The following is a 115343-nucleotide window of genomic DNA, read 5'->3' on the forward strand; positions in this document are numbered from 1 at the left end:
GGCGAAGGCCAGGCCCTCCTGGGTGATACGGGCAGGTCCCCACTCTGCCAGGACGGTCCTGCCCTCCGGGAAGAACAGTCCGTGCAGCCACAGCAGCGACAGGCCAAGCGGGACCAGGACTGCCGCAGCCGCCGGGAGCACCCGCCGGGCCGTGCCGCCCGCCACGGACAGGCCAAGGCAGGCGGCAACCACGGCGAGGGACAGCGGCCAGGTGCCGGCCGCCGTCGTAATGGCCGCCGTGGCCGCGGCAGCCGTCAGCGACGTCAGCGGGTTAAGGCGTTCCCGCCTGGCCGGCGCTGCCGTCCTGCCTGCCGATGGTGCCGTCACAGCGTTGCGGTCAGCCCTTCCGTGCAGAATCCGGGGAGGTGCCCTGCGCGGGACCGTGCCCGGGCCCCTGTGCGGGAGCGTCAGCCGCGGCCTCCACGGGGGTGTTGCCGGCCAGGACCCGGTGGCGCCGCACGAAAGGGAACTGCAGGCGTGCCCTGCGGGGCAGCGCATAGACCAGGATGGCCACGACTGTGAACACGATGGCCTTGTCCATAGGGTCGGAGATCAGTGCCTGCTTGGTGATCGCGGCCAGGAGGGTGTCCCCCATGGCCCGGAAGGCGCTGACGATGGCCCCCGTGGCCACGCCGGAGGTGCCGCCGAAGACGAAGGCGGCCACCGGGGCGGACACCACGCCGGCGAGGATTCCGGTGGCGAAACCGGCCACGGGAGCCAGGTAGAAGCGGCGGAAGAGGCCGTAGCGTGCTGCCAGCCCGGCGAGGCAGCCAATGAGCGCGGCGCCGGCTGCGAACGGAAGCACCGTGGGGTTGAAGAAGGACCAGACGATGCTGCTGAGCGCTCCGGTGGCGGCACCGGCGGCCGGGCCGGCCAGGACCGCGATCAACACCGTGCCGATGGCGTCGAGGTAGAAGGGAACCAGGGTGCTGCCAACGAACTGGCCGAGCACGATGTTCAGGACCAGGGCCACCGGAATGAGCACCAGGGTGGACGCGGGCAGCGTGGGCAGGACGGCGACGATCAGCAGGACTGCGCCTGCCAGGAAGCCGGTGAGGGCGATCAGGGCCGATGCGCTGCCCGGACCTCCGGTGATGTCTGCCGGCTGGTTGAGCACCAGGTAGACATAGGTGGCCGCGATGGCCAGGGCGCCGAGGATCTCCAGCAGCCGGCGGCGGGCCGCCGGGCGTTCCTGGGACGGAAGCGTCAAAGAGGGCGATGACATGGGGAATGTTCCTTTGGGTGCAGGCAGTGGCCCGGCAGTGCCGGGCCGGAGTGTGGCTGCCTATGTCACCTCGGCAGCAGCCGGCGGCAACTGCGCCGGGCCGGTCCGTGGCCCATTCTACCGGCCATCGTCCGGCAGCGTCCCGTGCCGGGTGGCCCGGTCATGACGGGTCCGCCCCTGCCCTGTCAGCCAACCCGGCGGGCCAGGCTTCCGATGGCGGACACGAGTTCGCGGAACGCCTGCTCCGGGTTGTTGGTGGCGACAATCCTGGCGTTTGGGGGTGTGCCCCAGAGCCCGCGGAAGTCGGCCACAGTGGTTCCCGCCAGGAGCGGCGAATCCGTTTCGACGTCCACGGTGGCGGTCCGCGCCGTGTACTCGAGCGTGCCTGCCGCGACTCCTGCGGCAAAGAAGTCGTGGACGTGGGCCAGGTATCCCTGGTCGTAGAGCCGGTGGAATTCAAAGTAGAACCGCAGGGCATCTGAAAGGTGCCTGATGAGGGTGTTGTCGGAGGTGCTGCGCCGCCCTTCCGGCTGTTCCGGGAGCAGCAGTTCGGGAACGCCGGCACCCGCGGCCCGGGCCAGCGCCGTGACGTGGGCCGGGTGCAGTTCAATGCGTTCGGTGGTGTCAAGGGAGCAGACGATGGGGAGTTTCTCCAGCGGCCATCCCCGGTACGCGGCGTAGACCTCCTTGGCGGCGTGCGGATCCACGTGCGTGTTCCACTCGGCGGTGGGGGTGGTGTTGCCCTGGTGGTAGAAGGCGCCGCCCATGATTACTGCCTTGGCCAGGAGGTTGGGCAGTTCCGGTTCCTTGCGCAGGGCCAGGGCGAAGTTGGTCAGCGGTGCGGTGATGAGCGCGGTGAGCTCGCCTGGCCTGGCCCTGGCATGTTCGATCCAGAGGTCCACGGCGTCCCGGTCGCAGAGCCGCCCGGCGGGTTCGGGCAGCACGGCGTACCCGATCCCTTGCGGTCCGTGGGTCTCAGGGGTGGTGAGCAGCGGGATGGACAGGGGCTGGCGGGCACCAACCGCCACCTGGACCCCGGACCTGCCGCACAGTTCCAGCAGGGCCAGGGTGTTGCGGGCAACCTGGTCCGCGTCCACGTTGCCGGGAGAGGCCGTGACCGCCACGATCTCCGTGTCCGGGAGGGCGGCCAGGTAGGCAAGGGCCAGGGCGTCGTCGATCCCGGTGTCAACATCCAGGAGGTAGGCGGGCACGGCGGCCTAGAAGAGCGCGACCTTGGGCACTGCCGGGAAGATCCCCTCCAGGTCAGCCAGGTCTCCGGGCGTGGGGACCCAGTTCGCCGCTTCCGCGTTCTGCCTGACCTGCTCCGGCCTGGTGGCCCCGGCGATGACGCTGGCCACCGAGGGCTGGGCGGCAAGCCAGGAGAAGGCCACCTCGATTTCGGTCAGCCCGCGTTCCTTCGCGAAGGCGCTGAACCGGCCCAACTGGTCCCAGTCGGCGTCGTCCACCATGTTGGTGCGGGTGTGGCTGAGCCGGGACCCCTCCGGGGCATGGCCCGGTGAGTACTTGCCGGTGAGGAGTCCGTTGGCCAGCGGGAAATACGGCAGGACACCGAGCCCGAACTCCTCCGCGGCGGGCGTCACCTCAAGCTCGGCACGGCGGTCCAGGAGGTTGTAGTGGTTCTGGGTGGAGATGAAGCGGGCCGTGCCCAGTTCGCGGGCCACGTACTCCGCCTGGGCGATCTGCCAGCCGGAACGGTTGGAGTGGCCGATGTAGCGGACCTTGCCGCTGCGGACCAGGGTGTCCAGCGCCGCGAGGGTCTCATCGATGGGGGTCAGCGGATCCGGGGTGTGGAACTGATAGAGGTCGATCCAGTCCGTGCCGAGGCGCCGCAGCGAGGCCTCCACCGCCTGGATGATGTAGCGCCGCGACCCGCGGGCGCCGAAGTCCGGCCCGCTGCCGCCCTTCATGTCCATGCCGAACTTGGTGGCCAGGACGACGCCGGAGCGCTTGTTTCCGAGGGCCTTGCCGAGCATGGTTTCGCTCAATCCGGGCTCCCGCCCATAGGTGTCGGCAACGTCGAAGAGGGTGATGCCGGCATCCACCGCTGCGTGGACGACGGCGTCCGTGGCGTCCTGCGTCTCGGTGGCGGTATTGGCGCGGCCAAGGTTGTTGCAGCCAAGGCCCACGGTGGAGACGGTCAGGCCGGATTTTCCAACGCGGCGGTAACTGGTCAAGGACGCCTCCTAGAGGGTGAAGTTGCTGGCAGGCTTGGCTGAGTGCTTGAGCTTGAAGTGGTCAGGGTCGCCGTAGGGGGCGGCGCCGATGCTGAGCTTGGTGAAGTCAAGGTCCTCGCCGCGGGCGCAGACTTTGATGGCGTTGACGGCCTTGTTCACGTCCGGGCAGAGGCAGAAGATGTTGAGCTTGTAGTCAGTGAATTCGGACCGCTCCACCGTGCCCAGGCCGCGCCAGGCGAGGTGGCTGATCAGGGCGTCCGTGGCCTTCTGCTCCAGGTAGCGGTCCCGGTCGGTGCCCTCCCTGGTCTTGAGCGCGAACTGCGCCACCACCCAGAACTGTTCCTCGGTGGGGATCTCGGCGTAGCCGTCCTCCGCGCACTGGGCTGCGAAGGCGTCGAGGAGGCCCTCCGCGGCAGCAGCATCCGGGACGTCGGTTTCCTCGGTTTTGCTCTGGTGCCCCACGGCGCCGAAGTTCATGACGAACTGGGAGTACTCATCGTCGAACCAGGCCTCCCGGAAGTGGAGGGTGCCCTCGTCGTCGCGCTTGTAGACCCTGACAATGCCGCTCATTTACGTCCTTCTGTAAACCATTCGACGTCGGTGCCGTCGAATGGCGCCTGCTGTGCCTTCACGGCGTGGTAAAGCCCGTCCGCTGCGGCCTGGATGTCTTCAATCAGTTGCTGCGGGTAGCGCATGGAGACGCTGTGTTCGGCGAACTCGTCCTGGTCGTCGATGAAGACGCCGCGGTCAGCCGTCCGGATGACGTCCAGGTCCATGTCGATCACGTGGAACTCGGTCACCGCCGGCCGGATGTGTGTCCATTCGTGGCCCACCGCCAGGTCGATGTAGACCCGTACTCCCGCCGGATGCGCGGAGTCGTAGAACGTGGCCACCCAGTCACCCTCGCGCGGCACCAGCAGGACGGCGTCGGAGCGCGTGTAGAACGCGGCGCCGGGGCGGGAACAGAACTCGTTGGTGCCCTGGAAAATCCACCACCCGTGCCGGTCTTCGCCCAGGTACCGGCCCGGCACCACCCAGTGGGCCTTGCCGTTCCACTTCCGGTTCCGGGAGACCACCAGCTGTCCCGGCTTTAGGCCGTTGGGAACGCGCGTGGTGGTGGTGTGCAGGACCGGTCCGGACTCCCCGGCGGGGCCGGGATACTTCAGCTCGTCCTCGTCCCTCACAGGATCGGGAGGCTGCCGGTGGTGGGGTGCTGCTGCCCGGGCAGGGGCCGCGCAAACGGAACCTTGGTTCCCAGGACCTGCGCAACGACGTCGTGAGTGATCTGCTGGGCGGTCAGCCCAACGCGCTCCAGCACCTGGTTGCGGGTGCCATGCTCCAGGAATTCGACGGGCAGGCCAACCTCGTTCAGGGCGGTGTCCACGCCTGCCGCCCGCATCTCCTGCCGGATGCGCGATCCCACGCCACCGGCGCGGACGCCGTCTTCGATGCAGATCACCAGCCGGTGGTGCGAGGCCAGCGCGATGATGGAACGGCGGACCGGGAGGACCCAGCGCGGATCCACTACGGTGGTGCTGATGCCCTGCGCCCCGAGCCGGTTGGAAACGTCGAGGGCCAGCTCGGACATCGCGCCGACGCTGACGATCAGGACGTCGTTCTCGGTGGAGCCGGAGGGGCGGCGGGCAAGGATGTCCACGCCGTCGCTCAACCGCTCCAGCGCCTCGACCGCCGGACCAACGGAGCCCTTGGAGAAGCGGACCACGCTGGGGGCGTCGCTGATGGCCACCGCTTCGCGCAGTTCCTCCCGGAGCCGGGTGGCGTCGCGGGGCGCTGCCAGGTGGAGGCCGGGGACGATCTGGACCATGGCCATGTCCCACATGCCGTGGTGGCTGGCGCCGTCCGGGCCGGTGACCCCTGCACGGTCCAGGACAATGGTGACGCCTGCCTTGTGCAGGGCCACGTCCATCAGCAGTTGGTCGAAGGCACGGTTCAGGAAAGTGGCATAGACGGCAACCACCGGATGCAGCCCGCCAAAGGCCATGCCGGCGGCCGCGGTGAGCGCATGCTGTTCGGCGATCCCGACGTCGATGACGCGCTCGGGGTGCTTGGCCGCAAATTTGTGCAGGCCCACCGGGATCAGCATGGCGCCGGTGATGCCGACAATGTCCTCGCGCTCGTCGGCGATGGCGGCGATCTCATCGGCGAAGACGGAGGTCCAGGACTGGGCGCCCCCACTGCCGGTTGGTTCGCCGGTCTCGGGGTCGATGATGCCGACGGCGTGGAACTGGTCTGCTTCATGGGCCCGGGCAGGAGCGTAGCCGTGGCCCTTCTCCGTCATGGCGTGGACGATGACGGGGCCGCCGTAGTTCCTGGCGGTGGAGAGCGCGTGTTCCATGGCCTGGAGGTTGTGCCCGTCCACCGGACCGATGTATTTCATGCCCAGGTCCTCGAACATGCCCTGCGGGGCCCACCAGTCCTTGATGCCCTTCTTCATGGCATGCAGGCTCTTGTAGGTGAACTGGCCCACCGGGCCACCGTTCTGGAGCTTCTTCTTCCACCAGTCCAGTGCGCCCTCATACGCCGGCGCGGCGCGGAAGGAGTCGATGGTGGGGCGCAGGGAGGCAAGGTAGTCGGCGAATCCGCCGACGGTGGGTGCGTAGGAGCGGCCGTTGTCGTTGACCACGATGACGACGCGGCGCTTCTTGTCCGCGGCGATGTTGTTGATGGCTTCCCAGGCCATCCCTCCGGTGAGGGCGCCGTCGCCCACGATGGCGACGACGTGCCTGTCGCCTTCTCCCGTGAGCTGGCGGGCGCGGGAGATGCCGTCGGCCCAGGACAGGGAGGAGGATGCGTGGGAGCTTTCGACGATGTCGTGCTCCGATTCGGCCCGCGCGGGGTAGCCGGAGAGTCCGCCTTCCTGGCGAAGGGTGCTGAAGTCCTGGCGTCCGGTCAGCAGCTTATGGACGTAGGACTGGTGGCCCGTGTCGAAGACGATGCTGTCGCGGGGCGATTCGAAAATGCGGTGCACGGCCAGCGTCAGCTCCACGACGCCGAGGTTGGGTCCGAGGTGGCCGCCCGTCTGGGAAACGTTAGTGATCAGGAATTCCCTGATCTCCGAGGCCAGCTGTTCCAGCTGTTTCTCGGTCAACTCGTTCAGGTCCTGCGGATTCCGGATGGTGTCCAAGATTCCCAATGACCCCTCCTTCGGGTGGTAGACGTGCCGTTTAACTCTAACGCCTTGGCTTGGCTGCAAAGCCGAAGCCCCGGCTGGTCGGTGACCGGCCGGGGCTTCGGGAGGATGGTGCCTGCTGGCAGTTACCGCTAGTTGGCGGAGATCTGGCGCAGCACGTACTGCAGGATGCCGCCGTTGCGGTAGTAGTCCGCTTCACCCGGCGTATCGATGCGCAGGACGGCGTCGAACGACTTCGAGGAGCCGTCCTCGGCGGTGGCGGTGACCTTCAGGGTCTTGGGCGTGGTGCCCTCGTTCAGGGCAGTGACGCCCTCCACCGAGAAGGTTTCCGTGCCGGTCAGGCCCAGGCTGGCAGCGTTCTCCCCGGCCGGGAACTGCAGCGGCAGGACGCCCATGCCGATCAGGTTGGAGCGGTGGATGCGCTCGTAGCTTTCGGCGATGACAGCCTTGACACCCAGCAGGGCGGTACCCTTGGCGGCCCAGTCACGGGACGAACCGGAGCCGTACTCCTTGCCGGCCAGGACCACCAGCGGGGTGCCGGCTGCCTGGTAGTTCTGCGCGGCGTCGTAGACGTAGGCCTGCGGGCCGTCAGCCTGGGTGAAGTCGCGGGTGAAGCCACCCTCAACACCGTCCAGGAGCTGGTTCTTGATGCGGATGTTCGCGAACGTACCGCGGATCATCACCTCGTGGTTGCCACGGCGCGAGCCGTAGGAGTTGAAGTCCTTGCGCTCCACGCCGTTGGCCAGCAGGTACTGGCCGGCGGGGGTGTCGGACTTGAACGAACCGGCCGGTGAGATGTGGTCGGTGGTGACGGAGTCGCCGAGCTTCAGCAGCACGCGGGCGCCGGTGATGTCCTTGACCGGTTCCGGCGTCGCCTGCATGCCCTCGAAGTACGGGGGCTTCCGGACGTAGGTGGAGTTCGGATCCCAGGCGAAGGTGTCGCCAGCCGGGGTGTCCAGTGCCTTCCAGCGGTCGTCGCCGTCGAAGACGCCCTCGTAGCCCTTGGCGAACATTTCCTTGTCGATCGAGGAATCGATGACCTGCTGGACCTCAACGGGGTTGGGCCAGATGTCCTTCAGGAAGACGTCGTTGCCGGCCTCGTCCTTGCCGAGCGCGTCGGTCTCGAAGTCGAAGTCCATGGAACCGGCCAGGGCGTAGGCGATGACCAGCGGCGGGGACGCCAGGTAGTTCATCTTGACGTCCGGGTTGATCCGGCCTTCGAAGTTGCGGTTGCCCGACAGGACGGCGCTGACGGCGAGGTCGTTGGCCTGGATGGCCTCGGAGATCTCGGGTTCCAGCGGGCCGGAGTTGCCGATGCAGGTGGCGCAGCCGTAGCCCACGATGTAGAAGCCGAGCTTCTCCAGGTAGGGGGTCAGGCCGGACTTTTCGTAGTAGTCGGTGACAACCTTCGAACCCGGGGCGACTGAGGTCTTGACCCACGGCTTGGCGGTGAGGCCCTTTTCGACGGCGTTGCGCGCCAGGACGGCGGCGGCCAGCATGACCGAGGGGTTGGACGTGTTGGTGCATGACGTGATGGACGCGATGGTGACCGCGCCGTGGTCCAGCTCGAACTCGCGTCCGTCAGCCATCTTCACGGGAACCGGGCTGGTGATCCGCCCGGCGCCGCCGTGGGCCGCCGAATACTTCGGCGGTTCGCGGTCGGTGTCGGAGACGTGGGTTCCGCCGGAGGTGAAGGACGGGGCGTCGGAGGCCGGGAAGCTCTCTTCGAGGGACTCGTCCAGGGTGCCCGCGTTGGCGTCATGGGACACGTAGTTCTTGAGGTCGTGGCGGAACTCGTCCTTGGCCTCGGTCAACTCGATGCGGTCCTGCGGGCGCTTGGGGCCTGCAATGGACGGGACAACGGTGGACAGGTCCAGCTCCAGGTACTCGGAGAACTTGATGTCGCGCGACGCGTCGTGCCACAGGCCCTGTTCCTTCGCGTACGCCTCCACGAGGGCGACGTTCTGCTCGGAGCGGCCGGTGAGGCGCAGGTAGTCCAGGGTGACGTCGTCGATCGGGAACATGGCAGCCGTGGAGCCGAACTCCGGGCTCATGTTGCCGATGGTGGCGCGGTTGGCCAGCGGCACCGCTGCGACACCCTCGCCGTAGAACTCCACGAACTTGCCCACCACGCCGTGCTTGCGGAGCATCTCGGTGATGGTCAACACTACGTCGGTTGCGGTGGCGCCGGCGGGGATGCTGCCGCTGAGCTTGAAACCCACAACGCGCGGGATCAGCATGGAGACGGGCTGGCCGAGCATGGCGGCCTCGGCTTCGATGCCGCCCACGCCCCAGCCCAGCACGCCCAGGCCGTTGACCATGGTGGTGTGGGAGTCGGTGCCAACGCAGGTGTCAGGGTAGGCACGCAGGACGCCGCCCACTTCGCGGGTCATGACGGTGCGGGCCAGGTACTCGATGTTGACCTGGTGCACAATGCCGGTTCCCGGGGGAACCACCTTGAAGTCGTCGAATGCGGTCTGGCCCCAGCGCAGGAACTGGTAGCGCTCACCGTTGCGCTGGTATTCGATCTCCATGTTGCGCTCCAGCGCGCCGGAGTTGCCGAAGGCATCGATCTGGACCGAGTGGTCGATAACCATCTCGGCCGGCGCCAGCGGGTTGACCCGCTTGGGGTCGCCGCCCAGTTCCTTGACGGCTTCACGCATCGTCGCCAGGTCAACCACGCAGGGAACGCCGGTGAAGTCCTGCATGATCACGCGTGCCGGCGTGAACTGGATTTCTGTATCGGGCTCCGCATTCGGATCCCAGCCTGCCAAAGCGCGAACGTGATCGGCAGTGATGTTCGCGCCGTCCTCGGTCCTCAGCAGGTTTTCAAGCAATACCTTGAGGCTGAACGGAAGGGCTTCTGCACCTTCAACGGAGTTCAACCGGAAAATTTCGTATTCGGTTCCGGCTACATTAAGTTTGCCTTTTGAACCGAAGCTGTCCACAGTGCTCATCGCAGGACTCCTCTCGCAACAGTTTCATCTTTGTCGCGCGGTTGACCGCCTGCTAGTTAGGACGCCCTAAGTAGTTACAGGGCCCGAAAATTGCACACGGCCGGCCGAGAATTCGGGCGCGACGTGGGACTACTACGGTCATCGTAGTCCAAAACCGCGGCCGCATCACGGAGCCGGAGCCAGCAGTGCCACGGTCTCAAGGTGGTGGGTGTGGGGGTACAGGTCGAAGGCCCGGAGGCCGGCGAGGTCCCACCCTGAGCGGCGGAAGTAACCCAGGTCACGGGCGAACGACGCCGGGTCGCAGGACACGTAGGCAATGGCCCGGGGCTGCGAGGCAACGAGTTGGCCGACGACGGCTTTCCCGGCTCCGGCCCTGGGCGGGTCAAGGACCAGGGCGTCGAAATTCCGCGGCTTCTGGCGCAGGACCCGTTCCACGCGGCCCTGGACCACCTCCACCTGCGGCGCGGAGTGCAGGTTTTTCCGGGCGTCGCGGCTGGCGCCGGGCGCTCCTTCGACCGAGAGCACGGACCCGGTCTCCCCCACTGCGTCGGCCAGGACAGCGGTGAAGAGCCCGGCTCCTGCGTAGAGGTCGGCCACCACGGCTCCGGGGTGGAGGAAGTCTCCATGCCGGAGGAATTCTGTGACAGCCCCCACAAGTGTCCCGGGCGCGTCGCGGTGGATCTGCCAGAAGCCCTCTCCGGTAACGCGGAAATCGTGTCCCTCGGCGGACTCCTGCACCCAGGTCCGGCCGCGGAGCTGTGTCACGTCACCGGTCAGCGCATCAAAGGCCGCCACGGAAACGTCCCCCGGCACTTCCGCAGCAATTGCCCTCAGCCGTTTGTCCTTTGTCCCGGGCGCGGGCGCAAGGAGCACCAGGGGCCGGGAAGCGTTGGCCGGAGCGGCCACCTCAACCCGCTCGATGCCCTGGAGGTCCAGGTCCCACAAGCGCAGCGCGTTGATGGCGCCGCTGGCCAGGGGCATCTCCCGCACCGGGATGATCTGGTTGGAACGGTGAGCGTGCATTCCCAGCCTGCCGCCGGGGGTGACCGAAAAGCTGGCCCGTGTGCGCCACCCAAGGCCGGTGCCGCCGTCGTACTTTTCCCCTACCGCCTCCACGCTGCCCGCCCAGGCGGCGGGCAGTTGCTCAAAGCCGGCCAGCCGGGTGAGCTGTTCGGCCAGGACATCCGCCTTGAGGCTGCGCTGCCGGGCCAGTGTCATGTGCCCGAACTCCGCACCCCCCACAGGCGGGTGGCCGTGGCCCCATGCCCGGCGGGAATCCGCAGGATGCCAAAAGTGCTCCACCCGGTCGGGGGAAGCCTCGAGCACCTCGATGACGTCCGCCCGCCAAAACTTGGCGTCGTCCGCTGCATCGGTCAGCCGGACCCGGACTTTCTCTCCCGGGATGGCGTGCCGGACAAAGATGACCCTGCCCTCATGCCGCGCAACACAGTGCCCGCCATGGGCCACGGGCCCGACGTCGAGGACCGCCTCTTCGCCTGCATGCCCGGCAGCGTCCGGTGCCTGCGGCGCGGCTGTTGAAGTTCTTGCGGTCACTGGACGTCCTGGAGGTTCTTTGCTTCTTCGGATGATTTGAGCTGCCACGGAACACTGGCCACCATGACTCCGGGTTCGAAGTGCAGGCGGGTCTTGATGCGCAGGGCGGTCTGGTTATGCACCAGCTGCTCCCACCACTTGCCCACCACGTATTCCGGGATGTAGACCACGATCAGGTCCCGCGGGGAGTCCAGGCGCATTTGCTTGATGTACTCCATGATGGGCGTGACCGTCTCGCGGTAGGGGCTGGCCAGGACGGTCAGCGGGACCGGGATTTCGAGCTTTTCCCAGTCGGCGATGGTGTGGGCCGTTTCCTCCGCGTCGATGTCCACCGTTATGGCGTCCAGCCGGGAGGGCCGGGACGCACGGGCGTAGGCCAGCGCACGCAGGACGGGTTTGCGGACGTGGGACACCAGCAGGACGGCGTGCACCCTGGTGGGCAGGGCCCGGGGTGAGGAGTCCTCATCCACCGCGAGTTCCTTGGCCACGTTGTCGTAATGCGCCCGGATGCTCCACATGATCAGGAAGAGGACGAACATGGCCAGGAGGGCGATCCAGGCGCCCTGTTCGAACTTGGTGATGAGGACGATGACCAGCACCAGCCCGGTCATGCCGAAGCCGATGCTGTTGATGGTGCGGGACTTCATCATCCGGCGCCGGACGGCTTTGTCCTTGGCAAGCTTCAGCTCGCGCCCCCAGTGCCGGATCATGCCGAGCTGGCTGAGGGTGAAGGAGATGAAGACGCCCACGATGTAGAGCTGGATGAGCTTGGTGACGTCCGCGTCGAACGAAATGATGAGCACCAGGGCGCCTGCCGCGAGGGCAAGGACACCGTTGCTGAACGCAAGCCTGTCGCCCCTGGTCCGGAGCTGGCGGGGAAGGTAGCCGTCCTGGGCCAGGATGGAGCCGAGGACCGGGAAGCCGTTGAAGGCCGTGTTGGACGCGAACACCAGGATGACGCCGGTGGCCGCCACCACGATGTAGAACGGGATGCTGCCCGGGCCGAAGATGGTCTGGGCAATCTGGCTGATGGCCGGGTTCTGGACGTATCCCTCCGGCAGCGGGTTCCCGTCGAGCAGGAATTCCGTGGCCGGATCCAGCACGATGTGGACCTTGGTGGCGTTGGCCAGGTAGATGATGCCGGCCAGCATCGCGGCGCCGATCACCCCCAGGAGCAGGAGGGTGGTGGCCGCATTCTTGCTCTTTGGGTGCCTGAAGTTCGGCACGCCGTTGCTGATCGCTTCCACGCCCGTAAGCGCTGCGGCGCCGGAGGAGAAGGCCCGGAGCAGCAGGAACGCGCCGGCCAGGCCCACCAGGCCCTGGTCGAAGCCTTCCGTGGGGACGATGGTGAAGGCCGCCGACGGCGCCTCCCCCAGCTGCCCCGTTGCGGCCTGGAACACGCCCACCGCGGTCATGCCCAGGATCGATGCCATGAAGATGTAGGTGGGGACGGCGAATACGCTGCCCGCTTCCTTGATGCCGCGCAGGTTGACCAGGGCAAGGATGACGACGCCGATGGTGGCGATGACGGCCTGCTCACCGTGCAGTGACGGTACAGCAGTGGTGAGGTACGCCGCTGCCGAGGACATGGACACGGCAACGGTCAGGACATAGTCCACCAGGAGGGCCGAGGCTACCGTCAGCCCGGCGTACTTGCCGAGGTTTACGTTGGCGATCTCGTAGTCGCCGCCGCCCGACGGGTACGCGTGGACGTTTTGCCGGTAGGAAGCGACAACGGTCAGCAGGACCACCATCACCGCCAGTCCCACCAGGGGCGAGATCGCCACGGCGCTCACACCTGCCAGGGCAAGGGTCAGGAGGATCTCGTCCGGCGCGTAGGCTACGGAGGAAAGGGCGTCGGAGGCGAAGATCGGCAGTGCGATCTTCTTGGGAAGCAGGGTATGGGCCAGCCGGTCGTTCCGGAACGGCCTGCCCACCAGCACGCGTTTGACGGCGTTCAGTATTGTCAACACCCCACAAAGCTAGTCTGAATCGCGGACGATGTCATGACGGGCCCCGGCCGGGCCTAACCAGGGCCGTGCCGGTAGAGTTCTAGCTGCACGATCCTGACTTACATATGGAGGAGATACGGTGGCGCATTTCGTGATCATGGGATGTGGCCGGGTGGGGGCAACGCTGGCGCACACGCTGGAGGATGCCGGACATTCCGTGGCCATCATCGACCAGGACGACCGCGCCTTCCGCCGGCTCCGCCAGGGCTTTACCGGACGGAAAGTCACGGGCATTGGCTTTGACCGGGACACCCTCAAGCAGGCCGGGGTGGGCGAGGCCTATGCCTTCGCCGCGGTCTCCAGCGGGGACAACTCCAACATCCTGGCCACCCGTGTGGCCCGTGAGACCTTCCACGTCCCGCACGTCGTCGCAAGGATCTATGACCCGGGTCGCGCCGAGATTTACCAGCGCCTTGGCATTCCCACCGTGGCGGCCGTCCGCTGGAGCGCCGACCAGGTGCTGCGCCGCATCCTTCCCGAACAGCACCTCGCGGGCGACTTCCGGGAGCCCTCAGGACGCCTGGTCCTGGCCGAACTGGACCTCGACGCCGGCTGGATCGGGCACCGCATCAGCAGCATTGAGAAGGCTGCCGATGTGCGCGTGGCGTACCTGACCCGCTTCGGCGAGGGCCTGCTGCCCGACGCCGGAACCGCCTACCAGGACGGCGACACCGTGCACGCCATGCTGCAGGTGGACCGCAGCGCCCAGATCGCCCAGATCCTCGCCAAAGCCCCCGCCAAGGAGTATCAGTGAAAGTCGTTATTGTCGGCGCCGGCAGCGTCGGATCGTCCATTGCCCGCGAACTGCTGGCGCACAAGCACGAAATCCTCCTTATCGACCTCAAACCGGAAGTGATCGGGCGCAGCGGCCTGCGGGGCGCCCACTGGCTGGTGGGTGACGCCTGCGAGCTCTCCACCCTGCAGGGCGCGAAGGTGGAAGACGCCGACGTGGTGGTTTCCGCCACGGGCGATGACAAGGTGAACCTGGTGGTGTCCCTGCTGGCCAAGACCGAGTTCGGGGTTGGCCGGACGGTGGGCCGGGTGAACAACCCCAAGAACGACTGGATGTTCAACGATTCATGGGGTGTCGACGTCGCCGTGAACACCCCGCAGCTGATGACGGCCCTGGTGGAAGAGGCAGTGGAGATCGGCGACCTGGTCCGGCTGCTGACGCTTCAGACGGGCGTGGCGTCGCTGGTGGAATTCACCGTCCCGCATGATTCGCACGTGATCGGCATGACCGTGGGCGACATCCACTGGCCGGAGGACGCCACCCTGGTGGCGATCCTGCGGGACCAGGCACCCATTACCCCCAGCCGCGACGACGTGATCGACGGCGGCGATGAACTCTTCTTCGTCACCACCATCGCCGCCGAGGACCGGCTGCGGGAGCTGCTTTCCTCCGCACCCGGCAGCATCGACACCGCCGGGATCAACGGTGGAGAGCAGGCGGGCAGCAGCGCCCAGCCGGCCACCGCCAGCGGATACGGCCCGGTCCCGGAGGACGACGGCTTCGACGGCTAGGTCCGCCGCTGCCCGGGGAGAGGCGGGGCGGCCTGGCCGTCAGGCGGGCTGGTCTGTGCCGGCTTCAGGCTCCGCCGGGGCAGGCCGGGTCACCAGCCAGGCCACCCAGACGCCCAGGATGTACAGGGGGGCGCCCATAATGAGCCGTGTGGTGGCGAGGGCGGCCAGGCCGTCGGTGCCCATCAGGTAGAGGGGCACCTGCACAATGAGCCGGAGCGCCAGGACGCCCACGATGATCCAGGTGCCCAGGCGGTACGCCTTGACCCGGTCAGGTTCCTTACGCCATTCCACGCCCTCGTTGCGGATGAAGCCAAAGAGGAGCCCGGCCACGGGCCACTTCACGGCAATAGAGATGACCATCGCCAGGATGTAGGCGGCGTTGGTGAAGAAGCCGGGGAGGTAGAAGTCTTCGGCCTTGCCGGTGGTGTTGGCCAGCCAGGCGGAGATGCCGACGCCGACAATCCCCGCCAGGGCCTGGGTCAGAGGCCGCCGCTGTATCAGGCGGACAACGGTGAACACGGCTGCCGATGCCAGGGCGGCCACCAGTGACAGCGTGAGCTCGCGGGTGATGGTGAACGCCACCAGGAACACCAGGCCGGGAACGATGCTCTCGGCAATTCCCTGCACTCCCCCGGCGCTGCGCAGCACGTCCACCTGCCCGTCGTGGGTGCGGTGGAGTCCCGCTTTGGCGGCGTACCCGGCGGCGAGGCCGGCAACGGGCGATGGACCGGGAGCCTGCGGCCTGCCCTGCTGTTCTCTGCCCGGATGTGCAGGGCCGGACGGCTGTTCGGGCTCTTGCGCGGTCATTCGTTCTCCTGGCGGGACAGTATCTCGTAGCGGGGATTGAATATGGTGGGCATGTCTTCGCCCCGGGCCAGCATCCCCTCAACCCGGATCCGCGCGCCCGCTTCGATGCCCGGCACGCGGCGGCGGCCCACCCAGACGACACGGAGCCGGGGCGGCCTGCCCCGCTTCGGACCAGGGGCCGGACGTTCGGCGTCATCCTGGGACAGGATGGCACTGAATTCCGGGGTCCGGTCGGCAGGAACAAAGGTCACCGATTCAATGTGCCCCTGGCACATGACGCGTCCCTTGTCAGGAAGTTGCTCCAGTGGGGTGATCCGGCCGGACGCATGGACCGGGTTGTTGTGGGGAGACTCAGCCGATCTGGGTAATTTCGGGACCACGTTCGGGCTCCTCCAGGGTGGGCGCGGCGGGCGGAGGAGTGGCGGAGGCGTCCTTCGGCAGCCTCAGCTGCAGGAGGTCCCGCGGGGGCATGGGGCTGTCGCCACGGACCACTACGACCTGCCGGAACAGTGCTTCGAGCGGTTCCGCGGCGGGGCGTTCCAGCGCCGCAGGTCCGCCCAGGACGCCGCGCAGGAACCAGCGGGGACCATCGACGCCGATGAACCGGGCCACGCGGTAGCCCTGGCTCCCGTCCGGGAGCCCGGCAGGCAGCTTGGCCACCAGCTCGGTACCGAAAGCCCCTTCCACCTCTTCAACCTGGCCGCCCTGCGCACCGACCGACTGGCCGATCTGTTCGCGGATCTCATCCCACAAGGTCTCGGTTTTGGGCGCTGCAAAGGCCTGCAGCTGGAGGCTGGAGCCGTCCAGGTCCAGGGTCACCGCCACCACGCGCTGTGTTGCCTCCTCGACTTCGAGGCGGAGCTGAAGGCCCTCGCTGGGCGTGATCAGCAAGGCACCAAGATCCACATAGCCGTCGCGGCTGCTGATCTCGGCCTCATCGAAGGGGCCGTCCTGGCGGCGGGCGGCGGTGGCGGATCCGCTTTCTTCGCCGTCCGCAACCGTGAGCTCGTCGGCCGGCTCTGCCGGCTCTTCACTCTTTGCTTTCCTGCCGAACCCAAAGACCATGGGTGACTCCTTAATTCTGGAAAAGTGCCAGTCCTGAAACCTGCCGGCGAAACTTTGGAGGTTCCGCCGTCGTGCATGCCGGCGTGGCTGCGGGTGCAGCCTAAAGGTCAGGCTCCGGGGACGCTGAACCCGCCGGTGGAACCGAAGCCTCCGGTGCCCCGCACGGATCCGCTCAGTTCGCTGACAGGAATGAATTGGGCGTGCTCCACCCGCTGGATAACCATTTGGGCAATTCTATCGCCGCGCCGGAGCTCAATGGGCTGGGACGAATCGGTGTTCAGCAGTGTTACCGAGATCTCGCCCCGGTAGCCCGCGTCAACGGTGCCGGGGGCGTTCACGATCGTCAGGCCATGCTTGGTGGCCAGGCCGGAGCGGGGGTGGATCAGCGCCACGAACCCATAAGGAAGGGCAATGGCCACGCCGGTGGGGACCAATTTGCGCTCACCGGGCATCAGGACCACGTCCTCGCGGGCGCGGAGGTCTGCGCCGGCGTCGCCCGGATGTGCGTAGGACGGTGCTTCCAGCTCAGGATCCAGCATCTTCAACTGGACCTGCAGGGTGGGAGCGGCGGTGGCGGGCAAGGCTGCGTCCGGGACAAGGTCTACCGTGGCGGGATGATCAGTCACAGTCACTCACTCTAACCCGCGCCCCCAAATCACTCCTAGGGAGACTCCCGGGGAGGCCGGGCTACAGAGCCTGTCCCAAGGTGAAATAGCCGGCCAAAGGTGGAAAGCTTGGGCTATGCCCGATTCAAGCTCGCCTGCGTCCGTTCCCAGCACACCCTCTGCCGGGACACCTGTTGTCTACAGGGAGAAGCTGTGGCCCAACGCCTGGATCTGGATCATCGCGGCCGGCGTCTCCGCAGCGGGCATCCTGGTTTTCGCCCCCATCAGCATGGCGGCAGGCTACACCGCGGCATTGGTGCTTTTCGCCATCATCGCGGTCCTCCTGGTTGTTTCCACCCCCGTCATTTCGGTCACGGCTGACACCCTCACCGTTGGAAGGGCCACCATCGAACGCCGTTTCGTCGGCGCTGTGCAGCAGTTCAAGGCCGGGGAGGCGACCGCGGAACGGGGCACCCGGCTCAACGGACTCGCCTACCTGTGCATCCGCGGCTGGATCGATCCCGTCGTAAAAATCGAGATCACGGACCCCGCCGACCGGACTCCCTACTGGCTCGCCTCGACCCGCCATCCGGACCAGCTGACGGCAGCCCTGACGCGGCACTGACGCCGCCGGGGCCGCCGGTCCTTGCGCCCGCACGCACCTTTCGGGCCTGCTTCCAGCGGAAAATGACGGCGCGCCCTGCTCCTTGAGCCAATTCCCCGCCGCCGGGTGGCAGAGTTTCGATTGATAGTAATGCCAGGGTGGAGGATTTGTATGCAGGATCTACGGCTTGTAGGCGTGCACGACGACGGGACGCATCTCCTGTTAAGCGGGCCCGGCGGCGAGATGTTCCAGCTGCCGATCGATGAGGCCCTCAGGACGGCCAGCCGGTCCACGGCCAGGCCGCGGACGGAGAGGCCGGCCGTTCCCATGTCCCCCCGGGACATCCAGGCACGGATCCGTGCCGGTGCCACGGCTGCGGACGTCGCCGAGCTGTCCGGGATGCCGCTGGCCAAGGTGGAGCGTTACGAGGGCCCTGTCTTGGCGGAGCGCGAATATGTTGCCCAGCAGGCGCGGAAAGTTGAAGTCGCGGCGCCTTCCCCCGGCCACGACGTCTACCGGTCCGCCTTCGGCGACAACCCGGCAACGCTGGACGACATGGTGGCCCACCGCCTGTCCGCGCACGGCATCGACCCCTCAACCGTGGAGTGGGACTCGTGGCGGCGCCAGGACGGTACCTGGACTGTCTCAGCAAGTTTCGAAGCCAAGCCCGGGGGTACCTCGGGAATTGGCGAAGAACCTCCTGCACTGTGGACCTTCAGCCCGGCACGGAAGTCCCTGCAGAACACCAACCGCTGGGCGCAGCAGCTGAGCGAACTTGAACCGCTGGACGGGCCCGTTCCTGCCCGCCGCCTCACCGCGGTTTCCGACCGCCCCTTTGATTTCGAGACGGACGCGGATGCGTCCAGGACGTCGCCGGCCGGCCAGGGAGTGCCCGTGCAGGATTCCGGCAAGGAATCCGACGGCCTCCTTGACATGCTCCGCTCCCGCCGCGGCCAGCGCCTGGGCGTAGATGAGGATTCCGACGACGCACTGGCGCTGCTGCTGACCCATGGCGTGCCCGCTGCCCACCCGCGCCCTTCCGAAGTGGCAGCTGAACCGGAGGCCGGGGAGACGGAACCGCAGGATGACCAGCGGGATGCGCCGGCAGCCCAGGGCGACTCCTTCATCAGGCGCAGGGACACCAGGCCTTCCATGCTGTCGAGGCTCAGCATCCTTCCGCCGCACCGTGACAGCCACGATGATGCGCTGCGGCTTCACGACGGCGTCAGCACCGACACGAGGGAAATCACCATTGCGGCGTCCCCGCAGAAGCCCGCCGGTCCGACTCCCGGGGCTGGTTCCGGAACTTCCGGCGGCGCCGGGCTGGACGAGCTGCTGGGCAGCAATCCCCGCCGCCCGGCGGCGAAGCAGGAAGACGCTTCCCCCTCCACCGGACAGCTGCCGGAGACTGAGGCGCCGGAACGGCCCGCACGGCCCAAGCGGTCCAGCGTACCGTCCTGGGACGAAATCGTTTTTGGCACGCGGAGCGACTAGAAGCTCCCTCCCCGCACCGATGATGGCATTGGCCGCGTTACGCACGGGCGCGTGCTAGGCTCCCCACCACACGGCCGCTTCACATAGCGCAATCACCAGGAGGTCTGCGGTGCCGGACACAACCTGCCACATGTCCATCTCCCTGGACGGTTTCGTCGCCGGGCCGGACCAAAGCCGCGACAACCCCTTGGGTAGACGGGGCATGGAACTGCATGCGTGGCACCTGGGCGACCCCCGGGCTAACGACGCCGACAAGGTGGCCAGCGAATGGCTTATGCGCCCGCGCGGCGCTTATGTGATGGGGCGGAACATGTTCGGCCCTATCCGCGGAGACTGGGACGGGGAATGGAGCGGTTGGTGGGGAACCGAACCGCCCTACCACGCGCCAGTGTTCGTCCTCACGCATCATGCCCGCGACTCCCTCCAGATGGAGGGCGGGACGACCTTCCATTTCATCACCGACGGCTTCGATGCCGCCTACGCTGCCGCCCGTGACACCGCCGGGGACAAAGGCGTGGACATCGCCGGCGGGGCGTCTACCGTCCGGCAGGCGCTGATCGCGGGAGTAATCGACGAACTCACCCTCGACATCGCGCCGGTGCTGCTCGGGTCAGGGGAACGGATTTTCGACGGCGTTGAATCCTTCGGCTTTGAACCCGCCGAAGTGCTCCACTCGCCGCTGGCAACGCACATCCGCTATCGCCGCGTGCACTGACGGCCTCAACGTCTCCGTACGGCGACATGCTCCAAAGGCTCAAGCGCTGAGGTACTCCTGAAGTGCCTCTTCGAGGAGGCTTCGTTCGCCGGGCAGGAACCCGGGTGGCCACTTTGGTGGTTCCCAGTCCTGGTGTTCGCTTGTGTAGTGGCGGCCTGTGGGTGAGGTCCAGCCGGGTGGTTCGTTCGTGCTGGCCGGCGTGGGTCTCCAGCCGGTGGTGTGCCGGAGCCGGTGGTGCTTCGGGCAGGGCTGTCCCAGGTTGCTGATGCCGGTGGTGCCGCCGTGGTGCCAGGCGAGAAGATGGTCGGCCTCCGTGTCCAGGGAGGTGTTGCTGCAGCCCGGGAACGGGCATTTCCCGTCCCGCAACCGCAGCCAGGCCCGCATCGCCCGGGGAACCCGGTAACTCTTCCGGCCGATCTCCAACGGCGCCCCGTCCCGCGGATCCACCAGGACCCGGTAGAACGAGGCCGCCCCGTCCGCGACCAGTCGCCGCGCCATCGACGCCGGCACCGGACCATACCCGTCCAACATCGCCGGCTCATCCGTCAGGCCCATCAGCGCGAACACCGGAACCGTAACCAGCACCTCGGCGCGGACCGGCGACGGCCGGTGGCCAGTTCCCGATGCAGCGCTGGTCCCGCTCCTGCTGGTGCTGCCGCCCCGGGTATTACCGCTGCCGAGGATCGCGGCGGTGAAACTGTCCGCGCGCAGCTGGGGCCTGGTCCTGTCCTCGCCCGGGCCCTGCAGGCCCCGTGCGGCAGCGGTGAGCCGGTTCCACCCAGCCTGGGCCTGGTCCGCGGGCAGGTACGCGCCCAGCCACGCCATCCCGTCCCGGTCCGGCCGGAACTCCACCCGCCGCTCCGCCACACCCCTGGCATGCCGCTTCTCGATCGATTCGGCGTGGTGGCGCTCCCGCCAGGTCCGGGCCTTGACCCGGAACCGGTGCGCCGGCAGCTCCCCAACCGGGCAGCCCCGGGCCGCGGGAAGGGCGTCCGGGTCCGGTGTATCGGGTGGCAGGAAATGCGCCTCCAACGCCGCCGCCCCCGCCGCATCAAGGGACGCCGTTTCGTCGGCCAGCACTATCGCGTGCTGCCACGACAGGGTCCCGGACTGCAGCGCCTGCAAAGTCCGCGGCAAGCTGCTGGTCAGGGCGTGGGAGGTGGCCAGGAACGACGCCGCCGCCCGCGGACCCAACGCCAGCACGCACCCGATCTCCGCCGTGACCGCCATCTCCTGCGCCACCACCGGCGCCCCCGGCCCCGCCACAGCATGCGCAGCCTCCGCGTACGCCACCGCAGCCTTCGCCTTCACCCCCGCAACCCGCGCCTCCACCTCCCGGGCCCCTGCAAGAATCTCCAAGCACCCATCCGCCAAACCGGCCAGCGGATCAACATCCGCGAACGCCTCCAGACCCGCCCCATCCACCTCAGCCTGAAGCACAGCAAGGGCAGTACGGATCTCCTCGAACGCCCTCACCACCGCCGCCTTCCCCATAAACCCATCATGACAAGGGGGTCCGACAATCAGAGCTGGCCACCTCAGTTTCAAGGGCAGCCCCGCTTCAGGGGTTTCTTTGACGAAGAGGGTGGGGCTAAGCCCCTCGGCTCCCGCCGGGTCCGCCGGAACCGCGCCAGAGGCAGGCGTCGACGTCGAACGGCAGCAACTGGTCCTGCTGGGCCATCAGGTTGGCGCCGTGGGCCGTCACCCGCCGCATGAAGTGGCGCCGGCACAGCGTTTCGTAGCCCACTACGGGTACATGCCCGGCGTCCGGGGCGGCGGCAGCCTCAACCACCATGTCCACGTCACCCACCACCACCTGCGCGCCCTCGGTGACCATGACGCCGTCGACCGTCCTGGCGTTGTGCGTTGCACGCCGCCCGCACCAGCACAGCGCCTCCACCTGCAGCACCTGAACCCGGTCGGCAAGCTCGATGAGCCGCTGCGAACCCGGGAACAGCCGGGTGCGGAAGTCGGCCGTGATGCCGAAGGCAAAGACGTCGACGTCGATTTCGTCCACCACCTTGGCCAGCTGCTCCACCTGCTCCGGGGAGTAGAACTGGGCCTCGTCGCAGATCAGGTAATCCACACGCTGGCCCTGGGTGCGGCGAAGCATGACTTCTTCCCAGAAGTCGGTGCTGTCCAGCACCTCCACGGCGTCCGTCTCCAGGCCCAGGCGGCTGGAGATCCGGGACTCTCCGGCGCGGTCGTTGCGGCTGAAGCGGACGCCGCCGCGGCCGCGGGCCCGGTGGTTGTAGTCCATCTGCAGCGCCAGCGTCGATTTGCCGCAGTCCATGGTGCCGGAGAAGAAGATGAGTTCAGCCACGCCGGCGGTTCCTTCCTTCGGCGGTGAAGCAGAGCAGCGGGACCTCCCGCTCCGCCTTCGTCAGCGAGCCGTGTTGGCCCACCACTTCCATGGCGGTGGGTCGCATCCGCCGGCCGTCATAAAGTGCGACGGCGTCACGCGCCGCGATCATCACGTCACCGATCCTGCCCGCAACAGTGGGACGGACGTCACCAAAAAGTCCCCCGGCAACGGCTTCCTGGCGCGTAAAGGCCCATACCCGGTCGCCGAACCGCGCCTTCCAGGCGGCAAGCAGCCGTTCCGCTGCCCCCGCACCGGCTTCCAGGTCCGCCTCCTCCAGGTACAGGTGCACCATCCGCGGTTCACCGGCCGTATGGCGCACCCCGTCCACCAACCCGGGGTCGGTGGAGAAATCAATCCGCTGGGATTCCGGGACGTCCAACATGCCGTGGTCTGCGGTGAGCACAATGGTGGTGCCGGCGGGAAGGGTGGAGTTGAGCCGTTTGACGGTGGAATCGAGCTCCTCCAGCTGGTGTTCCCACTGCTCGGAACGGCAGCCGTGGCGGTGGCCCGCCTTGTCCAGTTCGTTGACGTAGAAGTACATGAGGGACGGGCCGGAGGCCGCCATGGCCTCGGCCGCGGCCGCGGTCCGCGCATGCGCGGTTATCCCGGAGATGAACCTGCCGCCCCGCAGCGCGGCGCGGGTCATGGGCGAGCCGTCGAACTGGGAGAGGCTGACGGTGCTGACGTCCACCCGTTCGGCGATCTGTTCAAACACCGTGGGGAAAGGCTGCCAGGTGGACGGGTCGACGCCCGGATCCCAGTTCCCCAGCAGATTGACCACCTTGTCCTGGTCAGGGTCCAGGACGTCGTAGCCCACCATGCCGTGCTGGCCTGGCGGAAGTCCGGTTCCAAAGCTGGACAGCGCCGCCGCCGTGGTGGAAGGGAAGGCGGAATCCAGCCACACGGGGACCTCGCCCTGCCCCGTCTGGATCACGGACCGCAGGAAGGGCGTGTGGGCCGCCTTTTGCTTCAGCAGGTTCCTGCCCAGGCCATCAGCCAGTACAACGCAGACCCGGGACGCGTCCGGTAGCCCAAGCGTATTGGTAAAGCCCTCCACGCCGAGGCTTGCCGCGGCGCTGGTGAGGACTTCAGCCACGGAACGCTGTCCGTAGGCGGGAGGGGCTGGAAGGTCGGGCGTGCGGCCGATGGTTGGGGTTTCCTGGATGGCGCGGTGGCGGTCTTCCGGCATCTCAGCGCTGCTGGTGCCCGCGGCTGAGCCGGTTGCCGAACACCCCGGACCGCGTCCGCGGACCCATGGACTGGGCGTGGGTTACGGGAGCCGCGGAACCGGTGTTGACCGCCCGCAGGGCCCTGGCGAAGAGCTTGGCGTCCTGTACTGCCTGCAGCCCGTCTGCCTCCGCGCTGATGCGGAGCACGATGTCTTCCTGGGCGATGGTTCCGGTGTAGCCGTGGTCAGCTTCGCACTGCGGATCGCCGCAGCTGGCCGGACCCATGTCCAGTCTCTGGCCACCGGACCATGCAATGGACAACGTGAGTTCCCGGACGGGGTCGGAGGGCTTGTAGTTCTGCGGTTGGGCGTACATGTAGCTCAGGACCACGGACCGGATCTGGGCCACGGGAACGGACTCGGTGGAGATCTGGGCGACGATCTGCTCCCCCGCCTCGTCCAGTTGCTGGTCGTCCACGTGGGTGATCACCAGCATGTCCGCGGTGAGGACCAGCACGGTGATGTGGCGGCGCACCTCTGCCCGGTCGAAGTGGGTTTCCAGGTGCACCAGGTGGGCCACGCAGTCCCGGCCGTCCAGTGCGTCGTCGACGACGTCGGAGACCAGGCGGGGGTAGAAGCCGGCCTTCTGCAGCGCGTCTTCCAGGCTCTGGCCCTGTGTTCCGTGGTTGTGTGAGCTGTGCTGGCGGAGTGCCTGGTTTTCATTGCCGGGCGTTTCGGGCGCCGAAGCGGGAGGCTGGAAGCTCATGCCCCCATTTTCACAGATCGTCCGGTCACTTGCTAACCGCGTCAGCCCAGCATGGCGCGGCGGGCACTGTCCGTGCGCTGCGCGGCGTTGCCGATGCGTACGTCAGCGGCGAGGATGGTGGCCCCGGCGGTGCCGCACAAAACCGGGTTGAATTCCACCAGCGCGATCTCCGGGTGGTTGTCCTTCATCCAGGCCAGCCTGGCGGCCAGGTCCTCCAGCGCAGGGACGTCGACAGCCGGCAGGCCCTGGTAGCCGAAGAGCTTCCGGGACGCCCGCGGAGCTCGGATGAAGTCGTGCACGTCCGCCGCGGAGAGCGGCGGAACCCGGTGTGACCAGTCGTCCAGGAGGTTGACGGCGTCGCCGGCGAGGCCGAAGGAAATGACCGGGCCCAGCAACGGATCCTCGATGGCACGGAAGGTGCAGGCCTGTCCCACCGGCGCCATCGCCTGTACTTCCAGGGCGGGATCACCGTAGGCCGCGAGCGCGCGCCGCATCTGCACCACGTTTTGGCGCAGTGATTCGGCGTCCTCAATGCCAAGCCTGACCCCGCCAAGGTCAAGCCGGTGCCGCAGCGCGGGGTCGGTGGTTTTCAGCACCACCGGCCAGCCCAGCGCACCTGCCGCTGCCACGGCCTCGTCCGGTGTGGTGAATCCTGCAGAGGGCAGGACTGAGATGCCGTAATGCTTCAGCAGCGAAGCAGCCGCGGCCGGGTCCAGCTGCTTGAGCTGGTCGCCCGTGACGTCCCCGAGCAGGGCGTCCAGCTCGGCCTCCGCCTTGCGGGGGTCGCAGCCGGCGGGTTCGACGAAATGCCCCTGGTCGCGGCCGGCCCACTCCGCATAACGGACCACGGCAGCGAGCGCGGCCACGGCAGCCCCGGGGTTGGAAAAGCAGGGGACGGTACAGCCCTCCGCTCCCACCAGGCCCTCCACGTTGATGGCGGGGTCCAGGATGCCGGTGAAGGCGGCCACCACCGGCTTCCCGGCAGTGGCTGAACATTCGGCCAGGACCTGCGCCACCGCGTCGGCAGTCAGCCCGCGGGCAGGCAGCAGCGCGGCGACGGCGGCGTGCACGGCATCGGAGGCCAGGGCGTCAAGGAGGGCGGTCCGCAATGCGGGCAGGGCCACCGACTGGCCGGCATCAAGGTCCAGTCCCGAAACCACCCGGGCAACGCCCAGCCCGTGCGCGGCGGCACTGTCCGCCACCACGTTGCCCAGCGCCTGGGAATTGCTGAAGATGGCGACGTCGGCTCCGGCGGGCAGTGGCTGTCCGGACACCACCTGCGCCACGTCCACCAGCTGTTCCACGGTTTCCACGCGGATCACGCCCGACTGGCGCAGCATGGCATCCAGCGCCCCGGCCGGTGCCTGGGTGGTCCGGACGGCATGTCCAGGCGGCAGGCGGAGCCCCATGGTGTCCGACTTGGCCACTATGACCGGCTTGGTGCGGGCCAGGCGCCGTGCGATGCGGGAGAACTTGCGCGGGTTGCCGATTGACTCCAGGTAGAGGCCTACGGCGGAGGTGTCGGCATCGTCTTCCCAGTACTGCATCATGTCGTTGCCAGAGACATCCGCCCTGTTGCCTGCCGAGAGCAGGCTGGACAGTCCCAGCCGGCGCCGGGCCGAGGCGGCGTAGAGCGAGACGCCGATGGCGGCCGACTGGCTGAACAGGCCCAGGCCGCCGCGCAGCGGCATGGTGGGCGCCATCGACGCGTTCAGCGACACGTCCGGGTGAGTGTTGGCGATGCCCAGCGACGCCGGGCCGATCACCCGCATCCCGCTGGCCCGGGCCTGGCGCACCAGGGCGCGCTGCCGCAGCAGGCCCCGCTCGCCGTCGTCGGCAAAACCTGCCGAGGCGATCACAACGCCCTTGACGCCCGCTGCCGCGCACTCCGCCACGACGCCGGCCACTTCCTCGTAGGGAACGGCGATGATTGCCAGCTGGACGGGCTCGGGGACTTCGGAGAGCTTGCCGTAGGACATCATCCCGGCCAGTTCCAGCGCCTCCGGGTTGATGGCGTACACGGACCCGTGGAAGCCGCCCTCGATGATGTGCTCCAGCAGTTGGTACCCCACGGTGCCCCATTTGCGGCTGGCACCGATGACGGCAACGGACGACGGCGCCAGCAGGTCCCGGACGCTCCTCGCCTCGGCGCGGTGCTCGCGGGATTCCATGACGGCGCGCGATTTTTCGGTGGGGTCGATATTGAACTCGAGGCTGACGACGCCGTCGTCGAAATGGCGCTTGACGTCGTAGCCGGCGTCGGAGAAGACCATCAGCATCTTGCGGTTTTCCGGCAGCACCTCGGCGGTGAACTTCCGGATCCCGTTTTCATGCGCGGCGGCGGCAAGGTGCTCCAGCAGGATGGAGCCGATTCCCCGGCCCTGGTGGGCGTCGGAGATGTTGAAAGCAACTTCGGCCTCCGTGGGATCGGCAAGCCGGTCGTAGCGGCCGATGCCGACGATTTCGCCGCGGATGGTGATGACGAACGCCACCCGGTCCTTGTAGTCCACTTCGGTGAAGCGCCTGAGCTCCTTGGCCGACAACCTGGCCTTGAACGCAAAGAAGCGCATGTAGATTGAATTCTGCGACTGTCCGGTGTGGAAGGCCTGCACGGCGTCCGCGTCCGACGGATGGATGGGCCGGAGATGCGCTGTCCCGCCGTCACGCAGGACGACATCGGCTTCCCAATGTTCCGGATATTCGCCGTCCCCGGGCTGATCCACCATAGGCTTAGCCTAGCCAAAAACTATCGCAGCACACCCCCAAGGCTGCACAGTAACCCCAGAAGGATTCACCAAACCCCATGGCCCGCCGCCAAAGTTCCAAGCCCATCGTGGAGAGCGACTACACGGAAAACATCGTCGATATCGATGTCACGTCCGAAATGCAGGGCTCCTTCCTGGAGTACGCGTACTCGGTGATCTACTCCCGGGCCCTCCCGGATGCCCGCGACGGGCTGAAGCCGGTACAGCGCCGCATCCTGTACATGATGAGCGACATGGGGCTGCGCCCGGACCGGGGCCACGTCAAGAGCGCCCGCGTGGTAGGCGAAGTCATGGGAAAGCTGCACCCCCACGGCGACGCCGCCATCTACGACGCCATGGTGCGCATGGCGCAGGATTTCTCGCTGCGGCTGCCGCTGATCGACGGGCACGGCAACTTCGGATCGCTCGACGACGGCCCGGCAGCACCCCGCTATACGGAAGCCAGGCTGGCTGCGGCCGCCCTCACCCTCACCAACCACCTCGACGAAGACGTGGTGGACTTCGTCCCCAACTATGACAACCAGCTGACCCAGCCGGACGTCCTTCCCGCCGCCTTCCCCAACCTGCTGGTTAACGGCGCCACCGGCATCGCCGTCGGCATGGCCACCAACATGGCCCCGCACAACCTGGTCGAGGTCATCTCCGCCGCCCGGCACCTCATTGCGCACCCTGACGCAACCCTGGATGACCTCATGCGGTTCGTCCCGGGCCCGGACCTGCCCAGCGGCGGCCGGATCGTCGGCCTGGACGGCATCCGCGACGCCTATGCCACCGGCCGCGGCTCGTTCAAGACCCGGGCCAAGGTGGAGGTGGAACAGCTCTCCGCGCGCCGCACCGGCCTGGTGGTCACCGAACTGCCGTACATGGTGGGCCCGGAAAAGGTGATCGAAAAGATCAAGGATGCCGTCAACGCCAAGAAGCTGACCGGCATCAGCGACATCGTGGACCTGACGGACCGCAAGCACGGCCTGCGGCTGGTCATCGAGCTCAAGAACGGCTTCAACCCGAACGCGGTGCTGCAGCAGCTGTACCGCTACACGCCGATGGAGGACTCCTTCGGCATCAACAACGTCACCCTGGTGGACGGCCAGCCGCAGACGCTGGGCCTGGTGGACCTGTTGCGTGTCTACGTCGACCACCGCATCAACGTCGTCCGGCGCCGGACCGCCTTCCGGCTCGGGAAGAAGAAGGACCGCCTGCACCTGGTGGAGGGCCTCCTCATCGCCATCGTGGACATTGACGAGGTCATCCAGATCATCCGCTCCTCGGACGAGGCCGCCGCGGCCCGCGAGCGGCTGATGTCCATCTACGACCTCACCGAAATCCAGGCCAACTACATCCTGGAACTGCGCCTCCGGCAGCTGACCAAGTATTCCCGGATCGAGCTGGAGAAGGAGCAGGACGAGCTTCGCCGCGAGATCGCGGAGCTGGAGGCGATCCTGGGCTCGGAGGAACTGCTGCGCACCGTGGTTTCCGACGAACTGGGTGCCATTGCCGAAGACCACGGCACCCCGCGCCGCACCGTGCTGCTGGAGTCCGAGGCCGTGTCCCCCACCGTTGCGTCCGCCGAACTTGCCGGGGCCAACGGGAAGAAGGGCAAGGCCGTGCCGCTGGCACTGGAGATCGCGGACGACCCCTGCTGGGCCATCCTCACCGCGTCCGGCCAGATAGCCCGCACCGGCAACCAGGAGCCGCTGGCCGAGGCAGGGCCACGGAGCAAGCATGATGTGTACACCTCAGTGGTTAAGACGTCGGCCCGCGGCGAAATCGCCGCCGTCACGTCGCTGGGCCGCATGCTCCGGCTGCAGGTCATGGACATGCCGGTCCTGGCGCCGGTGGCCGGACTGCCCAACCTGGCGGGCGGCGTCCCCGCAAAGGATTTCCTCACGCTGGTGAAGGGCGAAACCCTGGTGGCGTTCGTGCGCCTGGATGAGGTCCTGGCCATCGGCACCGCCCAGGGCGTGGTGAAACGCGTCCAGCCGGACTACCCGCTGAACCGGGAAGACTGGGAAGTCATCACCCTCAAGGACAAGGACACCGTGGTGGGCGTGGCTCCTGCCGGTGACGATGCCACCGAACTGGTGTTCCTCACCAGGGAGGCCCAGCTGCTGAAGTTCCCCGCCGCCGCCGTCCGCCCGCAGGGGCGTACCGCCGGCGGGATGGCGGGCATCAAGCTCGCCGCAGGTGACCAGGTGATCTTCTTCGGCGCCGTCCAGCCCAAGGACGAGGCCGCCGTCGTGGTCACCATCGCCGGGACCAACGGCGCCCTGCCGGGCACGGCCCCTGGCACCGCCAAGGTCACAGCCTTCTCCGAGTATCCGGCCAAGGGCCGTGCCACCGCCGGAGTCCGGTCGCACCGGTTCCTGAAGGGTGAGGACATGCTGCTGCTGGCCTGGGCAGGGCACGGCCCGGCCAAGGCTTCATCCGCTGCCGGGGTGGCCCGGTCGCTGCCGCAGGAGCATGGCCGCCGCGACGGCTCCGGCGTCCCGCTCTCACAGGCCGTCGAAGCAGTGGGCCCGGCGATGGCATGGACGGACGGACCGGCAGCCGGGGAATAGCCGGGCGCCACGGGCGATGCCGCGCGTCCGGCGCTCAGCCCGCTATGTCCCTGCGCCGGAAGCCGGCGACGGCAAGCCCCAGCAGCACGGCAACGGTGGCAGCGGACACCAGCACGCTGTCCCAGGCCACGCCCTGCCGCAGGGGGTCATGGGCAACGTACTGGAAGAACGGCGACACCTTCTGGATGCGGTCGAAGGCATCCACCAGCGGCGCGAGGGCGTTGACGATGTAGGCGAGGACGGCCAGCACGGCCGGAACACCGCGGCTGAGGCCGGTCCGTCCGGTCCCTGCTGAAAGGGCAAGGGCAAGGGTACCGAAAACGACGCCCAGCAGCGCTAAATGCAGCATGGCGGCAGCCACCTTGCCGGCCGGAAGGACCAGGTCCACCATGCTGCCCTCCAGCACCAGCGATATTCCCAGCACGGCGGCCAGCAGGAAGGTGCCCAGCACCATGGCCAGGAACTTGTCCACCACCACCCGGCCCCGCCCCACGGGGTTGGAAAGCAGCAGGTCCATCGTGTGCCGGTCCTCTTCCCCGCCGATGGCGCCCGCGCCGGAACTGATGGCATAGATCAGCACCGCAATCGGCCCCATGAAGGACAGCAGCTCCACCTGGATGTATCCGGTGGGAGTGGACATGTCGGCGCTGGAGGTGGCGAAAAGCGAGCGGAACGCCTCCGGCATCTGCTCGATGAAGCTGCTGATGGAGGGCTGTGACTTCACCGCGGGCCAAACGGCCGCGTACGTTGCCACGATGAGTGCCAGGGAGACGGCCCACGCCACCAGCAGCCTGCCCTGGTCCCGGAGCGTCTTCAGCAGGACGTTAGCCAGCATGGCGCGCCGCCGTTCCCGCGCCGGCGAGGCTGGCGCTGCCGGGTCCGTCCATTCCGTAGTAGCTCAGGAACGTCTCTTCCAGCGGCGCTTCAGAGCATTCGAAGTCCACCACCTCCCGGGCGCTGACCAGCTTCAGCAGCGCATCCAGGGCCGCCTGCGGCGCATTGCAGCTCAACGTGGTCCCATCCGCCAGCAGGTCCCGCACGCCGGGCACGCCGGCGAACTCCGCCGCGGACACCTCCGCCGCGAAGTGGGCCCGGACCCGGTGCAGTGAACGTGCGGCGAGGTCCTGCAGCCGCTCCACCGCCACCAGCTGTCCCTGGCGCACCACCCCGATGCGGTCTGCCACGCGCTCCACCTCGCCCAGCACGTGGGAGGAAAACAAGGCGGAGCCGCCCTCGGCAGTATGTTCACGCAGGATGGAATGGAAAACCTGCTGCACCAGCGGGTCGATTCCGCTGGTTGGCTCGTCCAGCACCAGCAGCCGCGGCCGCGACATCACCGCCAGGACCACGGCGAGCTTCTGGCGGTTGCCGCGGGACAACGTGCGTGCGGGCCGGCCCAGGTCCAGCTCCAGCCGGGCCGCCACCTCGGCCGCCCGTTTGCCGTCGTCCCGGTGCCGGAGGTGGGCGCAGTAGGCCACGTGCTGGCTGCCGGTGAGGCGGTCGTAAAGCGCCGGCTCACCTGGCACGTAGCCCACCAGGCGGTGGACGTCCCGGGACTGCCGCCAGGCGTCCAGTCCCAGCACCGACGCTGTACCGGACGTGGGCCGCAGCAGCCCCATCAGGAGCCGGATGGTGGTGGTCTTGCCTGCCCCGTTGGGGCCCAGGTAGCCGAACACCTCGCCCGGCCCAATGGTGAGTGTCACGCCGTCGAGCGCAGTGTTGCGGCCGAACCGCTTGGTCAGGCCCGCCAGCCGCACCATGCTTTCGGCGCCGCTTTCCGCACCGCTTTCCGCACCCCCGCGCTCTTCCGGGCTCATGCGGCAAGGCTATGCTGGGCGCTGCACGGGTCCCAGAGTCTTTCGGCCCACCGCTTAGACTGCTCCCATGCCTATCGTTCCTGATGAAAAGGACTGGACCTGGGTCCTGTCCCGCCCCTGCCCGGAATGCCATTTCGACGCTTCCAGCGCCACCCCGGCAACGGTACCGGGAAGCATCGAAAGCCTGATCCCCCGGTGGCTCGCCGTCCTGCGCCGGCCGGACGCGGCGCAGCGCCCCGATGACCACACCTGGTCCGCGCTGGAGTACGCGTGCCATGTGCGGGACGTTTTCGCGCTGTTCGACCAGCGGCTGAACCTGATGCTGGCAGAGGATGACGCCCGCTTCGAGGATTGGGACCAGGACCGGACCGCCATCGAGAAGGACTACGCCAACGCCGATCCGGCCGAGGTGGGCCGCGAACTGGCGGCGGAAGGACACCAGGCCGCCGAGTCCTTCGCCGGAGTCCATGAGGACGACTGGGGACGCAAGGGGCTGCGCAGCAACGGCTCGCAGTTCACCGTCCTCACGTTGTCCCAGTACTTCCTGCACGACGTCGTCCACCACCTTCACGACGTCAGCGGCTAAAGGCGCAGGCACGCCGGGGACCGTCCTGCCCTAGTGGGAAGCGGCCAACGATTCCCGGGGTTGTCCGGCGAAGGCCGAAAGATCCAGCCTGGCGTCGCCGGCCTTGATGTCAGCGGGATTGTGGGTAACCAGCACCACGGTGCGGTCCCGGAGTCCCGTGCGAAGGTCCGCCAGCATGGCTGCCGCCGATTCGGCGTCCAGGTGGGCAGTGGGCTCATCCAGCAGGATCACCTCCGCACCGGTCAGCAGGGTCCGCGCCACGGCCAGCCGCTGGCGCTCGCCGCCGCTCAGGAAGGCACCGCCGGGACCGATCCGGGTGTCCAGGCCCGCCGGCAGCCGGGCCACCAGGCCGGCAAGTCCGACGGCGGCCAGGACAGACTCCAGCTCGTCGTCCGCCAGGGTTGGTGCACCGTTCCCGGACGGCCGGCCCAGCATGAGGTTGCCGCGGATGGTGGAGTCGAACAGGTGTGCCTCCTGCGGACACCACGCCGCCCGGCCGGTGACCAGCGCCCGTCCCGCGGCCGGCGGCAGGAAGCCAAGCAGCACCGAGAGCAGGGTGGACTTTCCCGACCCCGATGGTCCGGTGACCGCCAGCCAGCGCCCGGGACCTGCCACCGCGAACACGCCGGAGAAGACCGGGACGTCTCCGGGCCAGGCCGCGGCCAGGTCCACCAGTTCAAGGCCCGGAGTGCCGCCGGCGCGGCCGGGAACGGACTGCAGCCCAGCAGACACGTCGAGGCGGCCGTCAAGGGCGCCCGACACCCCCACCCGGCGCATCACGGCACGGAGCGCGGGGAACTGGCGGACCGCCGTCGTCATCGCTGCGTAGGGTTCCACCAGTGCCAGCAGCAGGAGGACCACCACGGCTGCCGTGGCCGGGGCAACCTGGGCCGCAAGGACCCCGGGAGCCGCCAGCCATGCGGCGGCCAGTGCGGCGGTGCCGCAGGCGGCGGTGGCAACAGCGTGTCCCAGCCCGTCGGCCCAGGCTGAGCGCTGGGATGCGCGCGTGGCGTCGCGGTCCTCCGCCAGCAGCGCCTCAAGCACATGGGCTGCCACGCCGTTTGCGTGCAGTTCCGCCCTGGCGTCCAGGGCTGCCGTCACGCGGCGCAGGACCCCGGAGCGCAAGGACTGCTCGGCGTTGGCGGATTTGCGGTCTCCCCACAGGGCGGCCGCGGGTGCCAGCAGCAGGCCGCTGATGGCCGCGCCGGCCACTGCGGGAAGGGCCGCCGGCACCAGCACGCCGGTGGCAGCCACGGCCAGGACGGAAACCGCGAGCGCGGTGAGGGGTGGCAGGACCACGCGTGGAAGGAGGTCGCGGACCGTGTCCACATCGTCGATGACCGTCCCCAGCACGTTGCCGCCCTGCAGGAGCCGGCGCAGCGACAGCGCCCTGCGGCTCAGAGATTCCCAGAGCCGGCCGCGCAGGCGGGTGAGCGCGGCGAAGACGGCATCATGCAGCAGCAGCCGCTCCCAGTAGCGGAAAACGGCCCGGCCGATGCCGAAGAACCGGACGCCGACGATCGCCGTCAGCAGGTAGAGAATGGGCGGCTGCTCGCTGGCCCGGATGATGAGCCAGCCGGAAAGGCCGGAAAGCGCGACGGCGAAGACGGCCGCCAGGGTGCCCACGACAGCAGCGGCGGCGAACCTGCCCCGCACCGGCGCCAGGAGGGCCGCCAGGAGGCGGGCCGCGCCTGGGGCAGCGCGAACGCTTGGGCTGACGGACCCGCTGGTGCCCGCTTCCGCCGCGTCGTCAACGCGTGCGCTGACATTGCCGGAGGAAGCGGCGTCGGCAGAGCCGGGTTGGGTGGAGCCGCTTCTCCCGGGGCCGGGCAGGATGCCGGTTGCGCCGCCGCCGTGGTGCGGTGCTGCGGCAGCCCGGACCGTCGGCACGACGGGCACCAGCAGGTCTGCGAGCCGGCGGGTGCGCTGGTTGTGGGCCACCAGGATCACGGTGGCCTGGCCGCGGAGCCGCCGGATGGCCTCCTCCACAATGAGTGCGGAGGCGTCGTCCAGGTGTGCCGTGGGCTCGTCCAGCAGCAGGAGGGTGGCACCGGCCTCGATCCTGGCCAGTCCGCGGGCCAGTGCCACGCGGCGCAGCTCGCCCGGGCTCAGCTCCGCCTGGTGCTTCGCTGCCAGGTGGGCGGCTCCGGCCCTCTCCAGGCAGCGGCGGGCAGTCTCTTCGCCGGTAAAGCGGTCGGGGCCATGGGTGGGGTCCGGCGAGAGGTACAGCAGCACCTCCTCCAGCACGGTTCCGGCCACCATGACGGGATGCTGCGGCACCCAGGCTACGGAACTGCGGTCCAGGCCGCTGATGGATCCGGTGATGCCCGTCCCGTCACCGGCGCCGATGGTTCCCGCCAGTACGCCCAGGACAGTGCTCTTGCCGGCACCGCTGGGTCCGTCCAGGGCGGTGATCCGATCCTGGGGGGCGGTGAAGGTGAGGGGGCCGACGGCGGCTCCGGACCGGCCGGCGTAGGTCACCGTGAGTCCGGTGACCTCGAGTGGGGCACCGGGCCTGCCGGCCCTGGCCGCCGGCAGGGGTATCGCTTCGGCCGCGCCGGTCACGGCGGCTGTTTCCGCGAGTGCCACCCGGCCGTCGTCGCTGGCGTGGTGGGCGGTGCCCAGTTCCCGCAGCGGAAGGTAGCAGTCCGGTGCCAGGAGCAGCGCCAGCAGGCCGGCCTCCAGCGGCATGTCGCCGTGGACCAGCCGGACGCCGATGAAGACCGCCACCACGGCGACTGAGATGGTGGCGATGAGTTCCAGGGCCAGGGCGGACAGGAACGCGGTCCGCAGGGTGCCCATGGTGCGGGAGCGGTACTCTTCGGAGATTTCTTCGAGGGCCTTGCGCTGGGCGGTTGCCCTGCCCAGTCCCACCAGGACCGGCAGGCCCTTGGCGAGCTCCAGCATGTGTGCGGACAACCGGGCCAGCGACGACTGGGCCTGGCGGACGCTGTCCTCGGTGTACCGGCCGATCAGCACCATGAACAGCGGGATCAGGGGCACCGTGAGCACAATGACCAGCGCGCTCACCCAGTCCGCGAAGAGGATCCGTGCCCCCAGCAGCAGCGGCACGGCGGCGCAGTTGACCAGCGCGGGAAGGAACTGGGTGTAGTAGCTGTCCAGGGCGTCCAGGCCGCGGGTGGCCAGCACCGCCAGGCCGCCGTCACCCGGCCCGGAGGACCGGACGCCCGTGCGCAGGGCACGCCCCAGCAGTTCTGCCCGGAGTTCTTCCTTGACCCCCAGCGCCGCCCGGCGGCCCGCGACGGCCTGGCCCCAGACGCTCAGGGAGCGGAGGACGACGCCGGCGAGCCCGGCGGCGAGCTGGGTTGCCCAGTCCGGGTTTCCGGCCACGAGTCCGGCCAGGACGGAGGCCACGGCCTGGCCGATCAGCACCAGGGAAAGCGCCTTGAGCGCGGCCAGGACGCCCAGCCAGTAGATTGCTGACCGGGTGGCCGGACCGGCGGGAAAGGTTGGCCGCACGTCAGCCCTTGGTGGTGAACGCCCTGGCGGCCACCGCCGGGAGGAAGCTGTGGGCTTCCGGGATGTGGGCGGCGCTGACGCGGCGGCGGAAGACCCAGTAGGTCCAGGCCTGGTAGGCGATCACCAGGGGAAGGCCAAAGGCTGCCACAATGCTCATCAGTCCCAGGGTGTAGTCCGAGGAGGAGGCGTTGGAGATGGTGAGGTCAAACGCGCTGTCCAGCGTGGAGGGCAGCACCACCGGGAACACGGCCCCGAAAATGGACGCCGTGCCCAGCACCAGGAAGGCGCCCAGGGCCAGGAAGGACCGGCCTTCGGAGCCCTTCCGGGCCAGCAGCCAGGCAGTAACGGCCGCAGCAACGGCCAGGACGACGGCGGCCCAGGTCCAGGGTTTGCCGTCCATGAACTGGATGGCGAGGGCCCACGCCGCGATGGGCAGGAGCAGTGCCGGCAGGAGCCGAACGAACCACTGGCGGGCGCGGTGCCGTACCTCCCCGTCGGTCTTGAGGGCGAGGAACGCCAGCGCGTGGAGCAGCGCGAACCCCACCACGGCGATACCGCCCAGCAGGGCGTAGCCGCTGAACCAGGCCATGGGGCCGCCTTCGCGGTCGCCGTTGGCGTTCAGCGGAAGGCCGGTGGTGGTGAGGGCCAGTGCGGCGCCCACGCCGAAGGCGGCAAAGAAGGAACCCAGCGCGATGGCCCAGTCCCACCGGTTCCGCCAGCTGTCCGTGTCCACCTTGCCGCGGTATTCGAACGCCACCGCCCGGAAGATCAGTGCCAGCAGGACAACCAGCAGCGGGAGATAGAGCGCGGAGAACAGCGACGCGTACCAGAGCGGGAAGGCTGCGAAAGTGGCGCCGCCTGCGGTCAGCAGCCACACCTCATTGCCGTCCCAGACAGGTCCGATGGTGTTCAGCAGCACCCTGCGCTCGGTGTTGTCGCGGGCGAAGAGCTTCATCAGCATCCCCACGCCCAGGTCGAAGCCCTCCAGGAAGAGGTAGCCGGTCCACAGCACCGCGATGGCGATGAACCACATGGTGGGAAGCAGTTCCATTGTTTGTTTCCTCTGCTTGGTTTCGGGCTAGTAGGCGAAGGCCAGGACGTCGTCTGCGTGTTTCGCGTCCCCGGGGCCGCCGGGTCCTGGGGTGGCGTCCTCGTTCTCGTCCACCGGCGCGTGGACCAGTTCGGGCATTGCGGAGACCACGCCGCCGCGGATGTACTTGACCAGCAGCTTCACCTCCACCACCAGCAGGACTGCGTAGACGGCCGTCAGGGCCACCAGCGAGGCGATCAGTTCCCCTGCGGAGACACCCGGCGATACGGCGGCGGCGGTAAACATGAACACCTGGTCGATGCCGCTGGGATCCGGGTTGGGCGCCACGACGAACGGCTGGCGGCCCATCTCGGTGAAGATCCAGCCGGCGGCATTGGCGCCGAAGGGGGCCAGGATGCCAAAGACTGCCAGCCGCATCATCCAGTGCGACTCCGGCACGGTCCCCTTGCGGGTGAGCCACAGCGCCACCAATGCTGCCAGGGCGGCGAGTCCGCCAAATCCGATCATCATCCGGAATCCCCAGTAGGTGACTTCCATGACGGGCACGTATTCGATTTCCTGGCCGGCCCGCTCACCGTAGATGGGGTTGTCCGGCAGGTTGGTCCCGTAGTTCGCCTTGTACTCGGGCAGCAGGCTGTTGACGCCCTTGACCTCGGTGGTGAAGTCGCCCTTGGCAAGGAAGGACAGGATGCCCGGAACCTCGATGACGGCCACGACGTCGTCGCAGTTCCTGGACCCCACGTTTCCGACGCTCAGGACGGAGAAACCGGTGCCGTCGTGGCAGGCCGCCTCCGCGGCGGCCATCTTCATGGGCTGCTGCTGGAACATCAGCTTGCCCTGCAGGTCGCCGGTGACCGCGGTGCCGGCGAAGGAGATCATGGCCACCACGGCGCCGATCCGCAGGGACCGGATCCATACGCTGTGGTCTGTACGGTCACGGCCGGGGATGCGGACGTCTTCACCGGGGATGACCTTGCCGTCGGCACCCACCGTGTCAACGCCGTCGTGCCGCCTCCGCCACAGGTGGTACCAGGCGATGCCCAGGAGGAAGCCGCCGGCCACGGCCAGGGCGCCGAACAGGGTGTGCGGGACGGCCACGAGCGCGGTGTTGTTGGTGAAGACGGCCCACGCGTCGGTCATGACGGGCCGGCCGTTGATCATTTCCACCCCTACCGGGTGCTGCATCCAGCTGTTGGCCACGATGATGAAGTAGGCGGAGAGGGCCGATCCAATAACGGCCACCCAGAGGCAGGCAAGGTGGATGGCGGGCTTTAGCTGCTTCCAGCCAAAGATCCACAGTCCCAGGAAGGTGGACTCGACGAAGAAGGCAAGGAGGGCCTCGAGGGCCAGCGGGGCTCCGAAGACGTCACCCACGAACCGGCTGTACTCGCTCCAGGCCATGCCGAACTGGAATTCCTGCACGATTCCGGTGGCCACGCCCATGATGAAGTTGATGAGGAACAGCTTTCCCCAGAACTTGGTCATGCGCAGGTACTCGGGTTTGCCGGTGCGGTACCAGGCGGTCTGGATGACGGCCACCACCAGGCCCAGGCCAATGGTCAGCGGCACCATCATGAAGTGGTAGACGGTGGTGATGCCGAATTGCCAGCGTGCGATTTCCAAGGCGTCCATGGCAGTCCCTACTGTTTAGCCAATGTAGTTTTCTACGCTTTGTAGAACTGTAACTTCTACAAAGTGTAGAACATTGGCAGTGGCGGGCGAAAAACCAATCGCCCTCCCCTAGCATGGCGCGGCAGGGGCCGGCGCGCCACATGTTCTACCCGATGTAGAACCCGGGCGGTTTTCGGGGTAGATTTGGTTATGTAGTTGAACAACCGCGCGACGTCACCGGGCGCCTTAGAATGCGCGGTGCGGGGAAACAAAAGGAAAAGTGAAATGGCTAGTCTTGGTGAACTGGAACGGGCAGTCATGGACCTGCTCTGGGCGGGCCAGGAAGCGGCTACGGCCAATACCCTGAGGGACCAGCTGGCGCGCACGTCCGCGGCGCAGGGCGGACCGGGCCACGAAGGCAAGGAACTGGCCGTCACCACGGTGCTCACCGTACTCTCCCGCCTGGAAAAGAAGGGGCTGGTGGAACGCGAACGCGGAACCCGCCCGCACCGGTACCAGGCCGTGTCCAGCCGGGCGGACCACACCGCCGAACTCATGCATGAGGTCCTCGGATCAGCCCCGGACCGCGAGGCCGTCCTGGCCCGCTTCATCGGGTCCGTTTCCGAAGGTGAAGCCGAGACGCTGCGTAAACTGCTGGGCCACCTCTAGCACACCATGTTCTGGGCCTCATACCTGCTGGCGGTCCTGGCGATAATCCTGGCCTGGCCGGTGCCAATTCTCCTGTCACGGGCCCAATGGCCGGCAAGGTCGGCGTTCACGGCCATGCTGCTGTGGCAGGCGATCGCGCTCGCGGGTGGACTCTCCATGATCGGCGCCATGCTGGTCTATGGCCTGGAACCAATCGGTGACAACCTCATCGCAGGGCTTCGCGCGCTGGCGGGAATGGTGCTGTTCAATGCCCCCACCACGGCGTTGGGCTTTTGGCATATCTTCGCACTGTCCACTGCTGCCCTGCTGACGGCCCACCTGGTGTTCACGCTGCTGCTGACGTACTACAAGATCCAGCGGCAGCGGCGCCGGCACCGTGAACTGCTCGCACTGTTGGCCTCCCCATCGGCCCAGGATGCCGGGACGCTGGTGATCAGCCACGACTCCCCCGTCGCGTACTGCCTCCCGGGGGGCGCCCGCTCCGTGACCGTGCTGTCGGACGGCCTGATGGCCGCCCTCGAACCGGACGAGCTGCGGGCCGTCCTGATTCACGAGAACGCGCACCTCAGCCAGCGGCACCACCTGCTGCTCTGGGCCTTTGCCGCCTGGCGGCAGGCCCTCCCGTGGCTGCCCACCACCCGGCTTGCACAGGAATCGGTCAACTCCCTGATCGAGATGCTGGCCGACGACGTCGCACTGCGGACGGAGAGCAAGGCCACCCTCATCAAGGCGATAGCCATCGTTGCCAGCGGGTCGACCGGAAACGCGGGCGCCGGCGACATCCGCCCGTCCTCGCCCTCGTTGGCCCTGTCCGGGCTGGAGTCGGCGTCGGGCGGACCGGGCTCGGACGCGGTCAGGACCGCGGCCTCCCGGGTCAGCCGCCTCCTGACCCCCCAGCCCCAGCTTCCTGCGGCCGTCCGCAGCGCCGTGTTGGCCGGGTCCGTCCTGCTGCTGGCGCTGCCCACGGCACTGCTGGTGGTTCCGGGGCTGCTGGGCTGACGCCGCCGTCGCGCTTCAACCCGGCGGGTGGGCTTGTCAAAGCCCCGGGATCGCCGAACCCATCCCAGCGCCCGGCGACCCTGCGCCCGGTCAGGCGTCAATGCGCTCCCGGTCCAGGCTGGACGCGCCGGCGATGATGAAGTCCTTGCGCGGGGAGACGTCGGAGCCCATCAGCAGGTCGAAGATCTCCTCTGCCTGCTGCGCGTTTTCGATCCCCACCTTGCGCAGGGTGCGGTGCCGCGGGTCCATAGTGGTCTCCGCCAGCTGCTCGGCGTCCATCTCCCCAAGGCCCTTGTACCGCTGGATCGGCTCCTTGTACCGCTTGCCCTCCTTGGCCAGGCGGGCCAGCAGGACGTGCAGTTCGGCCTCGGAGTAGGTGTAGATCATCTCGTTGGCCTTCTGGCCGGCGTTGATGACCTCCACCCGGTGCAGCGGCGGAACCGCGGCAAACACCCTTCCCTCCACGATCATGGGCCGCATGTAGCGGAAGAACAGGGTCAGCAGCAGGGTCCGGATGTGGGCGCCGTCAACGTCGGCGTCAGTCATGAGGATCACCTTGCCGTACCGGGCCGCATTGATGTCGAAGCTGCGGCCGGACCCCGCGCCCACCACCTGGATGAGCGCTGCACATTCGGCATTGGAGAGCATGTCCCCCACCGACGCCTTCTGCACGTTGAGGATCTTGCCGCGGATGGGCAGCAGGGCCTGGAAGTCGGAGGACCGGGCCAGCTTGGCGGTGCCCAGCGCGGAGTCGCCTTCCACGATGAACAGTTCGGAACGTTCGACGTCGTCCGTCCGGCAGTCAGCGAGCTTGGTGGGCATCGAGGACGTTTCCAGCGCGTTCTTGCGCCGTTGGGTCTCCTTGTGCACGCGGGCCGAGATGCGGGACTTCATCTCGTTGACGATTTTTTCCAGCAGCAGGGCCGACTGGGCCTTGTCGTTCCGGTTGCTGGAGGACAGTTTGGCGGAGATCTCCCGCTCCACCACCCGGGCCACGATGGCGCGCACGGCGCTGGTGCCCAGGATCTCCTTGGTTTGGCCCTCGAACTGTGGTTCGGCGAGCCGTACGGTCAGGACCGCGGTCAAGCCGGCGAAGATGTCGTCCTTTTCGATCTTGTCGTTGCCGGCCTTGAGTTTGCGGGCATTGGTTTCCACGGCTTTCCGGAAAGTCTTGACCAGCGCCTGCTCAAACCCTGACTGGTGCGTGCCGCCCTTGGGGGTGGCGATGATGTTGACGAAGCTTCGCACGGTGCTGTCGTAGCCGATGCCCCAGCGCAGTGCAACGTCCACTTCGCAGTCACGTTCGACCTCGGCCAGCTGGCTGTGCCCCCGTTCGTCAAGGACCGGGACGGTCTCCTTGAACTTCCCTGATCCATGCAGCCGCCACACGTCGGTCACGGCAGGGTCCGCGGCCAGGAACTCGGCGAATTCGGAGATGCCGCCGTCGTGGTGGAAGACCTCCTCGTGCGGGCCGGCTTCCCCCGGGGTTCCGGGGAGCTTGCGCTCATCCCGCACGGTGAGCTTGAGGCCGGGCACCAGGAAGGAGGTCTGGCGTGCGCGGGCAGCAAGGTCCTCGTAGGAGAACTTGGCATCCGGGGTAAAGATCTGCCGGTCCGCCCAGTAGCGGATCCGGGTCCCGGTGACTCCGCGCTTGGCCTTGCCCACAATGTCCAGTACCGAGTCATCGACGAACGGAGTGAACGGCGCTGCGGGGTCCGGGCGGGACCCGGTGTCCTTGAAGCGTCCGGGCTCGCCGCGCCGGAAGGACATCCGGTAGGTCTTGCCGCCGCGGTCCACCTCGACGTCCAGGCGCGACGAGAGGGCGTTGACCACTGACGCTCCAACGCCGTGCAGGCCGCCGGAGGCGGTATAGGAGCCGCCGCCGAACTTGCCGCCGGCGTGCAGCTTGGTGAACACCACTTCGACGCCGGTGAGCCCCGTCTTGGGTTCCTTGTCGATGGGGATGCCGCGGCCGTCGTCGTGGATCTCCACGGAGTTGTCCGCGTGGAGGATGATGCGGATGTCGTGGCCGAACCCGGCAAGCGCCTCATCCACGGAGTTGTCGATGATCTCCCAGAGGCAGTGCATGAGGCCGCGCGAGTCCGTTGAGCCGATGTACATGCCCGGACGCTTGCGGACGGCTTCGAGGCCCTCCAGTACGGAAAGGTGCCGGGCGGTGTACTCAGAGCTTGGTGCCACTGGTGATGAACTCCTTCAGGGACGTGGAAGCGGCGCTGGGACCGCACCTTCTAGGGTAGTCGGCGGCAGCGGCGACAGCCGTCTGCCACACCCGCAGCGCCTTGTGCGCCGCGCCACCAGCCTCCGTGATCCGCGGAACTGGGCAATTCTTGACCTAACCTTGCGGATACGCGGACAGCGAACTTGCCCCATCCTTGCGATGGATCGGATACGAATACTGGTTATATAGATGTACTGATCTACTAAGGAGGCCGACATGACAACAGCAGTGGCAGACCGCACACTAAACGCACTCGACCGGTGCGACCGTTGCGGAGCTCAGGCATATGTCCGGGTTGTACTCGAGTCCTCCGGCGGTGAGCTGTTGTTCTGCGGCCACCACGCCCGTGCAGTGGAGGCGACGCTCAAGCCGTTGAGCTCCGGCTGGCACGACGAGACGGGAAAGCTTCACGAGAAAGCTGCCGTGGAAATCGACTAGATGAGGCATCGGTAACAACGAACCCTGCGGGGCCTTTCCACTACAGAAAGGCCCCGCAGGCGTTTAACGGGCCCCGCAGGCCTTTAGCCGCACGGAGGGAGCTCGTAAGCAAACAGGGGCCGTTCCGGAACCCACCGTGCAGTGGGTTCCCGAACGGCCCCTGTTTTGTCGTGCGGAAGAGGTTAGTCCAGGTAGTCCCGCAGCACCTGCGACCGGGAGGGGTGCCGGAGCTTGGACATGGTCTTCGACTCGATCTGGCGGATCCGCTCGCGGGTGACGCCGTAGACCTTTCCGATTTCGTCTAAAGTCTTCGGCTGTCCGTCAGTCAGGCCAAAGCGCATGGCAACCACGCCGGCCTCGCGTTCGGAAAGGGTGTCCAGGACGGAGTGCAGCTGTTCCTGCAGGAGGGTGAAGCTCACGGCGTCAGCCGGAACAACGGCTTCCGAGTCCTCGATCAGGTCGCCGAATTCGGAATCGCCGTCCTCACCCAGGGGGGTGTGCAGCGAAATCGGCTCGCGGCCGTACTTCTGGACCTCGACCACCTTTTCCGGCGTCATGTCCAGTTCCAGTGCCAGTTCTTCGGGCGTGGGTTCGCGGCCCAGGTCCTGCAGCATCTGGCGCTGTACACGTGCCAGCTTGTTGATGACCTCGACCATGTGCACCGGGATACGGATGGTGCGGGCCTGGTCGGCCATGGCGCGGGTGATGGCCTGGCGGATCCACCAGGTGGCGTAGGTGGAGAACTTGAAGCCCTTGGTGTAGTCGAACTTCTCCACGGCGCGGATCAGGCCAAGGTTGCCTTCCTGGATCAGGTCCAGGAACAGCATGCCGCGGCCGGTGTAGCGCTTGGCAAGCGAGACCACCAGGCGGAGGTTGGCTTCCAGCAGGTGGTTCTTGGCGCGCTTGCCGTCGTGGATGATGAATTCGAGTTCACGCTTGTACTTCGGATCCATGGAGCCGTCGTCCGCGGCGATCTTTTCCTCGGCGAACAGCCCGGCCTCGATCCGCAGCGCAAGGTCGACTTCCTGCTCCGCATTGAGCAGCGCCACCTTACCGATCTGCTTCAGGTAGTCCTTGACGGGGTCGGCCGTGGCGCCGGCAGACATAACCTGCTGCACGGGCGCGTCATCGTCGTCTGCATCGGAGTAGACGAAGCCCTTGCCGCTGCCGGCGGCACCCTTGACGGGGTCGGCGTCGACGTCCTCTGCTGCGTCCGGACCTTCGAGGACGATGTCGTCGAGGTCTTCCTCGACGTCTTCGACCTCGTCCGGGTCAACGTCACCGGCGGCGGACTTTCCCGCAGCCTCGGCTGCGGCCTTGGCGCCGGGCTTGGGCCCACGCTTCTTGGGCTCGCGCTTGCTGTCGCCTGCAGCCTCGCCGGCCGAAGCCTTGTTGGCTGCCCGCGTAGCTGCCCGCTTGGCATTGGTCGCGGCCTGCTTCTCCTCAGGGGACAAGACATCCTGGGCGGCGGAATCCTTCTTCGTGGAAGACGGGGTCACAGAAAACCTTTCTAGCGGTGGTCTGTGGAATCACCATACGGGCAACACCACTATGACCCTGTCAAGTCCGTGGTGGAAACCAAGCACCACCACGGCCGGCAGAGTCACTTAAGACAACTCCCGGAGTGGCTGTAATGTTCCCTTGCGGGGACGCTTACAAGCACTCGATACACGGACCCAACCGGGTCTCGGCATCCATTGTCTCACGATTTGCCCGGATCCAACCTCCCCTGCCGCCATCCGTTACGGTTGCCCCGGCGGGCCCGGCCCGGCCGGGGCATGTCCGGCCGGCTTCACGACGCCCGGGTCCGGCTCACAGCGTCTCCTTCTCCCCAGCAGGATCCTTCGGGAACTTTTGCCAGGCCGCCTCCTTCCGGGCGGCCCAGCCACAAAGCGTCCCCCTGCCCACGATATCCAGCAGGAGCTCGGCAAGCCGGTACTCCGGTTCAAGCTCAAGCGCCCGGCCCAAGTGGGCAGCCGCGTAGGAGCCGCGTCCCCGGGACCAGGCCACCCATCCTCGGAGCGTGAGCGCTGCGGCGGCCGGGTGTCCGCCCAACACTGCCAGGTGCCCCAGAATCCGGTCCAGCGCGTCCAGTCCGGCCCAGTCCGGCGCGGCCGGCGCCAGGCCCATGAGGACCTCGCCATAGCCGGCAGGAACAGCGCCGGAAGCGGCACCGCCCGCCCGGCGCTGCTGCCGGCCGGCGAATCCCGGCGGAGGCAGCAACGGCAGCGCCACTGCGGAAACGTCGCCCCCGTCCTCGGAAAGGACGCCGAACTGTTCTGCGCCTGCCTCCGCGGCGGCCCGTCCCGCCGCAGCCATCACGAGCAGGGCGTCGCGCCAGGTGGGAACGAGCAGCGTGGCGCGCAGGAAGGCGTCCCGTTCAACGTCCGGAATCCACTGCCCGTCATGGCTCCGCTCCAGCAGCAACTCCCAGAAGTCAAGCACCGCGTTGAACTGTGCCCTGCTGCGGGACTGCCCGCCGAGCTCGTCCTCCCAGCCGGCCTGTGCCTCAAGGACGGCCGCCTGGTGCATGGCGGGGACCGGGGCTTCCGGCTGGCTCCCCGCTCGTGGCGCGGGTCCAATGCTGCTGCCCCGGTACACCATCTCCGTATTCAGCATGCTGTCCCTGATCTCCTGCACGGGACGTCCCGGAAGCGGGCAGCAGGAGGCGTCGCTGCACAGGGCGTCCCGCCAGTACTCATCGCCCACCAACCAGGCATCGCGGACAGGCATCCCGGCCTGGTCCAGCGCACGTCGCACCGTGTCGACCAGGAGGTCGTAGGCGGATGGCGGTCCCATTCCGGCGTCGCTGGTGAAGACAGCCAGCAAAGAGCCGTCAGCGTCCTGGTCTGATTCAAGGTAGCGCCGGACGGCACGGGCAAACGCGGCGGGGTCGGCCTGGTTCGCCGGACCCGGAAGGTCAAGCCGGAGTGTGGCTCCGAGCGTGGTGCCGTGCAGCGTCATGGCCACCAGGCTGGCAGCTGGCCAGTACCCGAGCGAATGCGGAATGAAGCCAAGGATGTCTTCCGGGCCGCGCACTATTAATCGTTCTGAACCTGTCATAGCTCCAGCATTCGCCGCCGGCGGGGGCGCGGGCAGTGGCCAGTCCGGCTATGTGGGTAACCGGTGCCGTGGAGGAAGAGTGCGGGGAACCCGCGAACGGGAGTGGCTCAGTCGTCCGTGGGCGTCGGCTGGCGGCGGCGGGCCAGGCTTTCACGGCGCTGCCGGGCGATGGCGCTGCGCAGTGGCGGAACCACGATGCCCTGGGCGGCCATTTGCCGGCGGACCTTCCGGCGGGAGGCCAGGATGGCTGCGGCACCGATGCCCAGGAGCAGGAACTGGACGCTCAAAGCCAGCCGGAAGGGTGCCAGGCCGTAGAGCACCCCCTGTGAAAACCCGGTGGCGTTCAGGACGTCGAGCACAAGGCCAATCAGGAAGATGGAGACCAGGGCAGCGATGAAGCCACCAACGTTGACAATGCCGGTGGCAGTGCCGATCCGGTGCGCGGGGTTGAAGGTCCGCGCGAAGTCGAAGCCGATCATGGAACCGGGGCCGCCGATTGCGAGCACCACCACCAGGCCTGCCAGCAGCCACAGCGGAGCGCGCCCGGGCAGCAGCAGCACCGCGGCCCATGCCGTGGCGGTGGCGCCGGCGATCAGCAGCACCATGGTGGAACGGCGCAGTGGATGGCGCGAAACGAAGCGCCCGATGAACGGGCCCACTGCCATGGCTGCGGCAACGTACAGGGCCATCAGCGCTGCGACGGTGGCTGCGTCCAGGCCCTGGCCCGAGATCAGGAACGGGTAGCCCCACGTCATGGCAAAGACGGTGCCACTGAACTGGATGGTGAAGTGGCTCCACATTCCCAGCCGGGTTCCGGGCTGGCTCCAGGCACGGGCCAGTGAGGCGCCGGTGGCCTTGAGCCCCTGCCGGGCGTGCGGCCGTTCGGTCCCCGGTGGGACATCCTGCAGGAGCAGGAGTACCAGCACGACGGCGAGTGCGGACATTCCTGCCAGCATCAGGAAAGCGGGGGTCCAGCCGGACAGGTGCAGGACCAGCGCGAAGGGCAGGACACTGAACAGCTGACCCAACTGGCCGGACATGCCGGTCAACTGCGTGACCAGGGGGACGCGGGCGGGGGAGAACCACAGCGGGATGAGCCTGATCACCGAGATAAAGGTCATGGCGTCGCCGGCGCCCACCAGGACACGGCCAAGGACTCCCCCGGGGATGCTTTCGGCGAAGGCCAGCTGCACCTGTCCGAGTCCCATCAGGACAGCGCCGCCTGCGATCATGGCACGCGAGCCGAACCTGTCCACCAGCAGGCCCACCGGGATCTGGAGCCCGGCGTACACCAGCAGCTGCAGGACGGTGAAGAAGGAGATGGCGGACGCCGTGGCGTGGAACCGCTCCGTGGCCTCGAGCCCCACCACGCCGAAGGAGGTCCGCTGCGCCACGGCCACCAGGTACCCGAAAATTCCAATGGTCCAGATAAGCCAGGCGCGGGGAGCAGTCACCAGTTCATTATGCCCGGCGCGCGCCCGCAGCCCGGAAGCCGTGACGTCCCGCTACTGCCCCGGGTTCTCCCTGGCCAGGTAGGCCTCCACGGCGGCACCCAGGTCGTCGGCGTCGGGAAGCTCGTCGTTCTCGTTGGCCAGGAGCGACCGGCGGACGATGCCGTCGGCCTTCTCGTCGTAGCGTGTCTCCAGGCGGGAGACCACCTGCTGGACCTCCTCGGACGCCTCGATCTGCTGGGCAATCTGCCGGCTGACCTCGCGCCCGGACTCACGGAGCCGGTCGGTGGGCAGCATCAGGGACGTTGCGGCGCCAAGATATTCCAGGCCGGCGACGGCGGCGGTGGGGTACTCGGCCTCGGCGAGGTAGTGCGGGACGTGGATGACGTAGCCGGCAACATTGCGGCCCGCCTCCACGAGGCGCAGCTCCAGGATGTGGCCAACAGCGGCGGGAACTTCAACGGTGGGCTTCCACACGGAGATGCCCTCGATCAGCTCAGGCCGGTTCCCGTGTACCGTCACGCCCACGGGCCGGGTGTGCGGCACGGGCATGGGGATGGAGTGGATCCATGTGACCAGGTTGACGTCCAGCTTTTCCACGATATTCACCACGGCACGGGCAAACCGTTCCCATTGCAGGTCAGGTTCGAAGCCGGCCAGGAGGAGGAATGGCTTCCCCAGCCCGTCCACCAGTCGGTAGAGGGCCAGCCGGGGCTCCTGGTAGTCCTGGATGTGGTCTTCCACGAAACTCAGGTGCGGCCGGCGGGACCTGTAGTCAATCAACTGGTCCGCATCGAAGACCGCCACGGGCTGGGCGTCGAGGGTATCCAGCAGTTCGGCGTTGATCTGCTTCACCACATGGCCGGCGTCGGCGAACCCGGTGAAACCCATGACCAGGTTCAGCCCCTGCAGCTCCGGGCTGTGGAACAGCTCGATGTTGCTGGCATAGAGCGCGTCGGGGTCCAGCAGGGAGCCGGAAATCCGTTCAAGCACGGCGTGTTCCTTTCAGGGGTACGGGTGGACATCATTCATAACGCCGCAGGGGCACCCGGCATTCCGGGCCGCGGTGTGGCGCACATCTCAGGAAATTCTGTCGCTCCGCAGGGGAACGGCTACGATCGGAACTGGCCTGCCAGGCGGGCTTGCAACCACCCGGGCACCGTCCAGAACGGCCGGATCCGGGCCACCATGGCAGAGCGCCCAACATGCATCCCTGCCCGATCGTTTCGAGAATTGAGGACTCATCCCTGTGGTCAAGAATACTGAAGTCAACCTTAGTACCGTCTCGCGGGACCTTAAGAGGAACCCCAGCGATGCCGTGGTGATCGGGGTGGGGCAGGGAAGCGACGGGCCCGTCCTGCTGGACAACCCGCTGACGGCGAAGTCCGCGGAGGCCCTGGCTGACTCCCTCAAGGCACTCGGAGTTACCGGCGCGGCGGACCAGCTGATCCGCCTCCCGGGACTGCCCGAAACCGGCGCCGGCATCCTGGTCCTCGCCGGAGTGGGTAAGGTGCCGGAAGGCACACCGCTCACCGGTGAGGCACTCCGCCGGGCAGCGGGATCCGCGGTCCGGCAGCTGGCCGGCCTCGCCACCGTAACCCTGGCGTTCCCGACGGCGACGGTGCAGGATGTCTCGGCCGTCGCCGAGGGTGCCGCGCTGGGCGCCTACGCCTTCACCGAGTTCCGGTCTTCCGCGGACGGGCTCAAGGATCCCGTCCGCAATGCCGTCATCTTCACGGAACTGGCAGGCAGCACGGACCTGGGCGCCGCACTGAAGCGGGCAGGACTGGTGGCCAAAGCCGTCAACGCGACCCGCTCACTGGTCAACACGCCGCCGAGCCACCTTTACCCGGAGTCCTTCGCCGAGGCCGCCAAGGACCTTGCCAAGGGCCTCCCCGTCAAGGTCACCGTCTGGGACGAGAAGCGGCTTGAGAAGGAAGGCTTCGGCGGCATCATGGGCGTGGGCAAGGGCTCCACCCGCCAGCCGCGGCTGGTTAAGGTGGAGTACTCCCCCGCCAAGGCCACCGCCAAGGTTGCGCTGGTCGGCAAGGGGATCACGTTCGACACCGGCGGCATCTCCCTCAAGCCGGCCCTGAACATGGGCGACATGAAGAGCGACATGGCGGGCGCCGCCGTCGTACTTAATACTGTTTTGGCCCTTGCCGGCCTGGGCCTGCCCGTGAAGGCGACCGCCTGGCTGTGCATCGCGGAGAACATGCCGGGCGGCGGCGCGTCGCGCCCGGCCGATGTGCTGACCATGTTCGGCGGCAAGACGGTTGAAGTCCTCAACACCGACGCCGAAGGCCGCCTGGTCATGGCGGACGGCATCGTTGCAGCCAGCCGCGAATACCCGGACGCCATCATCGACGTGGCCACGCTGACCGGCGCGCAGCTCATCGCCCTCGGCAACCGCACTGCCGGTGTCATGGGCTCGGAAAGCGTCACGGGCGCCCTCAAGGCGGCGGCCGACCGTGCCGGCGAATTGGTCTGGCCCATGCCCCTGCCGGAGGAGCTGCGCCCCAGCCTGGATTCCCAGGTGGCGGACCTGGCCAACATTGGCGAACGCCACGGCGGCATGATGACCGCTGCTGTGTTCCTTCGCGAATTCGTGGGTAAGGACAAAGCGGGCGAACAGATCCCCTGGGCGCACATCGATATTGCGGGGCCGTCCTTTAATAACGGCAGCCCCTACGGCTACACCCACAAGCAGGGCACCGGATGCACTGTCCGTACCCTGGTTGCCTACGTGGAGGACATCCTGGCCGCGGCCTGAGCAAACTGCCTGGGTCACGGGCTCCAGGCCCCGTGCCGCGCGGCCCTGCGGTGCAGTGATTGCTGTGCCACAGGGCCGCGTGACACTGGACACAAGCGCTCCACAAACGCAGCGCCAAGGTGGAGCATGGATAGGTGGTTCGCTAAGGTGAACCACGGTAGTCACAAATGCAAGAGAGTTGCCCTGCTGACATAATCACGGCAGTGCAAGTTCCAAGACCAGATGATGCGCGCAGAACGCGTCATCGTTCACGCGAGGGAGCGTTTTAGTGGCCGATCAGGCAACTGCGCAAGAATTCGACATCCTGGTACTCGGTGGCGGCAGCGGCGGATACGCTGCGGCGCTGCGTGCGGTACAGCTCGGCCTCACCGTCGGCCTCGTGGAGAAGGGCAAGCTGGGCGGCACCTGCCTCCACAACGGCTGCATTCCCACCAAGGCCCTGCTGCACTCCGCAGAGCTGGCCGACCACGCCCGTGACTCCGCCAAGTACGGCGTGAACGTCACCCTGGACGGCATCGACATCAACGCCGTCAACGCGTACAAGGACGGCATCATCGCCGGCAAGTTCAAGGGACTGCAGGGACTCATCAAGTCCAAGGGCATCACCGTCATCGAGGGTGAAGGCAAGCTGCAGGGCACCGACACCGTCGTGGTGAACGGCACCGCGTACAAGGGCAAGAACATCGTCCTGGCCACCGGTTCCTACTCGCGCACCCTTCCCGGCCTGGAAATCGGCGGCAAGGTCATCACCTCCGACCAGGCCTTGACCATGGACTTCATCCCCAAGAGCGCCATCATCCTGGGCGGCGGCGTCATCGGCGTCGAGTTCGCCTCGGTCTGGAAGTCGTTCGGCGTGGACGTCACCATCGTCGAAGGCCTGCCCTCCCTCGTTCCCAACGAGGACGCAACGATCGTCAAGAACTTCGAGCGCGCCTTCAAGAAGCGCGGCATCAAGTTCTCCACCGGCGTCTTCTTCCAGGGCGTTGAGCAGAATGACGACGGCGTCAAGGTCACCCTGGTGGACGGCAAGACCTTCGAAGCCGACCTGCTGCTGGTCGCCGTCGGCCGCGGCCCCGTCACCGCCAACCTGGGCTACGAGGAGGCCGGCGTCACCATCGACCGCGGCTTCGTCATCACCAACGAGCGCCTGCACACCGGCGTGGGCAACATCTACGCCGTAGGCGACATCGTCCCCGGCGTGCAGCTGGCCCACCGCGGCTACCAGCAGGGCATTTTCGTGGCCGAGGAAATTGCCGGCCTGAAGCCCGTGGTGGTCGAGGACATCAACATCCCCAAGGTCACCTACTCCGACCCCGAAATCGCCACCGTTGGTTACACCGAAAAGGCTGCCAAGGAAAAGTTCGGCGAAGACCAGGTGCAGACCCAGGAATACAACCTGGCCGGCAACGGCAAGAGCTCCATCCTGGGTACCTCCGGCCTGGTCAAGCTGGTCCGCCAGAAGGACGGCCCCGTGGTGGGCGTCCACATGATCGGCGCACGCATGGGCGAGCAGGTTGGCGAGGCCCAGCTGATCGTGAACTGGGAAGCCTACCCGGAGGACGTGGCCCAGCTGGTGCACGCCCACCCCACCCAGAACGAAGCCCTCGGCGAAGCGCACCTGGCACTGGCCGGCAAGCCGCTGCACGGCTAGTTTTCCGCAGCATTACCAGGCCCGGTGCACCCGGTCGTCCAGACCGGGTGCACTAGGCTTCCAACAAGGCAGCAATCATTCGCACTAAAGATCAATAAGGAGAACGGGGACGACATGTCTGAATCCGTTAACTTGCCCGCCCTCGGTGAGAGTGTCACCGAAGGAACCGTCACCCGCTGGCTCAAGCAGGTAGGTGACCGGGTAGAGGTGGACGAGCCGCTGCTCGAAGTCTCCACCGACAAAGTAGACACTGAAATCCCCTCTCCTGTAGCTGGCGTGATTGAAGAAATCCTGGTCGCTGAAGACGAGACCGCCGAGGTAGGCGCACCCCTGGTACGCATTGGTGACGGCTCCGGCGGCGGTTCCGCCCCAGCCGGGGAAGCTCCCGCTGCGGCACCGGCCCAGGAAGCTCCCGCTCCTGCGGAGGCACCTTCCACCGAGGCACCCGCTCCTGAAGCCCCGGCCCAGGAAACTTCCGCCCAGGAAACTTCCGCACCGGAGGCACCGGCCGCAGGCGGCGGCGAAAGCCATGAAGTAACCCTCCCCGCACTGGGCGAAAGCGTCACCGAAGGCACTGTCACCCGCTGGCTCAAGGCCGTTGGCGACCAGGTGGAGGTCGACGAGCCCCTGCTGGAAGTCTCCACGGACAAGGTGGACACCGAGATCCCGTCCCCGGTTGCCGGCACGCTGCAGGAAATCCGGGTCAATGAGGACGAGACCGCTGAAGTCGGTTCCGTGCTGGCCGTCATCGGCTCCGGCGCTGCCGCTGCTCCGGCTCCCCAGGCTGCACCGGCCGCCGAGGCTCCCCGGCAGGAAGCCCCCCAGCAGGAAGCTCCGGCTGCCGCCCCGGCCCCCGCTGCTCCGGCACCCGCCCAGGAAGCGCCCAAGGCAGCCCCCGCTCCCGCTGCAGCCCCTGCAGCCCAGGAGGCCGCACCGGCCAACGGGTCCGAATCCGGCTACGTCACTCCCCTGGTCCGCAAGCTGGCCAACCAGCACGGGGTGGACATCACTTCACTGTCCGGCACCGGCGTCGGCGGCCGCATCCGCAAGCAGGATGTCATCGCCGCCGCTGAAGCCAAGGCAGCTCCCGCTGCCGCACCGGCCGCAACCCCTGCCGCATCCGCACCGGCCGCATCGGCTGGAGCTGCCTCCTCGCTGCGCGGCACCACCCAGAAGGCTCCCCGCATCCGCCAGGTCATTGCCCGGCGCATGCGCGAGTCCCTGGAGATCTCCACCCAGCTCACCCAGGTCCACGAGGTGGACATGACCAAGGTCGCCAAGCTGCGCGCCAGGGCCAAGAACTCTTTCCAGGCCCAGAACGGCACCAAGCTGACGTTCCTGCCCTTCATCGCCAAGGCCGTGGCCGAGGCCCTCAAGCAGCACCCCAAGCTCAACGCTGCCTACGACGAGGACAAGCAGGAAATCACCTACCACAACGCCGAACACCTGGCGATCGCCGTCGACACTGACAAGGGCCTGCTGGTTCCGGTCATCGCAGACGCCGGCAACCTGAACCTTGCCGGCCTCGCCGGCAAGATCGCCGACGTTGCCTCCCGCACCCGCGACGGCAAGATCGGCCCGGACGAACTGTCCGGCGGCACGTTCAGCATCACCAACATCGGCTCGGTGGGCGCGCTGTTCGACACCCCGATCATCAACCAGCCGCAGGTGGGCATCCTGGGCACCGGCGCCATCGTCAAGCGGCCCGTCGTGGTTGCTGACGAAAACGGTGACGACTCGATCGCCATCCGCTCCATGATGTACCTGTCCCTGACGTACGACCACCGCCTGGTGGACGGTGCCGACGCCGGCCGGTTCCTCCAGACCCTGAAGGCACGCCTCGAAGAAGGCGCTTTCGAAGCGGACCTGGGGCTCTAGCCTCCGCAGCAATACAACGACGGCGGTGCCGGCATGGGGTGGGAAACCTCCCGCAGCCGGCACCGCCGTCGCGGTTTAACCAACGCAGCCGCCTGAGCCCGGAGCCCCCGTGCGCGTGGCTTTGCTACGGGCCGTAGAACTGACTGGCTAAGCTGGAGCCATGAATATTCTCTTCAACATCCTGGTTTTCCTGCACGTGGTGGGAGCCGCCATGATCGTGGGCTACTGGATCGCCACGATGCGGACGCCCACCGTGCACCCCCGCCAGCGTGACGGCGCCTTCCTGCAACTGCTGACCGGCATCGCCATGATGGGCATCCTGCCGTTCCTGCCGGACAAGGATCCCAACTACGCCAAGCTGGGCATCAAGTTCGTCATCGCCGTCGTGGTCGCCGTCCTGGCTGTCATTGGGACACGCAAGGCCAAGAACGGCCAGCCCGTCTCCACCGGGCTCGCCCATGGCGTGGGCGGGCTGGCCCTGGTCAACATCGCCATCGCCACCATCTGGCAGTAACCGCTCCACCCCGGGGACCCCGGTCATAATCCTCTGAGAGCGGACAATCCGTGCACCGGAGGTGCCTGGTCCCTAGGATGGAAAACGGTGGGTCCGGCCGCGGGTGCCGGGCCCGGATCGAATCGACGCTGAGGAGAGACATGGCTACAACACGCAACGCCCACACGGTATGGACCGGAAGCCTTACCGAGGGCTCTGGCAACACCACCCTGGACAGCTCCGGCCTGGGCACCTTCGATGTCACCTGGAAGGCGCGCACGGAGGCTGCCGGCGGAAAGACCAGCCCCGAAGAGCTGATCGCTGCAGCCCACTCCGCCTGCTTCTCCATGGCCTTCAGCCACGAACTCAGCCAGGCGGGATTCACGCCGGAGGAGGTCAACACCAGGTCCGAGGTTGGCTTCCAGCCCGGCACCGGCATCACCGGCAGCCACCTGACCCTGGAGGCCCGCATCCCCGGCATCTCGCAGGAAGACTTCCAGCGCATTGCCGAAGCCGCCAAGAAGGGTTGCCCCGTGTCCCAGGCCCTGGCCGGCATCGAGATCACCCTGGACGCCACCCTGCAGTCCTAGGCCACGCCGGTCTTGAGCGCATGATCTGAGCGCCACCCTCTGCACAACGCAAAGGCCCTGCCTTCCGGGCAATCCCGGAAAGGCAGGGCCTTTGCTGTTGCCGGTAAAGGCTAGCTCTCCTGCCGGCGGTCGGGCAGCGGAGCGGGCTTCAACCGGCGGTAGCCGGAACGCGCCGGCGGCCGGTCGGTGGGCAGTTCCTGGATCATTTCCTTCAGCGCCCCAATGCCGTACTCCAATTGGGGATCGCGCCCCGCGGCGTAGGCGTGCGGCGGGAAGGTCACTTCGATGTCCGGATCAACGCCGTAGTTCTCCACGCTCCAACCCACGCCGCCGCTGAACCAGTTGGCATAGCGGGGCTGGGTGACGCCGGTGCCGTCCGCCAGCGCGAACCGGTTGTCGATGCCCACCACACCGCCCCACGTACGTGTTCCGATGACCGGGCCGATGCCACGCAGCTTCGAGACCTGGGTGATGATGTCGCCGTCGGACCCGGCAAACTCGTCCGCGAGGATGATCACGGGCCCCCTGGGTGCGTGGTGGGGGTAGGTCCGCGGCTTTTCCCCGCGCGGCATGCTCCATCCGGTGACCTTGCGGCCTATCAGTTCCGCGACGAGCTGCGATGTGTGTCCCCCACGGTTGCGGCGGACATCGACTATCAGGCCGTCCAGTGCTGTTTCCGTATCGAGGTCGCGGTGCAGCTGTGCCCAGCCGTTGGCCATCATGTCCGGGATATGCAGGTAGCCAAAGGTTCCGTTGGACGCTTCCCGGACGGTGCGCCGGTTGCCGGCAACCCATTCCTGGTAGCGCAGCCGCTCCTCATCCTTGATGGGCACGACGGCGACCCGGCGCTGGGTGCCTTGGGCACCGCCGTGCCCCGGGCCGTTGAGGAGGGTCAGCTCCACGGCACGGCCGGCCGCTCCCACCAACTGCATGGCCGGGGTGACGGCTCCGGACAACGGGACGCCGTCAATGGCCAGCAGGATGTCTCCCGCCTTGGCCCCAACCCCGGGCCTGGTCAGCGGGGAGATGGCAAGCGGGTCGGAGGACTCGCCGGCCAGGATGCGGCTGATTTCCCAGCCGTGGGCGGTGTGCGCCAGGTCTGCGCCCAGCCTGCCCTGTCCCCGGCTGCCGCGTTCGGCAACCGGAGCGGGGCGCACGTATGCGTGCGATGTCCCCAGCTCGCCGTGCAGTTCCCACAGCAGGTCCACCAGGTCATCGTGGGAGCCCAGCCGCCCGACCAGGGGCCGGTAGCGGGCGTGGATGGATTCCCAGTCCTGCCCCGCCATGTCCTCGGTCCAGAAAAAGTCCCGCTGCAGGCGCCAGGCTTCATCGAACGCCTGTCCCCAGACGCTGAGCGGGTCCATCAGGACGCGGATGCGGCCCAGGTCCACTTTGACTGCCTTGCCGGAGTCCTCGTCCGCCTTGGCGTCAGAAGGCACCACGGTGACCTGTTTGTCGGAAACCAGTACCACCTTGCTGCGGTCGCCGGAGAGCCGGTAGCTGTCCACGGCGTCCACCAGGGTGGTCTGCCTGCGCCGTCCGATGTCGTACCGGACCAGGCTGGGGCTGGCGTCCTTGTCCTCCTGGCTGGCCTTTCCGTCGCCGGTCACGCCGGCCAGGGCTGAGTCGAGCCAGAGGAGGGCGCCGTCAACGGCCTTCAGCGAGCTGTAGTTGCCCTGCGGCACGGGAACGCTGATGACGCGGTGCGCCAGGCCCTCCGCGTCCACGTGCACGGCAGGCACGGCATCATCCCGTGCTTCGGCGCCGGCTGTGGCATCCGCGTCCGTTGTGGTTTCCGGCCCGGCGCCCGCGGGATCAACGGAAGGGCCAAAGGGCGACGGCGTCTCCGCGGCGAGTGCCACGAGGTACGGCTTGATGGGGCTGGGGAAGGAGAGGTCGAACGAATGTCCGTCGTACACGGGATCGAAGCTGCGGTTGGACAGGAAGGCGAGGAACTTTCCGTCCGGGGTGAAGGCGGGCGAGGCGTCGCGGAAGCGTCCGTCGGTCACGTCCACCGGTTCGGCATCGAGCTGGTCAACGGTGGCCAGGCGCAGCCGGCTGCGCGAGCCAAAAGACGTGACCGGTTCAGACCAGGCCAGCCAGCGGGAGTCCGCCGACCATGCCAGCTCGGAGATGCTGCCTTCGCCAATGCTGGCCACCCGCGAGAAATCTCCGCTGCGGGTGTCCAGGACGTGCACGTCGCCAAACGAGGTACCCAGGGCAACCCAGCGGCCGTCGGGGCTTGCTTCCAGCGAACTGGCGCGTGACGGCGTGGGGACGGTGATGCCTGGTTCTGCCGCGGGTTCCTGGGCGTCGGCCGCGGGGGCCGGGGCCTGCGGTGCAACATCTGCCTGCTGTTCATCGTCCGCGGGCACGTGGACGGCCCCTCCGGACAGCACTGCCGCGCCGGACGCGGGAACAGGCTGCGGCAGGCTGACCGTTTCCGGCCCTGCCGCGCCGTCCTGTGCCGTATCGGCGGGAGCGGGATTTCCAGAATCGGGAGTTTCAGAAATTGCGCCGGCCTTGCCGCCGCTTGCCGGCGCGTGCCCGGCGCCGTGCGGTACTGGAGCGGCAATGTCCCTGATATGCAGTGCCTCCACGCCGTCGTGGTCCGCGATGTAGGCGATGCGGCCATCCCCCAAGGGCCGGGGAAGCCGGGCCCGCACTCCCGGGGTTGCCTCGATGATGCGGGACGGCCCGTCCTTGTGCCGCAGCCAGTGGATGGTTCCGTGCGACTCCACTCCGCTGGCGGCCCCCGCCGCATCCGGCGCCACCGCGCCCAGGTGCTTTACGGCATCAAGGAGGGCGGGACGCCTGGTCTGCGATGCCGAGCCAAGGGTGATGTCCAGCTTTGCAGCCTCCGAGCCAAGATCATTCAGGACCCAGAGTTCGCCGGCTGATTCGAAAATGACGCGCTTGCCGTCCGAGGCGGCGTGCCGGACGTAAAAGTCCTGGTGGTCGGTGTGGCGCCGCAGGTCCTGTCCGCTGGGAAGGACCGAGTACAGGTTGCCGTAGCCTTCGTGGTCGGACAGGAAGGCAATCCGGCCGTCCACCCACAGGGGATCGGTGAGGTTGCCGTCAACGTCCGGCAGCAGCCGCTCGAACTCCCCGTTGCCGTCGCGGTCGATCCACAGTTTTCCCGCCGTCCCGCCACGGTACCGCTTCCACCAGGCCGGTTCGCGGGACAGCACGCTGGCCAGCACCACGGGACGTTCGTCGCCCACCTCGGGGCCAAATGCAACGGATTCCACCGGCCCGTAGGGGAGCTCCTGCGCCCAGCCGCCCTCCAAAGGGACACTGTATGCGTGGGTGTGCCGGCTTTCGGCCTGGCGGAAGGCGCTGGTGACCACCACCGAACCGCCGGCAGTGAATCCCTTGACCTTCGTGGTGCTGTGGCCAAAGTAGGTGAGCTGGCGGTACCCGCCGCCGTCGACCCGTGCCGACACAACTTCCGGCGCCGTTCCCTGCACAACCGTCCAGACCAGGCGCTTGCCGTCCGGGGTGAAACGCGGGTTGCGGGCAGGAAGCTGGAGCGACGAGACGCGCCACGCGCGGCCGCCGTCCAGGGGCGCAATCCACACGTCGTCCTCGGCCACGAAAGTGACCAGATCGCCGTGCAAATGCGGGAAACGGAAGTAGCTCGAAGAGGTCATCGTTCGATCATAGTCAACCCCTCCCCTGCGCCGCGGGAGGTACACAGCCCTTGCTGCCGTGGTGAGATGGACCATGCATATCGTCATGGCCGGCGCCTCCGGGCTCATCGGCAGCTCCATGTCCGCAGCCTTCCGCAGTGCCGGCCATTCGGTGGTGTCCCTGGTCCGCCGGCCGCCTGCCGGTGCCACCGAAATCCGCTGGGATCCGGCGGCCGGTGTCCTGGACCCCGGCGTCCTTGCCGGGGCAGACGCCGTCGTCAACCTCGCAGGTGCCGGAATCGGCGACAGACCCTGGACGCGGAAGCGGGTGGCGGAGCTGTTCAGTTCCCGGCTGGGGCCCACCAGGACACTGGTGCAGGCCATGGCACAGCTGGATGCCCCGCCGGCAACCTTCATCAGCCAGTCGGCGTCCGGCTTCTACGGCGACGCCGGCAATACTGTCCTGCGTGAAGACGCACCCGCCGGTTCCGGGACTTTGGCGCAGATCTGCGTTGAGTGGGAGCAGGCTGCGCTGATGGCGCCGGCAGGGGTACGCGTGGTGACGCCCCGCACCGGGGTGGTGTTCAGCCGTTCCGGTGGCGCGCTGGGAAAGCTGCTTCCACTGCTGCGCCTGGGAGTTGGTGGTCCGTTCGGCAACGGCCGCCAGTTCTGGCCCTGGGTAACGCTTCCGGACGTTACGGCCGCCTTCCTCTTCCTCCTCGAAACACCGGTCTCCGGCGCGGTGAATGTGAACGGGCCGGAGCAGGCGAACGTCAACACGATCGTCGCGGCGCTGGCCCACGCCCTGCACCGGCCCGCCATACTCAGGGTCCCGGCCCCCGTGCTGCGCACGGTGATGCCGGGCCTCGGCGAGGAATTGCTGCTGCACAGCCAGCGGATGGAACCGGCAGTCCTGTCCTCGGCCGGATTCCAATGGCAGCACGGGCGCCTGGAAGACGCCGCCCGCTGGGTGGCCGGCCAGGACCCCGCCGCCTAGCCCGGCCCTTCCCCGGACGCGCGGACCGCCAGAATGTCGCTGACCCGCCATTGGCCGTCCACGAACACCAGGACCAGCCGAAGCCGCCGTTCCGGGCTGGGAGCCCCCGCTGCCAGCACAGCACCCGCCGCATCGAGTGTTTGGTACCCGGAGGTGGCCGATGTCACCGCCAGCACCGCCCGGTCCGGGGTCCCGCCGTCTTCGGCCGCCACCCCGGACAGCGTGCTGGTAAATCCGGCGAGGCGGTGCCCGGAAGGGTGGAGTTGGCCGGCGATGCGCTCGTCGGCGGCAGCTGCAGGTGACCCGGAGGCGTTCACGTCCCCCAGCAGCTCCAACCTGCCTGCTCTGAAGGCATAATCCCGCAGTGCCGCCAGCCCCTGCACGGCAACCACGGGATCAGTAGCCCTTGCCCGCTGCCGGGCCTCGTCAACGGAACCAACCGCTTCCGTCCCGCCGGCAACAGTCCCGGATGCGGCTGCGGACACCGGCGGCCGACCGGCTGCGGGACGATCCGGCCCCGCCCCTTGGCCCGCCCCCTGGCCGGCGGCCGCGGACAACCACCATATTCCGGCTGCCAACGCAGCAACTGCCGGCATGACTGCACTCACCACCACCCGAGTGCCCCGGCCGGCAACAGTCCCATCCGCGTGCCTTCCGCGCGGCGCAGGCGCCGCGTTTGACGGCGGCAGGGCGCTTGACTGCGGCAGGGCGGTGTTCGGCGCCGGCACCGGCCGCGCTGGCCAGCGCCAGGTTTCCATCCGGCGGCGCATGCCCTGGAGTTTCATGCGAAGGCTGCCGCTCTTGGACGGACCGGGAACGTGCCGCCGTGTCAGCAGCTCTGGCAGGACGGTGGGATGGACGGCATCGGAGAGGTCCACCGGCTGGGGTTCGGCGCTGCGGTAAACGGCCGCGGCCAGCGACACCGCGTCAGGGCGCAGCCTCCGGTCCTCGTTCAGTCCTGCTTCCAGGGCAGCCGCCAGATCCTTGGGGACACCTGGAACCAGGAGGGACAACGGCGGACGATCGGCAGTGCGGCCGGGCGCCTCACCCGTGAGGCAGAACCAGCCCAGGGCCGCCGCGGAGAACACATCGCGTCCTGGCTGGAGGCCGGCGCGGACGGCGTCCACGGGGGAAGGATCCAGGAATCCGCCAGTTCCAAAGGTCGCCGCGCTGCCCGGGTCGCCGAGCATCCTGGCGACGCCGAGGTCAGAGAGCATGGGCTTGCCCTGCCCGGTGAACAGCACGTTCCCGGGCGAGACATCCGAGTGCGTGAAGCCTTTTCCATGCAGGTAGCCCAGGGCCTGGAAGATGGGAGTCAGGACGGTAACCGTCTCGCCTACGGTGAGCCTGCCACGGGCAGACACCAACTGGGCCAGCGAGCCGCCGGCGGCATAATCCATGGTCAAGGCCGTACCGCCGCCGGGCCCTGCCACCCGGACCACGTCGTGCGCCGTGATGAGGTGCTGGTGGTCCAGGACCGACAGGATCCGGATCTCCCGCCGCACATCCTCTTCGCTGACGGCCGTGCTGCCCAGGGACCGGCGGCGTGCGCCGCGGAAGCATTTGAGCGCGCAATCCCTGCCGGTCCTTTGTTCCCTGGCCAGCCACACGTCGGCACTGCCGCCCCGGCCCAGCAACCTGCCGACGTCATAACCGGGAACCTCCGGCGCCTGTGCATCGTCCATACTGCATGTCTAGTCGAGTTTCGGCCCTGCTGCAGAAGTTATCCACAGGCGTGCCCGCCGCGGTCACAAAGCGGGGCGCCGGTGAGCTTGGACACTAAACCGGGTCGGTGCGGCTGCGGGGTCTAAGCTGGATGCCATGACTCTTGAGTTTTCACAGCTGGGTCTTGCCCCTGACTTCGTTGACTACATGGAAGGCTGGGATGCCCAGCGCGAACTCCATGACAAGGTTGTCTCCGGAGCTGCACCCAGCACAGTCCTGCTTCTGGAGCACGCCGCCGTCTACACGGCCGGCAAGCTGACCGAGGACCATGAGCGGCCGTTTGACGGTACGCCGGTGGTTGCGGTGGACCGTGGCGGCAAACTCACCTGGCACGGGCCGGGCCAGCTGATTGCCTACCCCATCCTGAAGCTTAGGAACCGCGCAGGCATCCGGGATTACGTGGAGCGGCTGGAAGACATCATGATCACGGTCATGGCGGACTATGGCATCAAAGCCGAACGCATCAAGGGCCGGGCCGGCGTGTGGATCAAGGCTGACGCCAAGGGCCCCGACCGCAAGATCGCCGCGATCGGCATCCGGGTCCTGAACGGCGTCACCATGCACGGCATTGCCATCAACTGCAGCAACGACCTGGCACCCTACGGCCAGATCATCGCCTGCGGCATCACCGACGCCGGCGTGACCACCATGTCCCTGGAAACAGGCCGGGACATTCGGCCCGCGGATATCGTGGACCGGTTCGTGGAGGAATTCCACAAGCATGAAGAAGCATTGGTTTCGAGCCCTGAAGGAGCTCTACTGTGACATTGGCACCTGAAGGCCGGAAGATGCTGCGGATTGAGCAGCGCAACGCTGCGGTCCCGGTGGAACGCAAACCGGAGTGGATCAAGGCCAAGGTCCAGATGGGCCCGGAATTCGTCCAACTCAAGAACCTGGTGAAAAAGGAAGGCCTGCACACCGTCTGCGAAGAGGCCGGCTGCCCCAACATCTTCGAATGCTGGGAAGACAAGGAAGCCACCTTCCTGATCGGCGGCTCCGAATGCACCCGCCGCTGCGACTTCTGCCAGATCGACACCGGCAAACCCTCACCCCTGGACCGGTTCGAACCCACCAAGGTGGCCCGCTCCGTCCAATCCATGCAGCTGCGCTACGCCACCGTCACCGGCGTCGCCCGCGACGACCTGGAAGACGAAGGCGTCTGGCTGTACGCCGAAACCGTCCGCAAAATCCACGAGCTGAACCCCGGCACCGGCGTGGAACTGCTCATCCCGGACTTCTCCGGCAAACCCGAGCACATCAAGGCCATCTGCGACTCCGCCCCCGAGGTCTTCGCGCACAACGTCGAAACCGTGCCCCGGATCTTCAAGCGGATCCGCCCCGCGTTCCGCTACGACCGCTCCCTGGACGTCATCACCCAAGGCCGGAACCTGGGCATGGTCACCAAGTCCAACCTCATCCTGGGCATGGGCGAAACCCGCGAAGAAATCAGCGAAGCACTCCGCGACCTCCACGCCGCCGGCTGCGACCTGATCACCATCACCCAGTACCTGCGCCCCTCCGAACGGCACCTGCCCGTGGACCGCTGGGTCAAACCCCAGGAATTCGTGGACCTCCAGCACGAAGCCCAGGAAATCGGCTTCCTCGGCGTCATGTCCGGCCCCCTGGTCCGCTCCTCCTACCGCGCCGGCCGGCTCTGGGCCACCGCCATGCGCAAAAAAGGCCGCGACATCCCCGCCGAACTCGCCCACATCGCCGACGGCATCCAGGACTCCGGCACCACCCGCCAGGAAGCCGCCACCCTCCTGGCAGCCCATTCCTGACCTCCTGCCATGAACTGGCCAAGGGCCGGACGCCGGAAGATTCCAGCGTCCGGCCCTTGGCTTTTGTCACGTAGAATTGAGGCACTATGGCGAAATCCCCTGACTCCAGCAACTCCACCCCGTCTGGCTCAAGCGCGGTGAAGCGCGGCCTCTTCACGCGCAAGCCGAAGGAAGCAAAGGCCAAGAAGCCCAGCAGGCTTAAGCAGATCGGCGAGGTCTTCACCATGACCCGCCGCCACGACCCCATGGTTCCGTGGCTGATGCTGCTGGCGTTCCTGGGCGTTGTGGCGGTGAGCTTCCTGGTGGGCTTCTGGCTGGACAACTGGATTACCGGCCTGATCATCGGCATTCCGCTGGGCCTGCTGGCGGCCACCTTCATCCTGTCCCGCCGGGCCGAACGCGCCGCCTTTGCACAGATCGAAAACCAGCCCGGCGCCTCCGGCGCTGCCCTGGGCACGCTCCGCCGTGGCTGGATCACCGAGGAACAGCCCGTGGCGGTCAATCCGCGCACGCAGGATGCAGTGTTCCGCGCCGTGGGCCGGCCCGGCGTCGTCCTTGTCAGTGAAGGCCCCGCCCACCGCGTGAAGCCGCTGCTCGATGCTGAGCGCAAGCGCCTGGCGCGCATCCTGCCCAACGTTCCTGTGCACACCATCCAGACCGGGCACGGCGAAGGCCAGGTGCCGCTGAGCCAGGTGGCCAAGCACATGGGCAAGATGAAGAATGAACTGACCAAGCTGGAAGTCAGCACCGTGTCCAAGCGCATCGCCTCGATGGGTACCCGGCTTCCCATTCCCAAGGGCATCGATCCCTACAAGGCCCGTCCCAACCGCGGACGCTAGCTGGTGGGAACGCCCCGGTACCGGCACTGCCGGCCGGGGCGTTTTTTCTTGCGCCCCAACCGCTTGCCTGAACCGCTAGCCTAAACCGCCTGCGCGCCTTAACGGCGCACCCCTTTTCCCCACTGCCGGACCCAGACATCCACCCATGACAGGACGTGACCATGAACCCCAGGACAACCGTGATCCGCGCCTTCCGTATCCTCGCAGTGGCCGAGGCCTGCAGTTGGGCCGCGCTCCTGGCCGGGATGTACTTCAAATGGATCGCCGGAACCACTGAGCTTGGCGTCCAGGTGGCGGGACCTGTGCACGGCGCGCTGTTTGTCGGCTATGGGGTTGCCGCGCTGATGCTGTGGCGGGTGCAGCGCTGGCCCTTCATGGTGGCTCTGCTGGCGGGCGTCTCCGCCGTCTTCCCGTTCGCCACCCTCCTTTTTGAGCGCTGGGCCGGACGGCGCGGTTTCCTCAGCGCCCCGGGGGCGGAAGCGCCTGCCGCTGAACTTGCGTCCAGCCGGGCGTAGGCGGACGCATCACTGACCGTGGACTCCTCTGATGCAGGACTGCAGGCACAGCCGTCAGCCAAGGGAGGGCCGTCCTCCCCACGCGCCCAGGGCCGTAAGCGAATGGTCGCGGTCCTCTCCCTCCTGGGGGCGACGCTGTTCTGGGCCGGCAACTATGTGGTGGGTGCGGGCGCCGTCCAAAGCATTGAGCCCCTGAGCCTGGTTCTCCTGCGCTGGGCCATCGCACTGGTGCCGCTGCTGGTGATAGCCCGGCTTGTGGAGCGGCCAGACTGGCGGTCGGTCCTGGCCGCCTGGCCGTGGCTTCTCGCGCTCAGCGTGTGCGGGCTGCTCGGCTACAACCTCCTGCTGTATGTCGCCCTGCAGCACACCGATGCGTTCAACGCCTCGCTGATCAACGCCTTCAATCCCGCTCTCATCACGCTGGCTGCCGCCGTTTTCCTGCGCGAACGGCTGACACCGTTGTCGGTCGCCGGCGTCCTGATGGCCCTGGCCGGCGTCCTGATCGTGATCAGCGGAGGGGATGCCGGCAGGCTGCTCTCCGCCGGTTTCGGAACCGGCGAAGTCCTGATGGTGGGCGCCGTGGTTGTCTGGACGGCGTACACAGTCATCGGCCGCCTGGCCCCCAAAATCCCGCCGATCACGGCCACAGCTGTCCAGGCAGCGGCAGCGGTGGCCCTGCTGGCCCCGGTCCGCTTCCTGACAGGCGGACTGGCCCTCCCCTCAACCGGCAGCGCGCTGGCGTCCCTGCTGTTTATCGCCGTCTTCCCGTCGGTGCTGTCCTACCTGCTCTGGAACCGCGCCCTGACGGTCCTGCCCACCGGTGGCGCAGGGGTGTTCCTCAACCTCATCACGGTCTTCACAGCAGTCCTCACCATCCTCGCCGGGCACGTCCATACAGCGGCGCAACTGGTGGGCGGCGCCATCGTGATCGGCGGCGTGGTCATCACCAACGCGCCGGCCCTCCGCCGGCAGCGCGCAAGGACCGGAAAGTGAACGGCTAAGGGAATCGGCGGACGCGCAGAAGGGGCACGCGGTGCTCAGCGGCGGATGAGGAGCGTGTTCATTGCCTTGTCGTGAAGGCCGCGCTGATCCGGATCGAAGATCACGGCGGGGATGACCAGGCAGAGCAGCGCGGCCCTCACCAGGGCCGCGAGGGGTCCGGGGGTGCCGCCTCCCGGCTTCACCACGGCGATGCCCATGACCCGGTGCCCGATGCTGTATCCGAGTGTTCCCACCAGCAGGATCTGCTCAATCGCGAAGACCGCCAGGGTGGCCCAGGAGTCACCGGCAAAGGCAAAGTTGCTGATCAGCAGGGCGATCCCCCAGTCGATGCAGATTGCTGCGATCCTGCGGCCCGCCCGGGCAATGGAGCCCGGACCGGACTCCGGAAGGCCCAGCCGCTCCCCCGGATATTTGGAAATACCGGAGGTGTCCGGTCCGCTGAGCCAGGACCCAATGTCTTTGCGATCTACCACCGTCCAAGCTTACCGATCCCCGGCACGGCGGCGCGCCCACAGTGTGGATAGGACTCGACCACAGTGTGGACGGAAGATAGCGTGGTCATAGCAGGGCATTCTGTAACCTGCCCGAAACAAAGCGGACACGGACGGGAAATGCCGCATCCATAGTCTGTTAGCAGTTTCAAGCAATCCCCCGGCAGGTACGCAGCAGGGAAAACCCCGCGTTCTCCCTGCTTTTGGATTGCGCTGGATCATGTGGCTTGCATGCCAGATATTTACATATGCGTTAGGAGCATAGATGTTCAAGACTGCGGACGAAGTCCTCAAGTTCATCAAGGACGAAGATGTAAAGTTCGTCGATATCCGCTTCACCGATCTTCCGGGCGTCCAGCAGCACTTCAACGTCCCCGCCAAGAGTGTTGACGCTGATTTCTTCGTCAACGGCCAGCTCTTCGACGGTTCCTCCATCCGTGGCTTCCAGGGCATCGCCGAATCTGACATGCAGCTGATCCCGGACGTCACCACCGCGTTCCTGGACACCTTCCGCATGGAGAAGACCCTCGCGCTGAACTTCTCGATCGTCAACCCGCGCACCGGAGACCCGTACCACCGCGATCCCCGCGGCGTGGCCGAGAAGGCTGAGGCCTACCTGGCTTCCACCGGCATCGCCGACACCGCGTTCTTCGCCCCCGAAGCCGAGTTCTTCGTGTTCGACAACGTCCAGTACCAGTCCTCCCCGCAGGGCAGCTTCTACAAGATCGATTCCGAGGAAGCCCACTGGAACACCGGCCGCGAGGAAGAAGGCGGAAACCTCGGCTACAAGACCCCCGTCAAGGGCGGTTACTTCCCGGTCTCCCCCACCGACAAGCAGGCTGACCTTCGCGACGCCATGTGTGTTGCACTGGACGAAGCCGGCCTCGAGGTCGAGCGCAGCCACCACGAAGTTGGCTCCGCCGGCCAGGCTGAGATCAACTACAAGTTCACCACCCTGACCCACGCTGCTGATGACCTGCAGAAGTTCAAGTACGTCATCAAGAACACCGCAGACGCCTGGGGCAAGTCCGTAACCTTCATGCCCAAGCCGGTCTTCGGCGACAACGGATCCGGCATGCACTGCCACCAGTCGCTCTGGAACGGTGGCGAGCCGCTGTTCTACGACGAGAAGGGCTACGCCGGCCTGTCCGACACCGCCCGCTGGTACATCGGTGGCCTGCTCAAGCACGCCTCCGCCGTCCTGGCCTTCACCAACCCCACGGTGAACTCCTACCGCCGCCTGGTCAAGGGCTTCGAGGCTCCGGTCAACATGGTGTACTCCCAGGGCAACCGCTCTGCCGGTATCCGTATCCCCATCACCGGTTCCAACCCGAAGGCCAAGCGCATCGAGTTCCGCGCTCCGGACCCCTCCTCCAACCCGTACCTGGCGTTCGCTGCGCAGCTGATGGCCGGCATTGACGGCATCCGCAACCGCATCGAGCCGCCGGCTCCGATCGACAAGGACCTCTACGAGCTCCCTGCCGAGGAAGCCAAGGACATCCCCAAGGCTCCGGGCACCCTGGAGGAAGCACTGGAGGCCCTGCGCGAGGACAACGAGTTCCTGCAGGCCGGTGGCGTCTTCACCCAGGACCTGATTGACACCTGGATCGAGTACAAGTACGAAAACGAGATCCGCCCGCTGTCCCTGCGCCCGAACCCCTACGAGTTCGAGCTCTACTACGGCGTCTAGTTCCAGCCCTGCCCAGCAGGAATCCTGAACAGTAAAAGGCGGCCACCGGTGATGAACCGGTGGCCGCCTTTTGCGTTGCCCGTTCCTTCAGTGGCACGGGCGGCAGCTGTTGGGTGGGGGCCCGGCTCCAGACGTGCTGAGACCGGGAGCCGGGCCCCCTGACGAATGCCCCCCGGAACGAAGACTGTCCAGCCTTCCCCCCAACAAGGTTGGAGAACACCGCCAATCCACATGATCGGGCAAACGCTTGCTAAGCGCAATGCCGGTACGGAGAGTTACGCCGGTACCGTTGCCGAAAAGCTGCGGAACATGGTTCGTTGGGGCCCTGCCGGCCCGCCGGTATACGGTCCCGAGTCGACGAAGCCGGCGCGGCGGTAGGCGGACAGGCCCGCAGGGTTTTCCTGGTTGACGGACAGTACGACGCCGGACTCGCCAGTTTGGTGCCGCGCGGTGAGCTTGCGTCCGGCCTCCACAGCGGCGGCGGCAGCGAGCGTGCCCAGGCCCCTGCCCTGGTGGGGCCGGTCGATGAGGAACCCGCGCAGCAGCCATGCTGAGTGGTCGTCAGGCCAGCCTGCAAGCGTTGCCGCCCCGGACTGCAGGGTCAACAGGCCGACGGCGCTGCCTCCGGCCTCGACCACGTACGGCCGTCGTGATTCTTCCGCCAGTCCCGCAAGGGCCATCCGCAGCGGGTCGCCGACGAAGCGGTCCTGGCCCGGCACCAGCGACATTTCCGCGATGGCGCCCAACTGGATGGCGCGGGCGTCCGAATCAAGGTCCCGCAGCGGGACCAGCCAGACCCACGGCGCTGGTTCAGTGCCCATAGAAGAGGCGTTCAAAGACTGCCCTGGCCCGGCGGCTCACCCTCAGGTAGTCCTCCTCCAGCGCGGCGGCGCGGCCCGGTTCATAGCCGCACCAGCGGGCCACAGCCTCGAGATCGCGGCGCGAGGAGGGCAGGACGTCCGAGGCCTTGCCGCTCCAGATGACATTGGCTGACCGGATACGGCTGGCAAGCCGCCAGGCCCCGGCGAGGAGCCGGGCATCGGCGCCGTCCAACAGGCCCAGTTCCGCCGCGGCTGCCAGGGCCTCCAGGGTGGAGGTGGTCCGGAGCTCCGGATGCTTACCGGCGTGCTGGAGCTGCAGCAGCTGCACCAGCCACTCGACGTCGCTGAGGCCGCCGCGGCCCAGTTTGAGGTGGCGTGCGGGGTCGGCGCCGCGCGGCAGCCGTTCGGACTCCACCCGCGCCTTGACGCGCCTGATTTCGCGCACGTCCTGCTCCGAGACGGACTCCGGGTACCGGATGGGATCGATGAGCCTGATGAAGTCAGCGGCCAGGGCGTCGTCGCCGGCCATGGGGCGTGCCCGCAGCAGGGCCTGCGCTTCCCAGATCAGGGACCAGCGGCGGTAGTACTCGGCGAACGAGTCCAGGGAGCGCACCACGGCCCCGTTCTTGCCCTCGGGCCTGAGGTCGGCGTCCATCTGCAGGACACGTTCCGCCATGATGGCAGGCTTCAGCGGCTGCGTGAGCAGGCTGGATACCTTGGCAACGATGCGGGCGGCCTGTTCCTGCGCCTCCGCTTCGGAGAAGCCCGGCAGTGCGCGGTGGACGTACATGACGTCGGCGTCGGACCCGTAGCCGATCTCGCGGCCGCCCTGGCGGCCCATGGCCACCACCAGCACCGTGGTCTTGAGCGGGCCGCCGGCGGAGACAATGCCTTCTGCCACCCGCAGGGCACCCAGGACGGCGGCGCGGTCCGTGTCGGCCAGCGCCCCGCCTACCCGTTCCTGGTCCAGGAGGCCGGCGGAATCAGCGATGGCGATGCGCAGGATTTCGCGCCGCCGGATCAGGCGGATCAGGCGCATGGCGCTTTCCGGGTCCGCGTGCCGTGCCATCTTCGCGGTGATTTCCTGCCACTGGGCCTCGAAGCCCAGCGGCACCAGGTCCTTGTCCTGTCCCAGCCAGGCGACGGATTCCGGCGAAACTTCCAGGAGGTCTGCGATCAGCCGCGAATTGGAGAGCATGTGGCACAGGCGCTCGGCCGCGGCGTTGGAGTCCCGGAGCATGCCCAGGTACCAGTGCGTGGTGCCCAGGGCCTCGCTGACGCGGCGGAAGGCAAGAAGGCCGGCATCCGGGTCCACGCCTTCCGCGAGCCAGTCCAGCAGGATGGGCAGGAGCTGGCGCTGCAGGGCGGCCCGGCGGCTTACCCCGGCCGTCAACGCCTCAATGTGGCGCATTGCCCCCTGGGGGTCCCGGTAGCCGAGGGCAGCCAGCCGTCCCTGCGCTGCCTCGGGCGTGAGCCTGGCGTCCTCGCTGCTGAGCTTGGCCGCGGTGTTCAGCAGCGGCCGGTAGAAGATGCGCTCGTGCAGTTCACGGACGGAACGCTTGGTGCGCTGCCATGCGGACAGCAGGGAGTCCGGGCTGGGCCGCTCGTTGGAGAAGGGGCCCAGCACGGCTTTGGCCAGTGAGCGCAGCGCAGGCTCCGCCACGGGCATCAGGTGGGTGCGGCGCAGCTGGAACAGCTGGATCCGGTGTTCCAGCAGCCGGAGGTAGCGGTAGGCGTTGTCGAAGGCGGCAGCGTCGGAACGGCCGATGTACCCTCCGGCTGACAGCGCGGCGATCGCGGAGGTGGTGTCCCGCCGTCGTAATGTCTCATCCGCCTTGCCGTGCACCAGCTGGAGCAGCTGGACAGTGAATTCGACGTCACGCAGGCCGCCCCGCCCCAGCTTGATCTGGCGCTGCTCCTCGGCGGCCGGGATGTGCTCGGTGACCCGGCGGCGCATCGCCTGGACGGACTCGACAAAGCCCTCGCGGCCGGCCGAGCTCCAGATCAGCGGCGCCACGGCGTCCTCGTAGGCGCGGCCCAGGGCGGCATCACCGGCGATGGCACGGGCTTTGAGGAGCGCCTGAAATTCCCAGCTTTCCGCCCACCTGGCGTAGTAAGTCTCGTGGGAGGCGAGGGTGCGGACCAGCGGCCCCGATTTGCCTTCGGGCCGCAGGTTCGCGTCCACCTCCCAAAGTCCCGGCTCCCTGGCCACTGATGAAATGGCCCGCGAGATCCCGCTCGCCAGTGCCGTGCCGATGGTGTTGGCGTGGGCGTCCTCCAGGCTGCCGGCGTCCACCACGTAGATGACGTCGACGTCGGAGATGTAGTTCAGCTCCCGGGCGCCGCATTTGCCCATGCCGATCACCGCAAGGCCGACGTCGGCCACATCGGCAGCGCTGTGCTGGTCCGCGGCCTCGGCCCGGGAGACGGCGAGGGCAGCCTCGATGGCGGCAGCAGCAAGGTCCGCCAGTTCACCGCCCACCGATGGCAGGAAGTCCAGCGGATCCGCGGCGCACAGGTCCTTGACGGCGAGATCGACAAGTCCCCGCCGGTAGGCGGTGCGCAGGGCGGCATAGGCGTCCACGCCGGTAACGGCGGCCACGGGACGGGCCGCCCGGGGGTCGGCCCCCACGGATTGCAGGAGCGTGGCGCGCAACAGCCCCGGGTTGGCCGGCAGTGGCTCGGGACTGGCGCGGACCTCAAAGGCCTCCAGGTGCTCGGGGTGCCGGATGAGGAACTCCCCCAAAGCCTCCGAGGCCCCCAGGACCCGGTACATCGGTTCGCTGGCCTCCGGCTCGGCGTCCGCCAGCTCCCGCAGCTGCGGGTGCTTTTCGATCAGCCGGACCAGGGACTGCAGCGCGGTATCCGGACTGGCCGCAAGGTGCAGCCCGGCAAAGAGCCTGTCCTGGTCCAGGCCCTCGAGTTCGCGCGCGGAAAGGAACCGTTCGCCCTTCTCCAGGTCGCTGAATCCGGCCGCGATCAGGCGGCGTGCCAGGCTCACGCCTGGCACCTAGAGGATGCCGAGGTTGCGCTGCAGCTCGTAGGGCGTCACCTGCAGCCGGTAGTCCTGCCATTCGGCGCGCTTGTTGCGCAGGAAGTGCTCGTAGACCTGCTCGCCCAGGATCTGCGGCATCAGCTCCGAGTCCTCCATGGAGCGGATGGCGTCGTGCAGGCTTGCCGGCAGCGGATCGTGGCCCATGGCGCGGCGCTCGGCCGAGCTGAGCGACCAGACGTCGTCCTCAGCGGCTGCCGGCAGCTCGTAGCCTTCCTCAATGCCCTTCAGCCCTGCACCGAGCAGGACGGCATAGGCAAGGTAGGGGTTGGCCGCGGAATCGATGCCGCGGTACTCGATGCGGGCGGACTGGCCCTTGCCCGGCTTGTACAGCGGCACGCGGACCAGGGCGGAACGGTTGTTATGCCCCCAGCTCAGGTAGCTGGGAGCCTCGCCGCCGCCCCACAGGCGCTTGTAGGAGTTGACGAACTGGTTGGTGACTGCCGTGAACTCGGGGGCGTGCTTGAGGATGCCGGCAATGAACTGGCGGGCCGTCTTGGACAGCTGGAACTCGGCACCTGCCTCGAAGAACGCATTGCTGTCCCCCTCGAACAGCGAGAAGTGCGTATGCATTCCGGAACCGGGGTGGTCGGTGAACGGCTTGGGCATGAAGGTGGCGTAGGTTCCCTGCTGCAGGGCAACCTCCTTGATGACCGTGCGGAACGTCATGATGTTGTCCGCGGTCTGCAGTGCGTCGGCGTAGCGAAGGTCGATCTCGTTCTGGCCGGGACCGCCTTCGTGATGGCTGAACTCCACCGAGATTCCCACCGATTCCAGCATGGTGACGGCGGTGCGGCGGAAGTCCTGGGCCACGCCGCCGGGAACGTGGTCGAAGTAGCCGCCCTCATCCACCGGCACGGGTGCGCCGTCCGGACCCGGCTCCTGGGACTTGAGCAGGTAGAACTCGATCTCGGGATGCGTGTAGCAGGTGAAGCCCATGTCCGCGGCCTTGGCAAGGGTCCGCTTGAGGACGTTGCGCGGATCAGCGGTGGAGGGCTCGCCGTCGGGAGTCAGGATGTCGCAGAACATGCGTGAGGTCTGCTCCGTCTCGCCGCGCCACGGCAGGATCTGGAAGGTTGCCGGGTCCGGCTGCAGCAGCATGTCCGATTCGAAGACGCGCGCCAGGCCCTCAATGGAGGAACCGTCGAAGCCGAGGCCTTCCTCGAACGCTCCCTCGACTTCCGCCGGCGCCAGCGCCACGGACTTCAGCGAACCCACGACGTCGGTGAACCACAGCCGCACGAAACGTACGTCGCGCTCTTCGATCGTGCGCAGGACAAATTCTTGCTGGCGGTCCATGATGGCCTCTTCTCCGGTCAACGTTCATGCTCCGGGGCCCGCGCAAAGGGGAAAGCCGGCAGCAGTTCATCATCACTGTACTAATCATTCGGCGCCGATGCTTGAGCCTGCCCCGTGCGTAACACAGCATTAACCTGTTCGGCCGCCCAGGCCGCCCCCCGCCCGGGTCTCCAGCGCCCTTTGGCGCCCGCCCAAAGCGCCGCTATGACGCTAATCACCTTTGACCGGCGCCGCCCGCGGTAGCTAGGACGCCGGGTACCGCACTACGCTCATCCCATGGCCTCCAGCAACAGCTCCGACTCCAGCGCGTCCGCAGAAGTACCCGCACCTTACGGAAGCGGCCCGGGCACAGCGGCCGCGGCTGCGGCCCCGGCCCCGGCCCCGGCGGAACGGAAGCCGGCAAAGGTCCGCATCCACCACCTGCAGCAGGCCAAGAACGACGGCACCAAGTTCGCCATGCTTACCGCGTACGAGCAATACACGGCCGAGATCTTTGACGCAGCCGGCATCGAGGTGCTCCTGGTTGGCGATTCGGCGTCGAACAACGTGTTCGGCAACGAGACCAGCCTTCCGGTGACTGTGGACGAGCTGCTCCCCCTGTGCCGGGCCGTCGCCAGGACCGCCAAACGCGCCCTGGTGGTGGCGGACCTTCCGTTCGGCAGCTACGAGGTCAGCGCCGAACAGGCCGTGGCCGCCGGTGTCCGTTTCCTGAAGGAAGGGCTGGCCCACGCCGTGAAGATCGAGGGCGGGAAGTACTACGCTCCAACGGTCCGGGCCATGGTGCAGGCAGGCATTCCGGTCATGGCCCATATCGGCTTCACCCCCCAAAGCGAACACGCCCTGGGCGGGTACCGTGTCCAGGGCCGCGGCGACGATGCCCGGCGCCTGATTGACGACGCCGTCGCGCTGGCGGACGCCGGGGCGTTCTGCGTGCTGATGGAGATGGTGCCTGCCGAAACAGCGGCGGCGGTCGACGCGGCAGTGAGCGTTCCCACGGTTGGCATCGGTGCCGGCAAGGCGACGACCGGCCAGGTGCTCGTGTGGCAGGACATGGCCGGCCTGCGGGGCGGCCGGATGGCCAAGTTCGTCAAGCAGTACGCGGACCTGCGCAGCACATTGCTCGACGCCGCCACCGCCTATGGCGAGGACGTCCGGTCAGGCCAGTTCCCCGGCCCGGAGCACTCGTTCTAAACCCGCCCGGGTAAGCCGGCTGCAGCGAGGCCGGACGCACCCAACGGGTCAGTCGTCGTCGCCCTTTTCCCAGGCCTCGTTGCGCGCTTTGACCTTTTCCAGGGCGTGTTCGGCTTCCGCCCGGGTCTGGTAGGGCCCAATGAGCTGGCTCCAGTCCGACATCCGGTCCTCTTCCACCTCGTGGGTCTTGATGTTGAACCAGTACTCAGTCATCGTTGCTCCTCGTTCCGGCGACAGGGAAAGCCGGGGGTGATCCACGTAACACAAACACTTACGCGTGCCCTCCGCCGCTTGTCGGTTGTTAGGCGTTCTGTGGTGCCTTATATGATCAATCTATGCCTTCCCTTGCCTCGACTGCACCCATTGGCACCCTGACCCCGGGTACCGTGAGTCCGCAGCGTCCCGTCCCGGCGTCCATCCCCCGTCCGGAGTATGTCGGCAAGCCCGCCCCGGCCAAGTTCACCGGTTCCGAGGTCAAATCCGCGGAGACCATCGAGAAGATCCGGATTGCCAGCAGGATCGCGGCCCAGGCCATCGTTGAAGTGGGCAGGCACATCCAGCCGGGCGTCACCACGGATGAGCTGGACAAGGTGGGCCACGAGTTCCTGCTGGACCACAACGCCTACCCGTCCACGCTCGGTTACCGCGGATTCCCCAAATCGCTCTGCTCGTCCTTGAACGAGGTCATTTGCCATGGCATTCCGGACAGCACGGTGGTCCAGGACGGCGACATCCTGAACATCGACATCACTGCCTACATCAACGGCGTCCACGGCGACACCAACTTCACCTTCCTGGTGGGGGACGTGGACGAGGAATCACGGCTGCTGGTGGAGCGCACCAGGGAGTCGCTGAACCGCGCCATCAAGGCCGTGGCGCCCGGACGCGAGATCAACGTCATTGGCCGTGCCATCCAGTCCTACGCCAAGCGGTTCGGCTACGGCGTGGTGCGCGACTTCACCGGCCACGGGGTTGGCGAGGCATTCCACACCGGGCTGATCATTCCGCACTATGATGCCGCGCCTGCGTACAACACGGTGATCGAGGCCGGCATGGTGTTCACCATCGAACCGATGCTCACCCTGGGCACCGTGGAGTGGGACATGTGGAGCGACGACTGGACCGTGGTCACCCGGGACCGTCGGCGCACCGCACAGTTCGAGCACACCCTGCTGGTCACCGAGACCGGCGCCGAAATCCTCACCCTCCCGTAACCCGGCCATGCCCGCACGGGCATGCTGCCGGCGCAGACCGGACACCTGTTACCGGCCGCGCAAGCGGCCCCTTTTCCTGCCCGCCCCTGTCACACGAACGGAATCCCATTGGCCAAGAAGGACGAAAAACCGCACAAGAACGCACCGCTGATCGGCATCGACATCGGTGGCACGGGCATCAAGGGCGGCATTGTCGACCTGAAGAAGGGCAAGCTCCTGGGTGAGCGCTTCCGTGTGCCCACGCCCCAGCCCGCCACCCCGGAGGCTGTGGCCGAGGCCGTGGCCCTGGTGGTGGCCGAGCTTTCTGCGCGCCCCGAGGCTCCCGAAGCCGGCTCTCCCGTGGGCGTGACGTTCCCGGGGATCATCCAGCACGGCGTGGTCCATTCGGCCGCCAACGTGGACAAAAGCTGGCTGGACACCGACATCGATGCCCTCCTTACCGCGCGGCTGGGCCGTCCCGTGGAGGTCATCAACGACGCCGACGCCGCCGGCCTGGCCGAAGCACGCTACGGTGCCGGCGCCGGCGTGTCCGGCACGGTCCTGGTCATCACCCTCGGTACAGGCATCGGTTCGGCCTTCATCTTCGACGGCAAACTGGTCCCCAACGCCGAGCTGGGCCACCTTGAAATTGACGGCTTCGACGCCGAATCCAAGGCATCCGCCGTGGCCCGGGAACGGGACGGGCTGTCATGGGACGAGTACAGCGTGCTGCTTCAGCGCTACTTCTCCCACGTGGAGTTCCTGTTCTCGCCGGAACTGTTCATCGTGGGCGGCGGAATCTCGAAGCGCGCGGACGAGTACCTTCCCAACCTCAAGCTCCGCACCCCGATTGTCCCGGCTGTCCTGCGCAACGAGGCAGGCATTGTGGGCGCCGCCCTGGAAATCGCCCTGAAGCACAAGCTGGCCAAGTAGGAGTGGTGCCGGTGGCGGCTGCGGCTTCCCCTCCGCTGCCGCCACCGGAGTCTAGAGGGGGCTCTTCTCGGAGCTCTTGGCGTTGCCGGCCGGGCCTTTGGCGTCCTCTTCGGCCTCGTGGCGGAGCAGGGCGATAGCAGTTTCGAAATCCTCAAGGGACTCGAACGCCTGGTACACGCTGGCAAAGCGCAGGTACGCCACCTTGTCGAGTTTCTGCAGTGGTCCAAGGATCACCAGGCCCACCTCGTGGGCATCGATTTCGGCTGCACCGGACGCCCGGATTTGTTCTTCGACTTCCTGGGCCAGCATGGCGAGGTCATCCTCGCTCACGGGGCGGCCCTGGCAGGCCTTGCGGACTCCGTTGATGACCTTGCTGCGGCTGAAGGGTTCGCCCACGCCGGACCGCTTGATCACGGAGAGGCTGGTTGTTTCCACGGTGGTGAACCGGCGGCCGCATTCGGGGCACTGCCGGCGCCGGCGGATGGCTGAACCGTCATCCGCCATCCGGCTGTCCACCACGCGGGAATCGGGGTTGCGGCAGAACGGGCAGTACATGTCGTTCCCCCCTTTTTCGCTTGTGGTGTGCAAGATTCTTTGGAAGCCATCAGCACCGCCGGGGGGCAATGCTGTGGCGCCTCCCAGTTTACGGGCACATGTGGGGTAATAACAATCCTGTAATTACTACATGTAGTGGTGTCACCCCTGGCCGGGGAACCGCACCGTGACGGCGTCGCCGTGGGCCGGAAGGTCCTCGGCCCGGGACAGGCTCACGATGTGCCCGCTGACCTCGGCCAGGGCTTCCCGGCTGTAGTTGACCACCTGGATGGCGCGCAGGAAGGTGGTGACGTTCAGGCCCGAGGAAAAGGCGGCGGTGCCACTGGTAGGCAGCACGTGGTTGGAGCCTGCGCAGTAGTCGCCCAGGCTCACCGGGCTGTAGTCGCCCACGAAGATTGCCCCCGCATTGCGGATCCGTGCAGCCACGGCTGCGGCATCGCGGGTCATGATTTCCAGGTGCTCGGCGGCGTAGGCGTCGCAGGCAGCGATCCCCTGCTCCAGTCCGTCCACCAGCACGACGCCGGACTGCGGGCCGGACAGCGCCTCCCGGACCCTGGCCGAGTGTTTGGTTGCAGCGGCCTGAAGCTCCAGTTCAGCGCGCACGGCCGCGGCCAGCTCTTCCGAATCGGTGATCAGGACCGATGCGGCCTTGGGATCGTGCTCGGCCTGGCTGAGCAGGTCTGCGGCAACCAGCGCCGGCTGGGCGGAGTCGTCGGCCAGGATGGCGATTTCCGTGGTTCCCGCCTCGGAGTCGATTCCAACAACGCCCTTGACCAGCCGTTTGGCCGTGGCGACGAAGATGTTCCCGGGCCCTGTCACCACATCGACGGGCTCCAGCGCGGGACCGGCCGGTGAGGCTTCGACGCCGTACGCGAAGGCGGCGATGGCCTGCGCACCGCCGATGGCATAGACCTCGGTGACGCCCAGCAGCGCCGCTGCGGCCAGGATGGTGGGGTGCGGCAGGCCGCCGAACTCCTTCTGCGGCGGTGAGGCCAGGGCAACGGATTCCACGCCTGCCGCGAGTGCGGGCACGACGTTCATGATCACCGATGAGGGGTACACGGCAAGGCCGCCGGGAACGTACAGCCCCACCCGCGCCACGGGGACCCAGTTCTGGCTGACGACGGCGCCGTCGCCAAGTTCGACGTCCACGTTGCGGGGGCGCTGGGCGTCAGCGAATTTCCGTGCCCGGCTGATCGATTCCTCCAGCGCGGCCCGCACCTCCGGTTCCAACTGGGCCAGCGCTGCGTCAATCGCCTCCCTGGGGACCAGCGGGTGGTCCTGGGCCACGCCGTCGAACCTTTCCGCCAAGTCCGCCAGCGCCGCAAAGCCGCGCTGCCGGACGGCGGAGATGATCTCCAGGACCTTTTCTTCGGCATCCGCCACGGTCTGGCCCTTGGCCCGGGGAACGGCGGCGCGCAGGGCTGCGAGCGTCAGGTTGCGGCCGCGAAGGTCGACGGTGCGGAAATCGACGGCGGCTGCCGCGGGGGCGGGAAACTCCGGGAAAGTGGTCACCGGACTATTTTACGGGGCCGTTCGCGCCTGCCTGTTCCGTCCCCTTCTCCCGGGGCTTCCTGCCCGCCCCGCCGAACAGTTCCAGCACGAAGACCGACATTGCCGTGGCGGCAGGCCACAGCAGCAGCACCGGCCACGCCCGGAGGGAAAAGGCGATGCTGGCGTTCGCCGACGCATCAACAGCAGGTCCCAAGAGCCGGCCTGCAAAAACCCCGGTCCCCCAGGCGAGTACACTGCCTGCCAGCGCTCCGGCAAGGCCGGTCAGCAGGGCCGCCTGCGGGTCCGCACGCCTGCCATCCGCCAGGAACACGGCCAGGAGGCAACCGGCCAGCACCAGGATCCCTGCCAGGGTGAGGTCGCGCGGAAGCCACACCAGGGGAACCGTGCCCGACGCCAGGGCGGGATCCCGTGTAACCAGGTTCAATCCGCCCGGCGCCAGGAGCCACCACAGGATGCCTGCCGGAATTCCGGCCGCCGCCGGAACCAGCAGCAGGGACCAGGGCAGCCGCCGTGCGGAGTTTGTCATGCATCACACCTTAACAAAGGTTCCTGCCAGGTGATCCGGCCACGCAGTGCGTGCGGCTGTTCTCCGCCCCGGCCGCGGGCCAATAGGCTTGGAGGAAGAGTTACACCACTTAGTGCAGGAGTTCCGGTGACCGACAGCAGCGAGCCGTTCGAGCAGACGTTCAGGGAGATGTTCCGCCGCCACGCCGCGGGCGTTGCCATCATCACCGTGAACTACCAGGACGAGCCCTACGGCTTCACCGCCACCTCGGTGGCGTCGCTGTCCGCCAAGCCGCCCCGGTTCACGTTCAACATGGCACGCAGTTCAAGGTCCTGGCCGGCCGTGGCCAACACCCAGTACCTGGGTGTGCACATGCTGGGGCTGGAGAACCAGGAACTGGCCGCCCGCTTTGCCCGCCCGGGCAACCGCTTCGAAGGCAACCACTGGGAGATCGGTCCGCACGGTGTGCCCATTCTGAAGGACGTCGCAGGGTGGCTGATCGGCGAGGTGCAGATGCGGCTCTCCTTCGAGAACAACGCGGTGGTGGTGGTCCAGGTGGTGGACGGCCAGGTGGGCGGCGAGGGATCACCCCTGCTGTACCACGGCGGCGCCTACGGGCAGCCCATGCCGCTGGATTACGAAATCTAGGCGCGGCACGCAGCCCCACCCCCGCCCCCAGCCACGCACCCGGGCAGGGCACGACGGCGGCAGGTGCCGGCCGCCGTCGGCTGTTCCTTTGTCAGGCGTCCAGGCAGGCGGGGCCCAGCAGGACCTTCAGGTCGCCGAACAGCGACGGGCTGGGGTTGACGCGGAGGTGGACCGGCAGGCCCATGATTTCCGTGCGGGTGTCTCCCTGCAGGTGCAGCCGCACCTCCGAATTGCCCCGGTGGGTGCGCAGCACATCGCCCAGCTCGGTGACCACGGCCTCGGTGGCCTTGTGGGTGGGCATGGTGATCACCAGGGGCCCGTTCAGCCCTTCGCTGAGGTCCGGGACGGACAACTCCATGCAGTTCAGGGTGATGGCGCCGTCGTCGCGCTTCTGCAGCCGGCCCTTGACCACCACGATCAGGTCCTCGGCGAGGACGGAGGCGATGGGCCCGTAAACCTGCCCGAAGAACATGACCTCGATCGAGCCGCCCAGGTCTTCGACCTCCGCCCGGGCGTAAGCGTTGCCGCTGGCTTTGGCGATGCGCCGGCTCAGCGACGTGATCATGCCCGCGATGGTGATGATGGCGCCGTCCTGCGGACCGTCCTCGCCCAGGATAGTGGTGATGCTCATCTCGGCGTGCTGGGCCAGAAGTCCCTCGAGGCCCTGCAGCGGGTGGTCCGACACGTAGAGTCCCAGCATGTCCCGCTCGAAGGAGAGCTTGTCCTTCTTCTCCCACTCGGGCAGGTCCGGAATCTCGATGCTCAGGGAGGACGACTCCGAACCGGCTTCCTCGAATCCGGCGAAAAGGTCGAACTGGCCAATGGCCTCGTTGCGCTTGAGGGTGATGACGGAGTCGATCGCCTCTTCATGGATCATTGCCAGGGCACGGCGGTGGTGGCCCAGTGAGTCGAACGCCCCCGACTTGATGAGGGATTCGATGGTCCGCTTGTTGCAGACCACGGCCGGCACCTTCATCAGGTAGTCCTTGAACGAGGTGAAGGCGCCCTCGCTTTCGCGGGCGGCCACCATGGCCTCGACGGCGTTGACGCCCACATTGCGGATGGCACCCATGCCAAAGCGGATGTCGTTCCCCACCGGAGTGAAGTTCAGGGCGGACTCGTTGACGTCCGGCGGAAGGACCGTGATGCCCATGCGCCGGCACTCGTTGAGGTAGATTGCCGATTTGTCCTTGTCATCGCCCACCGAGGTCAGCAGGGCCGCCATGTATTCCGGCGCATAGTGCGCCTTGAGGTACGCGGTCCAGTAGGAGATCACGCCGTACGCGGCGGAGTGCGCCTTGTTGAAGGCGTAGTCGGAGAAGGGCAGCAGGATGTCCCAGAGGGTCTTGACGGCCTCCATGGAGTAGCCGTTGTCCTGCATGCCCTGGGAGAAGCCCGCAAACTGCTTGTCCAGCTCGGACTTCTTCTTCTTGCCCATGGCGCGGCGGAGGATGTCTGCCTGGCCCAGGGAATAGCCGGCCAGCTTCTGGGCCACGGCCATGACCTGCTCCTGGTACACAATCAGGCCATAGGTGCCGCCGAGGATTTCCTTGAGGGGTTCCTCGAGTTCCGGATGGATGGGGATCACTTCCTGGATCCCGTTCTTGCGCAGCGCGTAGTCGGTGTGGGCGTTGGCGCCCATGGGGCCCGGACGGTAGAGCGCCAGGACGGCGGAAATGTCTTCGAAGTTGTCAGGCTTCATGAGCTTGAGCAGCGACCGCATGGGACCGCCATCGAGCTGGAAGACACCCAGGGTGTCGCCGCGGGCCAGGAGTTCATAGGACTCGGCATCGTCCAGCTCGAGGTTTTCCAGGTCCAGCTCGATGCCCCGGTTCATCTTGATGTTCTCAAGGGCATCGGAAATGATCGTCAGGTTCCGCAGGCCCAGGAAGTCCATCTTGATCAGGCCAAGGCCCTCGGACGTGGGGTAGTCGAACTGGGTGATCACCTGGCCGTCCTGGAAACGGCGCATGATGGGGATGACGTCGATGATCGGGTCGGAGGACATGATCACGCCGGCCGCGTGCACGCCCCACTGCCGCTTCAGGCCTTCAATGCCCAGTGCCGTCTCGAAAACCTTGGCGGCTTCGGGGTCGGTGGCAATGAGCTGCCGGAAGTCCCCCGCCTCGCTGTAACGCTTGGCTTCCGGGTTCTGGATGTCCGCCAGCGGGATGTCCTTTGCCATCACGGCCGGCGGCAGTGCCTTGGTCAGCTGCTCGCCCATGCTGAAGGGGTAGCCAAGGACACGGGAGGAGTCCTTGAGGGCCTGCTTGGTCTTGATGGTGCCGTACGTGACGATCATGGCCACGCGCTCGTCGCCGTACTTCCGGGTCACATAGTCGATGACCTCGGAACGGCGCCGGTCATCGAAGTCGACGTCGAAGTCGGGCATGGAGACGCGGTCCGGGTTGAGGAACCGTTCGAAGATCAGTCCGTGGCGCAGGGGGTCGAGGTCGGTGATGCGCATGGCGTAGGCCACCATCGAGCCTGCACCCGAACCACGCCCGGGGCCCACCCGGATGCCGTTGTTCTTGGCCCAGTTGATGAAGTCGGCAACCACCAGGAAGTAGCCCGGGAAGCCCATGGAGGTGATGACGCCGAGCTCGTAGTCGGCCTGCTTGCGGACCTCGTCCGGTATGCCGCCCGGGTAACGGTACTTCAGGCCCTTGTCCACTTCCTTGACCAGCCAGGAGGTTTCGTCCTCGCCTGGCGGGCAGGGGAACCGCGGCATGTAGTTGGCATCCGTGTTGAAGGACACCTCGCAGCGCTCGGCGATGAGCAGGGTGTTGTCGCATGCCTCCGGGTGGTCGCGGAAGAGCTCCCGCATCTCCTGGGGAGATTTGAGGTAGTAGCCGCTGCCGGAGAACGCGAACCGCGAACCGCCGTTGTCATAGGTAGGTTCCAGCAGCGTGGAGCCGGACTGGATGGCCAGCAGCGCCTCGTGTGCCTTGGCGTCGTGCTCGTGGGTGTAGTGGAGGTCATTGGTGGCCACCAGCGGCAGGTTCAGGTCCTTGGCCAGCCGCAGCAGGTCACCGGTGACGCGCCGTTCAATGTCCAGCCCGTGGTCCATCAGTTCGCAGAAGTAGTTGTCCGCGCCGAAGATGTCCCGGAATTCGGCCGCTGCTTCCAAGGCTTCGCGGTACTGGCCGAGCCGGAGCCGGGTCTGGACCTCACCGGAGGGGCATCCGGTGGTGGCGATCAGCCCTTCCGAGTAGGTGTTCAGCAGTTCGCGGTCCAGCCGGGGCCACTTGCCGAACACCGAGTCAAGCGAGGCGATGGACGAGGCCCGGAACAGGTTCCGCATGCCCACGTTGTTGTAGCTCAGCAGCGTCATGTGGGTGTAGGACCCACCGCCGGAGACGTCGTCCTTGCGCTGGGATTCGTCGCCCCACCGGACGCGTTCCTTGTCCGTCCGAGCGGTGCCGGGGGTTACGTACGCCTCGACGCCAATGATCGGCTTGATGCCCTTGTCCGTGGCCTTTCGCCAGAAATCGAAGGCACCGAACAGGTAGCCGTGGTCCGTCGTGGCGAGGGCAGGCATGCCCAGGCGCTCGGTTTCGTCGAACAGCTCCCCCAGCCGGGCAGCTCCATCCAGCATGGAATATTCGGTGTGGGTGTGCAGGTGGACAAACGAATCTTTGCTGGAACTCACCGCACCATTCTAAGCGCTGCCGCTTTGCTGCTCCGCCAGGAGGCCCGTGTCAGGCCTGTCCCGATTCGAGTACTTCCAGTGCGTAAGCCAGGTCCTGGGGGTAGTCGCTGGTGACCGTGACGCGCTCCCCCGTCACGGGGTGGTCGAATGACAGTGCGCGGGCGTGCAGCCACTGGCGGGTGAGCCCAAGGGTGGCGGCAAGGCGGGGGTCGGCGCCGTACGTGAGGTCGCCGGCGCAGGGGTGGCGGAGTGCGGAGAAGTGGACCCGGATCTGGTGGGTCCGCCCGGTTTCAAGGTGGACCTCCACCAGGCTGGCCTTGCCGAATGCCTCCAGGACCTCGTAATGGGTCACCGAGGGGCGGCCATCCTCGATGACGGCAAAACGCCAGTCATGCCCGGGGTGGCGTCCGATGGGGGCGTCGATGGTCCCGGTCAGGGGATCGGGAAGGCCCTGCACCACCGCGTGGTAGACCTTGTCCACCGTGCGCTCCTTGAAGGCGCGTTTCAGGGCTGTGTAGGCCCGCTCGGACTTGGCCACGACCATCACGCCGGAGGTCCCGACGTCGAGGCGGTGGACGATTCCTGCCCGCTCCGGGGCACCCGACGTGGAGATGCGGTACCCGGCGGCGGCCAGGCCGCCTACCACTGTGGGCCCCACCCAGCCGGGCGAGGGATGGGCGGCCACGCCCACGGGTTTGTCGACGACGACGAAATCGTCGTCGTCGAGCAGGATGTTCAGGCCTTCCACAATCTCCTCCACGACTTCCAGCGGGTCACGCCGCTCCGGGACGGTGACGTCCAGGACGTCCCCGGCCACGAGTTTTGCCGACTTTCCCAATGCCTTGCCCCGGTTCAGGACGTGGCCCTCCGCCAGCAGGGACGCGGCCACGGAACGGGATACCCCCAAAAGGCCGGCCAGCCCGGCGTCAGCCCGCGTCCCGCCGTATTCGTCAGCCACCACAACGCGCTCAGTCATGGGCGGTCTTTTCCTTGTGCGCGTTCCCCAGCCGGGTTCCGTCCAGCGCGATTCCGCGGATGGTCAGGAGGCAGATGATGGCGACGGCGGAGACGACGGCCGAGTCGGCGATGTTGAAGATAGCGAAATTGGGCAGCTGGATGAAGTCCACCACGTGGCCCATGCCGAAGGACGGTTCGCGGAAGAGCCGGTCGGTGAGGTTGCCCAGGGCCCCGCCGAGCAGCAAACCCAAGGCAAGGGACCACCAGGCAGAACCCAGCCTGCGCACCTGGAAAAGGATGGCGACGGCCACGGCGGCCATGATGATGGAAAACACCCACGTGACATTCTCACCAATGGAAAACGCGGCACCCGAATTCCGGATGAAGTACCAGTGCAGGAGGGGCGGCAGGACGGGAATCCGCTCCCCTTCCACCATGGTGGAAGTGACCCAGAGTTTGGTCAGCTGGTCCAGGACGTAGGCGAAAACCGCGAACCCGGCGAACAGGGACAGCAGCACTGCCCGGCGCGGGCGTGGTGAGGGTGGGACAGGGCGTGCCGCATCCGCAGCGAGTTCGTCAGTCATGGTGCTTTCAATTCGTGGTGCTGGGTCTCAATGCCAAAAGCCGGTGGCCGAGGAATCCTCAGCCACCGGCTTTCAGAATACGTGCTGCCAGACTTAGTTGGCTTCGCTGACTTCCGGGGTCGCTACTGAGCCGCGGGCATCCAGGTCGCGGAGCTGGCCCTCGATGTAGGCCTTCAGGCGTGAACGGTAGTCGCGTTCGAAGCCGCGGAGCTGCTCCACCTTGCGTTCCAGGACGGAGCGCTGCTGCTCCAGCGCGCCGAGGATCTTGCGGGACTTCTCCTGGGCGTCGTTGACGAGGCTGCTGGCTTCGATCTGCGCTTCGGCGATGATCTTGTCCTTCTGGGCCTGGCCGTCGGCGACGTGGCGGTCGTGCATCTGCTGCGCCATGGCCAGCAGGCCGGCAGCGGATTCAGCGGAAGGAGTGGCCACGCCTGCAGGGGCGGCCGGTGCGGCGGCAGCCGGGGCAGCCGGCTGGATGTCCTTCTTCTTGGCTTCGGCAGCCTTCGCCTCGGCCTCAGCCTTTTCACGGGCCTCGTCCTTGTCGGCCTTGACCGGCGCGGGGACCTTCTCCACCACGGGGGCGGCAGCTGAGCTGGCCGGAACACTCGAACCTGCTTCGGCGAGCTTCTTGCGGAGCTCGTCGTTTTCCTGGTTCAGGCGGCGGAGTTCAACGACGATTTCGTCCAGGAAGTCGTCAACCTCGTCCTGGTCATAGCCCTCGCGGAACTTGGTGGGCTGAAAGCGCTTGTTGACAACGTCTTCTGGCGTCAAAGCCATCTGGTCACCTCACTGGTCTGGTTAGTCAGTAGGCCTTCCGGCCGTCAAAACTACGGTACCTAAATTTGGTCTGCTTACTCTAATTCAACACTGCGGTGTCAAACGCGAGGTTTCTTCGCTTTACACTAGCTGTTCCCGGGGGGAACACCTTGCATTGCCCGGCCCTGGTGGGTAAATCAGGCCAGTCCCCTGGTGACGCTCATCGCAATGCTGACGCCGATGAACAGGATCAGGAAGCCCAGGTCCAGGGAGACGCCGCCGAGCCGGAGCGGCGGAATCATGCGCCGCAGGCCCTTCAGCGGCTGGTCGGTAATGGAATACACGGCGTGCGCCACCACCAGAGCCGCGCCCCGGGGCCGCCAGTCCCTGGCAAACATCTGCACCCAGTCGAACACCAGGCGGATGATGAGGGCGACAAAGAACAGCAGCAGGGCGAGATAGAGAAGTCCGAAAACAATTCCCATGACTTATTTCATATCTCCATGTTCGTGCGGCCCATCCATCGTGGCGGCCGGGATCGTACTGCCGGTGTCTTGTCTATTTCAGCACAGATGCCAGACAGGTGTCCCTGCCTGGCATCTGTGTGCAGCCTCTGCGCTCAGCTTTGGTTGAAAAAACTGGCCTGCGTATCGCTGGCCTTCTTGTCGTCACCGATCACTTCAACGTAGGACGGTGAGAGCAGGAACACCTTGTTGGTCACCCGCTCAATGCTTCCCCTCAGGCCAAAGACAAGTCCGGCCGAGAAGTCCACCAGGCGCTTGGCATCGGCCTCACCCATGTCCGTGACGTTCATGATCACCGGAATCCCGTCCCGGAAACTCTCACCGATGAGCTTGGCATCGTTGTAGGAGCGCGGGTGGATGGTAGTGATCTGGCGAAGTCCAGTGTTCTCTTCGCGGCTGGAAGCCGCACGCTTAATGGGGGTCACAGGGGCGCGGTATTCCTCTTCAGGGGCGTAGGACGCCTCGCGGCTGACTTCGCGGACCGGCGCCGGAGCGCGGCGTTCCTCGCGGTCAACTTCCATCGGTTCGTCCTCATCCTTACGTGTGGTCGTTTGCTCGGGCTCGTAATGCTCATCGCCGTCGGCGAGCCCAAGATAGATCATTGTCTTGCGCAGAGCGCCGGCCATGGTCGACTCCTAATCGTGTCCCGTAAGCGGGCCGCCCAATGATTCGACAGCACTGGAGTCCCCCGCCCATCACTTCCAATAGCTCCGACGCTACCCCACGGCGGGACGGGAACCGAGAACATCCGAACCGATTCGCAGGTGTGTCGCCCCGAACTTAATGGCCGCCTCCAGGTCCTGGCTCATGCCTGCCGATATGGCAGTGGCGGAGGGGTAGTCCGCAGCCAGCCGGGCGGAAATTCCCGCGAGCTGTTCGAACGCCGGCTCAGGTGGCGCGCCCAGCGGGGCAACTGCCATCACGCCGGCCAGGTTCAGGCCTTCCGACCCGGCGATCCGTTCTGCCAGGAGTGGCACGTCGGTGGGGTCCGCACCGCCGCGGTGCGTGCCGCCGTCGTGCTCAAGGCTGACCTGGATGAAGCAGTCCAGGGGTGCCCGCCCGGTGGCGTCCATTTCGTGGCGAACCGCCTTGGCCAGCGCCTCCACGAGCTGGGGCCGGTCTACGGAATGGACGGCGGAGGCATAGCGGGCCACGGACTTGGCCTTCTTGGTCTGCAGTTGGCCAACGAAATGCCACGTCAGGTCCAGGTCTGCCAGCTCGAGGGCTTTGGCGGCAGCCTCCTGGTCCCGGTTCTCGCCCACATCCGTAACTCCAAGGGCGGCCAGGCGCCGGATATCGTCCGCGGGGTGGAACTTCGTGACCACGATCAGGGAGGGCAGCCTGTCCCCGCGGCCGGCGCCCGCAGCCGCGGCTGCGATGCGCTTCCGTACGGCGGCAAGCCGTTCCGCAAGTTCGGCACTGCGCGAGTCATCCGCACTGCCGTGCCCGGTACCTGCAACCTCAGTCATGGCACCAGACCAACCCGGCAAAACGGCCGGTATTGCGGTCGCGGCGGTACGAATAGAGCGTTTCCGTCTCAAGGGTGCAGCCCCCTGCGTATTCCACGCCCACGCCCGCACCCTCGAGCTGGCTGCGCGCACCGGCAGGAAGGTCCAGGGCAGGTGTCCCCCAGGACGTGGTGCTCCGGGCGGCGGGGACCACGGCAGCCACCTCATCCCGCAGTGCTGCAGGAACCTCGTAGCAGGACCCGCAGATTGAGGGCCCCAGCCAGGCCCGGATCCGTGACGCGCCAAGGGACAGCATGCTGTCCACGGCGGCAGGAAGGACACCTTTTGCGATGCCCGGGCGGCCGGCGTGCACCGCGGCAATCACGGGCCCGGCCGCGGACTCCCCGGCGAGCAGCACGGGAATGCAGTCCGCAACCATGACGGCCAGCGGAAGTCCGCGGGACACCATGGCGTCGGCTTCAGGGCCGGGAGACTCCGCTTCCATCAGCGCCACGCTGGTCCCGTGGACCTGGTTCATGAAGCGGAGCGCCCGGGGCGCGACTCCGATGGACCGCTCCAGGCGTGCCCTGCGCTCCAGGACGGCAGCGGGATCGTCTCCTACATGCAGGGCAAGGTTTCCCGCATGCACGTCGGTGAATGCGGCCGACACCCCGGGGAGGATGTCGGCGCGCCAGTGGAACAAACCGGTGCCTACTTCAGGAAGTCGGGGACATCCAGGTCATCCGGGTGGGTGCCGGTCAGGTCCGGCTCCACGACGGAGGGCAGGTCGACGTCGAAGCCCGAGTCAGCGGGGACGGCAGAGGGGCGCTGCTGCCCCCAGTTGCTGAGTCCCGCGGCACCAACACCGGCATGGATCGGCTGGACGTTCTGCTGGTGGTTTCCGTTGCCCTGGTGGTTTCCGTTTTGGGGATGGGCAGAGGCGGGCGCCGCGGCAGGGGCAGCGGGCCGCTGCGGGGCGGTCTGCGGCTGGGACTGGTCCATGGAGGGCGAGGTGGCCTTGACGTCGTCGAATCCGGCAGCGATGACCGTGACGCGTGCTTCATCGCCCAGGGCATCGTCGATGACGGCACCGAAGATGATATTGGCCTCGGGGTGGGCCACTTCCTGGACCAGCCGCGCAGCCTCGTTGATTTCGAACAGGCCAAGGTCCGAGCCGCCCTGGATGGACAGCAGGACGCCGTGGGCGCCGTCGATGGACGCTTCCAGCAGCGGCGAGGCGATGGCCAGTTCGGCCGCCTTGACGGCGCGGTCTTCGCCACGGGCGGAACCGATGCCCATGAGGGCCGAGCCGGCACCCTGCATGACGGACTTGACGTCGGCGAAGTCCAGGTTGATCAGGCCGGGCGTGGTGATGAGGTCGGTGATGCCCTGGACACCGGACAGCAGGACCTGGTCCGCGGAGCGGAAGGCGTCGAGCACGGACACGTTGCGGTCGCTGATGGACAGCAAACGGTCGTTGGGGATCACGATCAGGGTATCCACCTCGTCGCGCAGGGCGTCGATGCCGGCCTCGGCGGAACCGGCACGGCGGCGGCCCTCGAAGGTGAACGGGCGGGTGACCACGCCGATGGTCAGGGCGCCGAGCGAGCGGGCAATGCGGGCGACGACGGGCGCGCCGCCGGTACCGGTGCCGCCGCCTTCACCGGCGGTGACGAAGACCATGTCGGCGCCGCGCAGGACTTCCTCGATCTCGTCCGCGTGGTCCTCGGCGGCCTGCTTGCCCACCTCGGGATTGGCGCCGGCGCCCAGGCCCCGGGTCAGTTCCCGTCCGACGTCGAGCTTCACGTCGGCGTCGCTCATGAGCAGGGCCTGGGCGTCGGTGTTGATGGCGATGAATTCAACACCCCTGAGGCCGACCTCGATCATGCGGTTGACTGCGTTCACGCCACCGCCGCCGATGCCGACGACTTTGATGACGGCCAAGTAATTCTGCGGAGCTGCCACGTTACGTGTCCCTTGTTCGTGTCTTATTGCGAAAACTGATGGAGAGCTTGAAGCCTGCAACCTTAACCTTCGAGTTGAAGGTTATAGTTATGTCAAGTAACTCTTGTCTGTGACGGTATTTCCTCTGGTTCCCACATTCAATAACCGGGTCCGCGTGTCGGATTAATACCGGGAAAGAAAGCGCTCAGCGCGTCACGGGGTGCCGGGGCACACTGACATCGTAGACCCTGACCGGATTCTTGGGATCGGCCGGAGCCTTGAGGAGGGCGGCCAGGACCTTGGCCTTGAGTTCCTTCTCGGAGGCGTTGCCCCACACGATGGTCTGGCCGTCCACCAGCTTGAGTTCAACGGCGTCCACGGACTGCGCGGACGCGTTCGAGAGCTTCGCCAGCACGTCGGCCGGCAGGGCCCCCAGGACGGCGGCGGTGGCGCGGAACAGGTCCTGGCCGATCGCGCCGGCGCCGCCGTCGATCACCGGCAGCGACGCCGACGCCGGATCGTCCGTGGTAGCCAGCTGGACGCCGTCGACGTCCACCAGCTGGTACTGCTCCCCCTGCTTGACCAGCGCCACGGGCACCCGCTCGTGCACTGCGACGGCGAGGGTGGACGGCGGCCGTGCCTCGACGGACACGGACTTGACCTGGATCAGGTTGTCCAGGAGCCTGCGGACGTCGTCGTCACTGATCTGCGGCAGCGGCTTGCCGCGCAGGGGCTCCAGCGCAGCCTGCACCTGGGCCGGGGTGAGAAGCCGCGTGCCTGTCACCGAGACGTTCTGCAGGGCAAGGACCGGCGAGTAGACGGCTCCGGCCAGCAGCCCGGCCACCAGAACCAGCACCGTTCCCACGGCGAGGAGGATCTTCTTCCGGCGGCGCCGGCCTTTGGGCTCAGGGAACGCAAGGACTGTCGCGCCGGAGGCCTGCTGTTCCTTGGCCGGATTGGAGGGCGCCTGGTCCGGGACGCTGCGGGACGCGGTAATCACGTCGCCGCTGCCACCGGCTGCGGGGGTCGGGGAAGATGCGGCCCCATTGGGGGCATTGTCACCTGCGTTGTTCGCGGCAGTTTTCCCGGAGCCGGGATCGGGCCGCCTGTTCCGGGCGGCCGGGGCGTAGGTGGGGCGTCGGGAGCTAGGCACTCAGTGCCTCCACAATTTTCGGGCCGTAGGCTGTGACGTCGCCGGCGCCCACGGTAAGGACAACGTCCCCGTCCGCAGCGGCCCGTGCCAGGGTGCCTACGGCGTCGTCGGCCGTGACCAGTCGACCGCCCTCCGTGAGGTGGTCCGCGATGAGCTGGCTCGTGACGCCCGGGATCGGGTCTTCCCTCGCCGGGTAGATGTCCAGGACCAGGGCGGTATCGGCCAGGTTCAGGGCATCGGCGAACTCTGCCGCGAATTCACGGGTCCGGGAAAACAGGTGCGGCTGGAAGAGGACATGGACCTTGTGGCCGCCTGCCACCGAGCGGGCTGCGGTGAGGGCGGCGCGGACCTCCGTGGGGTGGTGCGCGTAGTCGTCGAATACCCGAACGCCCCGTGCCCCACCTTTGAGCTCAAAGCGGCGGGATGCGCCGGAGAAGCGGGCCAGGCCGGCGGCCGCGGCTGCCGCGTCCACCCCGAGTTCTAGGGCCACCGCAAAGGCGGCTGCGGCGTTCAGCGCGTTGTGCCGTCCGGGCACCTGCAATGACAAAGGGAACCGCGCACCGCCGGCGGATATGGCAACCTGCCCCGGGCCGCCGTCGTCCAGCCTGACGTCCGCCGCATCACCGGTGCCGTACAGGACCACCCGTGTGTTGCCCCGCGCCCGGGTCCGCTCCGCCAGGGCCAGGGCTCCGGCGTCGTCGGCGCAGGCCACCAGGAGGCCGTCAGCGGGCAACAGGGCCGTGAAGCGGTCGAACGACTCGTAGACGGCTTCAGCGGTGCCGTAGTAATCAAGGTGGTCAGGTTCCACGTTGGTGGCGACGGCGATGCGGGGCCGGTAGTTCAGGAAGGAGCCGTCGGATTCATCAGCCTCGGCGACGAAGATCCCGGACGTACCATGCGCAGCGTTCACGCCGAGTGCGGGGATGTTGGCGCCGACGGCAAAGGACGGATCCAGGCCCGCCGCGCGGAGCAGCACCGTCACCATCGAGGTGGTGGTGGACTTGCCGTGTGTTCCAGCGACCGTTACCACGGTGTCGTCGCCCATGGTGGCTGCCAGGGCCTGGGACCGGTGCAGCACGGGCAGTCCCGCCTTCCGCGCCGCGGCGAGCTCGGGGTTGTCCCCGCGGATGGCCGAGCCCGCAACCACGGTCTGCGCGTCGGCCAGGTTTCCGGCGGAGTAGCCGACGGCGATGCGCGCCCCGGCCGCGGCGAGGTCGGCCATGACGGGCAGGTCCTTCGCATCGGATCCGCTGACCGGGACTCCGCGCGCCACCATGATGCGGGCCACGGCGGACATGCCGACTCCCCCGATGCCGATGAAGTGCACCTTTCCCAGGGATTCCAGCCGGGGGGTGTTGTGGGGGCTCATGCAGATACCGCTTCCAGGACAAGACCAGCCATGCGCTGGTCGGCATTTCGGATTCCGAGCCGGTAGGACTTGGCTTCCATTTCGGCCAGCCGTGCTTTATCGGTGACCAGCGGGATCAGCTCCCGGGCAACCCATTCCGGAGTGAAGTCACGGTCGGCCACCAGCACTGCTCCGCCTGCGGCGACCAGGCCGGCCGCGTTCAGCGCCTGTTCCCCGTTTCCGATGGGCAGCGGCACCAGGACCGCCGGGACGCCGACTGCGGCCACTTCGCTCACCGTTGCCGCTCCCGACCGGGCCAGGAGAAGGTCGGCCGCGGCATAGGCAAGCTCCATGCCGTCGATGTACTCCACCTGCCGGTAGCCATCCGCAGCGAGGGGTTGGCCCGTTTGGTCCAGGACTGTCTTGCCGCGGCCGGTGATGTGGAGGGTCTGGATACCGGCGTCCGCAAGGTGGCCAACGGCGGCGGCGATTGTCCGGTTGATGCTCTGGGCGCCGGAGGAACCGCCGGTGACGATCAGGGTTGGCTGCTGGGGATCGAGCCCCAGCGCCTCGCGTGCGGCGGTGCGGGCGCTCTTCCGGTCCAGGCCGGAAATCTCCTTCCGCATGGGCATGCCCACGTGCACGGCATTGGGCAGCGGGGTGCCCTCGAAGGCCACGGCAACCCGGCCCTTCAGGAAGGCCCCCACACGGTTGGCCAGTCCCGGACGGGCGTTGGCTTCATGGATCACCACGGGGATCCGGCGCTTCCGCGCCGCCAGGTACATCGGCGTGCACACGTAACCGCCTACGCCCACCAGGACATCGGCCTGCGCCCGGTCCAGGATGGCGCCGGCCTGGCGGACTGCGCCGGCCAGCCTGGCCGGCAGGCGGAGCAGGTCTGCGGAGGGCTTGCGCGGAAGCGGCACGCGGTCGATCGTGGCCAGCTGCACGCCGGCGGCCGGAACCAGCCGGGTTTCCATGCCTGAGGGCGTACCAACCGCCAGAATGGCGGCATCCGGGGCTTCGCTCCGGAGGGCGGCGGCGATGGCGAGCAGCGGGCTGATATGGCCCGCCGTTCCGCCGCCGGCCAGGACAATGGAAGGGTGTGTCGCAGTCATTTGGGGTCAGGCACGCTTTCTGGAATTCTTTGGTTGGTTCTGTTTCCGCCCTGGCCGGGCCTTGAACTTCAGCATCCGTTTGGGCCGCATGGCCGGAGCCATCTGCTCCCGCGCCAGCGAGAGGACAACGCCCACGGCGCACAGTGACATCAGCAGCGCCGAGCCACCGTAGGAAATGAACGGCAGCGGCACGCCGATGACGGGCATCAAACCCGTGACCACGGACATGTTCACGGTTGCCTGGCCCAGCAGCCAGACCATGATGGTGCCGGCCAGGACCCGGTGGAACATGTCCTCCTGTGCCACCACCACGCGGTAGATGGCGGCACCCAGGATGGCAAAAAGGACCAGGACGACGACGGTCCCCACCAGGCCGAGTTCCTCGCCGATGATGGCGAAGATGAAGTCGTTGTGGGCTTCGGGGATCCAGCTGTACTTTTGCCGGCTCTGCCCCAGGCCCACACCCAGCCAGCCGCCGGAGGCAAGGCCGTACATGCCGTTGGTGGCCTGGTAGTTGGCGTCGATGCCGTCGGCGCAGGACTGGCCGGTCCACCACGAGGTGATGCGGCACATGCGGTTGGAGCTGGTGATGGCCATGACAGCGGTGCCGGCAGCAGCGATGATGCCGGCGATGCCGAAGAGGTAAAGCGGAACACCTGCGAAGAACAGTGCGGCGGCCATGATCATCATGATGATCATGGCGGTGCCGAGGTCGTTGCCCACCAGGATCAGCACGATGACGATGGCTGCCATGGGCACTGCGGGGACCAGCACGTGCTGCCACCGGCTGAGCAGTTTGCCCTTCCGGGCCAGCACCGTTGCCAGCCACAGGGCAAGGGCGAGTTTGGCCGCTTCGGAAGGCTGGAAGGTGATCCCGCCCAGGTCGATCCAGTTCCGGTTGCCGTTGACCTCGTCTCCCACCACCTGCACCAGGCCCAGGAGCAGCACGGCAACACCCACGGCGGGCCATGCGAGGCGTTTCAGCCAGACGACGTTGATCCGCGAGAGCACGAACATGGTGAAGATGCCGATCGCTGCGAAGATCCCCTGTTTCAGGGCGTCCCCGTAGGGGGACTTGCCGGCAGCGATGGACTCAACGCTGGAGGCGGAGAGGACCATCATGATCCCGATAGCCGTCAACGCAAGCGTGGCGCCGAGGATGAGGTAGTACGTGGAGCCGTTCCGGGACGTGCCTGTCCCCTCCAGCGCCGACCAGAACCGGCGGTAGAGGGTCCGCAGCTTCGCGCCCGCCGCAGCAGGCTGCCGGGTGGCCGTGGAGCCGGGGCGTGGCTTGCCACCCTGCGGCTTGCCACCCTTCGGCCGGGTGGGCGTGCTGACCATCGTTACTCCTCGCCGGTCTGGGCCTTCCCTTCCACCAGCTCGCGGACAGCGTCGATGAAAGTACCACCACGGTGAGCGTAGGAAGAGAACTGATCCATGGAAGCAGCTGCCGGCGCCATCAGCACGGTGTCGCCGGATTCGGCGAGCCGTGCCGCTGACGCAACGGCCCGGGACATCACCTGTTCTCCGTTGCCGGTGGAACCGGCGGAAGTGCCACCGGGCGCCGGAGCAGTCTGCACTCCTTCAGTCTCGCCTGCCCCCGGCTCGATCACCGGGACATCGGGCGCGTGTCGCCGGAGGGCCTCCCGGAGCTGGGAGGAGTCCGTTCCGATCAGTACCACGGCCTTGAGCCGGGCTGCGTGGTCCCTCACCAGGTCGTCGTAGCTCACGCCCTTGGAGAGGCCGCCGGCGATCCAGACCACGTTGCTGAAGGCCGACAGGGATGCGGACGCCGCATGCGGGTTGGTGGCTTTGGAGTCGTTGACCCAAAGGACGCCGTTCAGGCGGGCTACAGGCTGGATCCGGTGGTCGCCCGGGACGTAGTCCAGGATGCCTTGGCGGACAGCCTTGGCGTCCACACCGTACGCGCGCACGAGGCCTGCGGCGGCCAGGGCATTGGCAACCATGTGGCGCGGAGCCAGCGGACCAAGGTCGGTCATTGAGGCCAGCTCGGCAGCGCTGTTCCTGCGTTCCTCAATGAACGCCCGGTCCACCAGTAGTCCTTCCACCACTCCGAGCATGCTGACCGCGGGAGTGACCGTCGTGAAGCCCACAGCGCGGCAACCCTCCACCACATCCGCGTTTTCCACCATGCGTTCGGTTTCCACCTGCTCCGCGTTATAGATGCAGGCCTTTTGGGTTCGCTCGTAGACCTTCGCCTTGTCGGCGAGATACGAGTCGTAGGAACCGTGCCAGTCCACGTGGTCTTCGGCCACATTGAGGCAGACGCTGGCTACCGGCGACACGGATTCCGCCCAGTGCAGCTGGAAACTGGAGAGTTCGACGGCGAAGACGTCGTACTCCACGGGGTCCCGCAGGGCATCGAGGATAGGGGTGCCGACGTTTCCCACCGCGATCGCCTTGAGCCCGGCGGCACGCAGCATCGATTCGGTGAGTCCAACCGTGGTGGTCTTGCCGTTGGTGCCCGTGATGGCCAGCCAGTCGGCCGTCTTCCGGCCTTCCCGGGTGCGCACCCGCCAGGCTAGTTCGACGTCGCCCCAGACGGGAATGTGTGCCCGGGCCGCGGCAGCCAGCAGGGCCTGGTCCGGGCGCCATCCGGGTGACGTCACGATCAGTTCGGGTAGTTCGCCGTCGATGCGGGGTATGTGGGTGACGGCGTCCGGTCCCAGCAGCACGTCGGCGGCGCCCACGATCTTCAGGGTGTCGGCATGGGCCCGGGCCGTGTCGCTGGTGGCAGCATCGACCACCACCACGCGTGCACCGAGTTCGATCAGCGTGTCTGCGGCGGCGAAGCCGGATACTCCGATGCCGGTCACGACCACGCGGAGGCCGGCCCAGTCGGAGTCCCAGGAGACAAGATTTGCCAGGCGGGGGGAAACGGTCACAGCAGTACAACCCATTCAGCGTAGAAGATGCCAAGCCCGACAGCGACGAAGAGGCCGCCCAGGATCCAGAACCGGACCACGACGGTGACTTCGGCCCACCCCTTCAGCTCGAAGTGGTGCTGCAGCGGCGCCATCTTGAACACGCGCTTTCCGCCGGTGGCTTTGAAGTAGCCCACCTGGATGATGACGGACAGGGTGATCAGCACGAAGAGGCCGCCCACAATGCCGAGCAGGAGCTCGGTCCGGGAAAGGATGGCAAAGCCGGCCACCGCTCCGCCAATAGCCAATGACCCGGTGTCGCCCATGAAGATCTTGGCCGGCGAGGTGTTCCACCACAGGAAGCCCACCAGGGCGGCGCTCAGGATCGCCGCCAGCAGGGCCAGATCAAGGGGATCCCGGACCAGGTAGCAGCCACTGCCGGCTTCCCGGGGCGAGCCGCAGGCCTGGTTGCTCTGCCATATGCCCATGAGGGTATATGCACCGAACACCATGATCGAGGCTCCCGCGGCAAGGCCATCCAGGCCGTCCGTGAGGTTCACGCCATTGGTGGCGGCGGTGACGATCAGGTTGGACCAGATGACGAACAGGATGGCGCCGAGGACGGTTCCGCCGAAGGCGAGGTCGAGCCATGGCAGGTCGCGGACCAGCGAAATCTTCGTTGACGCCGGCGTCAGGCCCGCGCTGTTGGGGAAGTTCAACGCCAGGATGGCGAAGATGATGCCGACGGCTCCCTGGAGGATGAGCTTCGCCTTGGCGTTGAGGCCCAGGCTCCGCTGCCGCGAGATCTTGATGAAGTCGTCCAGGAATCCCACCAGGCCCATTCCGACCATGAGGAACAGCAGGATCAGTGCCGAAGCGGACGGCCCGGGCGAATCCGGGTTCATCATCAGCATGATGAGGTGCGTTAGCCCGTAGCTCAGCAGTACCGCGGCTACGACGACGGTTCCGCCCATGGTGGGCGTTCCACGCTTGGTGTGGTGCGACGTCGGGCCGTCGTCGCGGATGAACTGGCCGTAGCCGCGGTGCACCAGGAGGCGGATGAAAAGGGGGGTGCCCACCAGGGCGAAGAGCAGGGCCAGGCCTGCGCCGATCAGCAGAGCAATCACAGCAGAGTGCTCCTTTCGTCGGCAGGGGTCGGGGTTGGGGGTAATGCTATCCGATCGCCCAAATGGCGAAGCCCGACACTGTTGGAGGACTTGAACAGCACCAGGTCACCCGGCTGGAGTTCGGTGTCCAGGATGTCGTGGGCCTCCTCCACGGTTTCGGCAAAGAGGCATTCGTCGCCCCAGGACCCTTCCTGCACGGCGGAGACGTAGAGCGCCCGCGCCTCCCGGCCCACCACCAGCAGCCTGGAAATGTTGAGGCGCACCACTTGGGTGCCCACGGCGGTGTGCTCGCGGATGGAGTCATCCCCCAGTTCCAGCATGGCTCCGAGGACCGCCCAGGTGCGGCGGCCGCGGCCAAGGTCGGCCAGCGTGCGGAGGGCTGCGCGCATCGATTCGGGGTTGGCGTTGTAGGCGTCGTTGATCACGGTGACGCCGTCCGGCCGCTCCGTGCGTTCCATGCGCCAGCGGCTGGCGGCGGCCTGGCTGCTCAGCGAAGCTGCGATGTGGTCTGCCGGTACTCCGGCGGCCCATGCGGCAGCCGCGGCTGCCAGCAGGTTTCCAGTGTGGTGCGCTCCGATAAGCCGGCTGGCCACGTGGCGGGGAGCACCGCCGTCGGGCAGCTGCAGGTCGAATTCTGGGCTGCCGCCGGCGTTGGTGTCGGCATTCAGGGCCTGCACCTGGGCGTCCCGGTGTCCGTCGGCGGAGAAGCCGAGGACCTTGGCCGGGGTACGGCTGCGCATGGCGGCGACGCGTTCATCGTCGAGATTGATGATGGCGGTGCCGGCGGCGGAAAGGCCCTCAACCATCTCGCCCTTCGCCTGCGCTATGTTTTCCACGCCCCCGAACTCGCCGGCATGTGCTGTTCCGACTGCCAGGACCACTCCGATGTCCGGCTTGACCATCTCCGCGAGGTAGCGGATGTGGCCGATGCCCGTGGCTCCCATCTCGATGACAAGGTAGCGGGTGTCGGTGTCCGCCCGGAAGACGGTCAGCGGAACGCCCACCTCACCGTTGTAGGAGCCCTGCGGCGCCACGGTGTTGCCCTGTCCGGCCAGGATGCCGGCCAGCAGGTCCTTGGTGGTGGTCTTGCCGGCCGAACCGGTGATCCCAACGACGGTAAGCTGCTCCCCCGCTTCTGAGCGGGCGGAGCGGATCCGCCGGACGGCTTCGGCGGCAAGGGCGCCCATTGCCAGGACTGCATCCTCAACCACGACGGCCGGGTAGGCAGTGCCTTCCGGCGCCTCGACGGTGCGCTCGACGAGTGCCAGGACGGCGCCCGCTGCAAAGGCAGCGTCGATGAAGTCGTGGCCGTCGGCGTTCTCGCCCGGCTTTGCGACGTACAGCGAACCGGGGGTGGCTTCGCGTGAATCCGTCACCACCGAGAGGGGCGTAATTCCGGGATCGGCGTCCAGGCGCCCGCTGGTGATTTCGGCGATTTCCGCCGCAGTAAATGCAATCATCTCGGTCTAGGACTCTATCCGGTCGTCGTGGAGAACGTTGAATCCCCTGGCTGTCAAGGCGCTGCGCAGCTCCACCCTGTCGTCCAGGGCGAGATTCACACCCTTCACTTCCTGCCAGACCTCGTGGCCGCGGCCTGCCACCAGGATGGTGTCCTGCGGCCGCGCCAACGCTGCGGCGTGCCGGATGGCCTCGTCCCGCGGAAAGACCTCGAGGATGTCGGCCTGCAGGGATTCCTTTTCCACGGCTTCCCGGGCACCGGCGAGCACGTCGGCCCGGATGGCTGCTGCGTCTTCGTCGTGCGGGTCGTCATCGGTGATGATCACGGTGTCAGCAAGCCGGGCGGCAATGGCTCCCATGGCCGGCCGCTTGCCCTGGTCCCGCTGGCCTGTGGCGCCGAAGACAACGATCAGGCGGGAGTCCGGTTCCGGCGAGCGGACTGCCTCCAGGGCCCGCGCCAGGGCGTCGGTGTTGTGCGCGAAGTCCACCACGGCGGCGGGCTGCTCGGCGACCAGCTGCATCCGTCCCGGCACGGCCACGGTGAACGGGTCGCTGCTGTCCAGGGCGGCCTGGAGGTCGGGGACTTCCACCCCGGACGTGAGCACCATGAGCGTCGCCAGGGCCGCGTTGGCAACGTTGAAACTGCCGGGCAAACCGGTGTGGATGTTCAGGACGGCGCCGGCCGGCCCCGTCAGGGTGAAGTCGGTACCGAGCCCGCGCGGCGAGGCAGCGCTGACCGTCCAGTCCGCGGCGGCCTGGCCGCTGGTGCTGAGCGTGGTGACGGGCAGCTGGGTGATGGCGGCCAAGCGCCGTCCCCACTCGTCGTCGACCGTCACCACGGCAGCCCGGGCGCGCCCCGGTGTGAAGAGTTCGGCTTTGGTGGCGAAGTAGCCGTCCATGGTGTGGTGCAGGTCCAGGTGGTCCTGGGTGAGGTTGGTGAATCCGGCGACGTCGAAGAGCAGGCCATCCACCCGCTGGTACGAGATGGCGTGGGAGGACACCTCCATGGCTGCGGTGTCGAGCCCGCGTTCGTGCATGAGGGCGAGGAGCCCGTGGACTTCGGGCGATTCCGGCGTGGTGAGGAGGCTGGGGATCGGCTCTGCGCCGGCCAGGATCTCGATGGTGCCGATCAGGCCCGGCTGGCGGCCCAGTGCACGCAGCAGGGAGGTGATGAAGTAGGTGGTGGTGGTCTTCCCGTTGGTCCCGGTGACGCCGAAAAGCTGCAGCGGGCGGCCGTCACCGGACTGGCTCCGGTAAATCATGGCGGAGAGGGGGCCCACCTCGTTGCGCGGATTGTCGACGACGAGCACGGGCACGGGCGTGTCCGCGGACAGGGCAAGCAGGCGCGCCCCGGCCTCGTCCGTGAGGACGGCGGCAGCTCCGGCGCCGATGGCATCCGTGGCGAAGTCAGCCCCGTGCCTGCTTGCCCCGGGGAGGGCCACATACAGGTCGCCGGGCTCCACGGTGCGTGAGTTGATCGAGATGCCATTGATTTCCACGTCGGCGGCGGGGGCGGGGACGGCTACGCCAACGGCCTGTCCGACGGCGGCCAGCGGCACGGCCGCTACGGCTGCGGGCCGGAAGCGGCCCGGCGTGTCGTCCCGGGCCGTGTCGTTGCCGGGCGTGGTGAACTCTGACAAGGGGATCTCCGATGGTGCTAGTGCGTGCCCGGCATGGTTCGCGCCGGGCACTGTGATGCGCTGGATGCTGCTGGTACTTCCGGCGTGGCGCAGCTGCTACTTGGCGTACTGCGGCATTCTGGCCGGCTGGCCGGTGGAAGGCTGGACGTTGTAGGTCCGCAGCGTCTGGCTCATGACGGACCGGAACACCGGACCGTTGGTGATGCCGTAGATGCTGCCCTTCGGCCGCTGGAGCACCACCTCCACAATAAACCGCGGATCATCCATCGGCGCCATTCCCACGATGGAGGCCGTGTACCCGCAGTAGCCGGACTTGCCGTCGTCGCACGGTGACTCGGACGTGCCGGTCTTGGCCCCAACGCGGTAGCCGTCGATCCCGGCGTCCTTGATTTCGCCTTCGGTGACAGCGCTTTCAAGGATGTCCTGGACCTGTTGGGCCGTGCTTTCGGAGACAATCTGCCGCGACGGCTGGGCCGGCACTTTCTCCTCGGCGCCGTCGGGGGAAATGTAGGAATCGATCAGCCGCGGCTGCAGCATGACGCCGTTGTTCGCGATGCTCTGGTAGGCACGGACTGTCTGGAGGGTGGACTGCGAAACGCCCTGCCCGAACAGGACGGTGTACTGCTGGCGTCCGTCCCATTGGTCCGCCGGCGTGAGGATGCCCGATGCCGTGGCGGGAAGTCCGATGTCCGGTGCCTCGCCGATGCCGAACTTCTTCAGCCAGTCGTAGCGTTGTTCCTTGCTGAGCCGCTGTCCGGCCATAACCGTTCCGGTGTTCATGGAGTAACCGATGATGCCGGCCAGTGTCCGTTCCTCGGTGCCATGGGCAAACGCGTCGCTGAAGGTCTGGCCGTCCACGGTGTAGGTGGGTGGAATAGTGAAATGGTCCAGGGGGCTGGCGAGTCCCTCGTCGATGACGGCTGCAGCGGTCATCATCTTCTCCACCGAGCCGGGCTCATAGGCGGCCGTCACGGAACGGACGCCGCGGTCCTTGGCCGCCACCAGCCCCGGGTTGTTGGGGTCCGGGGAGTTGGTATCGGCCAGGGCCAGGAGGTTCCCGGTCTTGGCGTCCATCACAATGATGACGCCCCATTCGGCACTGAGTTTGTCCGCCTGGCTCTGGATGGCCTGCTGGGCAAAGTACTGAAGATCGGAATTGAGCGTGAGTTTGACGTCCTTGCCGTTTTGCGGCGGGGTCAGCTCGTCAAGACCCACCGGGATGCGGAGCCCGTCGGCACCGATCTCGAACAGGCGCTTGCCGTCTTTGCCCTTGAGCTGGTCGTCCTGCGTCTGCTCGATGCCTGCCTGGCCCGTGGTGCCGTCCTGGAGGAAGCCCACAACTCCCCCGGCCACGGCGCCGTTGGGGTAGACGCGTTTGCTGACGCCCTCGGCCACGATGCCGGGCACCTGGAGCTTGGAGATGCGGTCCTCGACGTCGGGCTTTACGTCCTTGGCCACAATGTAATAGGGCTGTTCCCCCGTCACTGCGTCACGGACCGCGGTTGAGTCCATGCCCAATGCCGCGGCAAGTTCTGAGATCGCCTGGTCGCGGCTGACGTCCACCAGTTTGTCGTGGCCGTCGGCCTGGGGCTCAAGGCGTTTGTAGGCGTCCGTTTTGGTGTTGACGCGCTGGTCCACCACGATGTTGTACCGGATCACGCTGTTGGCAAGAACGGTGCCGCGTGAGTCCAGGATGCTGCCGCGCTCGGCCGGAAGGATCGCCGAGGTCATCCGGCTGTTCAGTGCCGCTTCGGCCATGCCGCCGACGTCAAGCCCCTGGACCAGGAAGAGCTTCCCGCCCACCACCAGCAGGAGCGTGAGCATGACGCCCAGTCCCAGTCGCAAGCGCTTGGTGGCGTTGGGTTCCTTGCTTTTTCCTGCTTTGCCGGTCGTCTCCGCCACCGTGATATTCCTTGCTGCTCGACGCTGCTGCCTGACCTGCCTGCTGGCCTACTGTCCGGGGACCTTCTGCTGGGGCGCCGGAACAGAGCCGCCGTGAAGCTCGGGCGCCGGAGTTGCCGCGGCAGCCGCAGCGGCTGCGGCAGCCTGCGCGGCAGCGGCAGCCTGCGCGGCAGCGGCCTGGGCAGCAGGGGCCTGGGCAGCGCCGGCGGAGGGAGCGGCGGCAGGAGCCTTGCCGGTATCTGCCGTCCTGGCCTTGTCCGCCGTGTCACCCTTGGAGGCAGGCGGCACAATAAGCTGTCCGGCCACCGCCGGCGATGGGATAACGGCTCCCGCTGCTGCGCCCTTGACCGCAGGCGTGGCCTTTCCTGTCACTGACAGCGTGGACAGGTCGATCTGGCCCTTGACGGTGGAGGCCACCATTCCCAGTTCGGTGGCCTTGGCCGCCAGGTTCTGCGGGGCCTCGAAGTTCTGCACCTGCTGGGTGAGGTCCTGGTTCGTCTTGGTCAGCGTGCTCTGCTTGGCACGCAGTTCCACCAGCTGGTACTGGGCGGTGGACACCGAGATATTCAGGACCAGCACCGCCATCAACGCCACTGCGAGCATGGCAAAGCAAAGGACGACGAACGGCGCCCGGCGTTTCCGCGGCGTAGTGCGGACCACGGAAAGCGGGGTGCGGCCCTTCCGTCCACCGGCGGGGTCGGCCGCGCGCCGGGTGTCGGCCGCCGAACTGCCTGAGACAACGGGAAAGTTCTTGACGGCGGCGGTGCTCATGCAGCTCTCCTGGCTCTGATTCGTTCTGCCGCGCGGAGCCTGGCGGAGGCAGCGCGCGGATTTTCGGCGATTTCGACGGCGGTGGGCACCTCGGTGCCTTTGGTCAGGGTCTTGAGTTCGGGCTTGTGTTCTTCCAGCTCAACGGGGAAGCCAAGGGGAGCGGAAGACTTGGAGCGGGCCTGGAGAACGCCTTTGACGATTTTGTCCTCCAGGGAGTGGTAGGACATGACCACGATTCGGCCCCCGAGAGCCAGCGAGGCCACGGCGGCGGGGACGGCACGCTCCAGGACGTCGAGTTCCTCGTTGACCTCGATCCTGAGGGCCTGGAAGGTCCGCTTGGCAGGATGTCCACCGGACTTCGCTGCAGAAGCGGGAACCACGGAACGGATCTGCTCCACCAGTTCGCCGGTGGTGGTGAACGGTTTGATGGCCCGTGCCGCGACGATCCTGTTGGCAATCCGTCCGGCGAACTTTTCCTCGCCCCATTTGCGGATAATCCGGACCAGGTCCTCTTCGCTGTAGGTATTGACCACGTCCGCCGCGGTCTGGCCCCGGCTGGTGTCCATGCGCATGTCCAGGGGCGCGTCAAATGAGTAGGCGAAACCGCGTTCACGCTCATCCAGCTGCAGGGAGGAAACACCCAGGTCCATCAGGATCCCGTGCACTTCAGCCACACCGAGGTCCTCCAGGACGTCCTGGATCTCGTCGTACACCGCGTGGACCAGGTCGATCCGGGCGGCGAACGGAGCCAGCCGCTCCCCCGCCAGGGAGAGTGCTTCCTCGTCACGGTCAATGCCGATGAGGTGGAGGTCGGGAAACCGCTGGAGCATCGCCTCGGAATGACCGCCCATGCCAAGGGTGGCGTCCACCGCGATGGGGGTTTCGCCGCGGAGCCTTGCTGCTTCGAATCCCGGTGCCAGCAAATTGATGCACCGGTCGCGAAGGACCGGCACATGGCGTTCGGACGTGGGCTTGGGTTGATCGGTCATGCCTGGTCCTTTCCCGCCGTCGTTGTCACCTGCTGCTTCTGGGACCAGATCCCCATCCGTGCCTACCGTTCCGCCCGCCTGGCTCCGGGGAAGGTGAGCCAGGTTGGCAGCCGGTGGGCCGGCTGGAGATCTCATCCAAGAAGCCACCTGCCGCCCCGCTCCGGAATTCAGAGAATGCCCGGAATGGGATCGTCAGTTTCGGAAAAGGCTGTTTCCTTCTCCGCAAGGTATTCATTCCAAGCCTGGGCGTCCCAGATCTCGGCGCGGGTACCGGCGCCGATGACGGCAAGTTCCCTTCCGAGTCCTGCATACTCCCGGAGCGCCGGTGGAATGGTCACGCGCCCCTGCTTGTCAGGTACCTCGTCAGAGGCTCCAGAGAGAAATACGCGGATATAGTCACGTGCCTGCTTGGAGGAGATTGGCGCCTCCCGCATTTGCTCGTGGACCCGTGCAAATTCCTTCTCGCTGAAGACGTAGATGCAACGTTCCTGGCCCCTCGTGAGCACCAGGCCGCTGGCAAGCTCCTCGCGGAACTTGGCGGGGAGAATGATCCGTCCCTTTTCATCCAGACGCGGCGAGTGTGTGCCCAGAAACACTGGCCCACCGCCTGTCCGTAGTCAGGAACTGCACATCCCCTAATGTTGCAACCACCCTCTTATGTCCTCCACATTACTCCACTTTCCACCACAGTCAACGCGGAACTGCCATGTGAGCAGGTAATTTATGGGAAAGGGCCCTTGAAATGGCGCGGAATCGAGGCCGTGGTGGAAAGTGGAGGACTTTTTGCTCCGGGCGGGGCGAACTGGAGTCCCAGGGCCGCCCGGACGGCGGAATTGCCGTTAAACACGAAAAGACCCGCCGCAGCGGGTCTTTTCGTGCAGTCCCCCTCCTCGAGGGGGACAGAAATGGAGGAGCCTGGTACCCGGAGGTCCCGGCTGTTTAGGGTTCACCCCTGCGGCGCTCGTCCCAGCGCTCTTCGAGGTTGCTCATGAAAGAACTGCGCTGCTTGCCCGGTTTTCCGCCGCCGGCCTTTGACGCGGCCGTCCCGCGGGAACTGCGCATGGTGGCGAAGTACACCCCACCGCCCATCACCACGAAGCCCAGGACACCGACAAAGATGTTCTGGAGGGTGACCCCCACCAGTAACAGGAAGACGCCGGCAAGTGCGCAAAGGACCCCAATAACCACATGCCTCGTGGACCAGGAACGTCCCGGGTCCGAACCCATTGAGTTCGCGAACTTCGGGTCGTCCTCGTGAAGCTGCTTCTCAAGCTGCTCAAGCAGCTTCTGTTCGTGCTCCGACAGCGGCATCACGACCTCCTTTTGTAGGCCAACGTCCGGGCTGATCCCAGCCACTACTTCTACTTCCCTTGAAACGCCTGCTGTTGCTGGAAAGTTCCCGCCTGGCCGACAGTGGCCAGAACAGGAACGCAGCACGCGTACGCGGGAGCGGGAGCATGTCCAAGAGGGTCCGGCAGTAAGTCCATTCACTCGAAAACTATGTATCTATAAGGATAGATTGTTGAGGGCTGATCTGAAAGACGGCAATGACTTTGCCGGACCCCTCCGGCCGGCACTCAGGCGGGCCGCTGGGAACTGTCTCCCGGCCGGCTTTCGTGCTCCATCAGGCGGGCGGGCAGGACGGATTTGTTGCCGAATTTGCGCGTCACCTCGTCCAGTGCCTGCTCGGCTGCCCGCCAGTTGTCATCCCTGCGGTCGATGCTCAGCTGGAGCGAGGTCCTTGCAGCTTCCTCCAGCTGCTCAGCCCTTACTCCCACCAGCCGCACAGCCATGGCCCGGGTCCCGAGCGACTCCAGGAGCTGGATGACCACTGCGTAGATCAGCTGGGCACTGTCCACCGGAGTCTGGACTGTCCTGCTGCGCGTGATGGTGGAAAAGTCGGCGAAGCGCAGCTTCAGCGCCACGGTCCGGGCAACCATTCCGGAGCTCCGCAGGCGCGCGGCGGTGCGGTGGGAGAGCCGCAGCAGTTCCCGGCGAAGCAGGGCGTCATCGGCGGTGTCCACGGCGAAGGTCTCTTCGGCGCCGATACTCTTTTCCAGCCGTACCGGGGTAACGGGACGGCGATCGATGCCCCAGGCAAGCTGGTGCACGTGCTCCCCCGTTGCCCCCAGTACCTTCTTCAAGGACGACACCGGCGTCGCCGCCACGTCCGCCACCGTCCTGATTCCCATCTTGGCAAGCACCTCTCCGGTCTTGGCGCCGACGCCCCAAAGGGCGCCTACCGGAAGGCTGTGAAGATAGGGCACGGTTTCGTCCGGCCCGATGAGCAGCAGGCCGTCGGGCTTGCAGCGGGTTGAAGCGATCTTCGCCACGAACTTGGTCTCCGCAATTCCCACGGATGCAGTAATGCCCAGTTCCGCTGCCACGCGCCGCCGGATGAGCTCGCCGATTCCCCTGGGCGGGCCCAGCCGCCGCAGCGCCCCCGTGACGTCCAGGAAGGCCTCGTCAACGCTGAGCGGCTCCACAAGCCCCGTGATGGATTCGAAGATGGCCATCAGTTGCCCGGACACCTCGTAGTACAGCTTGTGCCGGGGTTCAATGACCACCGCCTGCGGACACATGCGCATGGCCACGGCCATGGGCATCGCCGACTTCACACCGAAGGCGCGGGCCTCGTATGACCCTGAGAGGACCACCGAGCGTTCCCCGGGGAAGCCAACAATGACGGGCTTGCCCCGGAGCTCGGGGCGCGTCCGGAGTTCCACTGAAACAAAGAAAGCGTCCATGTCCACGTGCATGATGCACGAGGGCCGGCGGCCCGGAGGGCGCGCGGCGGTTGGCTGGTTCGTACCTGCGGGCCCCACGGATCCCATCCTATCGGTTCACCGGAGACTGCAGGTTTGTCAGGGCGGCAGGGGAGGCTGGCTAAACTGGAGGCTGGTTCCGCCAACAACACCAGGAGGAAAGTCTCTGTGACGGCTATTGGAAACTTCAAGCCAGCTGGCCTGGCCGCGCTTGCCGCCATCGGGGCACTTACCCTGGCGGCATGCCAGACCCCGTCCGGCCAGGCAGAGCCGTCCCGGTCCGCTTCCGTCGCCGCGACCCAATCCACTGTGACCGCCTCCCCCAGCCCCTCGGCGTCGCCCAACACGTCCGCAACCGTGGGCGCCGTCGTGGCGGGCTTCCCCCAGCAACTCCTGCCCCTGATGCCGGGGGCAACGGTGGTGTCCAGCAGCTTTGACAAGGCCTCAGCGCCCGCCACTGCAGCCCTCGTGGGTACTGTCACGGCGCCCACTGCCTCCGTGATGGACTTTTATTCCAAGGCTTTGGAAGGCCAGGGCTTCAAGGCCGTTCCCGGGGACAAGGTGGGCGCGGTGGCTTCCAAGGATTTCGTCCGCGGTGACAACGAGACCGTGAACCTCTCCGTGGTGGAAGCCGCCGGTGTTTCAACTTTCACCATCGGGGCCAACGTGGCAGCTGAGTCAGCCAAGTGACGGCCGCGGAGCAGTTGAGGAATGAACAGGCTGATTTTGTGGCAGGAGTTGCCGGCGAGCTGACCAGCTTCCTGACCGCACGCCAGTCGGTGATGTCCGGCATTTCCCCGGACATCGAGCCCATCATGGGTTCCATCTCGAATTTGGTGACCGGCGGAAAACGCCTCCGCGCCCTGATGTGCTACTGGGGATGGCGGGGTGCAGGCGGCGAGGCCGGATCAGGCCAGGTGGTCACGGCCGGGGCAGCCCTCGAGCTGTTCCAGGCTGCCGCCCTGATCCACGACGACATCATCGACCGTTCGGACACCCGGCGGGGCGGTCCCAGCGTGCACCGCCGCTTCAGCCAGCTGCACACATCGCAGGGCTGGGCGCTGGACAGCGAACGGTTTGGGCAGGCCGCAGCGATCCTTGCCGGCGACCTTTGCCTGTCCTTCAGCGAGGAGGCGTTCACCGACATCGGCGAGCCGGCTGCGTCGGGCAGCAGGGCCAGGCTTATCTTCAACCTCATGCGCGCCGAGGTCATGGCCGGACAGTACCTGGACATCCTGGAGGAAGTGGCCGGACCGGTCCGGGACCGCGCCGGTGCCGTTGGCAGGGCGCAATCGATCATCCGGTTCAAGAGTGCCAAGTACTCCACCGAGCACCCCTTGGCGTTGGGCGGAGCTTTGGCCGGAGCGTCCAATGACCTGCTCCGCGGCTATTCAGCGTTCGCCCTCCCGCTGGGCGAGGCCTTCCAGCTCCGCGACGACGTCCTGGGCGTGTTCGGGGATCCGCTGACCACAGGCAAGCCGGCCGGCGATGATTTGCGTGAAGGGAAGCGGACCGTTCTGGTGGCCCTCGCCCTGGACCAGGCTTCGCCGGAAGAGTCCGCGTTCATCGATGCCAGCCTGGGCAGGCCCGATCTGTCCGAATCCGACATCGTCGAAATTCGACGGATTATCGAGGATTCCGGCGCGCTGCAGGCCACGGAAGTCCTTATCAATGAATTCGGCACGGCAGCATTCGATGCCCTTGACGGGCTTCCGTTGGACGAGCTGCCCAAGACCGCCCTTCGGAAGCTGGCTGAAGCTACCGTCAGCCGAGCCTCCTGAAAGCGGCAGCTACCAGGCCAGAGTCTGGGCCCTGCGCCTGATTTCGGTCTTGCGCCCTTCCCGAAGGGCATCGATGGGGCGGCCGCGCAGGGATTCGTCGGCGGTGAACAGCCAGCCAATAAGGTCCTCGTCCGAATAGCCGGCATCTGCCAGCACCACGATGGTCCCCTTAAGGCTGTCCACTACCTGGCCGTCCTGGATGAATTCCGCTGGAACCGACCGGATCTTCCGTTCCCCAACGCGCAATGCAGCGAGGGCATGTTCGTCAATCAGGCTGTGGACCTTGGTGATGGAGACATCCAATAAACGGGCGACGTCGGGCAGTGGCAGCCACTCGCCCACCAGGTTTTCTACGTTATTCACGGATCAAGGTTGCCACGCTGCGCACCCCCGCGCCTAGTCGGAGCATTCCATTCCGCTCCCGGCCCGCGGACACTCCCGAAAAGAGGGCATTACGGGGAATCCCAAAATTCTTGTGCTATCCGCTAATTCATGAGAGATTCACACTCATAACATTTGTAACACTAATAACTTGAGTCACAGTAGTATCAAGATTGACAGCGGCATCCCCGTCCGCGTCCGCACCCGCAGTTGAGAAGAGGATTCCTTCCGATGACGACGTCCCGCTCGCCAAAGCAGCCCCCCAAGCCGAGTCTGCCGATGATTGCCGCCACCACAGCGGCGCTGCCAGCGGTCGTATTGTCATCCTTGGCCCTCGCCCAACCTGCCGCAGCACAGCAGCCCGCACGGAACATCCCCAGCAGCCTCGCAGCAGCCATGAAGGCCCAGGCTGCAGCGAAGGCAGCCGGAACGGTGATTCCCGCCGCCGTGGTATCCACCACCATCCCGGCCGCCTTCCAGCCCGCACAGCCGGCGGCACCTGCGGAGTACACGATTGCCCGCGGCGACACCGTCAGCGCGATTGCCGGCCGCTTCGGCTTGGATACCGGCGAAATCCTCAAGCTGAACAACCTGCAGGCCAACACCATCATTTACCCGGGGCAGAAACTAAAGCTGTCCGGTTCGGCTGCACCTGCGGCCCCCGCACCTGCGGCTGCCCCGGCTGCTCCGGCCCCTGCTGGTGGAGCAACGTACACGGTGAAGCCGGGCGACACCCTCGGTGCGATCGCAGCAAAGCACAACGTGGCCCTTTCCGACGTCTTCACCTGGAACAATCTCTCCATGCGCTCCATCATCTACCCGGGGCAGAAGATCAAGGTGGGTGGCGGCGATTCCACGCCTGCTCCCGCAGCGGCCCCGGCCCCCGCCCCGGCCGCACCTGCGCTGGCCGCCACCTCAGCACCGGCAACCGGCTCCTACACGATCAAAGCCGGAGACACGCTGTCGGCGATTGCATCCCGGCACGGGGTAAAGCTGTCTGACCTGCTCTCGGCGAACAAGCTGGGCATGACCAGCATCATCTACCCTGGCAGCAAGCTGGCCATTCCCGGCGGCTCCGGCCAGTCGGATCCGCAGCCGGCTGCTGCGGCCCCGCAGCCTGCTGCCGCGCCCCTGGTGCCCAGCTCCTTCCTGGGCTTCAGCTACCCGGCTGCCGTGGTCAGCTCGGCCAATGAAAACAAGGCCCTGCTGAACGCCTCCCCCGTTCCCTCGCGGGATGAAATGAAGAACATCGTTGCCGATACGGCACGCCGGATGGGAGTGGATCCTTCCCTGGCCCTCGCCTTCGCCTTCCAGGAATCCGGTTTCAACCAGCGCGCCGTGTCACCGGCCAACGCCATCGGCACCATGCAGGTCATTCCCAGTTCCGGGCAGTGGGCCTCAGACCTGGTGGGCCGGAAGCTGAACCTGTTGGACCCCTACGACAATGCCACAGCCGGCATCGCCATCATCCGGCAGTTGCTGGCCACCAGCAAGGACCAGGACACCGCCATTGCCGGGTACTACCAGGGCCAGTACTCGGTGAGCAAGTACGGCATGTACGACGACACCAAGGCCTACCTCGCTGCCATCAAGGCGCACCAGAAGAACTTCGGCTGAGCGGGCCGCCGGCCAGTTCCTGAGTGCGGGTCCGAACCGTTACCGGTTCGGACCCGTTTTCGTGTCGGACGCGTTTTGCTGCGGGATTAGGATCGTATGGTGCAGGAACACGTGTCAGACCCAGTTGCAGGGACCCTGGTGGACAACCGTTATGCAGTCACCTCCAGGCTTGCCCGTGGCGGAATGTCCACCGTCTACCTGGCCATAGACCAAAGGCTGGACCGTGAGGTGGCGCTGAAGGTGCTGCACCCCCACCTCGCTGCTGACGGGAACTTCCTGGACCGGCTGGGCCGGGAGGCAAAGGCGGCCGCCCGGCTGTCGCATCCGCACGTGGTGGGTGTCCTTGACCAGGGCAATGACGGCAACACGGCCTACCTCGTAATGGAGTACATCAAGGGCCACACGCTGAGGGACGTTCTCAGGGAAAGGGGTGCCCTGCCTCCCCGGCTGGCGCTGGCACTGATCGATCCGGTGGTGGAGGGCCTGGGCGCGGCACACGCTGCCGGCTTTATCCACCGTGACGTCAAGCCCGAGAACGTCCTGATCGCCGATGACGGCAGGATCAAAATAGGCGACTTTGGACTTGCCCGTGCCGTTACCAGTTCAACCAGCACCGGGGCCCTGCTCGGAACGGTGGCCTATATCTCCCCGGAACTGGTCCTGGGCAAGCCGGCAGACGCCCGCAGCGACGTCTACTCCGTGGGCATCATGTTGTATGAGATGTTGACCGGCAGGCAGCCGTTCGAGGGCGAAGTCCCCATCCAGGTGGCCTACCAGCACGTCAACGGAACCGTGGGCCCGCCATCGGACCTGGTGCCGGGGCTGGCCGGGGAAGTGGACGAACTGGTGCAGTGGTGTACTGCCAATGATCCGGAAAACCGGCCGGTGGACGGCAATGCCCTGCTGCAGGAACTGCGCCACATCCGGACCAACCTCACTGATGCCGAACTGGACCTGCTGCCTCCTGCAGCCGCTGCCGCCGCGTCCCAGCACCAGACCGAGGTCCTGGCACGGCGCAGCAACCCCACAACGCTGATGCCTCCCGCCCGGCCCGCCGCCCCTGCCTACCCGCCCGGCCGGCAGGAGGCACCGGCCCCGTCGGCATCGGCGGGCCCTGCCGCCCAGGTGCCATACCACCAACGGCCCGGATTAGCATTGCCCGACGACGACGATGCGGACAGCGGGTGGTCTCCCCCGCCGCGGCTGGGCAAGCGGGCCCAGCGCCGGGCGGACAAGGAAAGCGGGAAACTCCGCGCCCTTGCCGCTGCCACGCCGGTGCGCACGCTTCGGGAGGGAAATCCCCGCCGCCGCGGCATCCTTTGGGTCCTGGTCCTCATCATCGCCGCACTCCTGGCGACGGGCGCCGGCTGGTTTTTCGGAATGGGTCCGGGCGCCGCGGCCGCCGTACCGGCGGTCGCCAACAAGACTGTGGCGCAGGCCCAGCAGTTGCTGGGCGGAGTGGGCTTCCGCTCCACTACGAGCGATGTCTTCGACGACGAGGTGCCCACCGGGGTGGTAGTGGGCACGGACCCCGCCGCTGGGACGGAGATCCGGAAGTTCCAGCCGGTTTCCCTGCTGGTTTCAAAAGGTCCCCAGCTTTTCCCCTTGCCGAAACTCACGGGCGGAACCTTGTCTGAGGCGAAGACCTCCCTCAACTCCGATGGCATGGCCCTGGGCACTGTCACTGAACAGTTCGATGAACAGGCGGCTGCTGGAACCGTCATGTCGCAGGACCCTGCCGCGGGCACGCCTGCCCGCCACGGCACCCCCGTTGCGATCGTGGTTTCCAAGGGCCCGCAGCCCATCGCCGTCCCTTCGGTGGTCGGGAAATCCGGGGACGACGCCGGGGCGGCACTGAAGGCAGCAGGCCTCACTGCCAAAGTAGCCCCGGAGGCGGTGTTTGACCGGAACATCCCCGAGGGCGCCGTCGTCAGCCAGTCCCCCGCCAACGGGACACTGACCCGGGGTGGCACTGTTACCCTGACCATTTCCAAGGGCCCCAGGATGGTGGCGGTGCCGAGCTACATCGGCAAGCAGGCAACTGAAGCGCGCAAGGCGCTGGAAGCACTCGGCTTCCAGGTCCGGGTGAACAACATTTTGGGCGGCTTTTTCGGCACGGTGAGGGACCAGTCGCCGGTGAACCGGGAAGTTCCGGAGGGCTCAGTCATCACCATCACCGTGGTGTAGCCCCCTGTCTTTCAATGAAAAGGGTGGGCCGGCAGTGCCGGCCCACCCTTTTACTGCCCTGGTCCTAGTGCTTGGCGAGGGCGCCGGCCACCAGGAACGCCATCTCAAGGGACTGCATGTGGTTCAGGCGGGGATCGCAGACGGACTCGTAGCGGTCCAGGAAGGCCTCCTGGTCGATCGGGTCCGCGCCACCCAGGCACTCCGCGACGTCATCGCCGGTCATCTCGACGTGCAGGCCGCCCGGTACCGTCCCCAGCCCGTGGTGCACCTCGAAGAAGCCGCGCACCTCGTCAATGACGTCGTCGAAATTGCGCGTCTTGTAACCGTTGGGCGACGTGACGGTGTTGCCATGCATGGGGTCCGTCACCCACAGGACCTGTGCGCCGGAGGCGGTGACCTTTTCGACGACGGCCGGCAGTTTTTCGCGGATGTTGCCGGCGCCCATACGGGTAATGAAGGTGAGCCGGCCGGGTTCGCGGTCCGGATCCAGCTTGTCGATCAGGCGGAGGGCGTCATCACCGGTGGTGGACGGCCCGAGCTTGACGCCGATCGGGTTGCGCACCCGTGAAAGGAAGTCGACGTGGGCGTGGTCCAGCTCGCGGGTGCGCTCCCCGATCCAGAGGAAGTGGGCCGAAGTGTCGTACGGGAAGCCGGTGCGGGAGTCGATGCGGGTGAGGGCGCGTTCGTAGTCGAGCAGCAGGGCCTCGTGGCTTGCGAAGAACTCAACCCGCTTAAGTGCTTCGAAATCGGCGCCGCAGGACGCCATGAACTTGATTGCCCGGTCGATGTCGCGGGCCAGCGACTCATAGCGGGCGTGGGCCGGGTTCTCGGTGAAGCCCTTGTTCCACTGGTGCACGGAGCGCAGGTCCGCGAAGCCGCCCTGGGTGAAGGCCCGGATGAGGTTCAGCGTGGATGCGGAAGTGTGGTAGGCACGCAGCATCCTCGACGCGTCGTGGCCGCGTGACTCGGGGGTGAAGTCGTAGCCGTTGACGATGTCGCCGCGGTAGGCGGGCAGGGTCACTCCGTTACGGGTTTCGTCATTGGAGGAGCGGGGCTTGGCGAACTGGCCGGCCATCCGGCCCATCTTGATAACCGGCATTGCTGCGCCGTAGGTAAGCACCACGGCCATCTGGAGGATGGTTTTGACCCGGGCGCTGATCTTGTCAGCCGTGGCGGCCTCGAATGTTTCGGCGCAATCACCGCCCTGCAGCAGGAACGCCTTGCCTTGGGCGGCAGCAGCCAGGCGCTCGCGCAGCACGTCCACTTCGCCGGCGAACACCAGCGGCGGCAGGACGGAGAGTTCCTTCACCGAAGCCTCAAATACATCCCGGTCCTGCCAACTGGGCTGCTGGGAAATGGGAAGGTCCCGCCAGTGGTCCAGTCCGGGATAGTTTGCCGCTCCGCTCTGGGCGGTGCTGGACAGCGAAAAGGCGGGTTTTGCAGATAGCTCAGTCACCCTCTAAGACTAACGGCAGGGCGGCACCACCGGGCACCTGGCCGTCACGCTGACCGCCGCCGCCGTCACAACTGCGGCGCGCCCCGTGGAAGGTCCGGCTACCCCGTCGCCGATGTTCCGGCGTCGTCCCCGGCGTCGTCGCGGGCACCGGGCTGCGGTACGGACGGTCCTCCGGCGCCTGGCTCCGGGACAAAACCATTGTCGGCGGCCACCGGAGCGGCAAGCGGTTCGGCTGCAGCCACGGGTTCTCCGGGCTTGCCGGCGAGCCGAAGCTTCACCACGGCGGCGTACTCGTCCACGTACTCCTGCCCGGAAAGCCTCATCAGCTGGGACATAATCTCATCCGTGACCTTGCGCTGGACCGTCCTGTCCTCTGCCTGCTCACGGTACTGGCTGAAGTCCAGCGGTTCGCCGAAGATCATCCCGATCCGGCGGATATTGGGCAGCCGTTTGCCGATGGGCTGGACCTTGTCAGTGCCGATCATGGCAACCGGAATCACCGGGACGCCGGCCTGCAGGGCCAGCCTGGCCACGCCCACCTTGCCGCGGTACAACCGCCCGTCGGGGCTGCGCGTGCCCTCGGGGTAAATGCCCAGCAGGCCGCCTGCGTTAAGTACTTCCATCCCGGCATTCAGGGATGCGGCAGAGGCAGCGCCTCCGGACCGGTCCATGGGCAACTGGTTGGTGAGGCGGAAGAACGCGGCAGTCAGCCTGCCCTTGATTCCGGTGCCCGTGAAGTACTCGGACTTGGCCAGGAAGACCACGGGCCGCCGCACCATGAGTGGCATGAAGATGGAATCGGAGAATGAAAGGTGGTTGGAGGCGATGATGGCGGCCCCCTGCGAGGGAATATTGTCCAGGCCCTTGACCCAAGGCCGGAACAGCAGCTTGATCACCGGACCGAGGAAGATCCTTTTCATAACCCAATAGAACACGTGGTGAACCTCTCCGGAAGGCAGCCCCCGGGCCCTGCGTCGGGCCTGGCCAGCGAGTCAATGCAACCCTACTCTAGTGAGATTTGGCGGGAACAGTGACACGATGGAGTCATGACTGAAAGCAGCATCCCGACCCGGCCGGCCGCTTTCAGTTATCCAGGCCACGGGGCCAATGCCCGCATCGGGGTAGCCATATGCCACGGCTTCACGGGCAGTCCGCTGAGCATCATGCCGTGGGCGCAGCACCTGGCGGAGCTGGGGTACGCCGTATCCGTCCCCCTGCTGCCGGGGCACGGCACGGACTGGCGCCAGCTTGCGCGGACAAGCTGGAAAGACTGGTACCGCAGCTACGAAACGGCCCTCCTGGATCTCTCGGGGCGCACCGATGCCTGCTTCGCCGCGGGTCTGTCCATGGGCGGTGCCATTGCACTGCTTGCGGCGTCCCGCCACCACGTGGCCGGTGTCAGTGCGGTCAACCCCGGGCTGAGCTTCTACGACCGGCGGGTGCGGATCATAGGACTCCTCAAATACTTCCAGCGGACCACGGTTCCCATTCAGGAGGACCAACCCACGGCACCCGCGACGGACGACGGCGACTATTCGCTGACTCCGCTGGCTGCCGTGCATGAGCTGAAGAAACTCTTCGGGGCGGCAGTGCGCGGCCTGCCCCGGGTGGACGCCCCGGTCCAGGTCTTCAAGTCGCGCACTGACGCCGTTGTTCCGCCAACATCGCTGGCGCTGCTGCGCAAAGGGCTGGCCGGACACCTCGCGGAAGTGACGGACCTTGCCAGCAGCGGACATGTGGCTACTCTTGACGTTGACGCGCCCGTAATTTTCGCCCGGTCGGCAGAATTCGTCGCCGCCCACGCCCGCCGCACCAGCACCTTGGAGACGACATGACGTCCGGTCCGGACCACAGCCCCTTCAGCAGTGCCTTCAGCGGCGAAGGGCCCCGCACGGGACTCGTCCTGTCCCACGGCTTCACGGGGAGCCCCCATGGCCTGCGCGCCTGGGCCATGGCCTTCGCCGCGGCCGGTTTCGCCGTCCGGATGCCGCTGCTGCCGGGCCACGGGACCAGTTGGCAGGACCTTGCCCGAACCCGCTGGCAGCAATGGCACGGCGCCCTGGATGACGCCTTCCTGGAACTGGACGCCGAGTGTGACCAGGTCTTCGCGGCGGGCCTTAGCATGGGCGGGGCCCTGGCCCTGCGCATCGCGGCCACCCGGCCGGTCGCCGGAGTCCTCCTGGTGAACCCCGGCCTG

General features: G+C 67.0%; 97 protein-coding genes (2 of these 97 cut by a window edge). 32 read left to right on the forward strand and 65 right to left on the reverse strand.

The annotated features are described in order from the left end of the window. From AC6JAM_RS00290 to AC6JAM_RS00335, 10 genes are all read right to left on the reverse strand, one after another. A protein-coding gene (locus tag AC6JAM_RS00290; RefSeq protein ID WP_223994820.1) for an energy-coupling factor transporter transmembrane component T crosses the window boundary here: on the reverse strand, positions 1-327 show its beginning. Its footprint begins 462 nt before the window's first position; 327 of the gene's 789 nt are visible here — the first part of the coding sequence; its start codon is at positions 325-327; its stop codon lies beyond the left edge, outside the window. 10 nt (positions 328-337) lie between these two features. Beyond that, positions 338-1225: an ECF transporter S component gene (locus AC6JAM_RS00295; RefSeq protein ID WP_497933749.1), complete on the reverse strand. Its 888-nt coding sequence runs from the start codon at positions 1223-1225 to the stop codon at positions 338-340. A gap of 185 nt (positions 1226-1410) precedes the next feature. After that, on the reverse strand, positions 1411-2436 hold the full coding sequence (locus AC6JAM_RS00300) for a nucleoside hydrolase (protein ID WP_018770744.1): 1026 nt from the start codon (positions 2434-2436) through the stop codon (positions 1411-1413). A 6-nt stretch (positions 2437-2442) separates the two neighbouring features. Continuing rightward, entirely contained in the window at positions 2443-3420 is a 978-nt protein-coding gene (locus AC6JAM_RS00305) for an aldo/keto reductase (protein WP_497933750.1), read from the reverse strand. Positions 3421-3429: 9 nt separating this feature from the next. Beyond that, positions 3430-3990 (reverse strand): hypothetical protein, encoded by a 561-nt coding sequence (locus tag AC6JAM_RS00310; RefSeq protein WP_478222002.1) that lies wholly within the window; start codon positions 3988-3990, stop codon positions 3430-3432. Further along, positions 3987-4604, reverse strand: a complete 618-nt coding sequence (locus AC6JAM_RS00315; RefSeq protein ID WP_018770741.1) for a DUF402 domain-containing protein — start codon at positions 4602-4604, stop codon at positions 3987-3989. Before AC6JAM_RS00315 ends, AC6JAM_RS00310 begins: the two co-directional genes overlap by 4 nt. After that, complete coding sequence (gene dxs, locus AC6JAM_RS00320) at positions 4601-6574, reverse strand: 1-deoxy-D-xylulose-5-phosphate synthase (protein WP_478222003.1); 1974 nt, start codon at positions 6572-6574, stop codon at positions 4601-4603. The genes AC6JAM_RS00315 and dxs overlap by 4 nt, the downstream gene beginning before the upstream one ends. A gap of 128 nt (positions 6575-6702) precedes the next feature. Then, the gene (locus tag AC6JAM_RS00325) at positions 6703-9528 is read right to left on the reverse strand and encodes an aconitate hydratase (RefSeq protein WP_056393627.1); all 2826 of its coding nucleotides are present in this window, start codon (positions 9526-9528) and stop codon (positions 6703-6705) included. A 165-nt stretch (positions 9529-9693) separates the two neighbouring features. Further along, positions 9694-11082 carry a class I SAM-dependent RNA methyltransferase gene (locus tag AC6JAM_RS00330; RefSeq protein WP_495635592.1) on the reverse strand — a complete coding sequence of 463 codons (1389 nt, stop codon included), beginning with the start codon at positions 11080-11082 and terminating at the stop codon, positions 9694-9696. Next, on the reverse strand, positions 11079-13055 hold the full coding sequence (locus AC6JAM_RS00335; protein ID WP_043425214.1) for an APC family permease: 1977 nt from the start codon (positions 13053-13055) through the stop codon (positions 11079-11081). The genes AC6JAM_RS00330 and AC6JAM_RS00335 overlap by 4 nt, the downstream gene beginning before the upstream one ends. Before the next feature lie 118 nt (positions 13056-13173). Here AC6JAM_RS00335 and AC6JAM_RS00340 point away from each other — a divergent pair, with 118 nt between their 5' ends. Together AC6JAM_RS00340 and AC6JAM_RS00345 are read left to right on the forward strand one after the other, a co-directional pair. Continuing rightward, the gene (locus AC6JAM_RS00340; RefSeq protein ID WP_018770736.1) at positions 13174-13848 is read left to right on the forward strand and encodes a potassium channel family protein; all 675 of its coding nucleotides are present in this window, start codon (positions 13174-13176) and stop codon (positions 13846-13848) included. Further along, positions 13845-14618 carry a potassium channel family protein gene (locus tag AC6JAM_RS00345; protein ID WP_144599637.1) on the forward strand — a complete coding sequence of 258 codons (774 nt, stop codon included), beginning with the start codon at positions 13845-13847 and terminating at the stop codon, positions 14616-14618. Before AC6JAM_RS00340 ends, AC6JAM_RS00345 begins: the two co-directional genes overlap by 4 nt. A gap of 39 nt (positions 14619-14657) precedes the next feature. On the opposite strand, the gene AC6JAM_RS00350 is transcribed toward AC6JAM_RS00345, so the two are convergent. From AC6JAM_RS00350 to dut, 4 genes are all read right to left on the reverse strand, one after another. Next, complete coding sequence (locus AC6JAM_RS00350; protein WP_018770734.1) at positions 14658-15425, reverse strand: DUF3159 domain-containing protein; 768 nt, start codon at positions 15423-15425, stop codon at positions 14658-14660. Beyond that, a complete protein-coding gene (locus tag AC6JAM_RS00355; RefSeq protein WP_346656251.1) occupies positions 15422-15676 on the reverse strand; it encodes a single stranded DNA-binding domain-containing protein in 255 nt (84 codons plus the stop codon). Before AC6JAM_RS00355 ends, AC6JAM_RS00350 begins: the two co-directional genes overlap by 4 nt. A gap of 100 nt (positions 15677-15776) precedes the next feature. Then, entirely contained in the window at positions 15777-16490 is a 714-nt protein-coding gene (locus AC6JAM_RS00360) for a DUF3710 domain-containing protein (RefSeq protein WP_018770732.1), read from the reverse strand. Between the two features lie 107 nt (positions 16491-16597). Further along, positions 16598-17116: a dUTP diphosphatase gene (gene dut, locus AC6JAM_RS00365; RefSeq protein WP_018770731.1), complete on the reverse strand. Its 519-nt coding sequence runs from the start codon at positions 17114-17116 to the stop codon at positions 16598-16600. Between the two features lie 115 nt (positions 17117-17231). Between dut and AC6JAM_RS00370 the strand changes: the two genes are divergently transcribed. From AC6JAM_RS00370 to AC6JAM_RS00380, 3 genes are all read left to right on the forward strand, one after another. After that, positions 17232-17720, forward strand: a complete 489-nt coding sequence (locus tag AC6JAM_RS00370) for a DUF3093 domain-containing protein (protein WP_018770730.1) — start codon at positions 17232-17234, stop codon at positions 17718-17720. A gap of 150 nt (positions 17721-17870) precedes the next feature. Then, positions 17871-19193, forward strand: a complete 1323-nt coding sequence (gene sepH, locus AC6JAM_RS00375) for a septation protein SepH (RefSeq protein WP_134164373.1) — start codon at positions 17871-17873, stop codon at positions 19191-19193. 109 nt (positions 19194-19302) lie between these two features. After that, entirely contained in the window at positions 19303-19908 is a 606-nt protein-coding gene (locus AC6JAM_RS00380; RefSeq protein ID WP_497933752.1) for a dihydrofolate reductase family protein, read from the forward strand. A 39-nt stretch (positions 19909-19947) separates the two neighbouring features. On the opposite strand, the gene AC6JAM_RS00385 is transcribed toward AC6JAM_RS00380, so the two are convergent. From AC6JAM_RS00385 to AC6JAM_RS00405, 5 genes are all read right to left on the reverse strand, one after another. Continuing rightward, positions 19948-21402 (reverse strand): HNH endonuclease signature motif containing protein, encoded by a 1455-nt coding sequence (locus AC6JAM_RS00385; RefSeq protein WP_497933753.1) that lies wholly within the window; start codon positions 21400-21402, stop codon positions 19948-19950. A 97-nt stretch (positions 21403-21499) separates the two neighbouring features. Further along, positions 21500-22231 (reverse strand): thymidine kinase, encoded by a 732-nt coding sequence (locus AC6JAM_RS00390; protein ID WP_018769693.1) that lies wholly within the window; start codon positions 22229-22231, stop codon positions 21500-21502. Further along, a complete protein-coding gene (locus AC6JAM_RS00395) occupies positions 22224-23462 on the reverse strand; it encodes an alkaline phosphatase family protein (RefSeq protein ID WP_497933754.1) in 1239 nt (412 codons plus the stop codon). The genes AC6JAM_RS00390 and AC6JAM_RS00395 overlap by 8 nt, the downstream gene beginning before the upstream one ends. A 1-nt stretch (position 23463) precedes the next feature. Further along, positions 23464-24207: a DUF5998 family protein gene (locus AC6JAM_RS00400; protein ID WP_018769691.1), complete on the reverse strand. Its 744-nt coding sequence runs from the start codon at positions 24205-24207 to the stop codon at positions 23464-23466. Between the two features lie 41 nt (positions 24208-24248). Beyond that, positions 24249-26933: a bifunctional acetate--CoA ligase family protein/GNAT family N-acetyltransferase gene (locus tag AC6JAM_RS00405; RefSeq protein ID WP_497933755.1), complete on the reverse strand. Its 2685-nt coding sequence runs from the start codon at positions 26931-26933 to the stop codon at positions 24249-24251. A gap of 77 nt (positions 26934-27010) precedes the next feature. Between AC6JAM_RS00405 and AC6JAM_RS00410 the strand changes: the two genes are divergently transcribed. Next, on the forward strand, positions 27011-29530 hold the full coding sequence (locus AC6JAM_RS00410) for a DNA gyrase/topoisomerase IV subunit A (RefSeq protein ID WP_056389836.1): 2520 nt from the start codon (positions 27011-27013) through the stop codon (positions 29528-29530). 34 nt (positions 29531-29564) lie between these two features. Here AC6JAM_RS00410 and AC6JAM_RS00415 read toward each other — a convergent pair whose 3' ends face one another. Continuing rightward, positions 29565-30365 carry an ABC transporter permease subunit gene (locus tag AC6JAM_RS00415; RefSeq protein WP_134164378.1) on the reverse strand — a complete coding sequence of 267 codons (801 nt, stop codon included), beginning with the start codon at positions 30363-30365 and terminating at the stop codon, positions 29565-29567. Then, positions 30355-31347 (reverse strand): ABC transporter ATP-binding protein, encoded by a 993-nt coding sequence (locus AC6JAM_RS00420; RefSeq protein WP_497933756.1) that lies wholly within the window; start codon positions 31345-31347, stop codon positions 30355-30357. The genes AC6JAM_RS00415 and AC6JAM_RS00420 overlap by 11 nt, the downstream gene beginning before the upstream one ends. 67 nt (positions 31348-31414) lie before the next feature. Here AC6JAM_RS00420 and AC6JAM_RS00425 point away from each other — a divergent pair, with 67 nt between their 5' ends. Further along, positions 31415-31933, forward strand: a complete 519-nt coding sequence (locus AC6JAM_RS00425) for a DinB family protein (RefSeq protein WP_018769686.1) — start codon at positions 31415-31417, stop codon at positions 31931-31933. Positions 31934-31963: 30 nt separating this feature from the next. On the opposite strand, the gene cydD is transcribed toward AC6JAM_RS00425, so the two are convergent. From cydD to AC6JAM_RS00440, 3 genes are read right to left on the reverse strand one after another with little or no spacing between them, the layout of a single operon-like run. Continuing rightward, positions 31964-35413 carry a thiol reductant ABC exporter subunit CydD gene (gene cydD / locus AC6JAM_RS00430; protein ID WP_497933758.1) on the reverse strand — a complete coding sequence of 1150 codons (3450 nt, stop codon included), beginning with the start codon at positions 35411-35413 and terminating at the stop codon, positions 31964-31966. Position 35414: 1 nt separating this feature from the next. Beyond that, positions 35415-36464, reverse strand: coding sequence for a cytochrome d ubiquinol oxidase subunit II (cydB, locus tag AC6JAM_RS00435; RefSeq protein WP_018769684.1), 1050 nt, complete (start codon positions 36462-36464; stop codon positions 35415-35417). A gap of 27 nt (positions 36465-36491) precedes the next feature. After that, positions 36492-38096 carry a cytochrome ubiquinol oxidase subunit I gene (locus AC6JAM_RS00440; protein ID WP_018769683.1) on the reverse strand — a complete coding sequence of 535 codons (1605 nt, stop codon included), beginning with the start codon at positions 38094-38096 and terminating at the stop codon, positions 36492-36494. Positions 38097-38360: 264 nt separating this feature from the next. Here AC6JAM_RS00440 and AC6JAM_RS00445 point away from each other — a divergent pair, with 264 nt between their 5' ends. Together AC6JAM_RS00445 and AC6JAM_RS00450 are read left to right on the forward strand one after the other, a co-directional pair. Continuing rightward, complete coding sequence (locus AC6JAM_RS00445) at positions 38361-38744, forward strand: BlaI/MecI/CopY family transcriptional regulator (protein ID WP_018769682.1); 384 nt, start codon at positions 38361-38363, stop codon at positions 38742-38744. A 6-nt stretch (positions 38745-38750) separates the two neighbouring features. Further along, positions 38751-39743, forward strand: a complete 993-nt coding sequence (locus AC6JAM_RS00450; RefSeq protein ID WP_497933759.1) for a M56 family metallopeptidase — start codon at positions 38751-38753, stop codon at positions 39741-39743. Between the two features lie 90 nt (positions 39744-39833). On the opposite strand, the gene AC6JAM_RS00455 is transcribed toward AC6JAM_RS00450, so the two are convergent. Then, positions 39834-41942, reverse strand: coding sequence for a DNA gyrase/topoisomerase IV subunit B (locus AC6JAM_RS00455; RefSeq protein WP_056389822.1), 2109 nt, complete (start codon positions 41940-41942; stop codon positions 39834-39836). A gap of 256 nt (positions 41943-42198) precedes the next feature. Here AC6JAM_RS00455 and AC6JAM_RS00460 point away from each other — a divergent pair, with 256 nt between their 5' ends. Beyond that, positions 42199-42420, forward strand: coding sequence for a DUF7455 domain-containing protein (locus AC6JAM_RS00460; RefSeq protein WP_018769678.1), 222 nt, complete (start codon positions 42199-42201; stop codon positions 42418-42420). Between the two features lie 182 nt (positions 42421-42602). Here the strand turns inward: AC6JAM_RS00460 and AC6JAM_RS00465 are convergent, their stop codons facing one another. From AC6JAM_RS00465 to AC6JAM_RS00480, 4 genes are all read right to left on the reverse strand, one after another. Continuing rightward, a complete protein-coding gene (locus AC6JAM_RS00465; protein WP_018769677.1) occupies positions 42603-43919 on the reverse strand; it encodes an RNA polymerase sigma factor in 1317 nt (438 codons plus the stop codon). Between the two features lie 313 nt (positions 43920-44232). Beyond that, positions 44233-45483 (reverse strand): DUF4192 domain-containing protein, encoded by a 1251-nt coding sequence (locus AC6JAM_RS00470; protein WP_497933760.1) that lies wholly within the window; start codon positions 45481-45483, stop codon positions 44233-44235. Between the two features lie 107 nt (positions 45484-45590). Continuing rightward, positions 45591-46937 carry an MFS transporter gene (locus AC6JAM_RS00475; RefSeq protein ID WP_018769675.1) on the reverse strand — a complete coding sequence of 449 codons (1347 nt, stop codon included), beginning with the start codon at positions 46935-46937 and terminating at the stop codon, positions 45591-45593. 51 nt (positions 46938-46988) lie between these two features. Further along, the gene (locus tag AC6JAM_RS00480) at positions 46989-47927 is read right to left on the reverse strand and encodes a proteasome assembly chaperone family protein (RefSeq protein WP_018769674.1); all 939 of its coding nucleotides are present in this window, start codon (positions 47925-47927) and stop codon (positions 46989-46991) included. 256 nt (positions 47928-48183) lie between these two features. On the opposite strand from AC6JAM_RS00480, the gene AC6JAM_RS00485 reads away from it, so the two are divergent. The 5 genes from AC6JAM_RS00485 (at position 48184) to AC6JAM_RS00505 (ending at position 54319) form a co-directional block, all read left to right on the forward strand. Beyond that, positions 48184-49707 carry a leucyl aminopeptidase gene (locus tag AC6JAM_RS00485; protein ID WP_223994773.1) on the forward strand — a complete coding sequence of 508 codons (1524 nt, stop codon included), beginning with the start codon at positions 48184-48186 and terminating at the stop codon, positions 49705-49707. A gap of 268 nt (positions 49708-49975) precedes the next feature. Beyond that, entirely contained in the window at positions 49976-51358 is a 1383-nt protein-coding gene (lpdA, locus tag AC6JAM_RS00490) for a dihydrolipoyl dehydrogenase (RefSeq protein ID WP_018769672.1), read from the forward strand. A 114-nt stretch (positions 51359-51472) separates the two neighbouring features. Further along, positions 51473-53236: a 2-oxoglutarate dehydrogenase, E2 component, dihydrolipoamide succinyltransferase gene (gene sucB, locus AC6JAM_RS00495; protein ID WP_497933762.1), complete on the forward strand. Its 1764-nt coding sequence runs from the start codon at positions 51473-51475 to the stop codon at positions 53234-53236. 160 nt (positions 53237-53396) lie between these two features. Continuing rightward, complete coding sequence (locus tag AC6JAM_RS00500) at positions 53397-53750, forward strand: hypothetical protein (protein ID WP_134164385.1); 354 nt, start codon at positions 53397-53399, stop codon at positions 53748-53750. Between the two features lie 140 nt (positions 53751-53890). Beyond that, the gene (locus tag AC6JAM_RS00505) at positions 53891-54319 is read left to right on the forward strand and encodes an OsmC family protein (RefSeq protein ID WP_018769669.1); all 429 of its coding nucleotides are present in this window, start codon (positions 53891-53893) and stop codon (positions 54317-54319) included. Positions 54320-54429: 110 nt separating this feature from the next. Here AC6JAM_RS00505 and AC6JAM_RS00510 read toward each other — a convergent pair whose 3' ends face one another. Then, positions 54430-57972: a S41 family peptidase gene (locus AC6JAM_RS00510; protein ID WP_497933764.1), complete on the reverse strand. Its 3543-nt coding sequence runs from the start codon at positions 57970-57972 to the stop codon at positions 54430-54432. Between the two features lie 73 nt (positions 57973-58045). Here AC6JAM_RS00510 and AC6JAM_RS00515 point away from each other — a divergent pair, with 73 nt between their 5' ends. Further along, positions 58046-58948 carry a TIGR01777 family oxidoreductase gene (locus tag AC6JAM_RS00515; protein ID WP_497933765.1) on the forward strand — a complete coding sequence of 301 codons (903 nt, stop codon included), beginning with the start codon at positions 58046-58048 and terminating at the stop codon, positions 58946-58948. On the opposite strand, the gene AC6JAM_RS00520 is transcribed toward AC6JAM_RS00515, so the two are convergent. Further along, positions 58945-60633: a serine/threonine-protein kinase gene (locus AC6JAM_RS00520; protein ID WP_497933767.1), complete on the reverse strand. Its 1689-nt coding sequence runs from the start codon at positions 60631-60633 to the stop codon at positions 58945-58947. The genes AC6JAM_RS00515 and AC6JAM_RS00520 overlap by 4 nt on opposite strands. A gap of 127 nt (positions 60634-60760) precedes the next feature. Here AC6JAM_RS00520 and lipB point away from each other — a divergent pair, with 127 nt between their 5' ends. The 5 genes from lipB to AC6JAM_RS00545 all read left to right on the forward strand — a co-directional run bounded on the left by lipB (position 60761) and on the right by AC6JAM_RS00545 (position 64801). Further along, positions 60761-61438 (forward strand): lipoyl(octanoyl) transferase LipB, encoded by a 678-nt coding sequence (gene lipB, locus AC6JAM_RS00525; protein WP_268760735.1) that lies wholly within the window; start codon positions 60761-60763, stop codon positions 61436-61438. Further along, positions 61435-62454 carry a lipoyl synthase gene (lipA, locus tag AC6JAM_RS00530; RefSeq protein WP_224084417.1) on the forward strand — a complete coding sequence of 340 codons (1020 nt, stop codon included), beginning with the start codon at positions 61435-61437 and terminating at the stop codon, positions 62452-62454. The genes lipB and lipA overlap by 4 nt, the downstream gene beginning before the upstream one ends. An 86-nt stretch (positions 62455-62540) precedes the next feature. After that, positions 62541-63293, forward strand: coding sequence for a DUF4191 domain-containing protein (locus AC6JAM_RS00535; RefSeq protein WP_018771547.1), 753 nt, complete (start codon positions 62541-62543; stop codon positions 63291-63293). 161 nt (positions 63294-63454) lie between these two features. Further along, a complete protein-coding gene (locus tag AC6JAM_RS00540; RefSeq protein WP_018771546.1) occupies positions 63455-63808 on the forward strand; it encodes a DUF3817 domain-containing protein in 354 nt (117 codons plus the stop codon). Positions 63809-63910: 102 nt separating this feature from the next. After that, entirely contained in the window at positions 63911-64801 is an 891-nt protein-coding gene (locus AC6JAM_RS00545) for a DMT family transporter (protein WP_497933768.1), read from the forward strand. A gap of 44 nt (positions 64802-64845) precedes the next feature. Here AC6JAM_RS00545 and AC6JAM_RS00550 read toward each other — a convergent pair whose 3' ends face one another. Then, on the reverse strand, positions 64846-65283 hold the full coding sequence (locus AC6JAM_RS00550) for an RDD family protein (RefSeq protein WP_134164391.1): 438 nt from the start codon (positions 65281-65283) through the stop codon (positions 64846-64848). Between the two features lie 283 nt (positions 65284-65566). On the opposite strand from AC6JAM_RS00550, the gene glnA (AC6JAM_RS00555) reads away from it, so the two are divergent. Further along, positions 65567-66991 (forward strand): type I glutamate--ammonia ligase, encoded by a 1425-nt coding sequence (gene glnA, locus AC6JAM_RS00555; RefSeq protein ID WP_018763577.1) that lies wholly within the window; start codon positions 65567-65569, stop codon positions 66989-66991. Positions 66992-67266: 275 nt separating this feature from the next. On the opposite strand, the gene AC6JAM_RS00560 is transcribed toward glnA (AC6JAM_RS00555), so the two are convergent. Genes AC6JAM_RS00560 through glnA (AC6JAM_RS00570) form a run of 3 tightly spaced genes read right to left on the reverse strand, consistent with a single transcriptional unit; the run spans position 67267 to position 72163 of the window. Next, complete coding sequence (locus tag AC6JAM_RS00560; RefSeq protein ID WP_497933769.1) at positions 67267-67812, reverse strand: GNAT family N-acetyltransferase; 546 nt, start codon at positions 67810-67812, stop codon at positions 67267-67269. Then, positions 67802-70813 carry a bifunctional [glutamine synthetase] adenylyltransferase/[glutamine synthetase]-adenylyl-L-tyrosine phosphorylase gene (locus AC6JAM_RS00565; protein ID WP_497933770.1) on the reverse strand — a complete coding sequence of 1004 codons (3012 nt, stop codon included), beginning with the start codon at positions 70811-70813 and terminating at the stop codon, positions 67802-67804. Before AC6JAM_RS00565 ends, AC6JAM_RS00560 begins: the two co-directional genes overlap by 11 nt. A 9-nt stretch (positions 70814-70822) precedes the next feature. After that, positions 70823-72163, reverse strand: coding sequence for a type I glutamate--ammonia ligase (gene glnA / locus AC6JAM_RS00570; RefSeq protein ID WP_026266112.1), 1341 nt, complete (start codon positions 72161-72163; stop codon positions 70823-70825). Between the two features lie 276 nt (positions 72164-72439). Between glnA (AC6JAM_RS00570) and panB the strand changes: the two genes are divergently transcribed. Beyond that, a complete protein-coding gene (gene panB, locus AC6JAM_RS00575) occupies positions 72440-73354 on the forward strand; it encodes a 3-methyl-2-oxobutanoate hydroxymethyltransferase (RefSeq protein WP_056389792.1) in 915 nt (304 codons plus the stop codon). 48 nt (positions 73355-73402) lie between these two features. Here the strand turns inward: panB and AC6JAM_RS00580 are convergent, their stop codons facing one another. Then, positions 73403-73567 (reverse strand): hypothetical protein, encoded by a 165-nt coding sequence (locus AC6JAM_RS00580; protein ID WP_018771538.1) that lies wholly within the window; start codon positions 73565-73567, stop codon positions 73403-73405. Positions 73568-73689: 122 nt separating this feature from the next. On the opposite strand from AC6JAM_RS00580, the gene map reads away from it, so the two are divergent. Further along, the gene (map, locus tag AC6JAM_RS00585; protein ID WP_018771537.1) at positions 73690-74568 is read left to right on the forward strand and encodes a type I methionyl aminopeptidase; all 879 of its coding nucleotides are present in this window, start codon (positions 73690-73692) and stop codon (positions 74566-74568) included. Positions 74569-74676: 108 nt separating this feature from the next. Further along, a complete protein-coding gene (ppgK, locus tag AC6JAM_RS00590; RefSeq protein ID WP_018771536.1) occupies positions 74677-75480 on the forward strand; it encodes a polyphosphate--glucose phosphotransferase in 804 nt (267 codons plus the stop codon). Between the two features lie 51 nt (positions 75481-75531). On the opposite strand, the gene nrdR is transcribed toward ppgK, so the two are convergent. The 3 genes from nrdR to AC6JAM_RS00605 form a co-directional block, all read right to left on the reverse strand. Beyond that, complete coding sequence (gene nrdR / locus AC6JAM_RS00595) at positions 75532-76035, reverse strand: transcriptional regulator NrdR (RefSeq protein WP_018771535.1); 504 nt, start codon at positions 76033-76035, stop codon at positions 75532-75534. A 141-nt stretch (positions 76036-76176) separates the two neighbouring features. Then, positions 76177-77550 (reverse strand): histidinol dehydrogenase, encoded by a 1374-nt coding sequence (hisD, locus tag AC6JAM_RS00600; RefSeq protein ID WP_144599607.1) that lies wholly within the window; start codon positions 77548-77550, stop codon positions 76177-76179. A gap of 4 nt (positions 77551-77554) precedes the next feature. Continuing rightward, on the reverse strand, positions 77555-78076 hold the full coding sequence (locus AC6JAM_RS00605) for a hypothetical protein (RefSeq protein ID WP_018771533.1): 522 nt from the start codon (positions 78074-78076) through the stop codon (positions 77555-77557). Between the two features lie 126 nt (positions 78077-78202). On the opposite strand from AC6JAM_RS00605, the gene AC6JAM_RS00610 reads away from it, so the two are divergent. Further along, on the forward strand, positions 78203-78703 hold the full coding sequence (locus AC6JAM_RS00610; protein ID WP_018771532.1) for a flavin reductase family protein: 501 nt from the start codon (positions 78203-78205) through the stop codon (positions 78701-78703). A gap of 91 nt (positions 78704-78794) precedes the next feature. On the opposite strand, the gene dnaE is transcribed toward AC6JAM_RS00610, so the two are convergent. From dnaE to dinB, 23 genes are all read right to left on the reverse strand, one after another. Then, complete coding sequence (gene dnaE, locus AC6JAM_RS00615) at positions 78795-82355, reverse strand: DNA polymerase III subunit alpha (protein ID WP_018771531.1); 3561 nt, start codon at positions 82353-82355, stop codon at positions 78795-78797. A 49-nt stretch (positions 82356-82404) separates the two neighbouring features. Further along, the gene (locus AC6JAM_RS00620) at positions 82405-83331 is read right to left on the reverse strand and encodes an RluA family pseudouridine synthase (protein ID WP_056389777.1); all 927 of its coding nucleotides are present in this window, start codon (positions 83329-83331) and stop codon (positions 82405-82407) included. Then, entirely contained in the window at positions 83324-83896 is a 573-nt protein-coding gene (gene lspA, locus AC6JAM_RS00625; RefSeq protein WP_056389775.1) for a signal peptidase II, read from the reverse strand. Before lspA ends, AC6JAM_RS00620 begins: the two co-directional genes overlap by 8 nt. Before the next feature lie 93 nt (positions 83897-83989). Continuing rightward, positions 83990-84673 carry a DivIVA domain-containing protein gene (locus tag AC6JAM_RS00630; RefSeq protein ID WP_056389772.1) on the reverse strand — a complete coding sequence of 228 codons (684 nt, stop codon included), beginning with the start codon at positions 84671-84673 and terminating at the stop codon, positions 83990-83992. Positions 84674-84849: 176 nt separating this feature from the next. Further along, positions 84850-85137: a YggT family protein gene (locus AC6JAM_RS00635; protein WP_497933771.1), complete on the reverse strand. Its 288-nt coding sequence runs from the start codon at positions 85135-85137 to the stop codon at positions 84850-84852. 134 nt (positions 85138-85271) lie between these two features. After that, a complete protein-coding gene (locus tag AC6JAM_RS00640; protein ID WP_018771526.1) occupies positions 85272-85802 on the reverse strand; it encodes a cell division protein SepF in 531 nt (176 codons plus the stop codon). A 90-nt stretch (positions 85803-85892) separates the two neighbouring features. Beyond that, entirely contained in the window at positions 85893-86645 is a 753-nt protein-coding gene (locus AC6JAM_RS00645) for a YggS family pyridoxal phosphate-dependent enzyme (RefSeq protein WP_018771525.1), read from the reverse strand. Next, positions 86638-87327: a peptidoglycan editing factor PgeF gene (gene pgeF / locus AC6JAM_RS00650; RefSeq protein WP_497933772.1), complete on the reverse strand. Its 690-nt coding sequence runs from the start codon at positions 87325-87327 to the stop codon at positions 86638-86640. Before pgeF ends, AC6JAM_RS00645 begins: the two co-directional genes overlap by 8 nt. Positions 87328-87335: 8 nt before the next feature. Continuing rightward, entirely contained in the window at positions 87336-88589 is a 1254-nt protein-coding gene (ftsZ, locus tag AC6JAM_RS00655; RefSeq protein WP_056389768.1) for a cell division protein FtsZ, read from the reverse strand. A gap of 184 nt (positions 88590-88773) precedes the next feature. After that, positions 88774-89721, reverse strand: a complete 948-nt coding sequence (locus AC6JAM_RS00660; protein ID WP_026266111.1) for a cell division protein FtsQ/DivIB — start codon at positions 89719-89721, stop codon at positions 88774-88776. Then, positions 89714-91090 (reverse strand): UDP-N-acetylmuramate--L-alanine ligase, encoded by a 1377-nt coding sequence (murC, locus tag AC6JAM_RS00665; protein WP_497933773.1) that lies wholly within the window; start codon positions 91088-91090, stop codon positions 89714-89716. The genes AC6JAM_RS00660 and murC overlap by 8 nt, the downstream gene beginning before the upstream one ends. Further along, positions 91087-92187, reverse strand: coding sequence for an undecaprenyldiphospho-muramoylpentapeptide beta-N-acetylglucosaminyltransferase (gene murG, locus AC6JAM_RS00670; protein WP_056389759.1), 1101 nt, complete (start codon positions 92185-92187; stop codon positions 91087-91089). The genes murC and murG overlap by 4 nt, the downstream gene beginning before the upstream one ends. 6 nt (positions 92188-92193) lie before the next feature. Next, positions 92194-93528 carry a putative lipid II flippase FtsW gene (ftsW, locus tag AC6JAM_RS00675; RefSeq protein ID WP_018771519.1) on the reverse strand — a complete coding sequence of 445 codons (1335 nt, stop codon included), beginning with the start codon at positions 93526-93528 and terminating at the stop codon, positions 92194-92196. A 2-nt stretch (positions 93529-93530) separates the two neighbouring features. Then, positions 93531-95108, reverse strand: a complete 1578-nt coding sequence (gene murD, locus AC6JAM_RS00680) for a UDP-N-acetylmuramoyl-L-alanine--D-glutamate ligase (protein WP_056389756.1) — start codon at positions 95106-95108, stop codon at positions 93531-93533. Next, the gene (gene mraY / locus AC6JAM_RS00685) at positions 95090-96199 is read right to left on the reverse strand and encodes a phospho-N-acetylmuramoyl-pentapeptide-transferase (RefSeq protein ID WP_018771517.1); all 1110 of its coding nucleotides are present in this window, start codon (positions 96197-96199) and stop codon (positions 95090-95092) included. The genes murD and mraY overlap by 19 nt, the downstream gene beginning before the upstream one ends. After that, positions 96196-97659 (reverse strand): UDP-N-acetylmuramoyl-tripeptide--D-alanyl-D-alanine ligase, encoded by a 1464-nt coding sequence (locus AC6JAM_RS00690; protein WP_488314783.1) that lies wholly within the window; start codon positions 97657-97659, stop codon positions 96196-96198. Before AC6JAM_RS00690 ends, mraY begins: the two co-directional genes overlap by 4 nt. Before the next feature lie 6 nt (positions 97660-97665). Then, positions 97666-99297, reverse strand: a complete 1632-nt coding sequence (locus tag AC6JAM_RS00695) for a UDP-N-acetylmuramoyl-L-alanyl-D-glutamate--2,6-diaminopimelate ligase (RefSeq protein ID WP_497933774.1) — start codon at positions 99295-99297, stop codon at positions 97666-97668. 96 nt (positions 99298-99393) lie between these two features. After that, entirely contained in the window at positions 99394-101199 is a 1806-nt protein-coding gene (locus AC6JAM_RS00700; protein ID WP_497933775.1) for a peptidoglycan D,D-transpeptidase FtsI family protein, read from the reverse strand. A gap of 48 nt (positions 101200-101247) precedes the next feature. Next, positions 101248-101970: a cell division protein FtsL gene (gene ftsL / locus AC6JAM_RS00705; protein ID WP_497933776.1), complete on the reverse strand. Its 723-nt coding sequence runs from the start codon at positions 101968-101970 to the stop codon at positions 101248-101250. Next, positions 101967-102959 carry a 16S rRNA (cytosine(1402)-N(4))-methyltransferase RsmH gene (rsmH, locus tag AC6JAM_RS00710; RefSeq protein ID WP_056389746.1) on the reverse strand — a complete coding sequence of 331 codons (993 nt, stop codon included), beginning with the start codon at positions 102957-102959 and terminating at the stop codon, positions 101967-101969. The genes ftsL and rsmH overlap by 4 nt, the downstream gene beginning before the upstream one ends. A gap of 167 nt (positions 102960-103126) precedes the next feature. After that, entirely contained in the window at positions 103127-103555 is a 429-nt protein-coding gene (mraZ, locus tag AC6JAM_RS00715) for a division/cell wall cluster transcriptional repressor MraZ (RefSeq protein WP_018763545.1), read from the reverse strand. 343 nt (positions 103556-103898) lie between these two features. Beyond that, entirely contained in the window at positions 103899-104270 is a 372-nt protein-coding gene (locus AC6JAM_RS00720; protein ID WP_018771511.1) for an SCO2097 family morphological protein, read from the reverse strand. 266 nt (positions 104271-104536) lie between these two features. Continuing rightward, the gene (gene dinB, locus AC6JAM_RS00725; protein ID WP_497933778.1) at positions 104537-105793 is read right to left on the reverse strand and encodes a DNA polymerase IV; all 1257 of its coding nucleotides are present in this window, start codon (positions 105791-105793) and stop codon (positions 104537-104539) included. Between the two features lie 99 nt (positions 105794-105892). On the opposite strand from dinB, the gene AC6JAM_RS00730 reads away from it, so the two are divergent. Next, the gene (locus AC6JAM_RS00730; protein WP_018771509.1) at positions 105893-106414 is read left to right on the forward strand and encodes a hypothetical protein; all 522 of its coding nucleotides are present in this window, start codon (positions 105893-105895) and stop codon (positions 106412-106414) included. After that, on the forward strand, positions 106411-107505 hold the full coding sequence (locus tag AC6JAM_RS00735) for a polyprenyl synthetase family protein (RefSeq protein WP_497933779.1): 1095 nt from the start codon (positions 106411-106413) through the stop codon (positions 107503-107505). The genes AC6JAM_RS00730 and AC6JAM_RS00735 overlap by 4 nt, the downstream gene beginning before the upstream one ends. A gap of 9 nt (positions 107506-107514) precedes the next feature. Here the strand turns inward: AC6JAM_RS00735 and AC6JAM_RS00740 are convergent, their stop codons facing one another. Then, on the reverse strand, positions 107515-107868 hold the full coding sequence (locus tag AC6JAM_RS00740; protein WP_026266108.1) for an Rv2175c family DNA-binding protein: 354 nt from the start codon (positions 107866-107868) through the stop codon (positions 107515-107517). A 249-nt stretch (positions 107869-108117) separates the two neighbouring features. Between AC6JAM_RS00740 and AC6JAM_RS00745 the strand changes: the two genes are divergently transcribed. Then, positions 108118-109503, forward strand: coding sequence for a lytic transglycosylase domain-containing protein (locus AC6JAM_RS00745; protein WP_026266107.1), 1386 nt, complete (start codon positions 108118-108120; stop codon positions 109501-109503). A 96-nt stretch (positions 109504-109599) separates the two neighbouring features. Then, a complete protein-coding gene (gene pknB / locus AC6JAM_RS00750; RefSeq protein WP_497933780.1) occupies positions 109600-111690 on the forward strand; it encodes a Stk1 family PASTA domain-containing Ser/Thr kinase in 2091 nt (696 codons plus the stop codon). A gap of 64 nt (positions 111691-111754) precedes the next feature. On the opposite strand, the gene AC6JAM_RS00755 is transcribed toward pknB, so the two are convergent. Both AC6JAM_RS00755 and AC6JAM_RS00760 read right to left on the reverse strand, forming a co-directional pair. Beyond that, positions 111755-113146, reverse strand: a complete 1392-nt coding sequence (locus AC6JAM_RS00755; protein ID WP_018771504.1) for a class II 3-deoxy-7-phosphoheptulonate synthase — start codon at positions 113144-113146, stop codon at positions 111755-111757. 98 nt (positions 113147-113244) lie between these two features. After that, positions 113245-114081, reverse strand: a complete 837-nt coding sequence (locus AC6JAM_RS00760; RefSeq protein WP_497933781.1) for a lysophospholipid acyltransferase family protein — start codon at positions 114079-114081, stop codon at positions 113245-113247. A gap of 111 nt (positions 114082-114192) precedes the next feature. On the opposite strand from AC6JAM_RS00760, the gene AC6JAM_RS00765 reads away from it, so the two are divergent. Both AC6JAM_RS00765 and AC6JAM_RS00770 read left to right on the forward strand, forming a co-directional pair. After that, on the forward strand, positions 114193-114981 hold the full coding sequence (locus tag AC6JAM_RS00765; RefSeq protein ID WP_497933782.1) for an alpha/beta hydrolase: 789 nt from the start codon (positions 114193-114195) through the stop codon (positions 114979-114981). Beyond that, positions 114978-115343 carry the 5' portion of an alpha/beta hydrolase gene (locus tag AC6JAM_RS00770; RefSeq protein WP_497933783.1) on the forward strand. Its footprint extends 441 nt past the window's final position, so only the first 366 of its 807 coding nucleotides appear in the window; the start codon lies at positions 114978-114980; the stop codon falls past the right edge of the window. Before AC6JAM_RS00765 ends, AC6JAM_RS00770 begins: the two co-directional genes overlap by 4 nt.

The sequence above is a fragment of the Arthrobacter sp. GmRoot5-12 genome (assembly GCF_059739365.1).

Coding starts and splice junctions, on each gene's coding strand:
- AC6JAM_RS00635 (WP_497933771.1), bottom strand. CDS start 85,137: ATGGGAATTGTTTTCGGACTTCTCTATCTCGCCCTGCTGCTGTTCTTT.
- glnA (WP_018763577.1), top strand. CDS start 65,567: ATGTTCAAGACTGCGGACGAAGTCCTCAAGTTCATCAAGGACGAAGAT.
- AC6JAM_RS00425 (WP_018769686.1), top strand. CDS start 31,415: ATGCCTATCGTTCCTGATGAAAAGGACTGGACCTGGGTCCTGTCCCGC.
- AC6JAM_RS00500 (WP_134164385.1), top strand. CDS start 53,397: ATGAATATTCTCTTCAACATCCTGGTTTTCCTGCACGTGGTGGGAGCC.
- murC (WP_497933773.1), bottom strand. CDS start 91,090: ATGAGCCCCCACAACACCCCCCGGCTGGAATCCCTGGGAAAGGTGCAC.
- AC6JAM_RS00325 (WP_056393627.1), bottom strand. CDS start 9,528: ATGAGCACTGTGGACAGCTTCGGTTCAAAAGGCAAACTTAATGTAGCC.
- AC6JAM_RS00745 (WP_026266107.1), top strand. CDS start 108,118: ATGACGACGTCCCGCTCGCCAAAGCAGCCCCCCAAGCCGAGTCTGCCG.
- rsmH (WP_056389746.1), bottom strand. CDS start 102,959: ATGACCGATCAACCCAAGCCCACGTCCGAACGCCATGTGCCGGTCCTT.
- AC6JAM_RS00440 (WP_018769683.1), bottom strand. CDS start 38,096: ATGGACGCCTTGGAAATCGCACGCTGGCAATTCGGCATCACCACCGTC.
- AC6JAM_RS00630 (WP_056389772.1), bottom strand. CDS start 84,673: ATGGCTTTGACGCCAGAAGACGTTGTCAACAAGCGCTTTCAGCCCACC.
- panB (WP_056389792.1), top strand. CDS start 72,440: ATGGCCTCCAGCAACAGCTCCGACTCCAGCGCGTCCGCAGAAGTACCC.
- AC6JAM_RS00510 (WP_497933764.1), bottom strand. CDS start 57,972: ATGACCTCTTCGAGCTACTTCCGTTTCCCGCATTTGCACGGCGATCTG.
- AC6JAM_RS00395 (WP_497933754.1), bottom strand. CDS start 23,462: ATGCCGGAAGACCGCCACCGCGCCATCCAGGAAACCCCAACCATCGGC.
- AC6JAM_RS00645 (WP_018771525.1), bottom strand. CDS start 86,645: ATGACTGAGGTTGCAGGTACCGGGCACGGCAGTGCGGATGACTCGCGC.
- AC6JAM_RS00505 (WP_018769669.1), top strand. CDS start 53,891: ATGGCTACAACACGCAACGCCCACACGGTATGGACCGGAAGCCTTACC.
- AC6JAM_RS00535 (WP_018771547.1), top strand. CDS start 62,541: ATGGCGAAATCCCCTGACTCCAGCAACTCCACCCCGTCTGGCTCAAGC.
- AC6JAM_RS00360 (WP_018770732.1), bottom strand. CDS start 16,490: ATGGTCTTTGGGTTCGGCAGGAAAGCAAAGAGTGAAGAGCCGGCAGAG.
- AC6JAM_RS00450 (WP_497933759.1), top strand. CDS start 38,751: ATGTTCTGGGCCTCATACCTGCTGGCGGTCCTGGCGATAATCCTGGCC.
- AC6JAM_RS00350 (WP_018770734.1), bottom strand. CDS start 15,425: ATGACCGCGCAAGAGCCCGAACAGCCGTCCGGCCCTGCACATCCGGGC.
- AC6JAM_RS00295 (WP_497933749.1), bottom strand. CDS start 1,225: ATGTCATCGCCCTCTTTGACGCTTCCGTCCCAGGAACGCCCGGCGGCC.
- dinB (WP_497933778.1), bottom strand. CDS start 105,793: ATGGGATCCGTGGGGCCCGCAGGTACGAACCAGCCAACCGCCGCGCGC.
- AC6JAM_RS00620 (WP_056389777.1), bottom strand. CDS start 83,331: ATGACTGAGCGCGTTGTGGTGGCTGACGAATACGGCGGGACGCGGGCT.
- AC6JAM_RS00460 (WP_018769678.1), top strand. CDS start 42,199: ATGACAACAGCAGTGGCAGACCGCACACTAAACGCACTCGACCGGTGC.
- murG (WP_056389759.1), bottom strand. CDS start 92,187: ATGACTGCGACACACCCTTCCATTGTCCTGGCCGGCGGCGGAACGGCG.
- AC6JAM_RS00470 (WP_497933760.1), bottom strand. CDS start 45,483: ATGACAGGTTCAGAACGATTAATAGTGCGCGGCCCGGAAGACATCCTT.
- AC6JAM_RS00540 (WP_018771546.1), top strand. CDS start 63,455: ATGAACCCCAGGACAACCGTGATCCGCGCCTTCCGTATCCTCGCAGTG.
- ftsL (WP_497933776.1), bottom strand. CDS start 101,970: ATGAGCACCGCCGCCGTCAAGAACTTTCCCGTTGTCTCAGGCAGTTCG.
- AC6JAM_RS00310 (WP_478222002.1), bottom strand. CDS start 3,990: ATGAGCGGCATTGTCAGGGTCTACAAGCGCGACGACGAGGGCACCCTC.
- murD (WP_056389756.1), bottom strand. CDS start 95,108: ATGGGTTGTACTGCTGTGACCGTTTCCCCCCGCCTGGCAAATCTTGTC.
- lspA (WP_056389775.1), bottom strand. CDS start 83,896: ATGACTGACGAACTCGCTGCGGATGCGGCACGCCCTGTCCCACCCTCA.
- AC6JAM_RS00400 (WP_018769691.1), bottom strand. CDS start 24,207: ATGAGCTTCCAGCCTCCCGCTTCGGCGCCCGAAACGCCCGGCAATGAA.
- AC6JAM_RS00720 (WP_018771511.1), bottom strand. CDS start 104,270: ATGCCGCTGTCGGAGCACGAACAGAAGCTGCTTGAGCAGCTTGAGAAG.
- AC6JAM_RS00370 (WP_018770730.1), top strand. CDS start 17,232: ATGCCCGATTCAAGCTCGCCTGCGTCCGTTCCCAGCACACCCTCTGCC.
- AC6JAM_RS00545 (WP_497933768.1), top strand. CDS start 63,911: ATGGTCGCGGTCCTCTCCCTCCTGGGGGCGACGCTGTTCTGGGCCGGC.
- map (WP_018771537.1), top strand. CDS start 73,690: ATGCCTTCCCTTGCCTCGACTGCACCCATTGGCACCCTGACCCCGGGT.
- nrdR (WP_018771535.1), bottom strand. CDS start 76,035: ATGTACTGCCCGTTCTGCCGCAACCCCGATTCCCGCGTGGTGGACAGC.
- AC6JAM_RS00515 (WP_497933765.1), top strand. CDS start 58,046: ATGCATATCGTCATGGCCGGCGCCTCCGGGCTCATCGGCAGCTCCATG.
- AC6JAM_RS00420 (WP_497933756.1), bottom strand. CDS start 31,347: ATGAGCCCGGAAGAGCGCGGGGGTGCGGAAAGCGGTGCGGAAAGCGGC.
- pknB (WP_497933780.1), top strand. CDS start 109,600: ATGGTGCAGGAACACGTGTCAGACCCAGTTGCAGGGACCCTGGTGGAC.
- AC6JAM_RS00445 (WP_018769682.1), top strand. CDS start 38,361: ATGGCTAGTCTTGGTGAACTGGAACGGGCAGTCATGGACCTGCTCTGG.
- glnA (WP_026266112.1), bottom strand. CDS start 72,163: ATGGACCGCCAGCAAGAATTTGTCCTGCGCACGATCGAAGAGCGCGAC.
- sepH (WP_134164373.1), top strand. CDS start 17,871: ATGCAGGATCTACGGCTTGTAGGCGTGCACGACGACGGGACGCATCTC.
- AC6JAM_RS00560 (WP_497933769.1), bottom strand. CDS start 67,812: ATGGGCACTGAACCAGCGCCGTGGGTCTGGCTGGTCCCGCTGCGGGAC.
- AC6JAM_RS00415 (WP_134164378.1), bottom strand. CDS start 30,365: ATGCTGGCTAACGTCCTGCTGAAGACGCTCCGGGACCAGGGCAGGCTG.
- AC6JAM_RS00410 (WP_056389836.1), top strand. CDS start 27,011: ATGGCCCGCCGCCAAAGTTCCAAGCCCATCGTGGAGAGCGACTACACG.
- AC6JAM_RS00765 (WP_497933782.1), top strand. CDS start 114,193: ATGACTGAAAGCAGCATCCCGACCCGGCCGGCCGCTTTCAGTTATCCA.
- AC6JAM_RS00385 (WP_497933753.1), bottom strand. CDS start 21,402: ATGGGGAAGGCGGCGGTGGTGAGGGCGTTCGAGGAGATCCGTACTGCC.
- AC6JAM_RS00520 (WP_497933767.1), bottom strand. CDS start 60,633: ATGGACGATGCACAGGCGCCGGAGGTTCCCGGTTATGACGTCGGCAGG.
- sucB (WP_497933762.1), top strand. CDS start 51,473: ATGTCTGAATCCGTTAACTTGCCCGCCCTCGGTGAGAGTGTCACCGAA.
- AC6JAM_RS00405 (WP_497933755.1), bottom strand. CDS start 26,933: ATGGTGGATCAGCCCGGGGACGGCGAATATCCGGAACATTGGGAAGCC.
- AC6JAM_RS00640 (WP_018771526.1), bottom strand. CDS start 85,802: ATGGCCGGCGCTCTGCGCAAGACAATGATCTATCTTGGGCTCGCCGAC.
- AC6JAM_RS00605 (WP_018771533.1), bottom strand. CDS start 78,076: ATGACAAACTCCGCACGGCGGCTGCCCTGGTCCCTGCTGCTGGTTCCG.
- AC6JAM_RS00690 (WP_488314783.1), bottom strand. CDS start 97,659: ATGATTGCATTTACTGCGGCGGAAATCGCCGAAATCACCAGCGGGCGC.
- AC6JAM_RS00580 (WP_018771538.1), bottom strand. CDS start 73,567: ATGACTGAGTACTGGTTCAACATCAAGACCCACGAGGTGGAAGAGGAC.
- cydB (WP_018769684.1), bottom strand. CDS start 36,464: ATGGAACTGCTTCCCACCATGTGGTTCATCGCCATCGCGGTGCTGTGG.
- ftsW (WP_018771519.1), bottom strand. CDS start 93,528: ATGGTCAGCACGCCCACCCGGCCGAAGGGTGGCAAGCCGCAGGGTGGC.